Below are 113011 nucleotides of genomic sequence, written 5' to 3' on the forward strand. Positions count from 1 at the left end.
GCAAGCCTCTGAATAGTTCAGTCAATTGACTGTAGCCGAGGTTCCAGCGATATCTTGTTAAAACTGTAACCGATCCTGGCGAGCGAAGACCGGCACTGCCCGCATCATTCGCTGGCCTTGAAAGTCACCAGCTCGCCCTTGCGCCATTTGGCCGCTTTGGCGGTGACCGCCTTCAGGGTCTTGGTCAAGCCTTCCTGCAGCTGTTCGTTGGCCGCGAATACGGTCACCACGCTGTGGCCTTCCTTGAACAGGATCGCCTGACCGCCGGGGGTCGTGACGAAAGCGTAGTCACCCAGGCCATAGACCGTCAGCTTGATTTCGCGAAACTTGATTTCAAACTTGCCGCCTTCACGACTGGGCAATACCGCCGCGCGAAAATGATCACCCACCTTCAGTTCAAGCCTCGGCTTGTCATCCACCACCAGGGCCGACTCGGTGTCGATTTCGGCAACATAGATACCTTCGGCGGTCTGCTCGGTGATATAGACGAAACGTGACTGGAACTGCTTGACCAGTTTTGCCCGCAGGTCACCAAGAACAAATAACGCATGCATGTCGAGATTACTTACTGCCAAGGAAACATCCCCATCTTTGAAAACGGTCCGCCCCCTGAGAAAGGACGGACCACGAGAACCCGTGCCGACTGTAGTGTCGCAATGGACCTGTAACTGAAATTCGAAGTGAACGGCGCGCCCTGCCCCGGGGCGAGAGGAGACTAAAGGATTGTCGCTCTCACCGTCTTTCCCGGAGGTCGTCAGAGGCTGAAGGAAAACACCACTCTGAGCATCGGAAAAGGTGGGACTACTAACTTTAGGGAAATTTCCCACTTAAAAAAGCATTTTTCTGACATCGAGCCCAAAAAAAATTGCTTTAGATAGGCACAACCGTCCACACGGTGCTGCTGATTCTAGAGCAGCCAGAGCCGTGGAGACTACCCGAACTACTCGACAATTCGTCGATAAACCATAGAAAAGGAATTCACATGGCCACTTTCACAACCCTGAACCGACCTGCTGCCCCTTGCATCGCGGAGACGCACAACTCGTTCGATGGGGTCGATTGCCTTCCAGTCTCGTTGATTCAACCGCGTTATCGGGTCGTCCTGGCCGGCAAGTGTTTTTTTCATATTGAAGAAACATCGACTGGACGTGTAAGAGGATTCCGCACCGATCATAACGAGGCCTGCTACCTGGCCCGACGTCTCGAACGAAGCGCCTGAGCTCATATACGCCCTCCCATTACTTAACTCAGCCGCCGACAGGCAACTGCTGCCATACTGCCTGCCTGCGAAAACCGTCGCCCATGGCGGATCGCGCACCAACAATATGACTTTTGAAGAGAAGGCGCGACGTGACGGAATTTGATATCGGCGAATTTTTTATCCGGGGCGAAGCCAGAGAGGTCGAAGGCGAGTTCCAGGCCGTCATCGTGATGCGTGCCAAACCGCCCCTGACCACGGTCAGTTGGCACCAGGTGGAAAAGGATCGCTGGTTCAAGACCGCGGAGATCGCGGCCGAGGCTGCCAGGGAAGCCGCCAAGGCTTTGAAGGCTGCGGTGGATGAAGGGGCCTTGAAAGCCTGAGTCCGATCGAACTCCTGGCGGGCGCTTGCCTCAGATAAAGGGAAGCAATCGAGACGCCATGACGGCGCCCATCCAAAGGAGAACCCCATGGAACAGCCTTCGCACGAACTCAGTACCCTGTTCGATCAACTTGGCCTGCCTTCGGACGGCAATGCCATCGACGATTTCATCATGGCGCACCCCTTGGCTCCGGAGATCAAATTGGTAGAGGCCGACTTCTGGTCGGATCAGCAGAAAGACCTACTGCGCGAATGGTTGCTCGCCGACGGCGAAGAGGCGGTGCTGGTGGATCAACTCAACGTGCGCTTGCACGACGGTAAATAGCGGCAAGGGCCTTTGGTCGAGTGCAAGTCAGGACCTTTAACTGAGTGCAGGACAGCTCTTGTGGCGAGGGAGCTTGCTCCCGCTCGACTGCGCAGCAGTCGCCCCGAAGTATTGCCGGCTCGGTGTCCCAGGCTGGTGGTTGCGTCCAGCCTTTTGGGGCTGCTGCGCAGCCCAGCGGGAGCAAGCTCCTTCTCCTCATAAGTTCCGTGCAAGCCCGGCGTCTTGTATCGAGGCCTAGCGCGGTTTCTCGGGTTTATAGCCCAACCGCAAACCACCCCAATGACGCCCCTTGAGCATGATCGGCACGGATAGATCGTGCATCAACTCCCCCGTGTCGCGGGTGTAGGTCTGGAGCAGCACCGGCTGTTGATGGCTGCCGCAGCGAATTCCGGTGCGATCGGAGAACTTGCGCTTGGTCCGGTTATTCAGCGTATCCACCTGTGGATCGCCGGTCAGCGGCTGGCTGAAAGCCTTGTTATGGGTAGGCACGTAACCCTGCTGGGTGCAGGCAATCGCGAACACCAGGCCTTCGTGGCGGGCGAGCAACGGTTCCTGGATCGCCGGCAGCACCTGATCGGTGTAGCGGTCGAAGCGGGTCTGGAACTTGGCGGGCTGGGTGTTGGGGATGGCCTGGTAACTACGGTCAAACAGGTCCTCCAGGCTGACACGGCCCTGATCGATGTCTGCTTCGAACTGCGCGGCGATCTGGCTCGCCCCTTCCCGCGCCAGGTCGTACACCCGTTGGTGATAATCGTCGAGGCCTACCTCAGCCAGGCGTTCGCTGATGGTTTCGGCCTGGCCTTCCATCTGCACGGCCGCTTCGGCCAGGCGCTGGGTCTGCTGGTCACTGACGGACAGGTCGCCGCGCATCTGCTCGATGGCATGGAACAGGCTGTCGAGTTGCTCGCGGTTGGTGTCGGTGCCCTGGGCGATGGCGCTGACCTGGGTTTCGACGCCGGCGGCGAGCCGGGCAATGTTTTCCAGATGCTGGCCGGTGTGCTCGACCTGTTGCACGCCGCTGTCCAAGTCACTGGCCAATTGCCGGATCTGTTCCACCACCTGGGCGGTGCGCTGCTGGATGTCCGCCACCATCACGCCGACCTCGCCGGTGGCCGCCGCCGTGCGCCCGGCCAGGCCGCGCACCTCATCGGCCACCACTGCGAACCCGCGGCCATGCTCACCGGCCCGTGCCGCTTCGATGGCGGCGTTCAGCGCCAACAGGTTGGTCTGGCTGGCGATCGACTGGATCACCAGGCTGACTCGCTGGATTTCATCGCTGCGCACGCTCAAGGCTTCGATCAATTCGCGGCTGTCGTTTGCGCGCTGGCTGAGCTGGTGCATGCGGCTGATGGACTCCACCAGCTCGCTGCGCCCGGCCACGCTGCTGCGATGGGCCTCGCTGGCGGCGCCCAGGGCCTGCTGGCTGAGTTGCGAAGTGGCTTGTTCGGTGGCGATCATCGATTCGGCATTGCTGACGATTTGCGCCGCCGCATCGAGTTGCGACTGGACCTTGCCGGCCAGCTGCTTGACCGAATAGGCGACGCCGGCCGCCGACAAGGCGTTATGGCTGGTGGTATAGGACAAGTCGCGGGTCAGCTCGGCCAGTTTGTCGACCGCCGCCGGTACAGGGGTCGCGCTCATGCGCGAGCGCAGGCGCGGCAACCAGACGATGAGCATCACCAAGGGCAGGCCCAAGTACAGCGACCAGCCACCCAAGGCCATGCCGCACAGCAGCAAGCTCAGGGCGATACTCTGCAAGGTCGGCGTCAACCAACGCGCCATGCTTTTCGTCGCAGGCACCGAAGCCGGTACCACACCCGCCAGAGTTCCGTCTGTCGCCATGTTCGTCACCCACACTTCTCGTTGTTATGCCCGCATTAAACGCCACTACCGAGCCATTATCCATGGTCCATTAGTCGTGTTTTTGCAGCAGGTCAACGGAAGTGAAGAAACTGGCGCAGACGAAAGCAAAAAATCGCGGCCTCGTTAAGAAGGCCGCGATCTTTTACTTGAAGCGCGAATCAAGCCTGACGCTGGTGCTTGTCGATCTGCTCGTGACGTTCCTGAGCTTCGATGCAGTATTTGGTGGTCGGGCTGATCAGCAGGCGTTTGAGGCCAATCGCCTCGCCGCTGTCGTCGCACCAGCCAAAGCTGTCATCGTTGATGCGGTCCAGGGCCTGCTCCAGTTGAGGCAGCATGCGCTGGTCACGATCGATGGCGTTGACCAGCCAGGTACGCTCTTCTTCTACCGAAGCAGCGTCCGCGGGGTCAGCCGGGGTATCCAGGCTCTCAATGGCGATTCGGTTCTGTTCGATGCGCTCGTGGGTTTCGACTTTCATGTTCTGCAACAGCTTGGTGAAGAAAGCCAGCTGCTCGGCATTCATGTAGTCATCCGCCGGCATGGCCAGCAACTTTTCCTTTGTCATTGATATCTCTATAAAAAAACGTGCATTAAGGCGAATTATGGAGCGTCCCGCAGCGCAGCTGCCGCGCACATCGGGAAGGCGCCGTTTATTCCAAGCGCCACCCGGCACTCAATTTACGAGGGGCGGCAGTCTAAGGCCGAGTCGAGGCCTCAGCAACTGAAAACATAGGGAAAATTTCCGACAGCCCCTTCAAATGTTCTCTGACAGGCTTTCAGCGGTCATCGGAGTGCGTTTATAACAAGAAATTCAGTGTAATAGCTGTATTAAGAAGACAAATGGCAACGCCACGCGGGTCAGGCGTGGCGCATTGTCACAGTATGAGGACGTTCAGCGCTTGAGTTTACGCTTGTTACGGTACTGGTCGATGACCACCGCCACCACAATGATCATCCCCTTGATGATGTCCTGGATGTAGGCATCGACACCGACGAAGGTAAAACCGCTGGCCATGACCCCGAGAATCAGCGCCCCGATCACCGTTCCGGTGATGCGCCCCACCCCACCCGCCAGGCTGGTACCGCCGATCACCGCTGCGGCAATCGCGTCCAGCTCATAGGACATGCCCATGCCGGCCTGCCCGGTCGCCGCCCGCGCGGAGGCTACCACGCCGGCCAGCCCCGCCAGCAACCCGGCGATGCTGTAGACGATCACCAGGTGACGCTTGACGTTGATACCCGACGTACGCGCCGCCTGCATGTTGCCACCGATAGCGTAGGTGTATTTGCCGTACTTGGTATAGCGCAGGGCGATGTGGAAGATCACCGCCACCACCAGGAAGATGATCACCGGCATGGCGCCATGGCCGATGGCGGTATAGGAATCGGACAACATGCTCACCGGCTGGCCTTCGGTGTAGTAGCGCGCCAGGCCACGGGCCGAGACCATCATGCCGAGGGTGGCAATAAAAGGCGGAATCCCGGTCATGGCGATGATGCTGCCGTTGATCGCCCCGGCCAGGAGTCCCACACCGAGCCCCGCCACTACGGGGATCCACACCGGCAGGTCCGTCAGGGAAGGAAACACCGCCCGGGCGAAGTCCGAGGTCTGGGCCAGGCTGGCGGCGATCATGGCCGACAGCGCGAGCACCGAGCCGGACGACAGATCGATACCGGTGGTGATGATCACCTGTGTCACGCCAATGGCCAGCAGGCCGATGATCGACACTTGCAGGATCATCAGCACCAGGCGCTGGGAGTTCATCAGGAAACTCTGGTCGCGCATGATCCAGCCAAACATTTCGAACACCAGGCCGATGCCAATCAGCACCAGGAAGATACTCAGTTCCGTCGGCAACCGCCGGCGCGTCCTGGCCGGTGCGGCCGCGGGTTTGTTTTCCAGTATCGCGTTCATAGCCATCCACCTTTTTTGTTCTTTGGCGAGGGGGGTTGTTCCCTGCCGGGAGGTGTGGCGCCCCTGGGACAGGGCCGCTTCACGGCCCAGCGGGGATAAATCCCCTCGCCACATGTTGCTCGACGTTATTAAGTTGAACGGGCTGGCATCAGGACAGGCCCGAGGCCAACTGCATGACCCGCTCCTGGGTCGCTTCGCCACGGTCGAGGGTGCCCATCAGGTCGCCTTCATGCATCACCATGACCCGGTCGCTCATGCCCAGTACTTCCGGCAGCTCCGAGGAAATCATGATCACCGCCATGCCTTCGCTGGCGAGGTAGGAAATCAGCCGATAGATCTCGGCCTTGGCACCCACGTCGATGCCACGGGTCGGCTCGTCGAGGATCAGGATGCGCGGGTTGGTCATCAGCCAGCGCGCCAGCAGCGCTTTCTGCTGGTTGCCGCCGGACAAGGTGTCGATGCACTGTTCCAGGGACGGGGTCTTGACCCGCAGTTTCTTGCACATCTCCTCGCACAAGGCACGCAGGGCTTTCTGCTGGATAAAACCGTTGCCGACGTAATGGGGCAGCACGGCCATTTCCATGTTTTCCAGCACCGACAAGCAGGGGAACAAGCCACTGAGCTTGCGATCCTCGGTCAACAGGGCGAAGCCCTTCTCGATGGCCATGTGCGGGTCGCTGATACGCACCGGTTGGCCGTCCAGGAGGATTTCACCGCCCGTGCTCGGGGTCACGCCGAAAATCGCCTCGGCCACGTTGGTCCGGCCCGACCCCATCAGCCCGGCGATGCCAAGGATTTCTCCCGCGTGCAGGTCGAAGGACACACCTTTGAAGATCCCGTCCAGGCTCAGGTCGCGCACCGACAGCACCAAGTCACCGATGGGCTGTTCCCGGACCGGGAACAACTGGCTCAATTCACGCCCGACCATCATCGAAATCAGGCTGTCGCCGTCTAGGCTGTCGGCCCGTTGCAGGCCGATGTAGGCACCGTCGCGAAACACCGCCACTTCATCGGCGATGGCAAACACTTCGTTCATTTTATGGGTGATGTAGATGATGCCTTTGCCCTGGGACTTGAGGTCGGCAATGATCGAGAACAGGTGGGCGACTTCCGTCTCGGTGATGGCCGAGGTCGGTTCGTCCATGATCAGGATGTCGGAGTCGTAGGACACGGCCTTGGCGATCTCGACCATCTGCCGCTCGGCAATACTCAGGTTACCCACCTGTTCCTCGGGATCGAGGTTGATGCGCAGGCGTTCCAGCAGCCTGGCGGTGCAGCGGTGCATTTCGCCGTGGTCGATCATGTGCAGGCCGTTGAGCTGCTCGCGGCCGATCCAGATGTTTTCGGCGATGCTCATGTGAGGCATCAGGTTCAGTTCTTGATGGATCATCGCAATGCCGGACTGCAACGCCGCCAGCGGCGTGTCGAAGGTCACCGGTTTGCCCCGCAAACGCAGTTCCCCGGCGTCCGGTTGGTAGATCCCAGCGATGATTTTCATCAGGGTGGATTTGCCGGCGCCGTTTTCACCCATCAGGGCCAGGACGGAGCCTGGACGGACCCGCAGTTGTACATCGGACAGGGCCACCACGCCGGGAAAGCCTTTGCTGACATTGACGACTTCCAGCAGGTACGGTTCTTCAGACAATACGTCCGGCGGGACAATCCTCGCCGGGGCGCTCGAAGCAGTCGCTGAAGCGAACATGATCAGGTACTCCCTCGGCAAGGTCGGCGTGCGACCTTGCCTGCTTATTGTTGTGGTGGGATCGGGTTAAACGTCACTTGAACTGATCGACGTTTTCCGGCGTGATCAGGCGGTACGGCACCCAGACGGCCTGCTCGACCGGCTGCTTCTTGACCATTTTCACCGCCGTGTCGATCGAGCCATCGGCCTGGCCCTTGGCGTCCTGGAACACCGAGACCGCCATGTCGCCTTTCTTGATCGCATTCAAGCCATCCGGCGTGCCATCGACCCCGGCAATCAATACGCTGCCCTTCTCGGTGCCCGCTTGCTCGAGTGCCATGGCGGCGCCAATGGCCATTTCGTCGTTGTTGGCCACCACCGCCTGGAACTCGCGCCCCTGGGTCAGCCAGTCGTTGACCAGGGTCATGCCCTTGTCGCGCAACCAGGTGCCCGTCTGCTCCTGCTCGATCTTGATGCCCGGGTACTTGGCCAGCACGTCCTTGACGCCCTTGGTGCGGTTGGTGGTGGAATTATTGGCCAAGTCACCCAGCAGAATCACAATGTCGCCCTTGCCGCCCATTTTTTCAGCCAGGTATTGCATCTGCATGCGACCGGCTTCCAGGTCGTCGGAAGCAACGGTGACCACGCCTGCCGGCAGCTTCAGGTCGTCGGGACGGCGATTGACGTAGACCAAAGGGATACCGGCGGCTACGGCGGCCTTGGTGATGCGTTGGGTCGCGGCGGTGTCCACCGGATTGACGATGATCGCGTCGACCTTCTGGCTGATGAAGCTTTCCACCTGGCTCAGCTGCTTGACCACGTCGCTGCGGGCATCTTCGAACTGCAGGGTGACGCCGTCCGGCAGGGACTTGGCTTTCTTGTCCATGGATTCGCGCAGGTAAGTCAGCCAGGTGTCATCGAACTGGGACATGCTGACACCGATCTTCAAGTCCGCCAGGGCAGCGCCGCTGGTGAGCATCAACGACAGGGCCAGCGAGGCGATACGGGTCTTGGTCTTCATGAACGGTCTTTCTCCACTTTGTTGTTGGTTTTATGGATAAGGCGTAGCGGATCAGGAACGCGGCAAACGCACGATGGGCGCGCCGGGCATGCAACACACGATGGCGCCCTTGCGCTGGATGCACAGGGATTCGAACAGGGGAAGAACTGCGGACAGGCGCAGCAGAGGTGACAGGTGAAACGCAGAGCGGCTGAAGGTTTTCATCGACGGTACCTAGCTGTGTTTCTTGTTTTTGTTTCGTCCTTCGTCCGTTCAAGGCTGGCTTGGCGGGAGGCGGACAGGATTGTCGGTAACCTGGAATCGACTTTATTGGAAAATATTTTCCATATCAACAAATTTTAGAATTTTATTCGTTTTTTATTCCATGACCAACAGGCGTGCTCAACCTCACCACTTCGCCCTGTTCGGCACTCTGCCTGGCCGCATCCAGAATGCGCGTGGTCGCCAGTGCATCCTGGGCCTCCACCGGCAGAGGACCGGCGCTCTGCAACGCGGTTTGCAGGCGCTGGTAGAACTCGATCCAGCAGCCCCGCTCCGAAGTCACTCGCTCGCGCTCGGTGCCGTGTTCGAACCAGCCCCAGCGCCGATGTTCTTCGGCGCCCCAGCGCTCGCCCTCGGTCGCCGGGCTCAACCCCGCGAGCGCCTGGGCTTCCTGGCCATCCAAACCTTCGACGGTATAGCAACCCTGGGTGCCGTTGACCCGAAAGCGCGGTCTCGGTGCGTTTTGCACGCAATTGCCGCTCAGGTGGGAGATCACGCCGCCGGCATGGGTCAAGGACATAAAGAAGCCGTTGTCGAACACCTGGCCTGGCTGCCGATAGTCCAGCTCGGCGTAGACCCTGGCCACCGGCCCGAACAATTGCAGCGCCTGGTCCACCAGATGGCTGCCGAGATCGCGCAGGAATCCGCCACCGCTGCCTTTCCCCACCGACGCCGGCGAATAGCGCTCGACACTGGATTCAAAACGAATGACCTGGCCCAGGGCGCCGGACGCCAGCAGCTTGCGCAGGGTAAGGAAGTCCGAATCCCAACGACGGTTCTGATACACGCTCAATGGCACATTACGCCGCTGGGCCGCCGCCACCATCGCCTCGGCCTGCGCCGCGTCCCAGGCAAAAGGTTTGTCGCTGACCACCGCCACGCCGAGCTCAATCGCCTCCATCACCACGGCCGGACGACCGTCCAAAGGCGTGGACACCACCACCGCATCGATGCCCGCCGCCGCCAATTCGGCGAGGGTGTCGAAGGCCTGGACGTGGGGGTAATCACCCGCCAGTTGCTGGCGCCGCTCAACGGACCGGGTCACCACGCCGACGAACGTAGCCCCCGGCAGGCTATTGATCAGCGGCGCATGAAAAAACCGCCCGCCCTTGCCGTAGCCGACTAGTCCGATTCGCATGGAAACTCCTTGAAAGTCATTGGATAAGCACCATCCCCTGTGGGAGCGAGCTTGCTCGCGATGGCGGCGGATCAGCCTCATTATGTTGACTGACCCACCGCCATCGCGAGCAAGCTCGCTCCCACAATTTGACTGCATCCCCAAAGGGGAATGCGATTAGCCGTAGAAACGCGGACGTTCGGGCAGTTCGACCTTGACGATCTGTCCACTCTGCTGCGCCTCGATACAGGCATCCGCCGCCACCGCTGCGGCAAAGCCGTCCCAGGCCGACGGCCCGCCGACCTGCCCGGCGCGCACGCCGTCGATGAAGGCCTGCAATTCGACGTCGTAGGCGGCGATGAAGCGGTCCTTCCAGTCCATCAGGATCGCGTTGGACAGCTTGGCGCCGCTGCGCAATTGCACCTGGGACGGCTCCGGGAGCTTGGCGATGCCGGTCTCCCCCACCACTTCGCATTGGATGTCGTAGCCGTACTGACAGTTGACGAACACCTCCACGTCGATGCGCGTGCCCCGGGCGGTTTCCAGCAGGACGATCTGCGGATCTTTCAAATGAGCGTGGGCCTTGCTGGTCTTGCGCGGGAAGACTACTTGCACCGAGACGTAGTCATCAGCCAGCAACCAGCGCAACACATCCAGTTCATGGATCAGGGTGTCGGTGATCGCCATGTCGGTCTTGTAGTTCTCCCCCACGCTCGGGTTGCGGTGGGCGCAGTGCAGCATCAACGGCTCGCCGATCTGGCCGCTGTCGATCACTGCCTTGAGCGCCCGATAGCCTTCATCGTAAGGGCGCATGAAACCGACCTGCACCAGGCGCTTGCCATGGGCCACCTCGGCCTCGACGATCTTGCGGCAGCCTTCGGCCGTGACCGCCAGGGGCTTTTCGCAGAACACCGGTTTGCCGGCCGCTATCGCCGCCAGCACGAACTCTTCATGGCTCGGGCCCCAGGAGGTGACGAGGATCGCCTCCACGTCCGGTGCCTTGATCAACCCATGGCCGTCGGGATACACCTCGGCGGTCAGTTTCAAATCGGCCACCACCTTCGCCGCCTGGGCGAGGTTGATGTCGGTCACCGCCGCCACCTGGCTGTTGAGCAAGGTCTGGCTGCAACGACGGATATGGTCCTGGCCGATGGCCCCGGTGCCGATGACGCCCAGCTTCAAAGACATGTAGAACTCCTTTCGTAGGGTGGGGGCAATTAATACTGACGGGCCTGGGCCAGTCGTTCGTTGAGGGTCTTGGCGATGGCATTGGTGCGGGCACTGGTGGAGACTTGCGCCACGCCCACACGCCACCACGACAGGTAGCTGTGAATCATGGTCTTGGGCAGGACCTTGATGTCGATCAAGGTGGAGACCGTCTGGCGCCGCGCATCCGCCAGGGCCGCGCGCAGCTCCTCCAGGGTCGTCACCTTGTAGGTCTTGCAGCCATAGGCCGCGGCACTCATGGCGAAGTCCACCGGCACGAAGGCGCCGTCGAGCTTGCCGGTGTCCGGGTTGCGGAAACGGAATTCAGTGCCGAAGCTGTCCATGCCATTTCCCATCTGCAAATTGTTGATGCAGCCGAAGGCCATGTTGTCCAGCAGCACCACGTTGATCTTGCGTCGCTCCTGGATCGAGGTCGCCAGTTCCGAGTGCAGCATCATGTAGGAGCCATCGCCCACCAGGGCGTACACCTCCTTGTCGGGCTCGGCGAGTTTCACGCCCAGGGCCGCATTCACTTCGTAGCCCATGCACGAATAGCCGTATTCGAGGTGATAGGTGTCCACGCCCTTGCTGCGCCAGGCGCGCTGCAAGTCGCCGGGCAAGCTGCCGGCGGCGGCGACGATAATCGCATCGTCGGCCAGGGTTTCGTTGAGGGTGCCCAGCACGCGACTCTGGGTCAGGCAGGAACCGGTGAGTTCGATGAATTCGCGAAACACCGCCGGGTCCATGTGGTCGTCGATTTCCGGGAGGAACTCCTCGACGCGGTAATCGGCCTGGTAGACGCGGTCCACCTCGGCGTCCAAGCGAGCCTTGGCATCGGCAATCTGCCCGCCCCACTCGGCGCGGTAGTCGCCCATCGCCGCAGACAGCGCCTCCAGGCCTGAGCGGGCGTCGGCCAGCAACTGCACACCGTCGAGCTTCAGGGCGTCGCAGGGGCTGATATTGAGATTGAGGAACTGCACGTCCGGGTGCTGGAACAACCATTTGGAGCCGGTGGTGAAGTCGCTGTAGCGCGTCCCAATGCCAATGACCAGGTCGGCGTCCTTGGCCAGCAGGTTCGCCGCCAGGCAGCCGGTCTCGCCGACGCCACCGACGTTCAACGGATGGCTCGACACCACGGCGCTCTTGCCAGCCTGTGTCTCGGCGAAGGGAATGTCGAAACGTTCGGCGAAGGCCTGCAACGCCGCATTGGCCCCGGAATACCGCACGCCGCCGCCACAGATGATCAACGGTCGGCGCTTGCCTTTGAGCAGCGCCAGGGCATCGCCGAGCATCGCTTCGGTAGCCGGGCGACGGTCGATGCGATGGACACGCTTTTGCAGGAAGTAATCCGGGTAATCGTAGGCGTCGGCCTGCACGTCCTGGGGCAACGCCAAGGTCACAGCGCCGGTTTCGGCCGGGTCGGTCAACACGCGCATGGCATGAATGGCGGCGGTCATCAGCTGTTCGGGGCGGTTGATGCGATCCCAGTATTTGCTCACGGCCTTGAACGCATCGTTGGTGCTGATGCTCAGGTCGTGGAATTGCTCGATCTGCTGCAACACCGGGTCCGGCTGGCGACTGGCGTAGACATCGCCGGGCAACAACAGCAACGGGATCCGATTGGCCGTCGCGGTGGCCGCAGCGGTCAGCATGTTCGCCGCGCCAGGGCCGACCGACGAACTGCAGGCGTAGATCTTGCGGCGCAGGTGCTGCTTGGCGAAACCGATGGCCGCATGGGCCATGCCCTGTTCGTTGCGGCCCTGATGGACCACCAGGTCGCCGCTGTCCTGCTCCAGTGCCTGGCCCAGGCCCAGCACATTGCCGTGGCCGAAAATGGTAAAGACCCCGGCGACGAATTTGCTCTGGACGCCATCGACCTCGACGTATTGGTTATCGAGGAATTTCACCAGGGCCTGAGCCATGGTCAGTCGTGTTGTGGTCATGCTTGCACCTTTTCAAACGCAATTCGATCAAGTGTGGGAGCGAGCTTGCTCGCGATAGCGGTATTTCAGGCGACTTATCGGTTGAATGTGCTGCCGCCATCGCGAGCAAGCTCGCTCCCACAAGGTTTCTTCATCAGGACAGTAGTTGTGTCAGGCCTGTGGATTGCGCAGGTGATTCATACTCGCCCCCAGCGCCTGGCGGATATCAGCCAGTTCATGGACGCTCTCGGCAAACGGTTCGAAGGACAGGTAGCCCTCATAACCACCGGCCCGCAACGCCTCGATCTGCCTGGCATTGCCCAGGATGTCGGCCTCGCCGACCAGCACCCGATGGCCGTCGCGAATGGTCGCCAAGGGTGCCTGGGCATCTTCGACGCCGGAGATGTGCACCAGCCCGGTCAACTCGGGGAAGAACTCCTGCTCACCCGCCAAATGGTGGTGAAAGGTGTCATGCACCAGGCGAAACACATCCAGTCCGCCAATGGCTTGGATCGCGTCCACTGCGGTGCGCTTGCGGCGCAGCGAGCATTCTTCGAAACCCAGGGGTTCGATGAAGCCGTAGATGCCGAAGGCCCGCAGGATCGGCGCCAGCTCACTGAGGGCCGTACGCAGCCCTGCGGCGCGCTCGGCTTCGCTGCGCGGGTCGGCGCGGTCGTTGAGCGGACACATCACCAGCCCTTCGGCGCCGCATTCGCGGGCGTAGTCGGCGAGCCTCACCGCTTGGGCACGACGCTCCTCATTCCACACGTCGAAAGGGTAAAGGGCATTGATCGACAACACCTTGATGCCCCTTTCCTCACACAACTCACGCACACGACCGGGCGCCATGCCGTCTTCGATCTCGACGCCCTTCAGATCGTTGCGGATCTCAATGGCATCGGTTTTCAACGCCAGCGCCAGGTCAATGAATTCGGGCAGTGACAGGCGCGGGGCAACCATTCGGTTCAAGGCAAAACGCAGGGGCTTATTCATTGTTGTTCTCCCTCCGGCACTGTAAAAAACGAGGTTACTGGGCAGTCGGCATGCTGAATTCTGGGCCTTTGGCGATGCTATCGGGCCAGCGCTGCATCACGCTTTTGTAGCGGCTGTAGAAGCGCAGGCCTTCTTCACCGTAGGCATGGTGATCGCCGAACAGCGAGCGTTTCCAGCCACCGAAGGAGTGCCAGGCCATGGGCACCGGAATCGGCACGTTAATGCCCACCATGCCGACCTTGATGCTGCGGGCAAACGCTCGGGCGATGCCGCCGTCGCGGGTGAAACACGACACACCGTTGCCGAACTCATGGGCGTTGATCAGGGCCACGGCTGTGGCGAAATCCGGCACGCGAACGATCCCCAACACCGGACCGAAGATCTCTTGCTGGTAGATACTCATCTCGGCGGTGACTTGGTCGAACAGCGTCGCCCCGACAAAGAACCCCTGCTCGGCTCCTGGCACCGTGAAGCCACGACCGTCGACGATCAGTCGGGCACCCTCGGCGACACCGACGTCGATAAAGCCTTCCACCTTGGCCTTGTGCTCAGCGGTGACCAGCGGCCCCATGTCGGTGTCGCGCTGCTGACCGTTGCCGATCTTCAGCTGGTCAATTCGGGGCAGCAATTTGGCAATCAATTGATCGCCCACATCACCGACCGCTACCGCAATGGAAATCGCCATGCAACGCTCGCCGGCCGAGCCGTAGGCGGCGCCAATCAAAGCATCCGCTGCCTGGTCAAGATCGGCGTCGGGCATGACGATCATGTGGTTCTTCGCCCCGCCCAAGGCCTGGACGCGCTTGCCGTTGGCGGTGCCTTGCTGGTGGATGTATTCGGCGATGGGCGTGGAGCCGACAAAGGAAATCGCCTCGATGTCCGGGTGCTGCAACAGCGCATCCACCGCCATTTTGTCACCCTGGACCACGTTGAACACACCGTCCGGCAAGCCGGCTTCCGTCAGCAGCCGAGCCATCAACAAACTGGCCGACGGATCACGCTCCGAAGGCTTGAGGATGAAGCAGTTACCGGCGACCAGCGCCAGGGGAATCATCCACAGCGGCACCATCACCGGGAAATTGAACGGTGTGACCCCGGCGCACACGCCCAAGGGCTGGCGCAGGTTCCAGTTGTCGATGCCGCCACCGATGTTGTCGCTGAAATCAGTCTTGAGCAGGCTCGGCGCACCACAGGCGTACTCGACGATCTCGATGCCCCGGGTGACTTCGCCGTGGGCGTCGGACAGCACCTTGCCGTGTTCACGGCTGATGATCAGCGCCAGTTCGTCGTGATGGCGGTCGAGCAATTCCTTGAACTTGAACATCACCCGCGAGCGGCGCAAGGACGACTGCTCGGACCAGGCCGGAAATGCCGCCAGCGCCGAGGCCACCGCAGCATCGACAATGTCCGGTTCGGCCAGGGAGACCCGGGCCTGCACCGCACCGGTGGCCGGGTTGAAGACATTGCTCAAGCGCGCGCTGTCGCTGGCCTGCACTCGACCGTTGATGTAATGACCTACTACCGGGGCGTCACTCATTGTTCTGGTTCTCCATGGAAGGTGTGGCATTCAGAGGTCGAGCAGCCAACTGTGCTGCGGGTCGTTATGGAACTGCCAGACCCGCTTCGGGCCGGCCATGACATTCAGGTAGTACGACTCATAGCCATAGGGCACGCTGACCGGGTGGTAGCCCTTGGGCACCACCACCAGGTCGCTGTTCTCCACCGCCATGGCCTGGTCGATGCTGCGGTCGTCGGTGTAGACCCGCTGGAACACGAAGCCCTGGGACGGGTTGACTTGGTGGTAGTAGGTTTCTTCCAGGAAGCTCTGGTGCGGCAGGTCATCGGTGTCGTGTTTGTGCGGCGGGTAGCTCGACGAGTGACCCGACGGCGTGCGCACTTCCACCACCAGCAGCGAGTGGGCCGGCTCGCTGTCGGGCAGGATGTCGCAGACGTAGCGAGTGTTGGCACCCTTGCCACGCACGCTGCGCTTCATACTGTCGGGCTGGATCAAGCGCGGGCCGTATTCGTTTCGGGCCGAGCCCGGCGCGGCACACACGGCAATCTGTACATCGCTCAGGGCGGTCACCTGGGCCTGGCTGCCGGGCGGCAGGTACGCGGCATAGGGTGATTTGTCCTCGAACACCGACTGGCGATCACCGAGGTTGTCCCAATCGAAGGCGCCCTGCCCCGGTGCTTCGCCCTTGAGATTGATGCGACCGCTGAGCAGCACCAGGCACAATTCCTTGTCGCCAGCCGCCACCGGCAGGGTTTCACCGAGGCTCAGCCGATAGGCGGTGAAGCCGACGTATTCCAGTTCCCCACGGGGTAACTGGACCATGGTCTGGCCGTCTGGATGGCTTTTGATCAACAGACTCATGACAAGCTCCTTTCAAGTAAGGCGCGCAGGGTCTCGTAGCCCTTCTTGGCGTAGGCGTAACTCGGCGCTACGGCGGGGTCCTGCTCGGCTTCCACCACCAGCCAGCCTTGGTAATCGGCGGCCAACAGCACGTCCAGCAACGCGGCGAAGTCGATGTCACCGTCCCCAGGCACGGTGAAAGTGCCGTTGATGATGCAGTCGGGGAAGCTCCAGAGGTTGTTGCGCGCCAGTTGCACCACGGGTTTGCGCACGTCCTTGAAGTGCACATGACAGACGCGTTCGATGTGCTTGCGCAAGACATACAGCGGTTCGCCGCCGCCCATGTAGCAGTGGCCCGAATCGAACAGCAGGCCCACTTCACTGCCGGTCAGGGCCATCAGTTTGTCGATGTCCGCGGGCGACTCGACGTACGCGCCCATGTGGTGGTGGTAGGCCAGGCGCACACCTTGGGACAAGGTGAAGCGCGCCAGCTCGGTGAGCTTATCGGCATAGGTTTGCCAGGCTGCGTCGGTGTGAAAGCGCGGCCGTTCGACCAGTGGAATGCGCTGCCCCTGAATGGAATCGGCGACCTCGCCGTACACCAGCACGTTGGCGCCGTTCTGCGCCAACAGCTCGACGTGGCTGGCGATGGCGTCGATTTCCTCGGCCGCCGAGCGCCGGGCCAGACGACTGGAATACCAACCGGAAACCAGCGCCAGGTCATAAGGCCGCAGTACATCGCCGACGCCCTTGGCGTCCTTGGGGAACTTGCCGTTGAGTTCAAAACCTTCGTAGCCGATGGCCTTGCCTTCGCTCAGCGCCGTGCTCAACGGCGTTTCACCGCCCAAGGAAGGCAGGTCGTCGTTGCTCCAGGAAATCGGGTTGATGCCAATTCGAATAGCGGGCATGGGCTGCACCTTTTATTGTTGTCTCTGTAATGTTCAACCGATCACCCGTGGCGAGGGAGCTTGCTCCCGCTCGGCTGCGAAGCAGTCGTCAACTTGTGGATGCGGTTGGCCTGTAGAACCTGGGCTGGCTGATGGGGGACTGCTTCGCAGTCCAGCGGGAGCAAGCTCCCTCGCCACAAAGGCCCTGTACCTTCAGGCCCGGGCAGCACGCCACGCCTCGATCAATTCGACAAACCGGCCCTGCACCTGCTGGATCAACGTTTCATCATCGATTTCCCCGGCCAGCCAGGCCCGGCTCGGCGCTTGGAAGATCGTGCGGCCCACGGCAAACCCGCGGCAGCTGCTGCTCTGGCTGGCCTGGCGGAACCCTTCGGCCAGGGCGGCGGCCGGGGCGTTGAGGCCCAGCAGCACCACGCCGCGGCAATACGGGTCGCGCTGTTGAATCAACTCATCGAGTTGCTTCCATTCGTCTGCGCTCTGGGCTTCGATCTTCCACCACGCCGGAAAGATGCCCAGGTTGTAGAGGCGCTTGAGGGCGCGATACAGCACGTCCGGGTGCGGCGATGGATGATCCTTGGGGGGAATGACTTCCAAGAGCAATTCATGGCCGCTGACCTGGGACGCCTTGTACAGCCCCATCAGTTGCGCCTCCTGCTCCAGGCGCAACAACGGTTCGTCGTCGGGATGAAATTGCACCAGGCATTTGATGATTTGCTCCTGGGGCCAGGCGATCAGGTTGCTGCCGATGGAACGCCCGTGTTCGAACGCCAGCGGCCGCGAATTCTGTACTTCCACTGGCCGTGCCACCCACCAGCCGCGCCCGGTGGCGGCGTTCAGGGAGTCCTGGCCAAAACGCTGATCGGCCAACAGGCCCACATCGGCCTCGACGCCCTGGCGCTGCAAGTCTGCTTCGACCCGCGCCACCGCCTGGATGAACAGTTGCTTGAGTTCGCCGATGCAGCTCAGGTCGCGACCACCCTTCTGGGCCAGTTCCACCAGTTGCCAGCGATGGTCGAAGGCGAAGATGAACAGCTGCTTCCAGGCCTTGCGTGGCACGCTGACCTGATGCAGCCGTTGCAACACGGCGTCCTGGTCCGGCCGGGTAATCGGCACCGGACTCTTGAATAAATAGTCGAGCTCAGCCCGGGTAGGCATCGCCGGGGCACAAGCATGACGCGACACCACCAGGCCACCGCAGGCATTGGCCAGTTGGCAGCAGCGCTCATCGCTGGCGTCCTCCAGCCAGCCTGCGAGAAAACCCGACATGAACGCATCACCGGCGCCCAGTACATTCAGGACTTCGACCCGGACGCCAGGATAAAGGGCGCCGTCTTCCAGCCGGGCCGGGATGGCGCCATGGATCACCGTGCAACCCTGCGGACCGAGCTTGACCACCAGGGTCGCCGCCGTCAGCGAACGCACGGTACGCAGCGCCATCAGCAGGTCTTCACTGCCGCCGGCGATGAGGAATTCTTCTTCGGTGCCGACGATCAGATCGAAACGCGGCAGGATACTTTGCACGTGCTGGCTGACTTTCTGGTCGGCGACGAAGCGGGTTTCCCCATCGGCCTTGCCCGCCAGCCCCCAGAGCACCGGGCGATAGTCGATGTCCAGCACACGTTTGACGTTGTGTTTCTCGGCGTAATCCAGCGCCTGGGTGCTGGCCTTGTAGACGCTTTCGGTGGAGAAATGTGTGCCAGTGATCAGCAGGGCCTTGCTGGAGGCGATGAAGGTTTCGTCGATGTCTTCGGCGCGCAACGCCATGTCGGCGCAATTTTCCCGGTAGAACACCAGGGGAAAGGTTTCCCGGTCCTTGATCCCCAGCAGGACCATCGCCGTCAGCCGTTCAGGATCGACCTTGATGCCGCGCACATCGCAGCCTTCGCGCGCCAGGGATTCCACGAGGAAACGGCCCATGTGGTCGTCCCCGACCCGGCTCAACATCGCCGATTTGAGGCCCAATCGTGCAGTGCCGAAGGCGATGTTGGCCGACGATCCGCCCAAGTACTTGGCGAAGCTCGACACATCTTCCAGGCGCGCTCCAACTTGCTGCGCGTAGAGGTCGACGCCCAGGCGTCCCAGACAGATCACATCCAATTGACGTCCACTGGCAAAACGAGTCTGGCCCATGCTGGCTCCTGTTATTTTTATCAGCCTGCGCTTGCCGCCAGAACCGGCGCCAACGCTCTTGGTGGATGCAGACTAAAACGAGCCGCGGGCAACAATCAATAATTATTCTATAAATTTTTTACGTAGAATATTTTTTCCAATACGCTATAGCCAAGCCGAACCAGACGCGGTGCATCGTTTCAGCCAGTGTCGTAACGTGGTCTGCCCATGATTTTCCCTGCGCCTAAGCTGTAGACTGCGATCAGCCAACCTATTGTCGAGGGCCGCCTTTTTCCGGACCGCCCTAAAAGAACAAGCCAGAAGGATTTTCTATGACCCGCCCCGATGATCTGCCGGCGCTGTCCGAGAGCGCGTCCGAACCCGCCCTCCCGAGCCCACCGATCAATGCCGAGCGCCTGCTGCAACTGATCACCGACGAATACGAAAGCCTGCCGCGCCAGCTCAAGCGTATCGCCAGCTACATGAGCCAGCAGAGCGACCGGATCATGGTTGATCGCATCAGCGACATCGCCCGGGAATGCGAAGTCCACCCATCGGCCATCGTCAGGTTCTCACAACGCTTTGGCTTCAGCGGGTTCAGCGAAATGCAGGCGTTGTTTCGCGAGGCGTACACCCACAAGACCACGCCGGTGCAGAACTACCAGCAGCGCATCCGCAGCATGATCGCCAACAAGTCGCAGAAAGCCAGCGGCGGCGACCTGGCCCGCGAATGCGTCAACGCGACCCTGTCGGGCATTGAGCGGCTGGGGTTGGAGCTGGATGACCAAGCGTTCGAAAAAGCCGTGGACCTGGTGGTCAATGCCGACAACATCTATGTGGTGGGGGTACGCCGCTCATTCGCGGTCGCCGATTATCTGGTCTACAACCTGCAACACACCAACAAGCGCATTCACCTTGTTTCCGGCCTGGGCGGCAGTTATCGCGAGCAGATGCGCAGCGTGCGGGCCAACGACCTGGTCATCGCCATCAGCTTCACGCCCTATGGCAAGGAAACCCAGCACTGCCTGCGCATCGCCCAGCATCACCAGGCCAAGACACTGATCATCACCGACAGCAACCTGTCGCCCCTGGCCAAGCGGGCCAACGCGGTGTTGCTAGTGAACGAGGGCAGCTCGTTCGCCTTCCGTTCCCTGAGTGCCACCCTGTGCCTGTGCCAGGCGTTGTTCATCGCCGTGGCTTACCGGCTGGAACTCAAGGTCGATGAAATCCATGAACAGGTCGGGTTCGAGGATTAACACCCGCAAGACTTTCTGAAGGAGACGTCATGAAACTGATCGGCATGCTGGACTCGCCCTATGTGCGACGCGTCGCGATTTCCGCCAAGTGCCTGGGCATTGCCTTGGAGCATGAATCGGTTTCGGTCTTCAGGCATTTCGAGCAATTCCAGCGTATCAACCCCGTGGTCAAGGCGCCGACCCTGGTGCTCGACGATGGCACCGTGCTGATGGACTCCACGTTGATCATCGATTACCTCGAAGCCTTGGCCGCACCGGGTAGAAGCCTGATATCCACCGATCTCGGATCACGGCTACGCTCTTTGCGCCTGATCGGGTTGGCCTTGGCGGCGTGCGAGAAGTCGGTGCAGATCTACTACGAACGCAACCTGCGGCCGACGGAAATCCAGCACGCCCCTTGGGTCGAACGCGTGGAAGGCCAACTGGCGGCGTCCTATGACATGCTCGAACAGGAACTGGTAAAACAGCCACTGGCCACCGATGGCACACTCGATCAGGCGGGCATCACCGTGGCAGTGGCCTGGAGCTTCACCAACCTGGTGGTGCCAGACCAGTTGCAGGGCAAGTCACTCCCATCGATCAGCGCGTTCACCGCCTATGCCGAAGGGCTGGAGGCGTTTGTCAGCACGCCGATGGAGTAACCGGTCATGGCTGTCGAGCACAGGATTCTGATTCACCCTGGATCCCTGTGGGAGCGAGCTTGCTCGCGATAGCGTCGGACCAGCCAGCATCAATGTTGACTGAACTACCGCTATCGCGAGCAAGCTCGCTCCCACAGTTTGTTTTCGGGTGACTGCGGGATAGGTGTTCACCTCAAGTCCCACACAGTTTCTTCAGGCCAGTTCCACTTCCTTCGGCTCGACGACCCTCGGCGCCACTTCGAAGCGATCCGCCAGGAACGGCGTAATGTCCAGCGGCAGCGGTTCGTTGTTCACCAGTTTGTCCAGCAGCACTCCGGTGATGGCCGAGGTCAGGATGCCAGTGCGGAAATGGCCGCAAGCGTTGAGGTAGCCTTTAACGCCTCGCATCGGCCCCAGGATCGGCAGTTCATCGGGGGAGCCCGGGCGCAGGCCGGCCCAGGTGCGTTTCAGGTTGATGTCGGCCAGTTGCGGGATGCACCGCACCGCACCTTGCACCAACCCTTCGATCTCGGGGTAGGTGGTGGTCACGTCGAAGCCTTTGTCTTCGGTGGTGCTGCCGATGAGGATTTCGCCGTTGTCTTTCTGCGCCACGTAGCAGTCGCTGGTAGTCAGGCAGCCGTTGAGGATTTTCGGCATGCGTTCGGTCAGCAGGATTTGCCCCTTGATCGGCTTGACCGGAATCCGCACGCCGGTGGCCTGTTCGCTCAGGTCCGCCGCCCAGGCTCCGGCCGCATTGATCAGGGTGCGACAGTTGAAGGTGCCGGCCTCGGCGGTTCTCACACCGGTCACTCGCTCGCCCTCGCGCAGGACCTCGGTGACGTTGGTGTTGAAGAACAGATCGACGCCGTTCTGCCGCGCGCCTTCGGTGTAGGCATCAGCCAGGCGAAACGGGCTGACCTGGTGATCGCAGAGAAACTCCAGCGCGCCGCGGGCCTCATGGCTGACATTCGGTTCGGCCTCGCGCAGGGCGGCCTGGTCGAGCCAACGCACCTGATCGGCCAGGTGAGGAATACAGGCGACGATGTGCTCGGCGTACAAACGGTCTTCGTCGTCGTAGATCACGAACTTGAGCCCGGTCTCCTCGAACTTGAAATCCATGCCATGGTTGTCGATCAACTCGCGGTGCAACTGCGGGTACATCGCGTTGGACTGCAAGGCGAAGTCGAAGAACGCCTGGGGCAGGATGTGCGGCGTACTGGCGTCTACCGCCACGGCGGCGCCCTGGGTCTGGCGCTTGCGGTTGGCCGACATCATGCGAAAGAAAATCACCCCGCAACCCAGTCCCACTGACTCGCCAATGGCCCACAGGCCGCCGGCCGAAGCGCGGGTGGCGTTGCCGGGCCGCTTGGCGTCAACCAGGGCGATCTTCAGGTTCTTGCGCTTGGACAATTGATAGGCACAGGAGGCCCCGATCACACCGCCGCCGGCGATGACCACGTCATAGTGCTTAATCATGGGAAACGGTCTCCATGCCGACGTTCTGGAACGCTGAAAACGGAATCGGATCGATGGGGAAACGCGGCCGCAACCAGCCTACATCGGCACGCCCGGTGGCTTCGCGTAATCGATCGCTGCAATAGCCGACGCACATCCGCCCCTGGCAGTCGCCCATGCTGACGCGGGTACGCATTTTCAGGCTAGCCATGTCTTGCACACCCTGCTCCAAGGCACGATCAATGTCGGCGCGGGTGGCGTGCTCGCAGCGGCAGATCACCGTATCGGCAGCCGGCAACGCGGTTTGCCCGGCGCCGCGCCGGGTGTAGCGGTCAACGGCGGCGCGGAAGCGAATGATTCGGTCAAGCTGCGCCTGGTAGCGCTCTCGCTGCGCCAGGGCGGTGGACGAATCCAGTACGTTGCGTTGCAGCAGGATCGACAGCGCGGCGATGCGCCCGCTCAGCATGGCCGCTTCACCGCCGCGAATCCCGCCCATGTCGCCGGCCAGGTGAATGTGCGCTTCGCTGCTTTGCTGCCAGGCATCGGACACCGCCTGCAAGTAGCCGTCCTCGCTGAAGCCATGCTCCAGGCCCATCTGCTGGCTCAATTGGGTACGCGGGATAAACCCGTAGCCGACCGCCAGCGTCTGGGCCGGCACCGGTTCGGCGCGTTTGAGGTCTGGCTCCCAGGCAGTTGAATATGGCGCTACGGTGACGGTGCTCAATTCACCCTCGCCATCAGCCTGCACCACGCCCCAGCCATAGCGCACGGGGATGCGATTGAGCTTGAGGTAGGCCAACATGCTCAGACCGTCGAGGAACAGTTGCGGCTTGTTGAGCAATGCCAGGCTTTCCCTGGCGATCTTGCCGAACCCGCAGGCCTCATAGACCCCCGCCACCGCCACGCCCGAAGCGTGCAGTTGACAGGCCACCAGCGGCAGCAACGGGCCGGTGCCGGCGATGAGCACCGGGCTCGTCGGCTTGACCACTCCGCTCTTGATCTGCAATTGCAGGCCACCGAGCATCATGACGCCCGGCAGCGTCCACCCCGGAAACGGCACGCTGCGCTCGTGACAGCCCGCCGCCAGGACCAGATGCGAGTAAGCGACCTCACGCAAACGCTCGTCGGCGTCCAGCAACATCAGCGCCCGGAACCCTTCGGCGCCGATGACGCGGCTGCTCAATCGCACGTCGATCAGCCCGGCGTGGCGCCGGAATTCACCGTGGAGTTTCTCCAGGGCTTCGCTGTAGCGCGGCCCCAGGTAATCCAGGCGCACACCATCGCGCAACGGCCCACGGTACACCACGCCACCGAGGCGCGACGCTTCCTCGAGCAGCGTGCAGCGCACCCCGTGGGAAGCCAGCTCAATCGCCGCAGCCATGCCCGCCGGCCCACCGCCGACAATCACCGGATCGAGACTCATGACGCCTCCGTTTCGCTGATACGGTTGACTCGGGTTTCGATCTGCATGCCAGGCCGCACCAGGGTCTGGCAGGCGCGGCGCTTGTGGCGGCCATCGATCCTGACCAGGCAGCATTGGCATACACCCATGCCGCAATAGGCACCGCTGATCTGGTCGTGGTCGTTGCGGGCCACCTGGCGTTGGCCCAGGGACTGGATGACCGTGAGGACGGTTTCACCCTGGGCGGCATTGACGGCCTGCCCGTCCAGGCGCACGGTCATGTCAGCCTGGTCCAGGGGCTGGATATCGAATTTCCGGCGTAGAAGGTCTTGAGGTTGAATCATATTGCTCTTCCTTGAAGGTTCTGTGAGGTCTAGGCTCCTTGCGGCACACCCTCACCGTTTGCATCAGTACCCGGCTGCATCAGCGCGCCAAAGCGGGCATGTAGATACAACAAGATAGTGCGCAGGAAATTCATGCTAGGGATTATTTGTGACCAAGTGTTGATCCAGGCCAGTAAACCCGCTTGCCGGCTCATGAACTTTTTTTCAGAAAGCCGACAGCTATTCTTTGGCAGAATGTTGCGCAATAGCACCAACTTCCCAACACGGTACCGCCCATGAACCGCATCCTGACCATCGAAGACGACGCCGTCACCGCCCGTGAAATCGTCGCCGAACTGACCCGCAACGGCCTGGACGTCGATTGGGTCGACAACGGTCGCGAAGGCCTGGAACGGGCGGTAAGCGGCGATTACGACCTGATCACCCTGGACCGCATGCTGCCGGAACTGGATGGCCTGGTGATCGTCACCACGCTGCGGACCATGGGCGTGGCCACGCCAATCCTGATGATCAGCGCCCTTTCCGATGTGGATGAACGCGTTCGTGGCCTGCGTGCCGGCGGCGACGATTACCTGACCAAGCCATTCGCCACCGACGAAATGGCCGCCCGCGTCGAAGTGTTGCTGCGACGCAACAACGGCACCCGGGAACCGGAAACCGTGCTGCGGGTGGCCGACCTGGAGCTGAACCTGATCAGCCGCGAAGCCAGCCGCAACGGGCAATTGCTCAGCCTGCTGCCCACCGAATACAAGTTGCTGGAATTCCTGATGCGCAACAACGGGCAGATTCTCTCGCGCATGATGATTTTCGAGGAAGTCTGGGGTTATCACTTCGACCCCGGCACCAACCTGATCGACGTCCACATCGGCCGCCTGCGCAAGAAAATCGACCCGCCGGGCCTGGAACCGCTGATTCGCACCGTGCGAGGTTCCGGTTATGTCATTGCTGAACCCCGCTAAGGGCTGGCGCTCCTCCAGCAGCCGCCTGCTGGCGCTGTACAGTTCGCTGTTCGTGATCTGGAGCGCGATCCTGATGGGGGTGATGTATTACGAAGTGTTCGGCTATCTCGACAGCCTGGCCAAGCACTCCCTGATGCAGCGCCAGCATCTGTTCGCCCGGATCCACGGCGATCAGTTGGAAGATGCCCTCATGGCCAGCCTGACCCTGGACGAACGCGGTGTCGATGCCTACGGCCTGTTCGATCCGCAACTGCGCCACTTGAGCGGGCCGATCCAGCGGATCCCCGCTGACCTGCCGCTCGACGGCAGGATCCACATGCTTGGCGGATGCATCGATTCCGACGCCCCCGGCATCCCTTCCGATAGCTGCGACGCGGTGGCGACCCGGACCCAGGACGGACGCTGGCTGGTGCTGGCGCGGGACAATGGCTCGCTGTTCGCCGTGACGCGGATCATCTTGCATGCGCTGTTCTGGGGGGTGTCGCTGACCATCCTGCCGGGCATTGCCGGATGGCATCTGCTGCGCCGCCGACCACTGCAACGTATTCGCAAGCTGCAAGCCAGTGCCGAAGCCATCGTCGCCGGCGACCTGACCCATCGCCTGCCGCTGTCGAGCCGGCGCGATGAACTGGACATGCTGGCGGCAATCGTCAATGCCATGCTCGAGCGCATCGAACGCTTGATGAACGAGGTCAAGGGCGTGTGCGACAACATTGCCCATGACCTGCGCACGCCGCTGACGCGCCTGCGCGCCCAACTGTATCGCATCCAGCAGCAAGCCCAAGAGGGTTCGCCCGAGGCGTTGCAGATGGACCAGGTGATTGCCGAAACCGATACCCTGATGGCGCGGTTTCGTGGCTTGTTGCGGATTTCCGAACTGGAAGACCAGCAGCGCCGCTCGGGGTTCGTGCGCCTCGATCCGTTGCAGTTATTGCAGGAGCTGCACGATTTTTACCTGCCACTGGCCGAGGAAGGTGAGCTGACCTTCACCCTGGAAACGCCCGACACCCTGCCCCTGCTCAATGGTGACCGGGCATTGCTGTTCGAGGCCGTGTCAAACCTGCTGAGCAACTCCATCAAATTCACCCCGCCCGGGGGCGAAGTCATTCTGCGTGGGGTCGACCAGGGCGACAGCACGCGTATCGAAGTGCTCGATTCCGGCCCTGGCATTCCCGAGGCAGAGCGCAAAGCCGTGTTTCGCCGCTTCTATCGCGCCGAGGGCAGCAGCCAGCACGGCGGGTTCGGGCTGGGCCTATCGATCGTTGCGGCGATCGTCAGTTTGCACGGGTTCACACTGGAGGTAGGCAGCACCGAGCGCGGCGGCGCGCGGTTGGCGCTCGATTGCCGGCCGACGTTGCTGTAGCTCGGTTGGGCATCTCTGTGGCGAGGGAGCTTGCTCCCGCTGGACTGCGAAGCAGTCCCCAACGATCACTTGATCAACCTGCTGCACCGCGTCGGCAGGTTTTGGGGCCGCTACGCGACCCAGCGGGAGCAAGCTCCCTCGCCACATAAAGCCGGTTCAGCTGATGCGTTAGAGGGGATCAGCACGATGCAGCGGGGTGTTTTCAAGTTCATAACGCAGTTCGTCGATCAACTTCGCCAGGCTTTGTTCCGAGCGAACGCTGTCTAGACTCATGCCACTCACTACCAAGTCCACCTCTCCGCTTTCGCGATGATAGAGGCGTACCGTAAGGGTGCCGTCGCCATTGAGGCTGCATTCGCAAGCCAGCGGCTTGAAACTTTCTTCGAGGCGAGCACGCACGGGGGCCAGTTGGGTCATGCGTTTTACCTCAGCGCTGAGATCGCAAACGACTGATGGACAATGCCGGGCTTTGGACCTCAACAATCTTCCTGTTTATACATCCGATGGGTTCACTGCACATTGCGGCCTGTTCCTTGACTGTTTCGTGAGGGACGCGACATCGCAAGCATGTCGCACCCTCACAGCCTAAGGACCGAGGCGCCCCTGCAAAAGCCGAATTTGCACCAGCCCGGCCGGTGCATTTGCACTGGCCATCACGGTGCCTTCTTTCGCCATTCGCTGGCGAACAAGCCGCGTTCCCGAGCCCAGACGATGGCCTCGCTGCGGCTATGAACATCCAGCTTGGAGTACAACGTTGCCACGTGATTTCGCACCGTATTGGGGGCCAATTTCAGCCGCGCGGCGATTTCCTTGTCCGCCAGGCCCTCGCAGATCAGCCCCAGCACGTCGCGTTCCCGCGCGGTCAACTCGGTGAATGACGCGCTGGGCACCTGAGCATTGATGCTCTTCACATTGGCCAGTTTCTCAATCAAGGTCCGACTGAACCACGAGGCGTCTTTCATGACCTCCTCGATGGCCGCCACCAGCTCCAGCTCCGAGCGCTTGCGTTCAGTGATGTTCATCAAGACCAGCAGGTAACAAGGCTTGTCCTGGATGACCACGGTGTCGGCCGCCACCTCGCAGTCGATCTGCTCGCCGCCTTTCTTGTGAACCTTGACGTCGACGCTGGACACCGTCGCGCTCTTTTCCAGGGCGGCAAACAATGCCGCGCTGGCGTCCTTATCGAGGAAGCCGACTTCCTCCACGGTTTTACCCAGTAGCTCCTCACTGGAGTAACCGCTTGTTCGGAGAAACGCTTCGTTGATTTCCACCAATTGCTGTTCGGAGCTGCACACCAAGGTGGGTACCGGTGTGAGGCGAAACGACTTGGCGAAGCGCTCCTCACTCTGACGCAGTGCCGTTTCGGCCTTGCGTCGCGGTTCCATGTCCATGAAGGAAAACAGCATGCAGTCTTCGTCGTGCAGGTCATCCAGCGGCTGGCCCGCGACGATCACCTGCTTGCTGCCGCCTCCCGGCAATTTCAGCTCGGCCTGCATCTGTGGAATGGTCGCGCCCTGCCCCAGGCGCTCGATGGCCAGGTCTCGCCTCTCCGCCGCCTCGAATACATCCAGCTCATACACCGAACGCCCGATCACTTGCTCACGGCTGTAGCCGGTCATTTCCAGAAAGCCCTGGTTGACCTTGATGTAGCGCAGATCGCTGAGGCGACAGATCACCGCTGGCGCCGGGTTGGCGCCGAAGGTTTTCTCGAACCGCTGTTCGGCGCTGGCCCATTCGGTGGCGTCGCTGAGAATCAGTACCAGGGACTCCGGCTCGCCGTTGCGGTCGGTCAGCACCATGCTGCGGATCCGGTGGACCCAGGTACGGTCCGGATTGGCCGCAGGGGTGACTTCCACCAGCACATCGCTGAACTCATCGCCACGGGCAACCCGGGCGATGGGGTAATTGTCTTCGGTCAACGAGTGGTTATTGCGGTAGCGCAAATTGAAACGCTGGGCGTATTCCTGGGCATTGGCGCCCAACTCACTCAGCTCTTTGATCCCATGCATGGTCAACGCCGCTTCGTTGGCCCAGGCAATGGTCTGGTCAACTTCCATCAACATCACCCCGTCAGACAACCCGGCGATGATTTGCAGCAATTGACGGCGATTGGTATCGGTTGTCGGGACTTCCTGGCTCATTGGGTCTCCATGTGGTCAGTGCGCTTCAGGCATGGATGCGTTGAAGATTACGACCACATGGCGTTGCGATAGTGCACCACGCCGTTCAAGCCGCCAGGCGTCCCTCGGCAATGGCCTGCGAGGCGGCGAGCATCGCGCGCAACAGCACCGCGCAACCGGCCGCGAGGTCGTCGGGGGCGGCGTTTTCGATTTCGTTGTGGCTGATGCCGCCTTCGCATGGCACGAAGATCATGCCGGCCGGGCCCAATTCGGCGAGGAAGATTGCGTCATGACCCGCCCCGCTGACGATGTCCATGTGGGACAGACCCAAACCCTGGGCAGCACCCCGCACGGCGTCAACGCAACCCTTGTCGAAGTACAGCGGTGGAAAGTCGGCCGTGGGTTTCAGTTCATAGGTCAGGCCGTGTTGCCGACAGGTGTCGTCGATCACCCGCTGGACCTCGGCGATCATCGAATCCAGCCGCGCCGGTTCCAAATGCCGGAAATCCAGGGTCATGCGCACTTCGCCGGGGATGACATTGCGCGAACCGGGATACGCTTGCAGGCAACCGACCGTCCCGCAGGCATGGGGTTGATGAGCAAGGGCGGTGCGATTGACGGCACCGACGATGATCGAGGCGCCCACCAGGGCGTCCTTGCGCAGGTGCATCGGGGTCGGGCCGGCGTGGGCTTCGACGCCGCGCAAGGTCAGGTCGAACCATTTCTGCCCCAGCGCGCCCATGACCACACCGATGGTCTTGCCCTCGTCTTCCAGGATCGGCCCCTGTTCGATGTGCGCCTCGAAATACGCGCCCACCGGATGGCCGCTGACCTGGCGGGGGCCGGCATAGCCGATGGCATTCAGCGCCTGCCCCACGGTGATGCCTTCGGCGTCGGTCTTGGCCAGGGTTTCTTCGAGGGTGAATTTTTCCGCGAATACGCCAGAGCCCATCATGCAAGGGGCGAAGCGCGAGCCTTCTTCGTTGGTCCACACCACCACTTCCAGCGGCGCTTCGGTTTCAACGTTCAGGTCATTGAGGGTGCGCAACACTTCCAACCCCGACAGCACGCCAAAGCAGCCGTCGAACTTGCCGCCGGTGGGTTGGGTGTCGATGTGGCTGCCGGTCATGACCGGTGGCAGGTTCGGATTGCGTCCTGGGCGACGAGCGAAGATGTTGCCCACCGCATCGATGCTGACGGTGCAGCCAGCGGCTTGGGTCCATTGCACGAACAGGTCCCGGGCCTGGCGGTCCAGGTCGGTCAGGGCCAGTCGACACACGCCGCCCTTGACCGTGGCCCCGAGTTGCGCCAAGTCCATGAGCGACTGCCAGAGACGGTCGCGGTTGATGTGCTGATGGGTGGATTGCAGAACGTCGATGGCTGCGTTCATGGGGGGTCTCCTTTTTTTCAGGCATTTTTTGGTGTGTCTGGGGCCGCTATCGCGAGCAAGCTCGCTCCCACAGGGGATCTGCTGTGCACGTAGGCTTTGCATCCCCCCCCAATCCAGTGTGGGAGCGAGCTTGCTCGCGATGAGGCCCTCCTTCACACCGCAGATTTGGCGATGGACGGGCTCGCACGCAGACTGCACAACCCGTAGTAAATCACCCCGCCCAGCGCCGAGCCGGTGAACCAGCCGTAGCTGTAGAACCAGCTGAACGCATCGCTGCCCAGGGACAGCAGCGTCAGCAGCACCGGCACGGCAAAGGCGATGAAGCCGTTCCAGTTCCACGCCGGATAAACGTCGTCGCGGTACAACCCGGCCAGGTCCAGTTGCTGTTTCTTGATCAGGAAATAATCCACCACCATGATCCCGGCAATCGGCCCCAGCAGGCTTGAATAGCCCAGCAGCCAGTTGGAGTACACCGACTCAAGGCTGACCTCGGACACGATCAGGCCGAGCTTTTTCAGCAGCTCGTGGGCCATTAGCGCCAGCCCCACCAACCCGGTGAGCATGACGGCCTTGGTCCGGCCGATCAGTTTGGGCGCCAGGTTCTGGAAATCGTTGGTCGGCGAGACGATGTTGGCGGCAGTGTTGCTCGAGAGCGTCGCGACGATGATCAGCACCATGGCCAGCGCTACCCAGACCGGGCTCTGGATGTGCCCGATCAAGGTCACGGGGTCGGAGACGGTCACCCCCACCAGTTTTTCCGAGGCTGCGGTCATGACCACGCCGAGGGAGGCGAACAGGAACATGGTCAATGGCAGGCCGATGATTTGCCCCACGATCTGGTCCTTCTGGCTCTTGGCGTAACGGCTGAAGTCAGGGATGTTCAATGACAAAGTCGCCCAAAAACCGACCATGGCCGTCAGCCCGGCGAGGAAGTAGCTGGTCACGCTCGCACCTTCGGGCCGCTTGGCCGGGACCGCCATCAGCTCGGTCAGGGATACGTTGGGCAACGCCCACACCAGCAAGCCGGCGCCCACCAGTACCAGCAGCGGCGCGGATAAGGTTTCCAGCCATTTGATCGACTCGGCACCGCGCAATACCACCCACAGGTTCATGACCCAGAACACCATGAAGCCGATCACCTCACCGGTGCCGCCCAGGCTCTTCCAGCCTTCGAACACCGAGCCGAGAAACAGGTGAATCGCCAGCCCGCCGAACATGGTCTGGATCCCGAACCAGCCACACGCCACCAAGGCGCGAATCAGACACGGGACGTTGGAGCCGATGACACCGAAGGACGAGCGCAACAGCACCGGAAACGGAATGCCGTACTTGGTCCCGGCAAAGGCGTTCAGGGTCAGGGGAATCAACACGATGATGTTGGCAAACAGGATCGCCAGCAACGCCTCGCCCACCGTCAAGCCGAAGTAGGCGGTAAGCACGCCGCCAAGGGTGTAGGTCGGGACGCAGATCGCCATGCCCACCCACAGCGCAGTGATGTGCCATTTGTTCCAGGTTCGCTCATGCACCTTGGTCGGCGCGATATCGTGGTTATAACGGGGGCTGTCGAGGACGTCGCTGCCGGCTTCAAGCTCGAATAACCCGTCCCGCTCAGTCACTGTTGATCTGGTCATGTCCGCTCCACTGTTTTGATTATTTTTGCTCATCGACGGGCGATGGCCGGAGTACTTGCATGTCAAGCACGCGTGCTACCGACGGCCCCTGGCTGGCAACGACGGCACTCAATAACCGTGCCGATTGTTGCGCCGAGTTGACCGGACGGCCGATATAACGCTTACAACCATTTGATACTTAACGCTTTTACTGCAACTTACGAGTTTACTTCACTGCGCTCTCGTCGCCTTGAGGCTAGATGACCTGCACGCTCTGTCGAGTTCGAGATTCAAAGTGGTGCACATCAAATTAACGCGAAGTGTCTAGACCGCACTTCGACGGCTTTCAAGCCGCTGATTTACCATGACAAATCTCGCTCAAATAACGATCCTGTCAAGTGCGTCAAAATGGTGAGGACGCTCACCATTTTGGTGATTCCATTTTTTAATTGTTTAAATTCAATAACTTATATATTGAATAAGCTTATAAAAAATAATCTTGCTCATTTTATAAACTCCAGCTAGCGTCTAATCCTGACAGTTGTGACAAGAATACAAACCTGTACGACGCCGTCATCTATCAACCGATAAAACATAAAGAACCGGCAACAGTCGGTCATGCCTGCGAGGAACTCGGAATGTCTCTGTTGATCCGTGGTGCCACCGTCATAACCCACGATGAAAGTTATCGCGCCGATGTGTTTTGTACCGACGGCGTGATCAAGGCCATTGGCGAAAACCTGGAGGTTCCAGCCGATGTCGAGGTGCTCGATGGCAGCGGTCAATACCTGATGCCGGGGGGCATCGACCCGCACACGCATATGCAGTTGCCGTTCATGGGCACGGTCGCCAGTGAAGACTTCTTCAGCGGCACGGCAGCTGGGTTGGCCGGGGGCACCACGTCGATCATCGACTTCGTGATTCCCAACCCCCAGCAGTCGCTGATGGAAGCCTTTCACCAATGGCGTGGCTGGGCCGAAAAAAGCGCCAGTGACTACGGTTTTCACGTGGCGATCACCTGGTGGAGCGAGCAGGTTCGCGAAGAAATGGCCGAGTTGGTCAACCATCATGGCGTGAATAGCTTCAAGCACTTCATGGCCTACAAGAACGCAATCATGGCTGCCGACGACACCTTGGTGGCGAGTTTCGAGCGCTGCCTGGAGCTGGGGGCGGTGCCCACGGTGCACGCGGAGAACGGCGAGCTGGTCTATCACCTGCAACGCAAGCTGCTGGCCCAGGGCATCACCGGGCCCGAGGCCCATCCGTTGTCGAGGCCCTCGCAAGTAGAAGGCGAAGCCGCGAGCCGGGCCATCCGCATTGCCGAAACCCTGGGCACGCCGCTGTACCTGGTGCATGTGTCGACCAAAGAGGCCCTGGACGAAATCACCTATGCCCGCAGCAAGGGCCAGCCCGTCTACGGTGAAGTCCTGGCCGGGCATCTGCTGCTGGACGACAGCGTCTATCGCCACCCGGACTGGCAGACCGCTGCCGGCTACGTGATGAGCCCGCCGTTCCGGCCTCGCGGCCATCAGGAAGCGCTCTGGCACGGCTTGCAGTCGGGCAACCTGCACACCACCGCGACCGACCACTGCTGTTTCTGCGCGGAGCAGAAAGCCGCCGGCCGCGAGGACTTCAGCAAGATCCCCAATGGCACCGCCGGTATCGAAGACCGCATGGCCGTGCTCTGGGACGAAGGGGTCAACAGCGGCAAATTGTCGATGCACGACTTCGTCGCCCTCACCTCCACCAATACCGCAAAGATCTTCAACCTCTATCCGCGCAAAGGGGCGATTCGCATCGGTGCCGATGCCGACCTGGTGCTCTGGGACCCGCAGGGCAGTCGCACGATTTCCGCCAAGACCCACCATCAGCAGGTGGACTTCAACATCTTCGAAGGCAAGACCGTGCGCGGTGTGCCCAGCCACACCATCAGCCAGGGCCGGCTGGTCTGGGCCGACGGCGACCTGCGGGCCGAGCGCGGCGCGGGGCGCTACATCGAGCGACCGGCGTATCCGGCGGTGTTCGACTTGCTGAGCAAGCGGGCGGAGTTGAACAAGCCAACCGCCGTGAAACGCTGAATCCAGGCCTTCGGCCTATCGCGAGCAAGCTCGCTCCCACACTGGATCTTGGGTGGATACAAAATCTGTGTACGCAACAGATCCCCTGTGGGAGCGAGCTTGCTCGCGATGAGGCCAGGCCAGGCACCAAAAAAACCACTGCCCACCAGAGGCAGCACCTCAAACACCGTGAGGCCCATTCCATGATCCAGCCCTTGAGTCACCTCCCCCATTCCCTGGAAGACTCGGCCACCCTCGCCGCCCGTTTCAGCGACCTGGCACCGCCGCTCAACGCCCGCCAGGCTCACTTGGAAGCGTCCCGGTGCCTGTATTGCTACGACGCACCGTGCGTGAACGCCTGTCCGAGCGAGATCGATATTCCCTCGTTCATCCGTAACATCCACCAGGACAACGTCCAAGGCGCGGCACAGAAAATCCTCTCGGCCAACATCCTCGGCGGCAGCTGTGCCCGGGTCTGCCCCACGGAGATCCTTTGCCAGCAAGCCTGCGTGCGCAACAACGTTCATGAGTGCGCACCGGTATTGATCGGCCAGCTGCAACGCTACGCCGTGGACAATGCCCACTTTGCTGAACACCCGTTCAAGCGTGCCGCCACCAGCGGCAAGCGCATCGCCGTGGTCGGGGCCGGCCCGGCAGGGTTGTCCTGCGCCCATCGCAGCGCGATGCACGGTCATGACGTGGTGATTTTCGAAGCCCGTGAGAAGGCCGGTGGCCTCAATGAATACGGCATCGCCAAATACAAACTCGTAGACGATTACGCCCAGCACGAACTGGACTTTCTGCTGGAAATCGGCGGTATCGAAATCCGCCACGGGCAGAAACTCGGGGAAAACCTGAGCCTGAGCGACCTGCACCAGCAGTTCGACGCGGTGTTCCTCGGCCTCGGCCTGGCCGCCAGCAAACAATTGGGCCTGAGCGATGAACAGGCGCCAGGGCTGCTGGCCGCCACCGAGTACATCCGCGAATTGCGCCAGGCCGACGACCTCAGCCAATTGCCCCTGGCGGACCGTTGCATCGTGCTCGGCGCCGGCAACACCGCCATTGACATGGCCGTGCAAATGGCCCGCCTCGGCGCCCGGGATGTCAGCCTGGTGTACCGTCGCGGCCTTGAAGACATGGGCGCCACCGTGCATGAGCAAGACATCGCCAAGGCCAATCAGGTGCGCCTGTTGACCTGGGCCCAGCCGCAACAGGTGTTGCTCGACGACGCGGGGAATGTGCGGGGCATGCGTTTCTCCCGCACCCATCTGGAAAACGGTCGGCTGGTCACCAGCGCCGAGACCTTCGACCTGCCCGCCGACGGTATTTTCAAAGCCATCGGCCAGGCCATCGACGACAACGCGCTGGTGGACCCGCTGGCCCGGGAACTCAAGCGCCAGGATGGGCGAATCCTGGTGGACGAACAACTGCGCACCAGCATTCCTGGGGTCTACGCCGGCGGCGATTGCACCAGCCTGGACCAGGACCTCACCGTGCAGGCCGTGCAGCACGGCAAGCTCGCCGCCGAGGCGATCAACGCCCAACTCATGCTCAACGTGGAGGCTGCGTAAATGGCCGATCTGTCGATTGTCTTCGCCGGCATCAAAACCCCCAATCCGTTCTGGCTGGCCTCCGCGCCGCCCACCGACAAGGCCTACAACGTGGTCCGGGCCTTCGAGGCCGGCTGGGGTGGCGTGGTCTGGAAAACCCTCGGGGAAGACCCGGCGGCGGTGAACGTTTCGTCGCGCTACTCAGCCCACTACGGCGCCAATCGCGAGGTGCTGGGCATCAATAACATCGAGCTGATCACCGACCGCTCCCTGGAGATCAACCTGCGAGAAATCACCCAGGTGAAAAAGGACTGGCCGGATCGGGCGTTGATCGTGTCGCTGATGGTGCCCTGCGTCGAAGAATCCTGGAAACGCATCCTGCCCCTGGTGGAAGCCACCGGTGCCGACGGCATCGAACTGAATTTCGGCTGCCCCCACGGCATGCCGGAACGCGGCATGGGCGCGGCGGTCGGCCAGGTGCCGGAATACGTCGAGCAAGTGACCCGCTGGTGCAAGACCTATTGTTCGTTGCCGGTGATCGTCAAACTCACGCCGAACATCACCGACATCCGTGTCGCCGCTCGGGCGGCCCATCGCGGCGGCGCGGACGCGGTGTCGCTGATCAACACCATCAACTCCATCACCAGCGTCGACCTGGACCGCATGGTCGCCCTGCCCAGTGTCGGCAGCCAGAGCACCCACGGCGGTTATTGCGGCTCGGCGGTCAAGCCGATCGCGCTGAACATGGTCGCCGAAATCGCCCGCGACCCGCAGACCCAAGGCTTGCCGATCTGCGGTATCGGCGGCATCGGCAGCTGGCGCGACGCGGCGGAATTCATCGCCCTGGGCAGCGGCGCGGTGCAGGTCTGCACGGCGGCAATGCTGCATGGCTTTCGCATCGTCGAAGAGATGAAGGATGGTTTGTCACGTTGGATGGACGACCACGGCCACGCCAACCTCCAGGCCTTCTCCGGCCGCGCGGTGGGCAACACCACCGACTGGAAGTACCTGGACATCAACTATCAGGTCATCGCGAAAATCGACCAAGAGGCCTGCATCGGCTGCGGTCGCTGCCACATCGCCTGTGAGGACACCTCACACCAGGCCGTCGCCAGCCTCAAGCAGGCGGACGGCACGCGCAAATATGAAGTGATCGATGAGGAATGCGTGGGCTGCAACCTCTGCCAAATCACCTGCCCGGTGCAGGACTGCATCGAAATGGTGACGGTGGACACGGGCAAGCCGTTTCTGGATTGGAACCATGATCCGCGCAATCCCTATCATGTAGCGGTTTGAAATTGAGGTGTTTGGGCTGACGCCATCGCGAGCAAGCTCGCTCCCACAAGGGATATACGGCGAATACAAATCCTGTGTTCACCGCCAATCCCCTGTGGGAGCGAGCCTGCTCGCGAAGGGGCCCTCAGCCACAGCACAAAACCTCAGGGTAACCCCACCAGAAGCGCCCTATCCAACTAACAGTTCTGCTAGTAGACGTCCTCCCAAAAATATCCGAGCCTGACACAGCCCTGTCACCTAAGCAGAACCCAGCCCATGTCAGCGCCGTCGATGAAAATACTGTGCCGCTATCAATATGACCCACTGGATCGCCTCGTAGGCTTGAAACCTCAGGAGAATCCAGGCACCCAACGTTTCTATCAAGAAGACGAATTGGTTAACGAGATAGAGGGCCAGTCGCAACTGACAATCATGCGTCATGGCCCCCAGCCGCTGGCGCAACGATCAGGCACCGACGACGCCGCCGAGACCACGCTGTTGGCGACGGATCTACAACGTTCGTTGCTCCGGACAGTGGCGGATACACACTCGCGACAGATGGCCTATACCGCCTACGGTTACCGCCCTGGGGAAAGCGGTTTGAGTTGCTTGCTCGGTTTTAACGGGGAGCGTCCTGACTCGATAACCGGTCATTATTTGTTGGGACAGGGTAATCGGGCTTTTAATCCGGTGTTGATGAGATTCAATAGTCCGGATGAGTTGAGTCCTTTTGGGGATGGCGGGATTAATGCGTATGCTTATTGTGGGAATGATCCGGTTAATCGATATGATCCGAGTGGGAACATGCCATTTTTCCGACCATGGACTAGCCAAAGATATATCCGACCATCGACTAGCCAAGCCTACCTGCCACCGGTACAAAAAACCGCATTAGACCTTTCCACTCCTCGCACTTTTACCCGATCCACCCAAACTGAAACCAACCTATCGGCAGAATTGATAGCCAATAATCACGCAACTCCCGGTACATTACCTGGCATTCCTAATAAAACCCAGGTGAGACTAGAAGCATTACCTGCCGAGGGGAAAGAAAGAGGCCCCTATATACCGATTGATAATCTCCCTGCAATAGACAGGAAAAGAATCATTCGCATAAGAGCACGCGCAGAACGTGCACGCCGTTACGATAGAATTATAGGGCCGTTTTTAGAAAGAACCCCACACGACCAGATTGTCATAGATAAAACACTGAAAACCCAATATAACGCCGCCACCAAAAAACCCGCACAGCTTAAAGCTAACAGAGCTTCACAGAATACGCACACTCTTACTCCTAAATTTTCTAACATCAGTAGTATTCGAATCAGGGCCAAAGATAAGTTTCTTAAAGACAACGCCGAGCTAATTCGAAAACTAAATCTTTAAACTTTACCAGTTACCGCCATCACGCGCCGGGCAAACAAACTACGGCTCCAACCCAATCCCCCGCAAAATCACACTGGTCACCGTCTGCACCGCCCGTTCGAACTGCATGTCCGACAGCGGTTGGTGGTCGTTGAGGATGTTGATCTGGTGGTCGAAGTCGGCATAGTGCTGGGTCGAGGCCCAGATCATGTAGAGCAGGCTTGAGGGTTCGACCGGGAGGATGCGTTTGTCTTCCACCCACTGGCGGATTTTCGCTTCCTTCATCTTGGCCCAGTCATAGAGACTGGCGTCCAGGGCCTGGCCCAGGGTCGGGGCGCCGTGGATGATTTCGTTGGCCCAGACTTTCGAGCCGTAGGGGCGGCTGCGGGAGTGGTTCATCTTGGCGCGGATGTAGCTGCTGAGCACCACCCGGGGGTCGTCGAACATTTCGAAGCACAAGGCGTCCTGCTTCCAGACCTCCAGCAGATCGAACAGCACGGCGCTGTACAGTTCGCTCTTGGTGCTGAAGTAGTAGTGCAGGTTGGAACGGGGCAATTGCACTTCGGCGGCGATGTCGGCCATGGCGGTGCTGCCGAAGCCTTTTTCGGCAAAGACCTTCTCGGCGGCCAACAGGATTTTCTCGACGTTACTGCGACGAATCTCGATCTTGTGATTGCCCATGAGGGCTCCCTGGGGACAGCGTTGATCAAGGTTAGCATTCACTCACTTTCGAAAACACTGGAGCTCGCTCCCCATTTGACCGTGCATGCTCAGACGGATGTACACAGTGCCCTTGTGGCGAGGGAGCTTGCTCCCGCTCGGCTGCGCAGCAGTCGTAAAACAGGCTGATGCGGTTTTCCTGGAGAACCGCGTCGGCTGATTTTGGGGCTGCTGCGCAGCCCAGCGGGAGCAAGCTCCCTCGCCACAGGGGGTTGTGGTGGGTCGGCTAGCGTGGGTCGACGTTATCCAGCGCGCGGTTCGCCAACAAGGTACCCAGTTCGATCAGTTGTTGGATGCCCAGGGCAAAATGCCGGCGCGAACCTTCCAGCTCAAAGGCCAGATCACTGACCATGACATTGGCCGAGGCCAGGGTTTCGCTGAGGTTGGCGAGCAGGCTTTCGGTGTCGACGTCTTTGATGACGGTGAAGAGTTGGCCGGGCGCAGTTGCCGCTTCGGGTTTGTCCGGTTTTGGGTTGAGGTAGTAGTCGAGGGCGCGCTCAGCGGCTTCGTCGAGTTTCTTGCGCGGTGACGTTGGATCGGTATTCGGTGGATTCGGGGTTGCTTTGAACATGATGAAACTCCAGATGAGAAAGTTGGAGCCATCACTCTCGCTACCAAACGAAGAGTGGTGGCCATACGAAGGTTGGTAGACCGGTCATCTGGCACCCGGCGCGTCCGAGGACGCCCTACGCATGACCACCATAAAGCAGAGGCGTAAAAATCTTCTGCATCAGGTGCACTTGCGCCAGAAAAAACCGGGCTACCAAACCCGATCACTGATTCATCAGCGACCCGGAAACAATAAAACCCAGCCGTAAGGCGCACAAGCCGGCGGATTCTGGCGCAGTTGTAGGCAACGGCGCAAGACGACGTAGCCCGATCCAGAGCGATCCTACATCTGGATAAACACCACCCTGTTTGGACTGGGAATAGGGTCAACAACACACCTGTGGCGAGGGAGCTTGCTCCCGCTGGGTCGCGAAGCGGCCCCAAAGATTCTGCGTTGAAACAAAAAAACTGGGGCCTGCTTCGCAGTCCAGCGGGAGCAAGCGCCCTCGCCACAAGGACTCCTGCAAACCTTTAGAGCGGGGGGCATTCGACTAATGTCTTAGACCGGTCATCGCACAACCAAAAGCAGCCACAACGATGCTCAGGCCTCGCATTGGTCCCGATGCCACGGCCTTCGATCTTCACCTCAGTCGGTTGTAACCGTTGAAATCCCTCATTTTGAAGCCCCCTCGAGTTGAATAATTCCGATAATGGCCAGTTGACAACGAGCAACGCCTTCCAAATAATCCCCTCATGTTGTACGACGACGTATGACAAATAAAAACAACAAAAAAGTAGGGAGCGTCATAGTGAGCACACGTGTCCGTTTTTCGCCCGACAACCGTCCAAACCGCCGTACCCTTCTCAGCAGCAGCCCCGCACTGACCCTGATCGGTTGCAGCAGCCTTGCGCTGTTTCTGCCGATGACCGCCAGCGCCGAAGGCTTCGTCGATGACGCCAAGGCCACGCTGAACCTGCGCAACGCGTATTTCAACCGCAACTTCACCAACTCGAACAATGCCCAGGGCAAAGCCGAGGAATGGACTCAGAGTTTCATCCTCGACGCCAAGTCCGGCTTCACCCAGGGCACAGTCGGCTTCGGCGTGGACCTGTTGGGTATGTACTCGGTCAAGCTCGACGGCGGTCGCGGCACCACTGGCACTCAATTGCTGCCTGTGCATGATGACGGTCGTCCGGCCGATGACTTCGGGCGCCTGGGCGTGGCCCTCAAGGGCAAGGTCTCGAAGACCGAGCTGAAAGTCGGCGAGTGGATGCCGGTGCTGCCGATCCTGCGCTCCGACGACGGCCGTTCCCTGCCACAAACGTTCCGTGGCGGCCAGGTGACCTCCACCGAAATCAGCGGCCTGACCCTGTACGGCGGCCAATTCCGCGCCAACAGCCCGCGCAACGACGCGAGCATGGAAGACATGTCGATGAACGGCCGAGGCGCGTTCACCTCCGACCGCTTCAACTTCGGCGGCGGCGAATATGCCTTCAACGAAAAACGCACCCAAGTCGGCGTCTGGTACTCGGAACTGTCCGACATCTACCAGCAAAAGTATTTCAACCTGACCCACAGCCAGCCCATCGGCGACTGGACCCTGGGCGCCAACCTCGGCTACTTCATCGGCAAGGAAGACGGCAACGCCCTGGCCGGCGATCTGGACAACAAAACCGCCTTCGCCATGCTCTCGGCCAAATACGGTGGCAACACCTTCTACGTCGGCCTGCAAAAACTCAGTGGCGATGACGCCTGGATGCGCGTCAACGGCACCAGCGGCGGCACCCTGGCCAACGACAGCTACAACTCCAGCTACGACAACGCCCAGGAAAAATCCTGGCAAGTGCGCCACGACTTCAACTTCGCCGCCGTCGGCGTACCGGGCCTGACCCTGATGAACCGCTACATCAGCGGCGACAACGTGCACACCGCCACCGTCGACGACGGCAAGGAATGGGGCCGGGAAACCGAGTTGGCCTATACCGTGCAGAGCGGCGCGTTGAAAAGCCTCAACGTGAAGTGGCGCAACGCGTCGATTCGTCGGGATTACAGCACCAACGAATTCGACGAGAACCGTATCTTCATCAGCTATCCGCTGTCGCTGTTGTAAGCAGCAAGCGCGCGCCGTGGGGCGAAGCGCTTTGTTGGGACAAACCGAATCACCTGTGGCGAGGGAGCTTGCTCCCGCTGGACTGCGAAGCAGGCCCATAAGGTTGCGAAACACGACGTCTGCTGCGCAGCCGAGCGGGAGCTTGCTCCCTCGCCACAGGGGCAGTGGAACCATCGTAGCGCGGCAAGGACCTCGGCTTAGAGCGCTTCGTCGATCAAACGTTGACAAGGTAGCGGAAGGATAAGGATATTCCCCCACGGTCATACGACAACCTATAACAACTAATACCTCTCACTGTTTGCTCAGGTAACTTCATGACTACGACACACACTCGCCGCCCCCTCAATCGCCTGCTGCTGACCGGCGCCGCTGGCGGCCTGGGCAAAGTCTTGCGCGAACGCCTCAAGCCTTTCGCCCGTCACATTCGCCTGTCGGACATCGCCAACATGGCCCCAGCCATTGATGAAAGCGAAGAGGTGGTGCCGTGCGATCTGTCGGATAAGCAGGCCGTGCACCAATTGGTTGAAGGCGTCGATGCCATTCTGCATTTCGGCGGTGTTTCGGTTGAGCGACCGTTCGAAGAGATCCTCGGCGCCAACATCAGTGGCGTGTTCCACATTTATGAAGCCGCGCGCAAACATGGCGTCAAGCGGGTGATTTTTGCCAGTTCCAATCATGTCATCGGTTTCTACAAGCAGGACGAGGCCCTCGATGCCCTCTCCCCTCGTCGTCCCGACGGCTACTACGGTTTGTCCAAGTCCTACGGCGAAGACGTCGCCAGTTTCTACTTCGATCGCTACGGCATCGAGACCGTGAGCATCCGCATCGGCTCGTCGTTCCCCGAACCGCAAAACCGCCGAATGATGAGCACCTGGCTGAGCTTCGACGACCTCACCCAACTGATCGAATGCTCGCTCTACACCCCGAACGTTGGCCACACCGTGGTGTACGGCGTGTCCGCCAACCGCGACGTCTGGTGGGACAACAGCCAGGCCGCGCACCTGGGCTACCAGCCCAAGGACAGTTCCGAGATTTTCCGCGCCAAGGTCGAAGCGCAGCCGATGCCGGCCGCCGATGATCCAGCCAGGATTTACCAAGGGGGTGCCTTTGTCGCCGCCGGCCCGTTCGATGACTGATTCGCCTGTTTTCCATGGGATACGAACGCATTAAGGAATCGCCATGCAAGCCGAATTGATTGTCGATGCACGCAACGCTGTCGGGGAAAGCCCAGTGTGGGTTCCCGAGGAAAACGCGCTGTACTGGGTGGACATTCCCAGTGGCGGCCTGCAGTGCTGGAACGCTGGAACCGGGCAACTCAAAGGCTGGGAAACCCCCGAGATGCTTGCCTGCATCGCCCGTCACCAGGACGGCGGTTGGATAGCGGGCATGGAGAGTGGTTTTTTTCGCCTGCACGCCCATGACGACGGCAGCCTGGACAGCGAATTGTGTGCAAGCGTCGAACACAGCCGCACCGACATGCGCCTCAACGACGGCCGCTGCGATCGTCAGGGCCGTTTCTGGGCCGGCAGCATGGTGCTGAACATGGGCGCCAACGCTGACCAAGGGCGGATGTACCGCTACGCGGCCGGGCAACACAGCCCGGTCGAACCACAATTGAGCGGTTTCATCGTGCCCAACGGCCTGGGTTTCAGCCCGGACGGACGGACGATGTACCTCTCCGACTCACACCCGTTGATCCAGCAGATCTGGGCCTTCGACTACGACATCGACAGCGGCACGCCATCCAACCGGCGCTTGTTCGTCGACATGATGCCACTGGCCGGGCGACCGGACGGCGCGGCGGTGGACGCCGACGGTTGCTACTGGATCTGCGCCAACGATGCCGGCCTGATCCATCGCTTCACCCCGGATGGACGCCTGGATCGGTCGCTCGAAGTACCGGTGAAGAAACCGACGATGTGCGCCTTCGGTGGCAGCCGCCTGGACACCCTCTTCGTAACCTCGATCCGCCCGGGTGACGACAACGATCCACAGTCCCTGGCCGGTGGCGTGTTCGCGCTTAACCCTGGCGTGAAGGGTCTGGCTGAACCTGCTTTCGGAGGAAAGAAGCACTCCGCCAACTGATCTGCTCTACCGCTTCACATCGATAGATATAAAAACAACAAGACTGGAGATTGACCATGAATTTCAAACGTACACTTCTGATCGCAGCCCTCCCCCTGGCCTTCCTGGCCCAGGCGGCGCAAGCCCTCGATATCAAGATCGCCGACATCCACCCAAAGGGCTACCCGACCGTAGTCGCCGAGGAACACATGGGTGAAACCCTGACCAAGGAAAGCAACGGCGAATTGAAATTCAAATACTTCCCGGGCGGCGTCTTGGGTTCGGAAAAAGAAGTCATCGAGCAGATGCAGGCCGGTGCGATCCAGATGTCCCGCGTCAGCCTCGGCATCGTCGGCCCTGTGGTGCCGGACGTGAACGTGTTCAACATGCCGTTCATCTTCCGTGACCAGGCGCACATGCGCGCCGTTATCGACGGAGCGGTGGGCGATGAGATCCTCGACCGCATCACCAACTCTGAATTCGGCCTGGTGGCCCTGGCCTGGATGGACGGCGGCACGCGCAACCTCTACACCAAAAAGCCGGTGCGCAAGCTTGAAGACATGAAAGGCATGAAGATTCGGGTGCAAGGCAACCCTATGTTCATCGAAACCATCAACGCCATGGGCGGCAATGGCATCGCGATGGACACCGGCGAGATCTTCAGCGCCTTGCAGACCGGCGTGATCGACGGCGCAGAGAACAACCCACCTACCATGCTCGAACACAACCACTACCAGAACGCCAAGTTCTACAGCCTGACCGGCCACCTGATCCTGCCTGAACCGATCGTGATGTCGAAAATCACCTGGGAAAAACTCACGCCAGCGCAACAGGACATGGTGAAGAAAGCCGCCAAAGCGGCCCAGGCTGAAGAGCGCGAACTGTGGGACAAGAAGTCCACCGCCAGCGAGGAAAAACTCAAGGCCGCCGGCGTCGAGTTCATCACCGTCGACAAAAAGCCCTTCTATGACGCCACCGCGCCGATCCGGGCCAAGTACGGCGCGCCGTATGCCGACCTGATCAAGAAAATCGAAGCCGTTCAGTAAGCCCCCTCAATCTGTATCCATGAAAAAAGGCCCGGCGCGCCAGATGTCATGGGCGCGCCTGGTTACGGTGAAACCCGATGAAGAATTTGCTGCTGCGTATCAACGATAAAATCTACATGACGTGCATCTGGGTGGCCGGCCTTTCTGTCCTTGCCGTTGCGCTGATGATTCCTTGGGGCGTGTTCGCCCGCTACGTACTGGGTACCGGCTCGAGCTGGCCGGAACCCACCGCCATTTTGCTGATGATCGTGTTCACCTTCATTGGCGCCGCCGCCAGCTACCGCTCCGGCTCGCACATGGCGGTGGACATGGTCACCTCTCGCATGCCGCCACAGTTGAGAACCGCCGCTTCGATTTTTTCCCAGTTGTTGATGGCAGCGGTGTGCATTTTCATGACCGTGTGGGGCACAAAGCTGTGCATGACCACGTGGAATCAATTCATGAGCGCCATCCCTACCCTGCGCGTCGGCATCACGTACATGCCGATACCGATCGGTGGCTTCCTGACGTTGATTTTTGTGCTGGAAAAACTCTTGCTGGGTGATCAAAGCCAACGTCGAGTCGTGCAGTTCGATCTGGTTGAAGAAAACGAAGGTGCCGCTTAATGGACGCTCTGATTCTGCTGGGCAGTTTTTTGGTGTTGATCATGATCGGCATGCCGGTGGCCTACGCCCTGGGTGCCTCCGCACTGATCGGTGCATTCTGGATCGACATCCCGTTCCAGGCCATGATGATCCAGGTGACGGGCGGGGTGAACAAATTCTCGCTGCTGGCCATTCCCTTCTTCGTCCTGGCTGGCGCAATCATGGCCGAGGGCGGCATGTCCCGGCGACTGGTGGCATTCGCCAGTGTACTGGTAGGGTTCGTGCGCGGTGGCCTGTCTCTGGTCAACCTCGTGGCGTCGAGTTTCTTTGGTGCGATCTCTGGTTCCTCGGTTGCCGACACTGCCTCGGTCGGCTCAGTGCTGATCCCGGAAATGGAACGCCGTGGCTATCCGCGTGAGTACGCCACCGCCGTTACCGTCAGTGGTTCGGTACAAGCGCTGTTGACGCCACCAAGCCATAACGCGGTCCTGTACTCGCTCGCCGCGGGCGGCACCGTCTCGATCGGTTCATTATTCATGGCTGGCATCGTCCCGGGCATCATGATGAACCTCTGCCTGATGGCGCTGTGCCTGGTTTTTGCGAAAAAGCGCAACTACCCCAAAGGCGAAGTGATTCCACTCAAGGAAGCGTTGAAGATTTGCAAGGAAGCCATGTGGGGCATGATGACCCTGTTCATCATCCTCGGCGGCATTCTCTCGGGCGTTTTCACCGCCACTGAATCGGCCGCCATTGCCGTGGTGTGGGCGTTCTTCGTGACCATGTGCATCTATCGCGACTACAAGTGGAGCGAGCTGCCAAAACTGATGCACCGCACGGTACGCACCATTTCCATCGTGATGATCCTGATCGGCTTCGCCGCCAGCTTCGGCTACATCATGACGCTGATGGAGATCCCGGCGAAAATCACCACGATGTTCCTGACGCTGTCGGATAACCGTTATGTGATCCTGATGTGCATCAACGTGATGTTGCTGCTGCTGGGCACCGTGATGGACATGGCGCCGCTGATCCTGATCCTGACGCCGATCCTGATGCCGGTGATCGTGGGCATTGGTGTGGACCCGGTGCAGTTCGGCATGATCATGCTGGTGAACCTGGGTATCGGCCTGATTACCCCGCCGGTGGGCGCAGTGCTGTTCGTGGGCTCCGCCATTGGCAAGGTCAGCATCGAAAGCACCGTCAAGGCCCTGTTGCCGTTCTACGCCATGCTGTTCGTGGTGCTGCTGCTCGTGACCTACATCCCCGCCATTTCCCTGTGGTTGCCGAATCTGGTGTTGTAATCCCATCAGCCAGCAAGCCCCCTTGTGGCGAGGGAGCTTGCTCCCGCTGGACTGCGCAGCAGGCCCATCCGGTTTCAGCACATGGCGTCTGCTGCGCAGCCGAGCGGGAGCAAGCTCCCTCGCCACAAAAGCTTCCCCACTCGACAGACACAACCCACCATGACGCCACCCCTTCTCCACCTCGAAGACGAACTGACCCGCCTCACCCTGGCCCCGCACCTGGGCGCCAGCCTGGTCGAATGGACCTTGCGTAGCAGCGGCGCCCCGCTGTTACGTCCTCCCGCGCCTCAAGCCCTGGAAAACCGCCTGCCGGGCAAACTTGGCTGCTTCCCTCTGGTCCCGTGGTCGAACCGGATCGCCAAGGGCGGTTTCGATTGCCCTGGCGGCTGGCTCGCCCTGGAAGCCAACAGCCCCAACGATCCGTTTCCGATCCACGGCAGCGCCTGGCAACAACCGTGGCAGGTGATCGAGCAGAGTCCCCAACAAGTGTTGCTGCAACTCGACAGCCAGCAGCCATTCGCCTACTGCGCCAGCCTACGGATCCGCTTGAATGGCGGTCAGTTGCAAATCGCAATGCACGTCACCCACCTGGCCGAACAGGCCGCGTGGCACGGGCTGGGCTTGCATCCGTATTTTCCGCGCACCGCCGGCACTCGCCTGCAAACTCGCGCCAGCGAAGTCTGGATGTGTGATGCCTCGAAACTGCCGACAGAACTTCGGAAGATTCCTGAAAATTGGGATTTCCAGCAGCCCCGATTGCTGCCGGATACGCTCGTGGACAACGGCTTCGGCGGTTGGGACGGGCAGTGCCTGATCCAGCAACCGGACTTGGGTTATAAACTGGAATGCCGGGCCAGTGGCAGCGACTATTTCCTGCTGTACTGCCCGGTGGGCATGGCGTTCTTTTGCATCGAACCGGTCAGCCATCCGGTCAATGCGCACCACCTGCCAGGACGGCCGGGGTTGCGCTTGCTGGAGCAAGGCCAGTCAATCGCGCTGGGGTTTTCGATGCAGTGCCGCCCCCTGTAACCCATCCAAGCAGGTTCCCTTCACCCTGAGCCTCAGGTACCCAAGGTCAACCCATTGGCCGGCAACGGCAACGCAGTCTTGTAACGCACCTGCTTGAGGGCAAAGCTCGAACGAATGTTCGCCACGCCCGGGACCTTGGTCAGAAAGTCCATCATGAAACGCTCCAACGACTGGATGGTCGGCACCAGCACGCGGATCAGGTAATCCGGATCGCCGGCCATCAGGTAGCACTCCATCACCTCCGGCCGGTCGGAGATCGCCTCTTCGAAGTGCTGCAGCGCCTCTTCCACCTGCTTCTCCAGGCTGACATGGATGAACACGTTGACGTGCAAACCCAGCAAGTCGGCGTCGAGCAAGGTGACCTGCTCGCGAATCACCCCCAGCTCCTCCATGGCCCGGACCCGATTGAAGCACGGCGTCGGCGAAAGATTGACCGAGCGGGCAAGATCGGCGTTGGTGATGCGGGCGTTTTCCTGAAGGCTGTTCAGAATGCCGATGTCGGTGCGATCCAGTTTACGCATGAGACAAATAATCCTGTTTTTTATCGTTGTGCAGATTTTTTATCTGCAAATGATCTGAACAGCAAGCTAACAGAGAAAAATATTCTTCTGCGTCGAGCCTATGATTGTTGTAGGACAATTTCCCTTATCCAGGAAAATTCGTCAGCTAGCGCGCCCACTACAAGAAATTCACAAGATCGAGCGTAGAAAGCCATGAATACAGCGTACGAACCGCTACGCCTGCACGTTCCCGAACCCTCGGGCCGTCCCGGCTGCAAGACCGACTTTTCCTACCTGCGGCTGACCGATGCCGGCACGGTGCGCAAACCTCCCATCGATGTCGAACCTGCCGAGACCGCCGACCTGGCCCGGGGCCTGATTCGCGTGCTCGACGACCAGGGCAATGCCTTGGGCGAGTGGGCCGAGAACATCCCCGTCGAGATCCTGCGCAAGGGCATGCGCGCCATGCTCAAGACGCGGATCTACGACAACCGCATGGTGGTCGCCCAGCGGCAGAAAAAAATGTCGTTCTACATGCAGAGCCTGGGCGAGGAAGCCATCGGCAGCGCCCAGGCCCTGGCGTTGAACATCGACGACATGTGTTTCCCCACCTACCGCCAGCAAAGCATCCTGATGGCCCGGGACGTGCCGTTGGTGGACCTGATCTGCCAACTGCTGTCCAACGAGCGCGATCCGCTCAAGGGCCGGCAGTTGCCGATCATGTACTCGGTCAAGGAAGCCGGCTTCTTCACCATTTCCGGCAACCTCGCCACGCAATTCATCCAGGGCGTGGGCTGGGGCATGGCCTCGGCGATCAAGGGCGATACCAAGATCGCCTCGGCCTGGATTGGTGACGGCGCCACCGCTGAATCGGACTTCCACACTGCCCTGACCTTCGCCCACGTCTACCGGGCGCCGGTGATCCTCAACGTGGTCAACAACCAGTGGGCGATCTCCACCTTCCAGGCCATTGCCGGCGGTGAAGCCACGACGTTCGCCGGACGCGGTGTCGGTTGCGGCATCGCTTCGCTGCGGGTGGATGGCAACGATTTCATGGCGGTCTACGCCGCCTCGCGCTGGGCCGCCGAACGCGCCCGACGCAACCTCGGCCCGGCGCTGATCGAATGGGTCACCTACCGCGCCGGCCCGCACTCCACCTCCGACGACCCGTCGAAGTATCGCCCCGCCGATGACTGGAGCCACTTCCCGCTGGGGGATCCGATTGCCCGCCTCAAGCAGCACATGATCCGCATCGGCCAGTGGTCGGAAGAAGAGCACCAGGCTGTCAGCGCTGAACTGGAGGCCGAGATCATCGCCGCCCAGAAAGAAGCCGAGCAGTACGGCACCCTCGCCGGCGGCCAGGTGCCGAGCGCTGCCACGATGTTCGAAGACGTCTACAAAGAGATGCCGGAGCACTTGAAGCGCCAGCGTCAGCAGTTGGGGATCTGACATGAACGATCACAACACCAATATTGCGTTGGATACCGCCATGACCACTACCACCATGACCATGATCCAGGCCCTGCGCTCGGCCATGGACGTGATGCTCGAACGCGATGACAACGTCGTGGTATTCGGCCAGGACGTGGGTTACTTCGGCGGCGTGTTCCGCTGCACCGAAGGCCTGCAGAACAAATACGGCACCTCGCGGGTGTTCGACGCACCGATTTCCGAAAGCGGCATCGTTGGCGTGGCCGTCGGCATGGGCGCCTACGGACTGCGGCCGGTGGCCGAGATCCAGTTCGCCGACTACGTCTACCCAGCCTCGGACCAGATCATTTCCGAAGCGGCGCGCCTGCGCTATCGCTCGGCCGGCGAGTTCACCGCGCCGATGACCCTGCGCATGCCTTGCGGCGGCGGCATCTATGGCGGCCAGACCCACAGCCAGAGCATCGAGGCGATGTTCACCCAGGTCTGTGGCCTGCGCACCGTTATGCCTTCCAACCCCTACGACGCCAAGGGCCTGCTGATCGCCTCCATCGAGAACGATGACCCGGTGATTTTCCTCGAACCCAAGCGCCTGTATAACGGCCCGTTCGACGGCCACCACGACCGCCCGGTAACGCCGTGGTCGAAACACCCTTCGGCGCAGGTGCCGGACGGTTACTACACGGTGCCGCTGGACGTGGCTGCCATCACCCGTCCGGGCAAGGACGTGACCATCCTCACCTACGGCACCACGGTGTATGTGTCCCAGGCCGCCGCAGAGGAAACCGGCATCGACGCCGAAGTCATCGACTTGCGCAGCCTGTGGCCGCTGGACCTGGACACCATCGTCAAGTCCGTGAAGAAGACTGGCCGCTGCGTGATCGTCCATGAAGCCACTCGCACCTGCGGTTTTGGCGCCGAGCTGGTCTCGCTGGTCCAGGAACACTGCTTCCACCACCTGGAAGCGCCCATCGAGCGTGTCACCGGTTGGGATACTCCCTACCCGCACGCGCAGGAGTGGGCGTATTTCCCAGGGCCGTCCCGTGTAGGCGCGGCGTTGAAACGGGTCATGGAGGTCTGAATGGGCACGCACGTTATCAAGATGCCGGACATTGGCGAAGGCATCGCCGAAGTTGAACTGTCGGTGTGGCACGTCAAGGTCGGCGACATGGTGGTCGAAGACCAGGTGCTGGCCGATGTCATGACCGACAAGGCCATGGTCGACATTCCCTCGCCGGTGCATGGCCGGGTAATCGCCCTGGGCGGCGAACCCGGTGAAGTCATGGCGGTGGGCAGCGAACTGATCCGCATTGAAGTGGAAGGTGCCGGCAACCTGAAGGAGGGCCCGAAGGAATCGGTACAACCGGCTGCGGTTGTACCGGCACCGAAGTCCGAGCCAGTGGCTGTCCCTGAACCGGTCGTGGAAAAAACGGCCGCGCCAAGAACGGTTGCGCAAGCCCCGGTCGCCCGCGATCCCGAAGAACGCCCATTGGCCTCCCCGGCCGTGCGCAAACACGCGTTGGACCTGGGCATTCAATTGCGTCTGGTCCAGGGCAGCGGCCCGGCCGGGCGTATCCTGCACGAAGACCTCGAGGCCTATCTAGCCCAAGGTCCGTCGATCCAGGCCAAGGGCGGTTCGGGCTATGCCGAGCGTCACGACGAGCAGCAGATCCCGGTGATCGGCATGCGCCGCAAGATCGCCCAGCGCATGCAGGAGGCGACCCAACGCGCCGCGCATTTCAGCTACGTCGAGGAGATCGACATCACTGCCCTGGAAGAGCTGCGGGTTCACCTGAATGAAAAACATGGTACCAGTCGCGGCAAGCTGACCTTGCTGCCATTCCTGGTGCGGGCCCTGGTCGTGGCCCTGCGGGACTTCCCGCAGATGAACGCGCGCTACGACGACGAAGCCCAGGTCATTCACCGCTCAGGCGCGGTGCATGTGGGCGTCGCCACCCAGAGCGACGTCGGCCTGATGGTGCCGGTGGTGCGTCACGCTGAAGCCCGCAGCCTGTGGGACAGCGCGGCGGAAATCTCGCGCCTGGCCACGGCAGCGCGCAATGGCAAGGCCAGCCGCGATGAATTGTCCGGCTCGACCATCACCCTGACCAGCCTCGGCGCCCTCGGCGGCATCGTCAGCACGCCGGTACTGAACCTGCCGGAAGTGGCGATCGTCGGCGTCAACAAAATCGTCGAGCGGCCCATGGTCGTCAAAGGCCAGATCGTGATTCGCAAGATGATGAACCTCTCCAGCTCTTTCGATCACCGGGTGGTCGACGGCATGGACGCGGCGCAATTCATCCAGGCCCTGCGCGGCCTGCTCGAACAACCCGCAACGCTGTTCGTGGAGTAACGAATGCAACAGACTTTGAGCACCACGCTGCTGATCATCGGCGGCGGCCCCGGCGGCTATGTGGCGGCGATCCGCGCCGGCCAGCTGGGCATCCCGACTATTCTGGTGGAAGGCCAGGCATTGGGCGGGACCTGCCTGAACATCGGCTGTATTCCGTCCAAGGCATTGATCCACGTGGCCGAGCAATTTCACCAGACCCGGCACCACAGCCAAGGTTCGGCGTTGGGAATCACGGTATCGGCGCCAACCCTGGACATCGGCAAGAGCGTGGAATGGAAGGACGGCATCGTTGATCGCCTGACCACCGGCGTCGCCGCGCTGCTGAAAAAACATAAGGTCCAGGTCATCCACGGCTGGGCCAAGGTAGTCGATGGCAAGACCGTTGAGGTTGGCGACACCCGCATCCAGTGCGAGCACCTGCTGCTCGCCACCGGTTCGAAAAGCGTCGACCTGCCGATGCTGCCCGTGGGCGGGCCGATCATTTCCTCCACCGAAGCCCTCGCTCCGACCTCGGTGCCCAAGCACCTGGTGGTGGTCGGCGGTGGCTACATTGGCCTGGAGTTGGGCATTGCTTATCGCAAGCTTGGCGCTGAGGTCAGCGTGGTCGAAGCCCAGGAACGGATCCTGCCGGCGTATGACGGCGAACTGACCCAACCGGTACACGAGGCGCTCAAGCAATTGGGCGTGAAGCTCTACCTCAAGCACAGCGTCGAAGGGTTCGATGCCCAGGCCAGCACCTTGCAAGTGCGTGACCCCGCTGGCGACACGCTGAACCTGGACACCGACCGGGTGCTGGTGGCGGTCGGGCGCAAACCCAACACCCAAGGCTGGAACCTCGAAGCGTTGGACTTGGCGATGAACGGTGCGGCGGTGAAGATCGACAACCGCTGCCAGACCAGCATGCGCAACGTCTGGGCCATCGGCGACCTGAGCGGCGAACCGATGCTCGCCCACCGGGCCATGGCCCAGGGCGAAATGGTCGCCGAGCTGATCGCCGGCCAACACCGCGAATTCAACCCGACGGCCATCGCCGCGGTGTGCTTTACCGATCCGGAACTGGTGGTGGTCGGCAAGACGCCGGACGAAGCCCAGGCAGCCGGGCTCGACTGCATTGTTTCGAGCTTCCCGTTCGCGGCCAACGGCCGGGCCATGACCCTGGAATCGAAAAGCGGTTTCGTGCGGGTCGTGGCGCGTCGGGACAATCACCTGATCGTTGGCTGGCAGGCGGTTGGCGTGGGTGTCTCGGAGCTGTCCACCGCGTTCGGCCAGTCCCTGGAAATGGGCGCACGCCTGGAAGACATCGCCGGCACCATCCACGCCCATCCGACGCTGGGTGAGGCTGTGCAGGAAGCGGCGTTGCGGGCGTTGGGGCATGCTTTGCACCTGTGATTCTGCGGAACTGATGGTGTGAGTGAGTGCCCTATCGCGAGCAAGCTCGCTCCCACAGGTGATAACGGTCGTTCATGGGAACGCAATCCCATGTGGGAGCGAGCTTGCTCGCGATTTTCAAGAACACCATCATTTATCTGTCTGCACCTTGTCGAGCGGGCTGCGAAACAGCCCCGGAATGAAGTATTGTTGTCCCCATCCAAAATACGTCAGAAGCCTTGAACCGTTTCGACGGTTGTTAAGAAATAGAGGGTGTCATGGGTAACGAGAGCATCAATTGGGACAAACTGGGCTTTGACTACATCAAGACCGACAAGCGCTACCTGTCGCACTGGCGCGATGGCGCCTGGGACGCCGGCACCCTGACCGACGACAATGTGCTGCACATCAGCGAGGGTTCCACCGCCCTGCACTACGGTCAGCAATGCTTCGAAGGCCTGAAGGCCTATCGCTGCAAGGACGGCTCGATCAACCTCTTCCGTCCCGACCAGAACGCCGCCCGCATGCAACGCAGCTGCGCCCGCCTGCTGATGCCGCACGTCGAGACCGAACAGTTCATCGAAGCCTGCAAGCAAGTGGTCCGCGCCAACGAGCGCTTCATCCCGCCTTACGGCACCGGCGGCGCGCTGTATCTGCGCCCGTTCGTGATCGGCGTGGGTGACAACATCGGCGTGCGCACCGCACCCGAGTTCATCTTCTCGATTTTCTGCATCCCGGTCGGCGCCTACTTCAAGGGCGGGCTGACCCCACACAACTTCCTGATCTCCAGCTTCGACCGCGCAGCACCGCAAGGCACCGGCGCGGCCAAGGTCGGCGGCAACTATGCCGCCAGCCTGATGCCCGGCTCCCAGGCCAAGAAAGCCAGCTTCGCCGACTGCATCTACCTGGACCCGATGACCCACTCGAAAATCGAGGAAGTCGGTTCGGCCAACTTCTTCGGCATCACCCACGACAACAAATTCGTCACCCCAAAATCCCCTTCGGTCCTGCCGGGCATCACCCGCCTGTCCCTGATCGAACTGGCCAAATCGCGCCTGGGCCTGGAAGTGATCGAAGGCGACGTGTTCATCGACAAGCTGTCGGACTTCAAGGAAGCCGGCGCCTGCGGTACCGCCGCGGTGATCACCCCGATTGGCGGCATCAGCTACAAGGACAAGCTGCACGTGTTCCACAGCGAAACCGAAGTCGGTCCGATCACCCAGAAGCTCTACAAAGAGCTGACCGGCGTGCAGACCGGCGACGTGGAAGCGCCAGCGGGTTGGATCGTCAAGGTTTGATTCGAGTCCACCTGTAGCACTCGGGAGCTTTTGTGGCGAGGGAGCTTGCTCCCGCTCGGCTGCGCAGCAGTCGCAATCCGGTAAATGCGATCTGTCTGAATGGCCGGGTTGCCTGGTTTGGGGCTGCTACGCAGCCCAGCGGGAGCAAGCTCCCTCGCCACAGGGTTAGCCGTTGTCTACACATCCTGCGCTTGCCGCAGATCCACGCTGGGAGTGAGCCTGCCCGCGATGGCGATAGCCGGCTCGACATACCTGTCCACACTCACCCCGAACCGCCCCGCCATCTCCCGGCGACCACTGGCCGTCAAGCCCAGCGCACGGCTATCCAGGTCCTGGATCACCCACTTGCGCTTGATCACCACCTGCAGCAACGCCGCCCCTAGGGCCCCACCGAGGTGTGGACGGCGCATGCTCCAGTCCAGGCAGGGGCAGGCGAATCGGCGCCGTTGCGTGGCGAGCAACTGGACGTCAATGCCCACCCCCTTGAACAACGCCTCACCGGATTCACTCAACCGATAACCCTGTCCCGGCACCTCCAGCAGCCACCCGGCCTCGATCATCCGATCATGCAGTCGCACCGCCAGGGTGCCGGCCATGTGGTCGTAGCAGGTACGGGCAAATTGCAGGCGATCCGGAGTGCGCGGCGTGAAGGTCGGCGCGGCATTCTGGCCGATCACCATCAGCGCTTCGAGGGCCTGGGCGACGCGCGGGTCCGCCAGGCTGTAGTAGCGATGCCGGCCCTGGACATGCAGGCGCACCAAGGCCAGGTCCTTGAGCTTCGACAGGTGGGCACTGGCGGTGGAGGCACTGACCTCGGCGATGCTCGCCAACTCGGTGCTGGTCCGGGCATGACCGTCCATCAAGGCACACAGCATCCGGGTACGAGCCGGTTCGGCAATGGCGGCGGCCACCTGGGACACGCCCACATCATGATGTTCTGCGTTCATATTTCGCTCCACGACGAATCAAGCCATGCATCGACTGGAGATAGTAGCAACACTTTCTCCCTCACGAACAAGGCAGCGCTTCATGGACCCGATCACCGCCGCGACTCATACCGACCCCTATCCTTACTACGCGAGCTTGCAGGCCCGTGGCGGGATGACCTTCGACCCGCAACTGAACCTGTGGATCGCCTGCAGTGCCGAGGCGGTATGCGCCGTGCTGCGTCATCCCGACTGCCATGTGCGTCCGGCCCACGAGCCTGTGCCCAGGGCCATCGCCGATGGCCCGGCCGGTCGGGTGTTCGGGCGCCTGATGCGGATGAACGAAGGTGAACGGCAGCGTTGCCCGCGAGCGGCGATTGCGCCGGTGTTGCAGGACATCGATCCACAACAGATCGAAGCCCTGGTCAGGGCACGCTTTCTCAGGAACGGTGCCGAAGGCTTGCACCACGCCCAGTTCATCGGACCGGCCAGTGTGGTGGCGGCGTTGCTGGGCTTCAATCCGGCGGACAGTCGCCTGATCAGCGAATTGACGGGGGATTTCGTCGCCGGCCTGTCGTCCCTGAGCGATGCGACGCAACTGGACGCGGCACACCGGGCCTCCGAGCAACTGGCAACGTTTTTCCAGGAGCGGATCGAGGCGCAGGACAACCCTTGGTTGGCACGCATTTGCCAGGGTTTCAATGGCCTCGACCAGGACGGCCTGATCGCCAACCTGATCGGCCTGCTCTCGCAAACCTATGAAGCCACGGCAGGCCTGATCGGCAACGCGTTGCTGGCGCTGATCCGCGATCCGGCGTTGCACCAGGTGCTTGGGATCGATCCCACCCAGATCGGTTCGTTACTGGCCGAAGTCCAGCGCTTGGACCCCAGCGTGCAGAACACCCGCCGCTTCGTCACAGCGCCCTGCGACATCCTCGGCACCACGCTGAAACCCGGGGAGGTCATCCTGCTGGTGCTGGCCTCGGCAAACCGCGATCCGCAGCTCAACCCGCAACCGGACGTCATGCTGCTGGAGCGTGCGAACCGCCGCAGTTTCAGCTTTGGTACCGGGCGCCATGAATGCCCGGGGCAAACCCTGGCACTGGGCATCGCCCACGCCACGCTGGGTGCGATTCTGGCGCGAGAACTGCCGCTGGATCAGTTGGCCTGGCGCTACCGCCCCTCTCTTAATGGACGTGTCCCGCTGTTCAGCGACCGGGCATGAGCGAAAGCCCGCTTCAATCGTCCCGGGTCAGCACTTCCAGCAACTCGATTTCAAAGATGAGGTTGGCGTTGGGCTTGATGTGGGCGCCCATGGACCGTTCACCATAAGCCAGGTGAGCCGGCACCAGTAGCTTGCGCTTACCGCCGACTTTCATGCCCATCAGGCCCTGATCCCAGCCCTTGATGACGCGACCGGTGCCGATCACGCACTGGAAGGGTTTGCCGCGGCTGTAGGAGGAATCGAATTCTGTGCCGTCTTCCAGCGTACCGCGATATTGAGTGGTGATCAGCGCACCTTTGACTACGCTTTTGCCGTCGCCTTGTTCCAGGTCGATGATGTGCAGTTCTTCGTTCATGAGGGCGTTCCCGAGTGATCCAAGTCGCGGGTTTTCTCAGAAATAGGCGAGCCTGGCAAATTTTTGTGGCGAGGGAGCTTGCTCCCGCCGGGTTGCGCAGCAATCCCGACAGGTTGGGTGCGATCTGCCTGGCACATCGAGGGGCAAGGTTTTGGGGCTGCTTCGCAGCCCAGCGGGAGCAAGCTCCCTCGCCACGGTTTCGTGCATGACTGAGCGACTGGGTCGGCCACACAAACCCGCCCCCTAGGGAACCGCAGCGGCCACTTCGGTTCTCATGGGTATCGGCCCTGCATTTCAGATAAGGATTTTCTGATGACTGACTTTCGCCCGCTCAACAGTTTCATTCCTCCATACATCCTCAACCGCATCATCGCCCACGGTACCGAACAGCAACGTTCCAGTGCCCTCGGCACACTGACCCACGTGCGCAGCCTGCGACACAACCCCGGTCCGCCGCACAACCCTCCCGCCACCGCGAAGCTGCCCAAGCCAGGCAAGGCCGGGCAGCCACAGCGCAGTGTGCATGATGCCCAAAACACCATGGAACTGCCCGGGCAACCGGTACGCCTGGAAGGTCAATCGGCCAGCGGTGATCCGGCTGTGGACGAGGCCTACGATGCCCTTGGTGCGACCTATGATTTTTTCTGGAAAATCCTCGGTCGTGATTCCATCGACAACAAAGGCTTCGCCCTGGTCGGCAGCGTGCATTATGGCCAGGGTTACGAAAACGCGTTCTGGAACGGCGCGCAGATGGTGTTTGGCGACGGCGATGGCGAAATCTTCCAGCGCTTCACCCGCTCCCTGGATGTCGTCGCCCACGAACTGGCCCATGGCGTCACCGAAAGCGAAGCCGGGTTGATCTACGCCAATCAGTCCGGGGCTTTGAACGAGTCGATCTCCGATGTGTTCGGCGTGCTGGTCAAGCAGTTCGTGCTCGAACAGACCGCCGACCAGGCCGACTGGCTGATCGGCGCCGACCTGCTCACCGACAAGATCAACGGCGACGGCCTGCGCAGCATGTCCAACCCCGGCACGGCCTACGATGACCCGATGTTGGGTAAAGACCCGCAACCGGCCCACATGCGCGAATTCGTCATCACTCGCGAAGACAACGGCGGTGTGCACATCAATTCCGGCATCCCCAACCGGGCCTTTTATCTGGTGGCTACGACCTTGGGCGGATTTGCCTGGGAAAAGGCCGGCCGGATCTGGTATGACACCTTGTGCGACCGAAAACTGGCCAACGACGCGTCCTTCAGCGCTTTTGCCCGCCTGACCGTCGAGCACGCCCGCCAGCGTTTCGGCGAACGGGAGGTGCAAGCGGTGCAGGATGGCTGGGCCCGGGTCGGCGTCGACCTGACAGAGGAAAGCTGATGAAAACCCTTCCAGACCTCGACGACAAAGCCGTGGTGAGGCTATCACGCCAGGGTGGCGTGGCGGCCATCCATGCCTTGACCCGGCCCCGGGAAATCGAGTTTGCCCAGTGCGACCTCGACCAGCGCACCCGCATCTGCTCGGTATTGGAAGGCTGCCTGCCGCTCACCTCATCCACACCAGGGCGGGGCGACCAGCGCTTTTTCCAGATCGAGGTCCGCTACCGCGCCAACGATCAGGATGACGAGATGGTGCTACAGGTGCCTGAGGACCAGGCACCTGGCGAGCTGGTGCATTTGTGGGATAAGGGCGAAGTGCTCTAGCGTGTGGCCGGAACAATCTTGACGATTGCGCCGGACACGGTTTCGATCAGCAAGTATTTGTCGTCGATATGCACCCATTGCTGCTCTTTAGTCGGCTGCTCGAGCTTTTTCTGTTTCCAGTCTTTCATGGCTCTGTCCGTGCGCTGGTAGTCCGCCGGTACCCGGTCGTTCTCCACCAGCCTGCGGCCATTGCTTGGCGAATGCTCCAGGGCATCCCCGGTTTTCTCGACGGCTTGCGCGACAGGCCCAAGGGCTGTGAGACCGGCAATCAGGACAAGGCTGGCGATCAGGGTGGGTTTGCGCATAGAAAAACTCCAGTTATTCGAGGGACTGAAGCTGGGACTTCAGCGGCGGCGAATCATTCCGTTGACTGTAGTCGTGGCGAGGGAGCTTGCTCCCGCTGGGCTGCGCAGCAGCCCCAACCCAGGCGACGCGGTCCTTCAGTGATACCGCATTCACCGGGGGTTACGACTGCTGCGCAGCCGAGCGGGAGCAAGCTCCCTCGCCACGGGATATAATGACAAGCCTTGGATGACGGATCCCACCATGACGACCCCGACCACTGCCTCCCCTGCCCTGAAGGAAATTTTCAACGCCGCACGCCTGGAACACATCGCCGGCGAAATGAGCGCGGTGTATCCAGCCTTCGACGCCAAGGCTTTTCTGCGCATGGCCAACGACGGGTTGGCCGAGTTGTCGGTGATGCAGCGCATGGCCCGGGTCAGCGAGTGCCTGCATGCCATGTTGCCCTTGAGCTATGAAGCCTCATTGGACGTGCTACGCGATCTGGCCCCGCGCCTGAACAGCATGTTCGTCAGCATGTTCCTGCCGCACTATGTGGCGGCTTACGGCCGGCACTGCTTCGACCTGTCCATGGACGCGCTCAAGTACTTCACCCAATTTGGCTCTTCGGAGTTCGCGGTCCGGCACTTCCTGCGCGACGATCTGGCGCGCACCCTCAACGTCATGCATGACTGGGCGCTGGATGCCAACGAGCACGTCCGCCGCCTGGCCAGCGAAGGCAGCCGACCGCGCTTGCCGTGGTCGTTCCACTTGGAGCCGATCCAGGCCAACCCCGAGCTCGCCGCCGCGATCCTAGAGGCGCTCAAAGCCGACAACAGCCTCTATGTGCGCAAGTCCGTGGCCAATCATCTCAACGACATTACCAAGCAGCATCCCGACTGGGTGCTGGACCGGATCGAAAACTGGCCCTTGCAAGAGCGTCACACCGCCTGGATCGCCCGGCATGCGTTGCGCAGCCTGATCAAACAAGGCAACCCGCGGGCGCTGGCCGTCATCGGGGTGGCCGGCAAGGCGCAGGTCGACGTCCTGGAGCTGAAGGTCACGCCGGCGGTCATTCGCCTGGGGGAACAGATCACGCTGTCCTTCAAGGTGCAATCAACCCTCGAGCAGAGCCAGCGCCTGGTGATCGATTACGCCATCGACTACGTGAAAGCCTCCGGCGGCACGGCAGCCAAAGTCTTCAAGCTCAAGACCTTCGACCTGCCCGCCCTGGGTTGCGCCACCCTCAGCCGCGCCCAACACATTCGCGAGCTGACCACCCGCCGGCACTATGCGGGCCGGCATGCGGTGCATTTGTTGGTCAATGGCGAGCGCCTGGGCAGCACGGCATTCGAGATCCTGCCTTGAAGCCACTCAGGCCATCGCCACGCGTTGCGCCTGACGGATGTCATGGATGAAACGCTCGGCCGGCAGCGGATGGCCCAGCAGGTAGCCCTGCAACGAGTCGCAGCCCAACTTCGTCAGGAAACTCTGCTGCACATTGGTTTCCACGCCTTCGGCAACGATCCGCAGGCCCAGGGCCTGGCCGAGGGCAACGATGGCGGAGACGATCGCCGCGTCATCGCTGTCATGCTCCAAGTCGCGCACGAAGCCTCGATCGATCTTCAGCTCGTTGGCCGGCAGGCGCTTGAGGTACATCAGGCTCGAATAGCCGGTACCAAAATCATCGATGGACAAATCCACGCCCATGTCCGAGAGCTGCTGCAGCACCGTCATGCTCGCGTCCGCATCGCTCATGGCGGTGGTTTCAGTGATTTCCAGGGTCAGGCTGTTGGCCGGCAGCTTATGCGTCTCCAGCGCCTTGGCCACACTCTGCACCAAACCCGTATGGCAAAACTGCAAGGCCGACAGGTTCACCGCGATGCGCCAGTCGGTATAGCCGAGCACATACCATTCACGCATCTGGCGGCAGGCCTCGTTCAACACCCATTCGCCGATGGGGATGATCAGCCCGGTCTTTTCCGCCAGGTCGATGAACGTGTCGGGCATCAGCAGGCCCTGGGTCGGGTGGGTCCAGCGTAACAAAGCCTCGGCGCCGACCGGTCGGCCGTTGGCGGCATCGAACTTGGGCTGATAGTACAGACTGAATTGCCGCTGCTCGACAGCGATGCGCAAGTCTTGCAGCAACTGCAATTGCTTGCGCGCGTTGCTGTTCATCGACGCATCGAAAAAGCTGTAGCCGTTTTTGCCTGCACCTTTGGCGTGGTACATCGCCGCGTCAGCATTCATCAGCAGTTCTTCAGCGCCTTGGCCGTTGCCGGGATAAAGCGCAATGCCGATGCTGGCGGAGATCTGCAAGTCGTGTTCGGCAACCCGGAAGGTACGGCCGATCAGCCCGACCTGGCGCGCCGCCAGGCGCAGGGCATCGTCCGGTTCGGCCAACTGCACCAGCAGCACGAACTCATCACCGCCGATCCGCGCCAGGGTGTCCTGGCTGCGCAGGTCTTCCCGCAGCCGCAGGGCCACGTCCCGCAACAACAAATCACCCATATGGTGCCCAAAGGCATCGTTGACCGGTTTGAAGCCATCCAGGTCGATGAACATCAAGGCGAAACAACCACCCTGCTCCTGCACCCGATGCATGGCCTGGTCGATACGATCAGCCAGCAGCACGCGGTTGGGCAACTCGGTGAGGGGGTCGTGCAGGGCCAACTGGGTCAGTTCCCGGTTGGCCAGGGTCAGCGATTGAGCCAGTTCCGCAGTACGGGCTTCCAGGCGCGCGTCGAGAATCGACGTCAGCAGGGCAATGGCCAGCACCGCCAGGGTGGTGATCAGCACCAGATTATCCAGGCCCTTGCCACTCAAGCCGTCCAAGGACCCGCAAAAACTGCCCTCGCTGAACTGCGCGCTGGCCATGCCGGTGTAATGCATACCGACAATGGCGATGCCCATCACCACCGCAGCCCCAGCACGGGCCAGGCGCACGTGAGGGGAGTTCTGGCGCAGGCGAAAGGCAATCCACAGCGCTGCCGCAGAAGCCCCGACGGCAATGACCAGCGAAGCCCCGAATAACGTCGGGGCGTAATCGATGCCCGGTTGCATCCGCAGCGCGGCCATACCGGTGTAATGCATGGCACTGATGCCGGCGCCCATGATCAGCGCGCCGAAAGCCAGCTGCCACGCCGGCAACCTCGGCTGGCTGGCCAGCCACAAGGCAAAACCGCAGGAAAGAATGGCAATCAGCAGCGACAGCGCGGTAATCGAAACATCGTAACCAAGCTCTATCGGCAAGGTGAACGCGAGCATGCCGATGAAATGCATGGACCAGACGCCCACGCCCATCGCCAAAGCGCCCCCCGCCATCCACAGATGGGCCGCACGTCCGTGGGTGGTGGCGATACGCCCGACCAGGTCCAGCGCCGTGTAGGACGCCAGTACCGCAACAAACAGGGAAATCGAAACAAGGGCGGGGGAATAACTGCCGATGAGCATGGTTTTTTTCTCGTGACTACAAAGCCGAACTGCTTCCATGCCCGGTTGGAGGCTGGCGATTGTACGCAATCGGATCGCCGACGCATCGACCAAATATCAAAAAGCCATCAAACCTGGAATGTTTTCGACGAAAGACATTTTGCCTACCCTTTTGAAGACAATCTTGGATCCACAAACCCGCCTCAATCCCCGCTCTGGAAGCGGGTTTGCTTGCAAAAGCGCTGGGTCAGCCTGCAATGAAGTTGGATACAAAAACCTGAGCCCGGGCGGTTCGGCTAATATCGAAGGACCACTTCCAGGAGGATCTATTCATGACAGTTCCCGTCACCCGAGCCATGACCGCTGCCTTACTGGTGATAGACGTACAAAACGACTTCATCCCCGGCGGTCAGTTGGCTGTGCCGGAGGGCGACGAGATTGTGCCGTTGATCAACCAACTGGGGCGATCGTTCCGGCACGTCATCCTCGCACAGGACTGGCACCCGGCCGGGCATGCCTCGTTTGCCTCCAGCCATCCGGACAAGCAACCTTTCAACATCGTGCAATTGCCGTACGGCGAGCAGACACTCTGGCCGGACCACTGCATACAGGGCAGCCAAGGCGCCGCACTGCACCCGGCGCTGGAACTGCCTCACGCCCAACTGATCATTCGCAAGGGTTGCAACCCGGACATCGACAGTTATTCAGCGTTCATGGAAGCCGACCGCCAGACCCCGACCGGATTGGCGGGTTACCTGAAGGAGCGCGGCATCGACACGGTGTACGTGGTAGGACTGGCCCTGGATTTTTGCGTGATGTTCACCGCGCTGGATGCGCGAACCGCGGGTTTCAATGCGTTTGTGGTGCTCGACGCCTGTCGCGGCATTGATATCGACGGCTCGATGGACAGCGCGATACGGAGGATGCAGGCCGCGGGGGTGGAATTGATTCAATCGACGGCGATAGCCGGCCGGCTCCTCCAATGATGGCCTGATGGCTCATACTCGGCGCACCTTTCCCGGACAGTGAGCCTCCATGCCCTTTCTCGCCCGCACCCACCCCCGTCTTTCCAGCGCCACGGTCCTTGGCCTTGCGGTGGGCATCCTGGCGCCCACGGATTCAATCATCAGCAAAATCCTCATTGGCTGGAACATCGGGGTCTGGACCTACCTGGTGCTGATGTCCTGGCTGACCGTGCGGGCCAAGGCGCCCGACGTCAAACGCATCGCCGAAATCGAAGACGAAAATGCCGGATTGGTCCTGTTGGTGGTCTGCATCGCGGCCTTGGCCAGTCTGGCAACCATCACCTTTGAACTGGCCGGCAGCCGCGACCTGCAAACCGCCGACAAGCTGTTGCATTACGGTTTCACGGCCATGACCGTGATCGGTTCATGGTTGCTGATCGGCGTGATTTTCAGCGTTCACTACGCGCGCCTGTATTACACCTGGGAAGGCAAGGAGCCGGCCCTGCGGTTTGCCGAAGGGCTGACCACGCCCAACTACTGGGACTTCCTGTATTTCTCTTTCACCATCGGGGTCGCGGTACAGACCTCGGACGTGGGTGTTGCCACCCGGCAGCTGCGCAAAATCGTGCTGGCGCAGTCGTTGATCGGGTTTGTGTTCAACACGGCGATTCTTGGGTTCTCGATCAATATTGCGGCGGGGTTGTTTGGGTAAGGGGCCATGGGGTGACGGCATCAGGACGGTGTTGGCAGCCATAGCCTGAAACGCGCTCCGCCCAGGGGCGAGGTTTCGGCCGTCAGGGTGCCGCCCTGGGCTTCCAGGGCGCGGCGGCTGATGGCCAGGCCGAGACCGAAGCCGCCCGTGGCGCGGTCGCGGCTGCGGTCCAGGCGATAGAACGGCTCGAACACGCGCTCGCGTTCGCTGTCGGGAATTCCGATGCCGTCGTCGTCGACCCAGATTTCGCAACCTCGGTCGCTGACCCGCACACCGACCTGGATCCGCTTCTCGCAATAACGCATGGCATTGCGTAGCAGGTTCTGCAAGGCCCGGGCGGTCAGGCGCGGGTCCAGCACGAAACGCTCCAGCGTCCCGTGCAACAGCACATCGATCACCACGTCCGGCGCCGCCAGATCCTCGTCGACACTGCCCAGGATGCTGTCGATGAACTCATCCAGCGGCACTTCGACCCGCTCGGGCAAACGCTCGGGGTTCTGCAAACGGCTGTAGGACAGCAACTCCAACACCAGCTCATCCAACTCACGGATGTGTGCCACCAACCCTTGCAGGCGTTCACGACTGGCCGGTGGCAGGTCGTCGGACAGGGCCAGGGCCAGGCCGAAGTCGAGTCGGGTCAGCGGCGTGCGCAGTTCGTGGGACACTGCGTTGAGCAGATCCCGCTGCTGATTGAGCAGGTTCTCGATGTCGCCGGCCATGGTGTCGAACACATGGGCGAGGCTGCCGATATTCGACCGAGAGGCGATGTGCGTACGCTCGCTCAGGTGACCTTTACCGAAGCGCTCGGCGGTGCGCTTGAGGCGCTCCAGATCACGCCAGTGAGGCCGCAGCCAGAGCAGCAGGCAGGCGAGCATCGTCGCCCCGATCAGCACGTTGATGCTCCAATACAACCAACTCACGTCCGCCGGGTCCGGCGGCACGATCATCTTGACCGCCGTGTGCTCATCCAACGGCGAAACCGCCAGGGTGCGCCAGGCCCAGTCGCCGAGGCGCACCACGTTCTCGCCGCGCTTGAGACGCGTCTGCTCATCAGCACTGAAGCCCTCGTCATCGACAGCAGCCAGTTCGATGCGCAGCGGATCGAACTCCTCGTCCATCTGTGCCGCCAGCGCCGGCCATTGTTCGCTGGGCACGGCGCGAAACTGCTTGACCATCAAGGTCTGCAGGCCCCGGGAATAATCGAGGTTGTAGGTCAGGAAACGCTCATGGAACAGACGAACCACCAGTTCCGGCATCAGATAGATCGCCGCGCTGTAGGACACAATGGTGACCAGATAGAGGCGAATCAGCAGCTTCCACATCGGTCAGCATTCCCACTCGGAACGGCTGAACAGATACCCCTTGCCCCACACCGTCTTGATCTTGCGCGCCTCACCGGCGTTATCGTCGAACTTGCGCCGCAACTTGGAAATCGCCACGTCCACCGAGCGGTCAGTGCCATTGAATTCGATGCCCCGCAGCCGTTGCAGGATCTGGTCGCGGCTCAGCACTTCCCCGGAATGACGGGCCAGCACCACCAATAGGTTGTATTCACCGCTGGAAAGCTCCACCGCTTGCCCGCGCCAGGTCACGGTGCGCTCGGACAAATCGATGCACAGGTTGCCCATGAGGATGCGATCGTTGGCCGTCTGCGGTTCGGTGAGGCTGCTGCGACGCAACAAGGTGCGCACCCGCGCCAGCAACACCCGGGGCTCGCATGGCTTGGTGACGTAGTCGTCGGCGCCCATCTCCAGGCCCAGCACCTGGTCGTGGCTGTCGTCCCGGGCGGTGAGCATCAGGATCGGCAAGGTTGCCGAGTCGGCCCGCAACAAGCGGCAGACTTGCAAGCCATCCAATCCCGGCAACATCAGGTCGAGGATCACCAGATCCGGCGGATCGACACGGGCCCGCTCGCGGACATGGTCGCCACGACTGAGCACACTGACCTGATAGCCGTTGCGCTCCAGGTAACTGGCGATCAGCTCGGAGAGTGCGGTGTCGTCTTCGACCAGGAGGATGTTGGGCATGGTGTTTCCAGAAAGTGCTGGGGCGCCTGGCAGGACCCTATCGCGATAGGACAAGCGCAGAAAATCTCAAGCAGCCAAGGATATACGCCCTCGCCCATTCCCGAGCAAACCCCTTACACAATTTCACACTCCCCCTACAAAGCTTTACCGATGCTAGCGGCCGACGCCCGTAGCATGGCAACGTTCATTATTGGGGAAACACCATGTCAACGAACACCTTCGCCACCCTGGGCCTGTTGCTCGGGGCACTGCTGTTGAGCGCCTGTGACAGCGCCTCGCCCCCCGCCGATGAAGCGCCGCTGGCCACCGTGACCGTCGAGACTCTCCAGGCCCGGCCGTTGTCCATCAGCAGCGAACTGAGCGGGCGCATTGCCGCGCCGCGGACCGCCGAAGTCCGCGCGCGCGTACCCGGCGTGGTGTTGCAGCGGGTCTTTCGCGAAGGCAGCGACGTGAAGAAAGGCGACGTGCTGTTCCGGATCGACCCGGCGCCGTTCAAGGCTGACCTGGACAGCGCCGAAGCGGCGCTGCGCAAAGCCGAGGCCAACGCGTTCCAGGCCCGCCTGCAAGCGCAACGTTACTCGCAGTTGATCGACGATAACGCCATCAGCGGCCAGGACTACGACAATGCCCGCGCCGCCGTCCGCCAGACCGCCGCCGATGTCGCCGCCAACAAGGCCGCCGTGGAACGGGCCAGGCTGAACCTGGGTTATGCCACCGTCACCGCACCGATTGCCGGACGCATCGGCCGGGCGCTGGTGACCGAGGGCGCACTGGTGGGGCAGAATGAAACCACGCCACTGGCCCTCATCCAGCAGTTGAACCCGATCCACGCAGACCTCACGCAATCGACCCGCGAGCTCAACGAACTGCGCCGCGCCCTGCGTTCCGGACAGTTGCAGCAGATCGGCCAGGATCAGGCCAAAGCCACCCTGATCCAGGACGACGGCAGCCTCTACCCGTTGCCGGGCAAGCTGCTGTTCACCGACATCGCTGTCGACCCGGGCACCGGCCAGATCACCTTGCGCAGCGAGTTCCCCAACCCCGACCTCGACCTGCTGCCGGGCAGCTTCGTGCGCGTACGCCTGGAGCAAGCTGTCGACCGGCAAGGCATCAGCGTGCCGCAACAGGCCATCCAGCGCGACAGCGCCGGCGTTGCCCAAGTATTGCTACTCGACGCGCAGCAACAGGTCAGCCTGCAGCCGGTGGAATTGGGCGCCGTACAAAAAGACCGCTGGATCGTCACCCACGGCCTGAAGCCCGGCGACCGCATTGTGGTGCAAGGCCTGCAACATGCCCGTCCCGGTGAAAAAGTCCGGATCGACGACTCCCCTCTTCCCCTTGCCCAGGTCCCTGGTCAGTAAGCAGGACGTTTCCTATGCCGCAGTTCTTTATCGACCGCCCGGTGTTCGCCTGGGTGGTCGCGTTGTTCATCCTGTTGGCCGGTGCGCTGGCCATCCCGAGCCTGCCGGTGGCGCAGTACCCCGACGTCGCGCCACCACAGATCGAGATCTATGCCGTGTACCCGGGCGCTTCAGCGCAAACCGTGGACGAAAGCGTGGTCAGCCTGATCGAGGAAGAACTCAACGGCGCCGACAACCTGTTGTATTTCGGTTCCCAAAGCAGCCTGGGCAGCGCCACCATCACCGCGACGTTCCAACCCGGCACTAACCCCGAACTGGCCCAGGTCGACGTACAGAATCGCCTCAAGGCCGTAGAGTCGCGCCTCCCCCAATCGGTCACCCAGCAAGGCTTGCAGGTGGATAAGGTCTCGGCCGGTTTCCTGCTGCTGATCACCCTGACCTCCAATGACGGCAAACTCGACGACGTGGCCCTCAGCGATTACCTGGCACGCAACGTGATGAACGAGATCAAGCGTCTGGACGGTGTCGGCAAGGCCCAGTTGTATGGCGCCGAACGGGCGATGCGGATCTGGATCGATCCGCAGAAACTGCTCGGTTTCAACCTGACCCCGGCCGACGTCAACGCCGCCATCGTGGCGCAGAACGCCCAGGTTTCGGCGGGCAGCATCGGTGACTTGCCGACCCGTACGACCCAGGAAATCACCGCAACCGTGCTGGTCAAAGGTCAATTGTCGACGCCTGAAGAATTCGCCGACATCGTGCTCAAGGCCAACCCCGACGGCTCCACTGTGCGCATTGCTGATGTTGCACGGGTAGAAGTCGGCAGCCAGGAATATCAGTTTTCCACCCGCTTGAACGGCAAGCCGTCCACCGCCGTCAGCGTGCAATTGTCACCAGGGGCCAATGCCGTGAGCACGGCAAACCGAGTGCGCGAGAAAATGGACGAACTGGCGCGCTATTTCCCGGCCGGTGTGGAATACAAGATCCCGTACGACACGTCGCCTTTCGTCAAGGTATCCATCACCAAGGTGGTCTATACCCTCGCCGAGGCGATGCTGCTGGTGTTCGCCGTGATGTTCCTGTTTCTGCAGAACGTGCGCTACACCTTGATTCCCACCTTGGTGGTCCCGGTGGCGCTGATGGGCACCTTCGCGACAATGTTTACCCTGGGCTTTTCCATCAACGTGCTGACCATGTTCGGCATGGTGCTGGCCATCGGCATCCTGGTGGACGATGCCATCGTGGTGGTGGAAAACGTCGAGCGGATCATGGCCAGCGAAGGGTTGTCGCCCAAGGAAGCGACGCGCAAGGCGATGCAACAAATCACCGGAGCGATCATCGGCATCACCTTGGTGCTGGTGGCGGTGTTTATTCCGATGGCGTTCATGCAAGGCTCGGTGGGTGTCATCTATCGGCAGTTCTCGCTGTCCATGGCCACGTCGATTCTGTTTTCGGCGTTCCTCGCCTTGACGTTGACCCCAGCTCTCTGCGCGACCCTGTTGAAACCGATCGCCCATGGCGAACACCACGCAAAAGGCGGATTCTTCGGCTGGTTCAATCGGCGTTTCGATCAATTGGGCGATCGTTATCAGGGCTGGGTGGCCTATGCACTGAAGCGCACCGGGCGCTATCTGCTGATCTACGGCGTGCTGCTGGTGGGCCTGGGCCTGCTGTTTAGTCGCTTGCCCTCCTCCTTCCTGCCGGTGGAAGACCAGGGCTACACCATCACCGACATCCAATTGCCGCCCGGTGCGAGCAAGAACCGCACGGTGCAGGTGGTCGAGCAGATCGAAGCCCACAACGCCGGCGAGCCCGGGGTGGGCGACAGCACGGTGATCCTGGGCTTCAGTTTTTCCGGCAGCGGGCAGAACGCCGCGCTGGCATTCACCACCCTCAAGGACTGGTCGGAGCGTGACAGCAATGCCTCGGCAAGTTCCATTGCCGAGCGCGCCAACCAGGCCTTCGGCCAGATCAAGGATGCCGTCGCCTTCGCCGTACTCCCGCCGCCGGTGGATGGCCTCGGGACGTCCAGCGGTTTCGAGTTCCGCTTACAGGACCGCGGCGGCCTCGGCCACGCCACCCTCATGCAGGCCCGCAGCGAATTGCTCGCCGCCGCGGAAAAAAGTCCGGTGCTGATGAACGTGCGCGAAAGCGCCTTGGCCGAAGCGCCGCAAGTGCAATTGGAAGTGGACCGCAAGCAAGCCAACGCCCTGGGCGTGTCCTTTGCCGATGTCGGCAGTGTGCTGGCGACTGCCGTGGGCTCGAGCTACATCAATGACTTCCCCAACCAAGGGCGCATGCAGCGGGTGGTGGTCCAGGCTGAAGGCGATCAACGCAGCCAGGTGGCCGATCTGTTGAAGATCCATGTGCGCAACGACACCGGGAAAATGGTGCCGCTGTCAGCCTTTGTCCAGGCCAAGTGGACCCAAGGCCCGACTCAACTGACCCGTTACAACGGCTACCCTGCCATCAGCATCTCCGGCGAGCCGGCACCCGGGCACAGCACCGGCGAGGCCATGGCGGAAATCGAACGGCTGGTGGCCCAAGGTCCCGCGGGACTGGGCCAGGAATGGACCGGACTGTCATTGCAGGAACGCCTGTCCGGCAGCCAGGCGCCGATTTTGCTGGGTCTGTCGCTGCTGGTGGTGTTCCTGTGCCTGGCGGCGCTCTATGAGAGCTGGTCGATCCCCACCTCGGTGCTGCTGGTGGTGCCGTTGGGCGTGCTCGGCGCAGTGCTGGCGGTGTCGTTGCGCGGCATGCCTAACGACGTGTTCTTCAAGGTCGGGCTGGTCACCATCATCGGTCTGTCGGCCAAGAACGCGATCTTGATCATCGAGTTTGCCAAAAGCCTGTACGACGAAGGCCATGACCTGGTCGATGCGACACTCCAGGCGGCGCGCCTGCGTTTGCGGCCGATCATCATGACCTCCCTGGCGTTCATTCTCGGTGTGGTGCCCCTGGCCATCGCCAGCGGGGCCAGTTCGGCGAGCCAGCAGGCCATTGGGACCGGGGTGATTGGCGGGATGATCACCGCGACGTTGGCGGTGGTGTTTGTGCCGGTGTTTTTCGTGGCGGTGATGAGGCTTGTGCGCAGGTCCAGCAAATCTTAATGGCGGGATTTGTAGGTCGTGTGTATATCCATTTTCGCGGTAACGGCTGCTTAGGGTTCCGCCCTGACGGCGGGTCACTTTCGAAAATCCGGAAGCCGGCCCAGGCGAAAGTAACCAAAGCGCTTTAGCCCCAGATCAACGTCCGCCGCGAGGCGGCCTTATAGCCGACCTGGTTTGGGTGGGACCGCGTTTCCCCTGTGGGAGCGAGCCTGCTCGCGAAGGCGATGTCACTGTCAATGGAGATGTTGAATGGGCTGGCCTCATCGCGAGCAAGCTCGCTCCCACAGGTTTTTGTGTCGTGTGCAGATGTTTTGAACCCCCACAAACCCATGTGGGAGCGAGCTTGCTCGCGATAGCGGTGGTTCAGCTACAAAGATGCTGGAGGTTTCCTGCTTTTGCTCTGCTCTGGATCTTGATCTCGATCTCGGCGCCCCATTAACCACGATGGCCGAACGCAGGCATTGCGCAGTGGGCATCCCGGCATGGATGCCGGGATAGCCGCGCTGGACCATGGATGGTCCTTCGCGGCGGCCCACGGAGCAATGCCGGAGTGAGGGCATGCCGAGCCTAGGCGAGGCACCAAGTGGTGGGGCTAAAGCGCTTTGGTTACTTTCGCGCTCTTCGAAAGTGACCCGCTGTAAAAGCGGAACCGCCAGTAGCCGTTACCGCAGAAACAGATATACACACGACCTATACCCCCCAAACAAACTACGAACCTCAAAAAAACAGGGTCCCCCTCTGGAAGAAGCACCGTTTTTCCTTAAGTGAACAGCATTCTGATCGTGATAGGACCGTTGAGCTAGGCGCAATCCCCTCAGGCCCGCCGCTCCCGCAGCAGCCCCGCCGTACACAGGGCAATCCGCTGACACGCATCCGCCAGTTTCACCTGGTCGAGCACCAGCCCGATCCGAATATGCCCCGCCGCACTGGGCCCGAATGCCTCACCGGCCAACACCGACACCCCATAGCCATCCAGCAGCCGCTCGGCAAAGCCCTGGGCATCGAGGCCAGTCTGGCGCACGTCGACCATCACAAACATGCCACCATCGGGTCGCACAGGCTTGAGACCAGGACAATCACCCAGAACCGCGCACACCAGATCCCGGCGCTGGCGATACTCCTCATACATCTGCGCCACTTCAGGCAAGTCCTGCTCCAGCGCCACCTGGGCGGCACGCTGCACAAAGTCCGGCAAGCCGAACAACATGCACAACGACAGGTTCGCCAAATGCTCGGCCAAGGGCTCAGGCCCGATGACCCAACCAATGCGCCAACCGGTCATGGCGTGGGACTTGGACAAGCTGTTCAGGGTCGCGGTGCGCTCGGCCATGCCCGGCAGGCTGGCCGGGCTGATGTGTTCACCTTCGTACAGCAGGTCGCTGTAGACCTCGTCACTGATCAGCCACAAGTCGTGCTCGATGCACAACTGCGCCAGGGCTTGCCAGGTAGGCAGTGACAGGCTGGCGCCGGACGGATTGTTGGGGCTGTTGAGCAGCATCGCCCGGGTGCGCGGGGTAATCAGGCGGGCCACATCGGCCGGTTCGACCCGAAAAGCGTTTTCCGGGCGCACCGCCACCGGCACCACGGTCGCCCCACAGGCACCGAACACCGCTTCGTAAGTGACATACATCGGCTCGGCGACGATGACTTCATCCCCGGGATTGAGCAGGCATTGCGCGACCGCATACACCGCACACTGCGCCCCAGGCAACACAGTGACATGCTCGGCGCCCACCGACTGGCCGCAGCGCTGGCGATGACGCCGGGCAATGCTGGCGCGCAAGGTATACAGGCCACGGACGTCTGAATAATGAGTCTCCCCGGCCCGCAGGCTGGCGACAGCGGCGTCAACGATGGCGCGCGGCGTGTCAAAGTCCGGATCGCCCACTGACAACAGCAGTACATCCATGCCCTGCTCGCGCAGGGCTAGCGCCCGGTCGTGAATCTGCCAGGCAGCGGCACCCTCGCCGGTAATACGTTGGGTCAAGGCTGAAAAGCGCATGCACATCTCCTGATTGCGCGGTATCCAGCGTCAACCCTATCTCAAATCCCAAAGCGCGCCACCCTTGCTTTCAAAGCTTCCCGCATCGCGTTATCCCACTGAGCCTGACGCACCGGAGCGGCAGGTCCCAGGGCCGCTGCGCAGCCCAGCGGGAGCAAGCGCACTCGCCACGGGGACAGGCTCGACCGCTTTATTGCTGCGCCACCCGCCAAAGCCGCGCAATGTCCTGGGCTCGCTCGCTCAACAGGCGCGGGGCGTCGGCACAGGCCTCTTGCAAGGTCATCGGCCCGCTGGCCAGGGCGAAGGCGGCGTCAATGCCGTGTTCATACAGCGCCTGGTAGCCCTCCCCCAACGTCCCAGCGATGACCACCACCGGTACGCCATGCTGACGGGCAATGCGGGCCACGCCAAAGGGGGTTTTGCCGCGCAGGGTCTGGGCATCGAAACGGCCCTCGCCGGTGATCACCAGGTCGGCGCCGCGAACCGCATCGGCCAGCCCGGTCAACTGGGCAACGACGTCCACGCCGGTACGAAATTGTGCGCCGAGAAACGCCTTGGCCGCGAACCCCAGGCCACCGGCGGCGCCACTGCCTGGCTCGTCGCGGACATCCTTGTTCAAGGCTTGGGCGCAGTGTTCGGCGAAGTGCCCCAGGGCGCGGTCCAGTGCCTGCACCTGCTGGGCTGAGGCGCCCTTCTGCGGACCGAAAACCGCCGAAGCACCATGGGGCCCGCACAACGGGTTATCGACATCGGCGGCGATCTCGAAACTGACTTGGGCCAGGCGTGGGTCCAGGTCGCTCAGGTCGATTCGCGAAAGCTTCGCCAGGGCCAGGCCGCCGGGTGGGAGGGGTTGATCATGCGCATCCAGCAAGACCACGCCCAGGGCCTGCATCGCACCGGCACCGGCATCGTTGGTGGCACTGCCGCCAATGGCCAGGATCACCCGCCCCGCACCTTCATCCAGCGCCGCGCGAATCAACTCGCCGGTGCCATAGGTGCTGCTGGAACAGGCATCGCGTTGCCCAGGTGGCACCAATTGCAGACCACTGGCCTCGGCCATCTCAATGATCGCGGTGCGGCTGTCGGCCAACCAACCCCAGCGCGCCTCGACGGGAGCGCCCAGAGGACCGCGGACCCGGCTGCGGCGCCACTCACCATCACAGGCGGCCAGCACCGACTCCACCGTTCCTTCCCCGCCATCGGCCATTGGGCATTTGATCAACTGCGCATCCGGCCAGACCTGGGACAGCCCCTGGGCAATGGCATCGGCGACACCCTGGGCGCTGAGGCTGTCCTTGAACGAGTCGGGGGCGATGACTATTTTCATATTATTCTCCGGTTCCGATGTACAGCATGCTGCCAGCTGACCATCGCCGTGACGCCGGTCCGCCGCACAAAAGCCACCGGGCATTATTGTTCAGTTTCACAAACACCGGTTTGGCAGGGTGATAGTTGCTGAAGGAGATGGCCTCATCGCGAGCAAGCTCCTACAGGGGGCTTTGGTGAAGCCGGGATTTGTTTACGACAAAGATCAACTGTGGGCGAGCTTGCTCGCGATAACGGTCTGACTGCCACAGGGGCTATGTCGATGGAAGTTCGGCCTGCGGCAACAGCTGCACGCCTAAATACAACGCCAGCATCCCATCCAGCCGCAATGGATCCACGCCGCTCAGTTCGGCAATGCGCTCCATGCGGTAGCGCAAGCTGTTGCGGTGGATACCCAGGGCATCGGCACAGGCCTGGCTCTGGCCGTCGTATTCACACCAACTGCGCAGGGTCGCGAGCAGCTGGCCGTTGCCGTCCTTGGCGATGACCTTGCGCAACGGTGTCAGCAACTCCTCCAGGCCGTCCTCGCTGCGGTGGCGCCAGAGCAGCACCGGCAGGCGATAGCGACTGAGGTCCAGCAACCGCGATTGCGGCAACACATCGCGCCCGTAGGCCAACAGGTCCGCCACCCGTCGGTAGCCGCGACGCAGGCCCGTCAGCCCTTCGGCCTGACCGCCCATCGCCACCCGCAAAATGTTCCAGCCCAGTCCGTCGAGCTTGCCCACTAGCCGCTCGTTCCCCACCGTGGCCGTGGCGGGTCGGCACCAGAGCAAGGAAGATTTGGACGAGGTCAGGCACCAGCTGTCCGGGTAACGGGACATCAGCCAGGCACTCAGCGCTTCGACGGTCTGCCCGGGGCCGTGCTCCAGGCCCAGCTCGAACAGATAGGGCACCCGCGGCAACTGCGGCTTGAGGCCCATCTGCCGCGCTTCGTCCAACAAGCGCGGCGAATCCCCGGCGTCCCCCAGCAGCAACGCCAGCAAGTCATCGCAACGCTGGCGACGCCATTGCTGCTCGGCCTGCTGGTTGCGCTGGCCCACCAGCATTTCGGCGGTCATGCGCACCAGTTCGGCGTAGGTGCGCAACTGTTCTGGCTCACCGGTGATGCCCAGTACGCCAATCAACCGTTGATCGAGCATCAGCGGCAAGTTGATCCCCGGCTGCACGCCCTTGAGATGCAATGCCGTACGCTCATCGATTTCCACCACCCGACCGTTGGCCAAGACCAACTGCGCGCCCTCGTGACGTGTATTGATCCGTTCGCGCTCGCCGCTGCCGAGGATCAGGCCCTGGTTGTCCATGACGTTGACGTTATACGGCAGGATCGCCATCGCCCGGTCGACGATGTCCTGGGCCAGATCGTGATCAAGTTCGAACATGGGCAGTGTTCCTTGCAAGCGGCGTGGGTAATTGTCTTGAGTGTAAACGTCAACGCGATTGGTCAGGCGCGCCGGACCTGCGACCAAATCCTGTGCTCGGGCACAAAGACACGCGGCCTTGGGCTGGCCGCGACTCAACGGGCGGTCAACGTTACCCCTTGGCTCGCAAAAATCATAATAAAGAGAGCCCCCCATGCCCCAGAGCGCAGCCGACATCCTGGCTACCCGATTTAGGGTGTTTGATAAATCTGTTTGATCCGTACGCCTGTTCTGGGGTTTGATTGGGCCTTTCCCATGGATGAAAGGATCTTGTCATGAGCTACCGCACGCTAGGCCAATCCGGGTTGCAAGTCTCGACCTTGACCCTGGGCACCATGATGTTCGGCGAACAGACCAGCACCGAGGACTCGCTGCGGATCATCGACAAGGCCTGGGACCAGGGCATCAATTTCATCGACACCGCGGACGTCTACACCAACGGTCGTTCCGAAGAGATCGTCGGCGAAGCGATTGCCAGTCGCCGCCAGGAATGGGTGCTGGCCACCAAGGTCGGCTTCGGCCCACCGGACGGTGTGCCCAATCGCAGCGGCCTGAGCCGCAAGCACCTGTTCAATGGCATCGAGGCCAGCCTGACGCGCCTGGGCACCGATTACCTGGACATCTATTACCTGCACCGCGAAGACCACAACACGCCGCTGCACGTCACGGTGTCGGCCATTGGCGATTTGATTCGCCAAGGCAAGATCCGCTACTGGGGCCTGTCGAACTACCGTGGCTGGCGTATCGCCGAGGTGATTCGGATCGCCGACAGCCTGGGCATCGACCGGCCGGTGATCAGCCAGCCGCTGTACAACATCGTCAACCGCCAGGCCGAAACCGAGCAGATCACCGCTGCGCAAAATTATGGCCTCGGCGTAGTGCCCTTCAGCCCCCTCGCACGTGGGGTGCTCAGCGGCAAGTACGCGCCGGACGTGGCACCGGACGCCAACAGCCGCGCCGGCCGCCTGGACAAACGCATCCTGGAAACCGAATGGCGAGTCGAGTCCCTGCGTATTGCCCAGCAAATCCTGCAATACACCCAGGGCCGGGGCGTGGGCATCGTCGAATTCGCCATCGCCTGGGTCCTGAACAACCGCGCCGTGACCTCGGCCATCGTCGGGCCGCGCACCGAGGAGCAGTGGGATTCTTACACCAAGGCACAGGCCGTGAAGATCACGGCGGAGGATGAAGCCTTCATCGACTCCCTGGTGACACCGGGGCATGCCTCGACACCGGGGTTCAATGACGTGGGTCATTTCGTGCCGGGGCGAGTGCCGCGTACGTCATAATCATTCATTGAAATAAGGAACGTGGCGAGGGAGCTTGCTCCCGCTGGGCCGCGAAGCGGCCCCTTAAGTTGCGGCCGCTTCGCAGCCGAGCGGGAGCAAGCTCCCTCGCCACAAGTAAACTCCTCACTACCACGGCGCCCTGCCCACTAATAAGAGGCCTCAGTGTCCAAAGGTATCGTTCTATCGGTCTCAGCCTCCGCGCTGTTCGCCGTCATGTACTACTACACCTCGCTGCTCTCACCGTTGACCGGCCTGGAGATATTCGGCTGGCGCATGCTGCTGACGATGCCGTGCATGACCGTGTTCATGCTGGTGGTACGGGAGTGGCACCTGGTAACGGCGCTGATCCGGCGCCTGGTTGCCACGCCACGCCTGTTGATCGCTGCGATAGCGTCCTCGGCGCTGATGGGCGCCCAGTTGTGGCTGTTCATGTGGGCGCCGCTCAACGGCTACAGCCTGGACGTGTCGCTGGGGTATTTCCTGCTGCCGCTGTCGATGGTCCTGACCGGTCGCATTGCCTACGGCGAACGCCTTTCGTATCTGCAGAAAGTCGCCGTGTTCTTCGCCACCCTTGGCGTGTTCAACGAGTTGTACCAGGTAGGTGGTTTTTCCTGGGCCACCTTGCTGGTGGTGTTGGGCTATCCGCTGTACTTCATCCTGCGCAAACGCATCAAGACCGACAACCTGGGCGGGCTCTGGCTGGACATGACGCTGATGCTGCCACTGGCACTCTGGTTCGTGCAGAGCGGCGAACAGGGATTCGAGGTGTTCAATCAATACCCGTGGCTGTCGCTGCTGATCCCGGTGCTCGGCGTGATCAGTGTTTCTGCGCTGGTGTCCTACATCGTTGCCAGCCGGCTGCTGCCGTTCAGCCTGTTCGGGTTGTTGAGCTACGTCGAACCGGTGCTGTTGCTGGGCGTGGCGCTGCTGTTGGGCGAGAGCATCAAGGCCAGTGAATGGCTGACCTACATCCCCATCTGGATGGCCGTGGCGGTGCTGGTGTTCGAGGGATTCAAGCACCTGATGCGTCAGCGGCGCAGGGGCTGAGGTACACACTGCCCCTGTGGGAGCGAGCTTGCTCGCGATGGCGATGTACCGGTCGATGGCAATGGCGCCTGACACTCCGTTTTCGCGAGCAGGCTCGCTCCCACAGGAGTCTGCGTCGCTCAATAAAAAACCCGCCTGGCATCACTGCCAGGCGGGCTTTTTTTGCGCTCAGGTATTACTCGGTAGCCAGCACACCCCGACGTACCTGGTCGCGCTCGATGGACTCGAACAGCGCCTTGAAGTTACCTTCACCGAAGCCATCGTCGCCCTTACGCTGGATGAATTCGAAGAACACGGGGCCCATCAGGGTTTCGGAGAATATCTGCAGCAGCAAGCGCTTGTCGCCCTGGTCTGAAGCGCCGTCCAGCAGGATACCCCGGGATTGAAGTTCATCCACCGGTTCGCCGTGGTTCGGCAGGCGGCCTTCGAGCATTTCGTAGTAGGTCTCCGGTGGTGCGGTCATGAAGCGCATGCCGATGCTTTTCAGTTTGTCCCAGGTCTTGACCAGATCGTCGGTCAAGAAGGCCACGTGCTGGATGCCTTCGCCGTTGAACTGCATCAAGAACTCTTCGATCTGCCCCGCGCCCTTGGACGATTCTTCGTTCAGCGGGATGCGGATCATGCCATCCGGGGCGGTCATGGCCTTGGAGGTCAAGCCGGTGTATTCACCCTTGATGTCGAAGTAACGGATCTCGCGGAAGTTGAACAGCTTCTCGTAGAAGCCGGCCCAGTAGGCCATGCGCCCGCGGTACACGTTGTGGGTCAGGTGGTCGATGATTTTCAGGCCCGCGCCCACCGGATTGCGGTCAACACCCTCGATAAACACGAAGTCGATGTCATAGATCGAGCTGCCTTCGCCAAAACGGTCGATCAGGTACAACGGCGCACCACCGATGCCTTTGATCGCCGGCAGGTTCAGCTCCATCGGACCGGTTTCGATGTGGATCGGCTGGGCACCGAGCTCCAGGGCGCGTTTGTAGGCCTGTTGCGAATCCTTGACCCGAAAGGCCATGCCGCACACCGACGGGCCGTGTTCGGCGGCGAAGTACGAGGCCACGCTGTGGGGTTCGTTGTTGAGAATCAGGTTGATCGCGCCCTGGCGATACAGGTGCACGTCCTTGGAGCGGTGGCTGGCCACTTTGGTGAAGCCCATGATCTCGAAGATCGGCTCCAAGGTGTTGGGCGTTGGGGATGCGAATTCGATGAATTCAAAGCCCATCAGGCCCATGGGGTTTTCGTATAGATCTGCCATGTCGGCGCCTCATCATTGTTATCAATTAACCAAAAACGTTAGTTGCTAGCCATGCTGAGGACGCGCGGTGGCGCGCAGGAAATGCCGCGAACGCTGCGGGCGAGGAAATCGCCGTAGATCAGTTGAAACCCAAATATCTTCATTGTCGACCCAAGGCTCTTGCGGGCGAGGCTTCTGCTGTCAGAAGACGTTTATTCTTATATGCGTAAATCGATTCTACACAGCGTAACGAGATTTGTCCGTCTTCTGTATCAAATCGCCTTTCCCGCCGACCGCGCAAGGGGTTTGTTGCACAGGAAAATGCCCACCAGGATCAGCCCGCCGCCTACGCACATCAAGGCCGTTAACCGTTCGTCCAGCAACAGCGCCCCCAGCAGCACCGCCGTCAGCGGATTGAGCGCAATGAATACGCCGGAACGGGTCGCGCCAATCCGACGAATGCCGTCGTACCAAGCAATGTAGGCCAGGGCCGAACCCAACACGCCGAGGTAGAGCAGGCTCAGCCATTGCCGCGCGTCCAACCCGCGCAGTGCTTCGAGGCGCATCTCGCCACCTGCCACGCAGGCCAGCCACAACATCAGCGTCCCCAGCAGGATCGACCAGGTCACGGTCTGCAAGGGACCAAGGCTTTCATTCAAGCTTCTGGAAAACAGCGAATAGATGCCCCAGCCCAGCACACAGCCAAAAATCAGCAGGTCGCCAATCCAGCCCTGCGCGGTGTTCTGCAGCAGGGACGGATCACGACTGACGATCACCAGTCCCGCCCCACCGATGCACAACACGATGCCCGCCACTTTCAACCGGCCCAGCCGTTCCTTGAATAGCCACCAGGACGCCAACCCGATCACCGCCGGGTTCAAGGCCACGATCAACGAGGCCCGCGACGCGTTGATGTACTGCAAGCCGTAAAAGAAGCACAGGTTATAGAAGAAGATACCGAAGAACCCCAGCGCAGCCAGTTGCAGCCCTTGCTTGAGGCTGGGCCTGACCAGCGGGATCCGGGCCAGCGCGAGGAACAGCAGCAGGGCGATACTGGCCAGCAGGAATCGCAGGCTGGCGGCGAACAGGGGTGCCAGGGCATCGGAAAGAATCCGGCCGGCTACGAAAGTCCCGCCCCAGATCATAGTGACCATGGCGAGCTTCAGGTAGACCGGCAGGTCTGAAGGCGTTGGGATGGTTTGCTCGAGGGTTTTCATCGTTCACCGTATTGAAGTCAATCGAATACCCGTGGCGAGGGAGCTTGCTCCCGCTGGGCTGCGAAGCAGTCCTCTCGTCCGGGCAGGTTGCGCCTGGCCATTTGTAAGGGGCCCGCTGCGCGGTCCAGCGAGAGCAAGCTCCCTCGCCACGGTTCCGCAGATTGCACAGATACCGTATTGTCATCCTCATATTTCATCATCGTAAAATGAGCAATCACTCATGACCCTCACCCAACTGGAAATCTTCTCCCTGGTCGCCGAGCTGCGTGGCTTCACCGCTGCGGCAACACGATTGGGCATCGGCCAGTCAGCGGTGTCCCATGCCATCAAATCCCTGGAGCAGGAATTGGGGGTGGAACTGCTAAGGCGGCATCAGTCCCCAGTGGAACTCAGCGACATTGGCCAACAATTGCTACTGCGGGCCCGGGCCATGCTCGGTCTGGCCAACACCTTGCGCCAGGAAGCCGCCGACGCCCGGGGCATGCGCCGGGGCACCTTGCGCATTGGCTCGTTCGGCCCGACGTCGTCGATGAAATTGCTGCCCGCTATCCTGCAACGCTACCGCGCACTGCACCCGGGGATCGAAGTGCACATCGATGAAGGACCGGACCGACAAGTCATCCAGTGGCTGGATGAACGACGGATCGACGTCGGCTTTGTGGTGCTGCCCGAGGACCGTTTCGATACGTTCGCGCTGATGGAAGATCAGATGGTCGCCCTGCTGCCCACTGCCCATCCCCTCGCTGCCCAGGCCAGCCTGAGTCTCAAGGACCTGTGCAACGATCCCTTCGTGCTTACCGAGGCTGGATCGTCGGAGCTGGTTTCGCGGCTGTTCAATGCCGCCCGACTCACACCGAATGTACGCTTTCGTTGCTCGCAACTGCTCAGCACCCTGGATGTCGTCCGGCGCGGTGAGGCGGTGAGCGTGGTGTCCGAAGGCTCGCTACCAGGCGGCGACAATGCGGGTTTCGTCACGCGGCCGTTGTCGCCGCGGATTCCGCGCCAGATTGGCCTCGCCGTCTTGGACAGCCGCCAGGCATCCCCCGCCACCCTGGCGTTCATCGAACTGGCTCGGCAAGCGTGAGCCCGAGCCAGGTACGACACGAATCGCAAGTCCATCTAGAATGGCCAGTACTCGATATTGCCCCCTTGATCCCTTTCCTCTCGCCCCACAGGTTGTGCAGATGCCATTGACCGCCACACGTTCGCGCACGCGGCCCCGTCGCTACCTGATCACCCTGCTCTGCGCCCTTCTCCCAATGCTGTCGGGGCTGGGCATTCTGTACCTGCAAGCGACGCGGACACTGGAGCAACAGACCCGGCAGACTGCCGAAGAGCTGGTCAGGCAGGTCGAGTTGATGCTCGACAACACCGCATTGTCGGCCCGTGAGTTGTTGCCCCTGGCCGGCCAGCCCTGCGAAGCAGTGAAGCTGGCATTACGCGAACAAGTGACGCGCCGGCCCTTTGTCCGTTCGACCAACCTGGTGCGAGACAACACCCTGTATTGCAGTTCGTTGTTCGGCGCCTTCGAGGAAAAGGTCAATCCCGGCGATTATCACCAGGGCGCGTTGTGGCTCATGAACGGCAACCCGGTCACGCCCGATACCGCGCTGCTGATCTACCGGCTCAACGAGGGCGAGCAAGGGGCGTTGGCGACGCTCGATGGGTATCACCTGGCCAATGTCCTGCGCCTGATCGGTGGCCAGACTCGACTGCTGTTACAAGTCGGGCCGAACTGGTTGGCGGCGGACGGCAAGGTTCGACAAGCGCCACTGCCGACCCTGGCGGTCGCACGGAGCGACCTCATCTCATCGCGCTACCCCTTCAATGTTGAAGCCGGCTTTGATGAGGGTGAAGTCTGGCGCTACATGACCCGGGAATATCCGCCGCTGTTCAGCCTGCTGATCTTCTTCGGTGTGATTGCCGGGACACTCGGTCACTGCTTGCAAAAGCGCGCCTCGTCTCCCAGCCACGAACTGCAACGGGCGCTGGAGGCTGGAGAGTTCGTTCCGTACCTGCAACCGGTCGTGCACGGCGACAGCAAGCGCTGGGCCGGCGTCGAAGTGTTGATGCGCTGGAACCATCCCACGGAAGGCCTGGTACGCCCGGACCTGTTCATTCCATTCGCCGAACACAGCGGCTTGATCGTGCCGATGACCCGGACGCTGATGCTGCAAACCCGGCACCTGCTGGCGCCACTTACCTCGCTGCTTGAAGCACCGTTTCATGTCGGCATCAACATCACCGCTCGCCACTGCCAGGATCTGGCGCTGGTGGACGACTGCCGCGCGTTCCTGGATGCCTTCCCACCCGGCACGATTACGCTGGTGTTGGAGTTGACCGAACGCGAGTTGATCGAACCGACGCCCATCACTCACCGATTGTTCGAACAGTTGCGTGAGCTGGGCGTCAAGATCGCCATCGACGATTTCGGTACAGGTCATTCCAGCCTGGGCTACTTGCGTCAGTTCAACGTGGACTTCCTGAAGATCGACCAGAGTTTTGTCGCGATGATCGGTGCCGACGCCCTGTCGCGTCACATACTCGACAGCATCATCGAACTGTCGGGCAAGCTGGACCTGGGCATTGTTGCCGAGGGCGTCGAAACGCTGGAACAAAGCGATTACCTGGCCGCCCACGGGGTGAACTTTTTACAAGGTTACCTATTTAGCCACCCGATTAGCGGGCAGGACTTCATTGAGACCTTGACCGCCATTAATGGCAATTACCCGCCGCCAGCCTATTGACGACGACGCTCAAACGGACAGAAACCGTTTGCTGTTGTTACATAAAGAAAAAGTTACGATTTACACATATGGGATTAACTACTACAATTTTTTGTACCTGCACTAGATAGCAGGAGAGTCATTATCACCGCGTCGCTTCAAGGCACTTGGCTTATAGCTTTGTTTGCGGTTGGTATCAGCCAAACATTCTGATTGGAGTAACGATTTTGTCCAGACTCGCTGAATTTCGTGCAGCCGAAAGGGCCCTTCAAGAACAGCTCAAGCAGCTGGAATCGCTGAAGAACGATGCCGGGCTCAAGAAAGAAATCGAATTCGAAGAAAAGCTCCAGGGACTGATGAAAACCTACGGCAAGAGCCTGCGCGACATCATCGCGATCCTTGACCCAAAGCCGTCCAAGGCTGGCTTGCCAGCGGCCAAGCCCGTTAAAACCCGCCGTGCACGCGTGGTCAAGGTTTACCATAACCCGCACACCGGTGAGTTGATCGAAACCAAAGGCGGCAACCATCGCGGCCTGAAGGCCTGGAAAGAACAATACGGTGCGGGCACCGTTGATTCCTGGTTGCGTGGTTGACATCCCCAGATGAAAAAAGCCCTGAGACACTCAGGGCTTTTTTATGCGCTCAACTTTTGGATCGCGCCTGCGGCGTATTGTGCTGATAGGCTTATAGTTTCAGGCTATTTCGTACCGACTGTATTTCATCCTGGCTTTCAACAAACACCTGCGCCTGTCCCGCATAGGACAGCACATAAGCCTTGCCCTCATTTAGTGCCGCGACGAGTGTCTGAGACAACACATGTCGTCCGTTCTGCGTGATCGTGCAAGTGGTTTCCAAGGCCGTGACTTCGCCCAACATGGAAGAATGGATCTTATTACACACACTTTGATAACCACCCTGGAAAAAATCCTTTTGGATTGACTTACGCATTTCCAGTAATACGCCTTGCAAGTTGACTTGATGATCGGCCTCGATGGGCGTCGTGGTCAATTCCATGACCATCACCGCATTGCCCCCGGCATCGCTCTTGGTCGCCCGTTGTCGATTCGTTCCCGGCGCCGTCGTCGAGGCAGGAGCCTCGGCGGGTAGCGACTCGATCACCCAGCCCTGTGGCCATGCGACCTGCGGTTCAACCGCCTGGACACCGCCACTCGCAATGGTGGCAAACAGCAGGACAAACAGCGAAAGGCACGGTCGAATCATTGCGTTGCACTCAAGGACGAATCGTAAAGTCTGAAGCCCACCGCCGAACCAGGCAATAGCCACGCACGGTTTGGCGATGCTGCATCCCTTGCGTATCATGGGCGCACCTGCAAGGAAGCCGTTTAACGCAAGCCCAGGAACCGTCGCAACAGAGTTGCTACGCCGTTTGCCCCACTTATTTTCCGGAGGGCCCATGAGCCTGCACGAACTCAATACTTTCCCGGGCGTCACTGCCCAACCCGACGCTGTCACGGCCGGATTCGTCTTCAACCACACCATGCTGCGGGTCAAGGACATTACCAAGTCCCTGGATTTCTACACCCGGGTGCTGGGTTTTTCCCTGGTGGAAAAACGCGACTTCCCGGAAGCTGAATTCAGTCTGTATTTCCTGGCCCTGGTAGACAAGAACCAGATTCCTGCGGATGCGTCGGCCCGTACCGAATGGATGAAGTCGATCCCTGGCATCCTCGAACTGACCCACAACCATGGCACCGAAAGCGATCCGGCGTTCGCCTACCACAACGGCAACACCGACCCGCGTGGGTTTGGCCACATCTGCATCTCGGTACCGGACGTCGTTGCTGCCTGCGAGCGCTTCGAAGCACTGGGCTGCGACTTCCAGAAACGCCTGACCGACGGCCGCATGAAGAGCCTGGCGTTCATCAAGGACCCGGATGGCTACTGGGTTGAAATCATCCAGCCGGCACCGCTGTAAACCTCCCCCACCACCCCATGTGGGAGCTTGCTCCCACAGAATAATGGGCGATAAAAAACCCCATGAGCCATGACTCATGGGGTTTTGTTTTTCCGCTATCGGCTGCTTAGGCCGGCGCAGAGGAGCGGATCAGGTGGTCGAAGGCGCTCAGCGAAGCCTTGGCCCCCTCGCCCACGGCGATCACGATCTGCTTGTACGGCACGGTGGTCACGTCCCCGGCGGCGAACACACCAGGGATCGAGGTTTCGCCCCGGGTATCGACGACGATCTCGCCACGCGGCGACAACTCGACGGTGCCTTTGAGCCAATCGGTGTTGGGCAGCAGGCCGATCTGCACGAAGATCCCTTCGAGCTCGACGTCCCGCACTTCAGCGCTTGGACGGTCCTTGTAGCGCAAGCCGTTGACCTTCTGGCCATCGCCCGTCACTTCGGTGGTCTGGGCGTTGGTAATCACCGTGACGTTCGGCAGGCTGTGCAGCTTACGCTGGAGCACAGCGTCGGCACGCAATTGCACATCGAACTCCAGCAAGGTGACATGGGCCACGATGCCGGCCAGGTCGATGGCCGCTTCAACGCCGGAGTTGCCGCCGCCGATCACCGCCACGCGCTTGCCTTTGAACAGCGGACCGTCACAGTGCGGGCAGTACGCCACACCCTTGTTGCGGTATTGCTGCTCGCCCGGCACGTTCATTTCGCGCCAACGGGCACCGGTTGCCAGGATCACAGTCCTGGCCTTGAGGCTTGCACCGCTGGCAAACTTGACTTCATGCAGCGCGCCATCCTTGCCTGGCACCAATGCATCGGCGCGTTGCAGGTTCATGATGTCCACGTCGTACTGCTTGACGTGTTCTTCCAGGGCCACGGCCAGCTTCGGGCCTTCGGTTTCCTGGACCGAAATGAAGTTCTCGATAGCCATGGTGTCGAGCACCTGACCGCCGAAACGCTCCGCCGCCACACCGGTGCGGATGCCTTTACGGGCTGCATAGATAGCCGCCGAAGCACCCGCCGGGCCGCCGCCCACCACCAGCACATCGAATGCATCCTTGGCGCTGATCTTTTCAGCCTGGCGCTCGATACCGCTGGTGTCGATCTTGGCAAGAATCTCCTCCAGGCCCATGCGGCCCTGGCCGAAGTTCACGCCGTTCAAGTAGATGCTCGGCACGGCCATGATCTGGCGCTCATCGACCTCGGCCTGGAACAGCGCGCCGTCGATAGCCACGTGACGAATGTTCGGGTTCAGCACGGCCATCAGGTTCAGCGCCTGGACCACGTCCGGGCAGTTCTGGCACGACAGCGAGAAATAGGTCTCGAAGTTGAACTCGCCTTTAAGGGCGCGGATCTGTTCGATAACGTCGACACTGGCTTTCGATGGGTGGCCGCCGACTTGCAGCAAGGCCAGCACCAGCGAAGTGAATTCGTGGCCCATGGGGATACCGGCAAAGCGCAGGCTGATATCAGCGCCCGGGCGATTCAACGAAAACGAAGGCTTGCGCGCATCGGTACCGTTGTCGAGCAAAGTAATCTGGTCAGAAAGGCTGGCAACGTCTTTCAGTAACGCAAGCATTTCCTGGGATTTCGCACCGTCGTCGAGGGAAGCGACGATCTCAATCGGCTGGGTGACCCGTTCCAGGTATGACTTCAACTGAGCTTTAAGATTGGCGTCCAACATACGGGCGATTTCCATTTTTTGATTTTCAGAAAAAACAACGCCCGAGCGAATCTCGCCCGGGCGTTTTTTGTGGGCGGTGCGGCTTACTAGGTGCGGATGACCGCCCTCAAAGGACTCACGGTCTTAGATCTTGCCGACCAGGTCCAGGGACGGAGCCAGGGTGGCCTCGCCTTCTTTCCACTTGGCTGGGCAGACTTCGCCCGGGTGAGCGGCAACGTATTGAGCGGCCTTGATCTTGCGCAGCAGCTCGGAAGCGTCACGGCCTACACCGCCGTCGTTGAGTTCAACGATCTTGATCTGGCCTTCCGGGTTGATCACGAAAGTGCCGCGGTCAGCCAGGCCAACTTCTTCGATCAGCACGTCGAAGTTGCGGGAGATAACGTGGGTGGGGTCGCCGATCATGGTGTACTGGATCTTGCCGATGGCTGGCGAAGTGTTGTGCCAGGCCGCATGGGCAAAGTGGGTGTCGGTCGATACGCTGTAGATCTCGACGCCCAGTTTCTTGAATTCGGCGTAGTTGTCAGCCAGGTCTTCCAGCTCGGTTGGGCAAACGAAGGTGAAGTCGGCTGGGTAGAAGAACACGACAGACCACTTGCCTTTCAGATCGGCGTCCGATACCGGAACGAATTCGCCGTTTTTGAAAGCGGTAGCGTTGAACGGTTTAACTTGGCTGTTGATGATAGGCATCGATGTTTCTCCATCAGGGTTGAAAAGTTGATGGAGGGAATCTTAACCACTCGTCCCCGGGCTGGCTCATTGGCAAACCTCATGCGAATGATTGGTTTTGGCTATGAGCAGCTAAATAGATAGAAGAAAACCTAATAGGGCGAACAACCTCGCTCGCCCTATGTTCGCCTGGCGATCAGGAGGCTACGGGCGTGCGCATGGTGACAAACTCCTCGGCGGCGGTCGGATGCACGCCGATGGTTTCGTCGAAATCGCGCTTGGTGGCGCCAGCCTTGAGCGCAATGGCCAGGCCCTGGACGATTTCCCCGGCATCCGGCCCAACCATGTGGCAACCCAGTACCTTGTCAGTCCGGGCATCCACCACCAGTTTCATCAGTGTGCGCTCCTGGCATTCGGTCAAGCTCAGCTTCATCGGCCGGAAGCGGCTTTCGAAAATCTCAACCTCATGGCCCTCCTCCTTGGCCTGCTCTTCCGTCAGACCCACCGTGCCGATGTTCGGCAGGCTGAACACGGCGGTGGGAATCATCCGGTAATCCACCAGGCGATATTGCTCGGGCTTGAACAGACGTCGCGCAACCGCCATGCCCTCGGCCAGGGCAACGGGGGTAAGCTGCACACGACCGATCACATCGCCAATGGCCAGGATCGACGGTTCAGTGGTCTCGTATTTTTCGTTGACCTTGACGAACCCTTTCTCGTCCACTGTGACAGCGGTGTTCTCCAGGCCAAGATTGTCGAGCATCGGCCGTCGGCCGGTGGCGTAGAACACGCAATCGGTGATCAACGTCTTGCCATCCTTGAGCTCTACCCTGAGGCTGCCATCGTCGAGTTTTTCGATGGATTTGATGTCCGCGTTGAATTGCAGATCCAGGCCACGCCGAGTCAGTTCTTCCGCCAGGTGCTTGCGCACTGCACCGTCAAAGCCGCGCAGGAACAGGTCACCTCGATACAGCAGCGACGTCTGCGCGCCCATGCCGTGGAAAATCCCGGCGAACTCCACCGCAATGTAGCCGCCGCCCACCACGATGACGCGCTTGGGCAGTTCCTTGAGGAAAAACGCCTCGTTGGAGCTGATGGCATGCTCGCGCCCCGGAATGTCCGGAATCACCGGCCAGCCGCCGGTGGCGATCATGATGTGCTTGGCGGTATAGCGCTGGTCGTTGATCTCGACCTCATGGGGCCCGGTGATTTTCGCGTGACCTTCGTGCAGCACAACGCCGCTGTTGACCAGCAGGTTGCGATAAATCCCGTTGAGGCGATTGATTTCCCGGTCCTTGTTGGCGATCAGCGTGGCCCAGTCGAAACTCGCCTCGCCCGCCGTCCAGCCGTAGGCCGAGGCTTGCTCGAAATCCTCGGCATAATGCGCGCCGTAGACCAGCAGCTTTTTCGGCACACAGCCCACGTTCACGCAGGTACCGCCCAGGTAGCGGCTCTCCGCCACGCCCACTTTGGCCCCGAAACCGGCGGCAAACCGCGCAGCCCGCACACCACCGGAACCGGCGCCAATCACATACAAGTCAAAATCGTAGGCCATTTCTATCTCCTTCGGCAGGCCATCAGCATACCTGCTGTTTTCAACTGAGGCAGCGTTGCGATGGTTATGTGGGCGGAAAATGAAAAAGCCAGCCGGACTTCGCGACTGGCCCCCGCTTTGGCCTGGGACAGGGTAGCCCTTGTGGCGAGGGAGCTTGCTCCCGCTCGGCTGCGCAGCAGCCGCAAATAGTCGGCCACCTTTGCATGACAATGGGTGCCAAGGGGCGCTTCGCGCCCAGCGGGAGCAAGCTCCCTCGCCACGGGTTACTCACAGCCTGGAGTTTTCCAGACAAAAAAAAGCCCCGAACCAGTCGGGGCGTTTTTTTCAAGGCACAGCAGGCTATCAGTAAGCCTTACCGGTCTTATAGAAGTTCTCGAAGCAGAAGTTGGTCGCGTCGATGTAGCCTTCAGCGCCACCGCAGTCGAAACGCTTGCCTTTGAACTTGTAGGCCATGACGCAGCCGTTCTGGGCCTGTTTCATCAGGGCGTCGGTGATCTGGATTTCGCCGCCCTTGCCTGGCTCGGTCTGTTCGATCAGGTCGAAGATGTCCGGGGTCAGGATGTAGCGACCAATGATGGCCAGGTTCGACGGTGCATCTTCAGGCTTTGGTTTTTCAACCATGCTGTGAACGCGGTAAATGTCGTCGCGGATCATTTCGCCGGCAATGACACCGTACTTGTTGGTTTCCTGCGGATCAACTTCCTGGATCGCCACGATGGAGCAGCGGAACTGCTTGTACAGCTTGACCATCTGGGTCAGCACGCCGTCGCCTTCGAGGTTGACGCACAAGTCGTCCGCCAGGACCACGGCGAACGGTTCGTCACCGATCAGCGGGCGACCGGTCAGGATCGCGTGGCCCAGGCCTTTCATTTCGGTCTGGCGGGTGTAGGAGAACGAGCATTCATCCAACAGTTTGCGGATGCCGACCAGGTATTTTTCCTTGTCGGTGCCCTTGATCTGGTTTTCCAGCTCGTAGCTGATGTCGAAATGGTCTTCCAGGGCGCGTTTGCCGCGACCGGTAACGATGGAGATTTCCGTCAGGCCCGCATCGAGGGCTTCTTCGACGCCGTACTGGATCAGTGGCTTGTTCACCACCGGCAGCATTTCTTTGGGCATGGCTTTAGTCGCTGGCAGGAAGCGAGTACCGTAACCGGCTGCTGGGAACAAGCATTTCTTGATCATATAAGTCCTTGAAAAGGCGGTATCTACGAGTTTCGGCGCAGTCTAATCAGGCGACGGGCACCTTACAATGCCCGCACTGGCCAACCGATGCCATCATAGAGAAATAAAAAACGGCGGATAGTTCAATCGCCTTTCATCTCGATGGCTCCGGCGGTCCACTCTACGCCCATGAGCGCTGTTTGCGAGCATTTGACGTATCATGGCGCCCTTGATTCCGCCAACGAGGCAGTTAGATGTCGGTCACACAAAACGCAAACGGTTATTCGGTCAGCCAGGACAAGGACGGCCAATGGTGGATTGTCAACTACCACGGTGAGCAGGTCGCCGGCCCCCTGCCCAGCAAAACGATGGCGGTAGAAGTGGCGGCGGTGTTCCAGGACGACCGCTCTGCCCCGGCAACCAGGGAACGTGAAACGGCCCCGGCACGCAGCCCTCGTCGCAAGAAGTAAACAGACAAGCCTCAAGTAAATGACGCCCGGCATTGAACGGGGCTTTGTTTATCTGTACTGGAATGGCCATTCGCTATAATCTCGCGCCTGCCCCTCCCTTCTCGATGACGATTCCATGAAAAAACTTCTGGCGCTGTTTACAGTCCTGGCCTTGGCGGGCTGTGCCTCGGCCGAAAAAACCTACCTGAACAATGGCGAACAGGGACTGACCATCGATTGTTCCGGCGAAGCCAATTCCTGGGCCACTTGTTATGAAAAGGCGGATGCATCCTGTGCCGGCACCGGCTACCGCATCGTTGGCACCGATGGCACGCCGCAAGCCAAGGAAAGCGACAAGACCCTGGGGGTCAGCGTCGGCAACTTCACCAGCCGCAGCGTCCTGGTGGTGTGCAAGTAAAAGACGGGGGTCCTGTTTCATGTGTGAAACGGGACACTAGATGTGAATCTCGGCGAACTTGATCCCCAGCCCGCGTATGGTTTCGACCAGATCATCGAGACGGCTGAAGGACTCGACCTCGTCCTGGTCATCCACCAGGAAAAAACTGCGTCCGGCGGCTTTCTTGAAGAAGACGATCCATTCACCTGGGCTTGCCGGGTTCTGAATCACGTGGGTGGCACAGATAAGCCCTTCTGCATGGCGCTCACGCACCTGCTCGCGTTTCATCGACTGACTCCATAAATGACAATGCCGCCAACGTTGACCGTGGCGGCATTTTTTGTCGAGGGCATCAGTTTATCCGATGCCCGGCCCGCTCGTCAGGCCGGGACGCGCTTAGCCCGAAATGCAGGCGTTGGCAGCGTCCTGCACGTCACCTGGGCGCACGGGTACGTTGGACAGGCTTTCGTGCAGCTTGATGCTGCTGCCACTGGAGCGCTCGTCAATGTCGAACACCGCCGCCGGCAGGGTCGACAGTTTGCCCGGCACAATCAAGCGCATGCCGTTCTTGTGGGGTTCCATTTGCAGCGGGCCACGGCTGCTGGCGAGCTTGTCGGCGACGCACTTGGCATATTCATGGGGTTTCTTTCCAGAGATGACGCTCATGGTGGGTGGCGTCTGGTTGATGTCCGATACCGATGCACATCCACTCATCGCCAATGCCAATACCCACACGCTGTGCTTCATATGATTCCTCCAGTAAAGATCCTCGGACAGTGCAAACGCTGTTTTTCTCCAGAGCCCACTGCCTTTTTTTGCGCTTCCTGCGATAAATGAACAAAGCCTGGGACGCGGGCCGGATATTAACCCTTGGTGCTGATAAACTGCACATCATTCTCCTTGCTATCGTTTGATTTTGTAGAAAAAGCCCTTCTGGAGGCGCCCATGAAATTCATCCACCAGCGCGAGCACCTGAACGAAGACGATATCGTCGTCATCGAATGCTCCCAAATGTGCAACATCCGTTTGATGAACGACGCCAACTTCCGTAGCTTCAAGAACGGCGGCCGGCACACTTATCATGGCGGCGCGTTCGACACCTTCCCGGCCAAGATCACCGCACCAAGCACCGGGTTCTGGAACATCACCATCGACACCGTCAACCGCCGGGCCATCAGCGTCACGCGCAAGCCGACCCTGACCCATAAGATCAAGATCATCCGGCGCTCCAGCTCAAGACTGAGCTGAGCATCGCCCACACTCCAAGATAGGCAAAACCGTGGACCAGACGACCAAATACGTCATCAAGTACAAGCTCAACGGCGAACGCCGATTCGAATTCGCCCAACTGAAAGCCGGTACCGAGGAAGAAGCCAGGACAGCCTTGCAGGCACTGCATGGCGAAACTAATGATGTGATCAGCGAGGTCAGTGTCAGCAAAGCGTTGTAAAGACTCACCCTGATTAATTTTTTAGCACCAGGGTGGGCACGATGCTTTTGTGGCGAGGGAGCTTGCTCCCGCTCGAGTGCGCAGCAGTCGTAAAACCTGCCGGCGCGGTCTGCCTGCAAGAACGCGCCAGACATTTGGGGCGGCTTCGCCGCCCAGCGGGAGCAAGCTCCCTCGCCACAGGGGATTTGTCGTGCCTGCTGACGCGAGCGACTCAGGACACTGATGCATCGCAAGATCCGGAGTGCTGACCAACGAAACACTCCTCAGACTGACCAATCCTTTGCACCAAGGATTGCCATCATGCCCACTCCCCCGCATCCGCCCTCACTGACCCCACGAATAAATCACCTGGACTGGTCGGCCCTGGAACACGGCCTCGAGCAGGACGGCAGTGCAGTCATCCGCAACCTGCTCACGGCCGCGCAATGCCAGATGCTCAGCAGCTTGTACGCCGAGCCCGGGCTTTTTCGTTCGCGGGTGGTCATGGCCCGTCATGGATTCGGACGCGGTGAATATCAGTATTTTCGTTACCCGCTGCCCGAGCTCGTCCAGCAACTGCGCCAGTCGTTGTATCCGTTGCTGGTACCGCTGGCCAACCGTTGGAACGAATGCATGGGCCTTGACGTGCGCTATCCCCATCAGCATGCCGATTTCATCCAGCGCTGCCATGCCGCCGGACAACCGCGACCGACACCGTTGTTGCTGCAATACGGCCCACAGGACTACAACTGCCTGCATCAGGATCTGTACGGCGAGCAGGTGTTCCCGCTGCAGGTTGCGATCCTGTTATCGGAACCGGGGCGGGACTTCAGCGGTGGTGAGTTCGTGCTGACCGAGCAGCGCCCGCGCATGCAGTCGCGGCCGCAGGTCATCGATCTGAAACAAGGCGATGCGGTGGTGTTCGCCGTGCATCAGCGGCCCGTCCCAGGCATTCGCGGTTATTATCGGGTGAACATGCGTCACGGCGTCAGCCGCGTGCACAGCGGCAAGCGACACACCTTGGGAATCATTTTTCATGATGCGCAATAACGACAACCCAATCACGCTGGACCTGTTCGCCGACGAGACGCCGACGACGCCCGGCCAGATCGAACGGATCGGCGAACAGTCGTTCGTGCTGCGCGGGTTTGCCCTGCCCTGGCAGGAGCGTTTGCTGCCAGCCCTGGAAACAGTCCTGCAGGCCGCGCCGTTCCGGCAGATGGTCACGCCCGGCGGCTTTACCATGTCGGTGGCGTTGAGCAGTTGCGGCGCGCTGGGCTGGACCACCGACCGCAGCGGCTACCGCTACACCACCGCTGACCCACAGACGGGTCAACCTTGGCCCGACATGCCGGCGGTGTTTCGCGAACTGGCCCAGGCCGCCGCGCGGCAGGCGCAGTTCGAACACTTCGAGCCGGATTCCTGCCTGATCAATCGCTACGTACCCGGCGCGCGGATGTCGTTGCATCAGGACAAGAACGAACGCCAACTCACCGCCCCTATCGTCTCGATGTCCCTGGGCTTGCCGGCTGTGTTTCAGTTCGGCGGGTTCGAGCGTAGCGACAAAAGCCTGCGCATCCCGTTGTTCCATGGCGATATTGTGGTCTGGGGCGGCGTGGACCGCTTGCGTTACCACGGCGTACTGCCGCTCAAGGAAGGCCAGCATCCGCGCCTGGGCGCCCAGCGGATCAACCTGACGTTTCGTACCGCCGGATGAAGGTGCAGAATTCAACCGCAAGACCCGGAGTGTCGCCACTTCCCAGGCTCGCTACTGTAGGCAAAACGGGCCAATGGACATCAAGACCATGAACAGCACTTCGAATCATCTCGCCCCTGAACTGGATCCGCGCTGGGCCGCCGTGCTCGCCCGGGATCCGCGCGCCGATGGGCAATTTGTCTACGGCGTGAAAACCACCGGCATCTATTGCCACCCCAGCAGCCTGTCGCGCCTGCCCAACCCGCGTAACGTGGAGTTTTTCGACACGCCGGAACAGGCCCAGGCCGCCGGCTACCGTCCCAGCAAACGCGTGGCCAGGGACCAGACCCAGATTGCCGCGCAGCAAGCGGCCCGGGTCGCGGCCGCCTGCCGGCAGATCGAGGCGGCCGAAGAACTGCCTGGGCTCAATGCATTGGCAGAAAACGCAGGCTTGAGTCCCTTCCACTTTCACCGAGTCTTCAAGGCAGTCACCGGCCTGACCCCCAAGGGTTATGCCAGTGCCCACCGCTCACGCAAGGTACGCGAACGCCTGGCCGATGGAGGCTCCATCACCGAGGCGCTGTACGACGCCGGGTTCAACTCCAACAGCCGTTTTTATGAGGCCGCCGACAAAGTGCTGGGCATGAAACCCGCCGACTACCGCGCCGCCGGGCAGAACACCGACATCCGCTTCGCCGTTGGCCAATGCTCCCTCGGCGCGATCCTGGTGGCGCAAAGCGAGCGTGGCGTGTGCGCGATCCTGTTGGGGGACGACCCGGACGCCCTGGTGCGCGACCTGCAGGACAAGTTCCGCCGAGCCAACCTCATCGGTGCCGACCGGGAATTCGAGCAGTTGATCGCCCAAGTGGTGGGTTTTATCGAAGCGCCTGCCTTGGGCCTGGACTTGCCACTGGACCTGCGCGGCACGGCGTTCCAGGAACGGGTCTGGCAAGCCTTGCGGGACATTCCGGTGGGCAGCACCGCCAGCTACGCCGAGATCGCCCAGCGCATCGGCCAGCCCAAAGCCGTGCGCGCCGTGGCTCAGGCCTGCGGCGCTAACAGCCTGGCGGTGGCGATCCCTTGCCACCGGGTGGTGCGCAGCGACGGCAACCTGTCGGGCTATCGCTGGGGCGTGGAGCGCAAGCGTCAGTTGCTGGCGCTGGAACGCTCGTCCGGGGACTGAACGCCAATGTAGATCGCCACCGAATCGGGGCCGCTGTAGACCTCGAAATCGGTGGTGAAACGCCGCAGGGTTTGCGGGTTATCAGCGAAATACGCCCAGATCAGGCCCCAGGTCTGGATTACGCAGTCAGGCATCGGCCCCTTGGCCGAAAACACCAGGTAGTCCCCACCCTCGATGTCCACGGCGGGGTAGCCTGCGCTCGTGGCATCCACCTGCACGCCGGCGGTCACGTCGAAGTAGCCGGTGGCGTCGGACTCGTAGTTGGAATAAACCCCGTAGACGAACGACTCTGACTGCCGGGCCGGGATCGTGTCGAACAGCCCTTCGTTGAAGAACTGCTGCCACATCGGGCCGATCTTCGCGGTGTCGGGCTGCTGCTCGTCGGTATTGCGAGTGTGCACCTGCAAACCGGCCACGGTGAAGGGTTCGACCGTCTTGAGTTTTACGTCCATGCGTCAGGCTCCTTGATGAGTGAAGCCCGCATGGTAACCCTCCCACCGTCGGGATCAAGCAGCAGCGTTCAATTGAAAAACTCGACTGGCCTTGGCCCGGCCACACCTGCTAAAAACGCTGTTTCCTTCTGCCGTCGGAGACCCCGCACATGAGCCAGTGGCCAGACACTCGCCTTCTTGACCTGCTCGGTATCGAGCTGCCCATCATCCAGGGGCCACTGGCCGGGGTGACCGGGCCGGCCATGGTCGTCGCGACCTGTAATGCCGGCGGACTGGGTTCGATGCCGGCGGCGATGCTGGACGTCGAGCAACTGCGCCAGGCCCTGACGACCATCGGCGAACAGACCGACAAGCCGTTCAATGTGAATTTTTTCTGTCACCAGCCACCGGTGTTCGATGAGCAGCGGGCCGAAACCTGGAAACAACGGCTCAAGCCTTATTACCAGGAACTGGGCGCAGACTTCGACGCGCCAACACCGGTGTCCAACCGCACGCCATTCGATGACGCAGCCTGCCGCGTGCTCGAAGAGTTTCGCCCCAAAGTGGTCAGCTTCCACTTTGGCTTGCCAGAGAAATCCCTGCTGGACCGGGTAAAGGCCACCGGGGCGAAAATCCTCTCTTCGGCCACCACCGTCGAGGAAGCCATCTGGCTGGAACAGCACGGCTGCGACGCGATCATCGCCATGGGCTTTGAAGCCGGTGGCCATCGCGGGATGTTCCTCAGCGACGACCTCAACACCCAAGTGGGCCTGTTTGCCTTGCTGCCGCAGGTGGTGGATGCGGTGAAAGTGCCGGTGATCGCCACCGGCGGCATCGGCGATGCGCGGGGGATCGTCGCGGCGTTCGCCCTGGGCGCCTCGGCGGTGCAACTGGGCAGCGCCTATCTGTTCACCCCCGAAGCCAAGATCAGCGCGTCCCATCACCGGGCATTGCGCACGGCCAAGGAAAGCCAGACTGCCGTCACCAACCTGTTCACCGGCCGCCCGGCCCGGGGCATCGTCAACCGGGTGATGCGCGAAGTGGGCCCGATGAGCCCGATGGCGCCAGCCTTTCCCCTGGCGGGCGGTGCATTGATGCCGCTGCGCGCCAAGGATGAAGCGGACTTCAGCAACCTTTGGGCCGGCCAGGCGTTTCCCCTCGGGCGCGAGTTGTCGACAGCCGAGCTGACCCGGCAGTTGGCTGAAGAGGCATTGGCGCGATTCAACAATCGTGGGCGGTCCTGACAGTCACCATCGCCTGTTAGGCCGCCATCGCGAGCAAGCTCGCTCCCACAGGGGATAGGGGACAACCGGCAAGTCCGGACACCACCGGACTTGTGCGAGCGAGCTTGCTCGCGCTGAGGCCATTCCTTGCCCCTTCGCTCCCCAGGCAAAATGCCGCGTTCCGTTTGCCAGTCATTCGCTATATATTCCGGTATATAGCGAACCTGACTTTACGGAACCTGACCTATGCGCCCCGCCCGCCTCGCGCCGTTGCTGCTGACCACGCTTTTTACCGTTGGCGCCGTCCAGGCCGAAGAGGTGCAAGTGGCGGTCGCCTCCAACTTCACCGCACCGATCCAGGCCATTGCCGCCGACTTCGAAAAAGACACCGGCCACAAACTGGTGGCGGCCTACGGCGCGACCGGGCAGTTCTACACCCAGATCAAGAATGGCGCGCCATTTGAAGTCTTCCTCGCCGCCGACGACACCACCCCGGCCAGGCTCGAAAGCGAAGGCGACACCGTCAAAGGCTCGCGCTTCACCTACGCCATCGGCACGCTGGCGCTGTGGTCGGCCAAGGATGATTATGTCGACGGCAAGGGCCAGGTGCTCAAGAACAATGCATTCCAACACCTGTCCATCGCCAACCCAAAAACCGCGCCCTACGGCCTCGCCGCGACCCAAGTGCTGGACAAGCTTGGGCTGACCGCCCAGGTCAACAGCAAGATCGTCGAAGGCCAGAACATCACCCAGGCCTATCAGTTCGTTTCCACCGGCAACGCCGAACTCGGCTTCGTCGCCTTGTCGCAAATCTACAAGGACGGCAAGGTCACCAACGGTTCGGCGTGGATCGTCCCGGCCGAACTGCACGACCCGATCAAACAGGACGCGGTGATCCTCAGCAAGGGCCGGGATAATCCGGCCGCCGTGGCGCTGGTGGATTACCTCAAGGGCCCGAAAGCCGCCGCCATCCTCCAAGCCTACGGTTATCAACGCTAAATGCCACTGACCAGCGCCGACTTCGCCGCCCTCTGGCTGACCCTGAAACTGGCGTCATTGACCACGGTCATCTTGCTGCTCATCGGCACGCCCATCGCGTTGTGGCTGTCGCGGACCCAATCCTGGTTGCGCGGGCCGGTGGGCGCGGTGGTGGCGCTGCCGTTGGTGCTGCCGCCCACGGTGATCGGTTTCTACCTGTTACTGGCCATGGGGCCGAACGGCTGGATCGGCCAGCTCACCCAAGCCCTCGGGCTGGGCACCCTCACCTTCAGTTTTACCGGGCTGGTGATCGGCTCGGTGATCTATTCCATGCCGTTCGTGGTGCAGCCGTTGCAGAACGCCTTCGCCGCCATCGGCAGCCGCCCTTTGGAAGTCGCCGCCACCCTGCGGGCCGGGCCTTGGGACACTTTCTTCAGCGTCATCCTGCCCCTGGCCCGGCCCGGTTTCATCACCGCCGCGATTCTCGGTTTTGCCCACACCGTCGGCGAATTCGGCGTGGTGTTGATGATCGGCGGCAACATCCCGGAGAAAACCCGGGTGGTGTCGGTACAAATCTATGACCACGTCGAAGCCCTTGAGTACGCCCAGGCCCACTGGCTGGCGGCGGCGATGCTGGTGTTCTCATTTCTTGTGCTGCTGGCGCTGTATTCCAGCCGCAGAACCCGGGCTGGTTGGAGCTGATCGATGATTCAGGCGTGTTTGCAGCTCAACCATGGGGACTTTTCCCTGGACCTGGATGTGCAACTGCCAGGCCGTGGCGTGACCGCGCTGTATGGTCCGTCCGGCTCCGGCAAGACCACCTGCCTGCGCTGCATCGCCGGGCTGGAGCGACCGCCCCGGGGCTTTATCGAGGTCAATGGTCAAGTGTGGCAAGACAGTGAACGCGGTGTGTTCGTCCCGCCCCACAAACGGCCGGTGGGGTATGTATTCCAGGAGGCGAGCCTGTTCGCACACCTGTCGGTGCAGGCCAACCTGGCGTTCGGCCTCAAGCGCATCGCTGCGGCGCAACGGCGCGTAGACATGGCTCAGGCCACCGAACTGCTGGGCATCGGGCACTTGCTCGATCGACAGCCGCACAACCTGTCCGGCGGTGAACGCCAACGCGTGGGCATCGCCCGCGCCTTGCTGACCAGCCCGCAACTGTTGCTGATGGATGAGCCGCTGGCGGCCCTCGATACCCGGCGCAAAAACGAAATCCTGCCGTATCTGCAACGGCTGCACGATGAACTGGATATCCCGGTGCTGTACGTCAGTCATTCCCAGGATGAAGTGGCGCGCCTGGCCGATCACATCGTGCTGCTCGATGGCGGCCGCGCGCTGGCCAGCGGGCCGATCGGCGAAACCCTGGCCCGGCTTGACCTGCCGCTGGCCATGGGGGATGACGCGGGCGTGGTGATCCAGGGCACGGTCAGCGGGTACGACGCAGACTATCAATTGCTGACCTTGAATCTCCCCGACAGCCCGTTGAACGTACGGGTGGCCCATACGCCACTGGCCATCGGGCAGCCGCTGCGCTTCAAGGTTCAGGCCCGGGACGTCAGCCTCAGCCTGGCGAACGATGCCCAGACCAGCATCCTCAACCGCTTGCCGGTCACCGTGGTCAGCGAACTGGCCGCCGACAACGCCGCCCACGTGCTGATCCGCCTGGAAGCCGCCGGTACGCCGCTGCTGGCGCGCATCACCCGTTACTCCCGCGACCAGTTGCAGTTGCATCCAGGGCAGTTGCTGTGGGCGCAGATCAAGGCGGTGGCAGTGTTGGCGTAGGGCCAGGCCTCCGAGGTTCCCCTTGTGGGAGCGAGCTTGCTCGCGATGACGACGGCACATCCAACATTGATGCAAGCTGATTCACCGCTATCGCGAGCAAGCTCGCTCCCACAAGGGTTTCGGGCAACCGCAGAATCTTGGCACGACCGCAACGGGCTGCGGTCAATCAATCAGAGGCCACTGGATCCGCTGCCAAGGACTTATTTCATGCCCGACACCCTGCCGCCGGATGCACTGCCGGCCGACCTGCATTACGTCGACGACACCGCCCCGGGGATCACCCGCAAGAGATTGCGCGGCAAATTCTGTTATTTCGATCCGCAGGGTCAGCGCATTACCGACGCTGCCGAGATCCAGCGCATCAATGCCCTGGCGGTGCCGCCGGCCTACACCGATGTGTGGATCTGCAGCGACCCACGCGGCCATCTCCAGGCCACCGGCCGCGATGCCCGGGGTCGCAAACAGTACCGTTACCATGCGCGCTGGCGTGAAGTGCGCGACGCGGACAAGTATTCGCGGATGCTGGAATTCGGACGCACCCTGCCGCGCTTGCGCAAACGCCTGGAGGAAATCCTGGCCAAGCCTGGGTTCAGCCGCGACAAAGTCATGGCCACCGTCATCACCCTGCTGGACGTGACGCTGATCCGAGTCGGCAACACCCAATACGCTCGCGACAATCGCTCCTACGGCCTGACGACCCTGCGCAGCAAGCATGTCGAAGTCAACGGCAGTGCCATCGCCTTCCAGTTTCGCGGCAAGAGCGGCGTCGAGCACCAGATCACCGTGAAAGACCGGCGCCTGGCACGGATCATCAAGCGCTGCCAGGAGATTCCCGGGCAGAATCTGTTCCAGTACCTGGACGAGAACGGCGAGCGTCACTCCGTCAGTTCTTCGGACGTCAACGCCTACCTCAAGACCCTCACCGGCGCCGATTTCACCGCCAAGGATTACCGTACCTGGGCCGGCAGCGCGGCGGCGCTGGCCGGGTTGCGGATGCTGTCCTGGGAAACCGAGACCGAGGCGAAAAAACACGTCGTCGAAATGGTCAGGCAGGTCGCCCAGCAACTGGGCAATACGCCAACCGTTTGTCGCAAGTGCTACATTCATCCTGCAGTGGTGGAGGCCTTTCTGCTCGGCGCCCTGAGGCAATTGCCCAAACCCCGGCTGCGCAAAGGCCTCAGCGAAGAGGACGCTGCACTGGCGATGTTTTTGCAGCGCATGACCGAAGCCGCCCAAGCGTGCTGAACGGGACAAATGGTCGTCATGGGATGGGCCGCCCGTGCCCAACCAGAGACGAGGAACATCCGAAGGCCTGCGAACTCCCAACTGTACGACACAGCCGATTCGCAGGCACTTCAACGCGTGAAGTCGACAGGAGTTTCAGATGTCCGAACACATTGTCCATTTCCATTGCCAGATCGATCAGGGCACCACGGAACGCTTTCGGGACAATTGCCTGGAAGCCATCGAAAAAGGCGCCGACTCGCTGATGCTCAACCTCTCCACCATCGGCGGCAGCACCAACTTCGGCTTTACCCTCTACACCTTCATCAAATCCCTTCCCGTGCCGGTGCGTGCGGTGAATGCCGGCAACATCGAATCGATGGGCATCGTCATGTTCCTCGCCGCCAGCGATCGCACCACCACGCCCCATTCGCGCTTTCTGATCCACCCGATGAACTGGTACTTCGGCCAGAAATCGGTGGACCATTCTCGCTTACGCGAATACCTCTCCAGCCTCGACAACGACGTGGCGCGGTACGTGGAGATCTACGTCAAGGAAACCGCCGGCGCCGCCACCCAACTGGACATCTTCAAGTGCCTGTGCGCCGAAGAGCGAGTGATTCCAGCGGAAAACTCCCTGGCCTTTGGCATTGCCCATCGGGTCGAGCAGGTGGTTTTCCCCGCGGACGCCAAGCATTGGAAAGTCAGCGGTGGCGAGGATTAATAAATAGGATGGTTTACACGCCGTTTATAAATTGCGTCAATCTTGTATAAGTTCAAGCGAAGCGGCAGTACAACTTTTATTGCAGTACCGACCATTCGTCGCCAGGGACGTGTTTTTATTAAACTTCCGCCCACGCTCTTCATTCCCAAATAATGCGAGGCACGTTGCTCGCTTAACTCAATGAGGATGTTCGAAATGGCCAATAGCGGAAACAAGAACCCAGGCAACTTCTCAAATGATCGTGACAAAGCTTCTGAAGCCGGCAAGAAAGGCGGCCAGGCGTCGGGCGGCAACGTTCCAAGTGACCGGCAAAAAGGTTCTGGAGCCGGTAATAAAGGCAGCGAACGCGGCCAGGGCGGCGGAAAAAGATCGTAAGGCTCACACCGCTGGGGCGTAGCACTGCTGCGCCCCAGCGCTTGCTCTAACCAACGCTTCAAACATTCTTTCTTTTGAACTTTTATATTCATGCAACGTTCTTGACGCTGCCCCCAGCCACTTCCTTTATCCCCCTGAATATTGCATGTGGCGAAGGCGCTTGTGCCCTCGCCACACGCTCAATATCACATTTAATTAATGTGCATGTTCCTCCATCACTGGGAACATCTGCCCTTTCTGCCAGGCATCCGCACCAGGGTCTAATGGCGGTTCCCCGACAGTCATTCAGCGCTCGGTATACGCCCGCTTCACCGTCTCGATCCAGGCCGGGTCCAGGCGCGACTGTTCGGTATCCAGGTTCAGTTCTCGCATTTTCGCCAAGTGCTCGTCGGCCTCTCGGGCCAGTGAACCCTGGGCGCTGGAGTTGGCGTCCAGTTGATGCATCTGGGCCAGCCCCAAGTGATAGAAGCGCAGCAGTTTCATGGCGGTGGGGTCTTGGGCTTGTACTCCGGCCTTCACCTGGTGCATCACATTGGTAATTTTCATCAGGCTGCGCTTGAGCTGCCAGCCGTACACCGCCGCGGCCATCCATGGTTGCGACCAGAAGTACAGGCGCATCAGCGCAACCATCGCCAGCACCGCGACAATCACCCCGGCGAGATTGAAGCGAAAGTTGTCGCCTCCAGGCGTACCGAACAGCATCACGGCCAGACTGGACAACAGCATCGCCAGCGCCAGGAACGCCACCGCGACGATGAAGGTGCTGCGACGGGTCTGCTTGCGGTAGGTGTCGGCGTCCCACGGTTTGATCTCGAACATCGCGGCGCAATTTCCTTGTACGGCATAAAAAGAGTCACGCATTATCGCCTGCCCGGCCGATTTAGCTATGCTGGGTCTCATTTTGTGTAGCAACCGAACCGAAGGATCCGGATCAAAGTCCATGGCGATACCGCGAGGATCGTGCGATCTTCCTACGTGGACGTATTTTCAAAGATGCCGTCGTCGTGTGCATGGCATCGTTTTCAAGGAAAGCTGAATGACTCAAAGACATGTAATCAACGCTTCTGTAAGCCCAAAAGGCAGCCTGGAGACCTTGTCCCAGCGCGAAGTCCAGCAACTGAGCGAAGCCGGTTCCGGCAGTATCTACACCCTCTTCCGCCAGTGCGCCCTGGCCATCCTCAACACCGGCGCCCATGTTGATAACGCCAAGACCATCCTGGAAGCCTACAAGGACTTCGAGATCCGCATTCACCAGCAAGACCGGGGCGTGCGCCTGGAACTGCTGAACGCGCCGGCCGACGCCTTCGTCGACGGCGAAATGATCGCCAGCACCCGGGAAATGCTGTTCAGCGCCCTGCGCGACATCGTCTACACCGAGAATGAACTGGACAGCCAGCGCATTGATCTCAGTTCGTCCCAAGGCATCAGCGACTACGTCTTCCACCTGCTGCGTAACGCCCGCACCTTGCGTCCCGGCGTCGAGCCGAAAATCGTCGTGTGCTGGGGCGGACATTCGATCAACACCGAAGAATACAAATACACCAAGAAGGTCGGTCACGAACTGGGCCTGCGCAGCCTGGACATCTGCACCGGCTGCGGCCCGGGCGTGATGAAAGGCCCGATGAAAGGCGCCACCATTGCCCACGCCAAGCAGCGGATCCACGGTGGCCGTTACCTGGGCCTGACGGAACCGGGCATCATCGCCGCCGAAGCACCGAACCCGATCGTCAATGAGCTGGTGATCCTGCCGGACATCGAAAAGCGCCTTGAAGCCTTCGTGCGTGTCGGCCATGGGATCATCATCTTCCCGGGCGGTGCCGGTACGGCGGAAGAGTTCCTGTACCTGCTGGGCATCCTGATGCACCCGGCCAACCAGGACCTGCCCTTCCCGGTAGTCCTCACGGGACCGAAAAGCGCTGCGCCGTACCTTGACCAGTTGCACGCGTTTGTCGGTGCGACCCTGGGCGAGGCTGCGCAGAAGCACTACCAGATCATCATCGACAATCCGGCCGAAGTGGCGCGGCAGATGACTCAGGGGCTCAAGGAGGTGAAGCAGTTCCGCCGCGAGCGCAACGACGCCTTCCACTTCAACTGGCTGCTGAAGATCGACGAGGGCTTCCAGCGCCCGTTCGACCCGACCCACGCCAACATGGCCAGCCTGGGCCTGAGCCGCGACCTGCCCGCCCACGAACTGGCCGCCAACCTGCGCCGGGCGTTTTCGGGGATCGTGGCGGGTAACGTCAAGGACAAGGGCATCCGTTTGATCGAGGAACACGGCCCGTACAACATTCACGGCGACGCCGCCATCATGGAACCCCTCGATCGCCTGCTTCAGGCTTTCGTCGCCCAGCACCGGATGAAACTGCCGGGCGGTGCGGCGTATGTGCCTTGCTATCGTGTGGTGACCTGACTTTATGGGTGGGTGGGGGGTTGTGTGTATATCCGTTTTTTTTGTAACGGCTGCTGGCGGTTCCGCTCTTACAGCGGGTCACTTTCGAAGAGCGCGAAAGTAACCAAAGCGCTTGTGCCCCACCACTTGGTGCCTCGCCTAGGCTCGGCATGCCCTCACTCCGGCATTGCTCCGTGGGCCCGCCGCGAAGGACCATCCATGGTCCAGCGCGGCTAACCCGGCATCCATGCCGGGTTGCCCACTGCGCAATGCCTGCGTTCGGCCAGCGTGGTCAACGGGGCGCCCGAGATCAACGTCCGCCGCGAGGCGGCCTGAGAGCCGACCTGGTTGGGGTGGGACCGCGTTTTCCCTGTGGGAGCGAGCCTGCTCGCGAAGGCGATGTCACTGTCAATGGAGATGTTGAATGGGCTGGCCTCATCGCGAGCAAGCTCGCTCCCACAGGTTTTTGTGTCGTGTGCAGATGTTTTGAACCCCCACAAACCCATGTGGGAGCGAGCTTGCTCGCGATAGCGGTGGTTCAGCTACAAAGATGCTGGAGGTTTCCTGCTTTTGCTCTGCTCTGGATCTTGATCTCGATCTCGGCGCCCCATTAACCACGCTGGCCGAACGCAGGCATTGCGCAGTGGGCACCTCGGCATGGATGCCGAGGTAGCCGCGCTGGACCATGGATGGTCCTTCGCGGCGGCCCACGGAGCAATGCCGGAGTGAGGGCATGCCGAGCCTAGGCGAGGCACCAAGTGGTGGGGCTAAAGCGTTTTGCTTACTTTTGCGCTTCTCAAAAGTGAGCCGCCGTAAGGGCGGAACCGCCAGCAGCCGTTACCGCAGCAACGGATATACACACAAACTACCCCCCCCCATAACGACGAGCCGAACTCACAAAACCGGGATCAACCGCATCAACCCACCCTCACCCACCTCGACACCAAGGCCAAGATAATCCTTGATCAGTGGATGAACGGTGACCACCGGATGCGCATGGGTCGCCGTCACCACCCACACATCCGCCCCCGCCGCCTCCCCAGCCTGGATACCCGCCTCAGCGTCCTCAAAAACCAGGCACTCTTGCGGTGTCACTCGCAACCGCTCAGCCGCCAGCCGATAACAGGCAGGGTTGGGCTTGCCATCGCTCACATCCTCGGCAGTGACCATTACCCCGGGACGTGGAATCCCCGCCGCTTCCATACGACGCAAGGCCAATGCCATGGGTGCCGAGGTGACAATGGCCCACTGCTCTGACGGCAGGCCATTCAGAAACGCTGCCGCACCGGTCACTTGCACCACCCCTTCGACGTCTTCGATTTCCTCGCGGGTAATCTGCTCGGCTTCAGCCTGGGCATCCACCCCCGGTAGATGCTGGCGAGCGATGGTGTCGATAGCGCGCACGCCGTGGATCGTCGGCAGGAACGTCGCCACGTCCACACCGTGGCGCAGGGCCCAGCGTGTCCAGATTCGTTCAGCGGCGGCGATGGAATTGAGCAACGTGCCGTCCATGTCGAATAGGAAGGCGCGGTAGGCAATATTGGGTGAAGGGCTGGCTGGCATCGGATCCTCGGTGACGGGTGACGGGTGACGGCCACTGTAACATCGCCAGGCACCGAACCCTTGTGGGAGCGAGCTTGCTCGCGATAGCGGTGGATCAGCCTGCCTCGATGCCGAGAGTGCCGACGCCATCGAGAGCTAGCTCGCTCCCACAGGGGCCGGTGGTGGGTCGATTACACCAACCGCTCAATCGGCTGATGCTGCCAGACCAATTTGTAATACAGCGTCTGCAACAGCAGCATACTCAAATAAGCCACCGGAAACGCCATCCATACCCCTTGCAACCCGAAGTGGGCGTCCAGCAGATACGCCGCCGGCACCTGCACACCAACGATGCAGAAGATTGAGATCGCCACCGGCACCAGCACCGTGCCGCTGGCGCGCATGATGCCGCCGACGATGGCCTGGAAGCCGAACACCAGCAGGCTCCAGAGCATGATGTGCAGCAGGTGTTCGGCCTGCACCCGCGCCGCCGGATCGGTGATGAACAGCCCCAGCAGCCAGTGGGACAACAGATAGCCGAGCACCACCAGTCCACCGGTGAGCCAGAGGTTGATCAGCAGCCCCGTGCGCACGATCGGCCCCAGGCGCTCCAGCCGTCCGGCACCGATAGCCTGGGCGCCGAGGATCGAGGCGGTGATGGCGATCGACAGCGCCGGGAACTGCACGTAGTTGACGATCTGCGTCACCGCGCCGTAGGCCGCCGTGGCCTGGGAACCGTGGCGGTTGACCAACGCCAGGATCACCAGCTCCGACAGTGAAATCACCACCATCTGCAACCCCGTCGGCAGGCCGATGCGCAATACCTTGCCGAGGATGTCCCTGTCCAGGCGCATTACCGCGAACAACGCCCGGTCCAGTGCCAGGGGATGCGCGCGACGGTTCAGGCGCCACGCCAGCATCAGCATGGCCGACGCCGTCCCCACCAAGCCCGCCAGCGCAGCGCTCTGGATGCCCATTTGCGGCAGTCCCAGCCAGCCGCGAATCAGCGCTGGCGTGAGCATCAGCCCGACACTGGTAGACACCAGCAACGCCAGCAGCGGTGACAGCGTATCGCTCACTCCGCGCAGCAACTGGGTAAACACCACGAACACCAGCAGGATCGGCAGGATCCACATCATGACCCGGGCATACGAAACGGCGTCCTCCAACACATCCGCCGGAGTGCCCAACCCCTGCAAGGCCTGACGCGCAAACACGCTGCCAAGCACCGCCGCCACCAGCCCGATGATTGCCCCCAAAAGCAATGTGGCGCCCGCAACGGCCTTCACCGTGCCGGTTTCTCCTGCGCCGTACGCCTGCCCGATCAACACACCGGCTCCCGCGCCCAAGCCAATCACCAGGGCGATAAAGAAAAACACGATGGGAAACATGCCCGACACTGCCGCCAAGGCCTGGGTACCGAGCATTTGGCCGATGTAGATGCTGTTGAGCGTGCCCGACATGGATTGCAGGAAGTTGGACAAGACCATGGGGGCCAGGAACAGGAGGTAGGTTTTCCAGAGAGGCTGGGTGGGCATGGGCACTCGTGATGGCAGGTTCGAAATCCGATGCGGGGTAATTTAGCTTAATCCATACATCTCATCTCGGAAGAATCGGCGCAGGACGTTCTTTGTGGCGAGGGAGCTTGCTCCCGTTGGGCTGCGCAGCAGCCCTGAACTGACAGCGCTGTGACAACGATATCTGACCCATCATTTTGGGGCCGCTGCGCAGCCCAGCGGGAGCAAGCTCCCTCGCCACGGGGTTCTATGGATGGCTTATACCTTCGTCGGTACGCCTCGACATTTCCCAGACTGCGTCTAGTCTGAGGTAGCACAGTGCCACGCACCGCGTAAGCCAATGCCTACAGCAATTTCGGAATCGGACGGCCGGTCTTAAAGTCCGAACGAGGGACGCAGATAACCAGTTATTCGCCAATAACCTGTTAGCAACACTGTTCAAGGACCGAACCATGACGTCGAATTCCCACGGTCATTCCCTTCCTCAAGCCCAGCCGCGCCTCCTCTGGAATGCAGTGCTAGTGGCCATGGCCGCCGGCGTCGGCGTGCTGGCACTCAACGGTCCAAGTGCGCAGAACATTGGTTTGAGTGCTGCGCTTCTGGCCCTTGGCGTCGGTGCAGGGGTATGGGGCGCACGCTCACAACGTCATCAACTCAACAGCGCAGTCGCCGCGGCTGTTGCCCAGCATGCGCTGCAAACCTCTGAACACCTCGCCCATAAAACCCACGCGCAGCTCAACGAAGTCATCCTCGGTGCCATGCCGATCTGGGCCAAGCAGGTGGAAAGCTCCCGGCAGCAGACCGAAACCGCGATTGTCTCGCTGACCAGCCGCTTCACCGGCATTTCTTCACGCCTGGAAGACACCGTGCAAGCCTCACAACTGGCCGCCGGCGAACTGGCCGGCAAGAGCAGCGGCGGCGCAGTGCAGGTGCTGGCCCAGAGCGAAAGCGAGCTGGTCCAGGTGATCGATTCCTTGAAGGCTACCCAGGCCAGCCGCGATGAAACCCTGGCCCAGGTCCGCAACCTCACCGCCTACACCGGCGAGCTGCGGACCATGGCCGCCGACGTCGCGGCGATTGCCGCCCAGACCAACCTGCTGGCCCTCAACGCCGCCATCGAAGCCGCCCGTGCCGGTGAAGCCGGACGTGGCTTTGCGGTGGTGGCCGACGCGGTGCGTGCCCTGTCGAGCAAATCCAGCGAAACCGGTCAACATATGTCAGCCAAAGTCGACGTCATCAATACCGCCATTACCCATTTGGTCCAGGCTGCCTCCAGTGGCGCGGACCAGGACAGCCATTCCGTGGCCGGCTCCGAAGACAGCATCCAGCGCGTGCTGGAGCGCTTCAAGAGCGTCACCGGGCGGCTGGCCGAATCGGCTGACATGCTCCAACAGGAGAGCTTCGGCATTCGCGACGAACTCACCGAAGTGCTGGTCAGCCTGCAATTCCAGGATCGGGTCAGCCAGATCCTCAGCCACGTGCGCGACAACATCGAGGACCTGCATGTGCACCTGCAGCAGGCCAATCAGTCGCCCGACCAGGCCGTTGCCATCGATGCCCGCCAATGGCTGGCACGCATGGAAACCACTTATGCCACCGACGAGCAACGCCGCAACCACCGCGGCGACTCGAGCGCGCAACAAGTTTCACAGGAAATAACCTTCTTCTAGGAGAGCCTTCATGGCTAAAAGTGTATTGGTTGTCGACGACTCAGCGAGCGTTCGGCAGGTAGTCGGCATCGCGTTGAAAAGTGCCGGTTACGACGTGATCGAGGCCAGCGATGGCAAGGATGCACTGGGCAAGCTCAATGGCCAGAAAGTGCACCTGATCATCAGCGACGTGAACATGCCCAACATGGACGGCATCACCTTCGTCAAGGAGGTCAAGAAGCTCGCCAGCTACAAGTTCACGCCGATCATCATGCTCACCACCGAATCCCAGGAATCGAAGAAACAAGAGGGCCAGGCGGCAGGCGCCAAGGCCTGGGTGGTCAAGCCATTCCAGCCGGCGCAGATGCTAGCGGCAGTGTCCAAACTGATTCTTCCCTGATTGCCGGAGGCTGTGATGCCGTTGCTGTACGAAACAATGGATGACACCGCGCAGGTTCACATCGACGGCGAGCTGACGATCTACACCGCGGCGGACCTGGCTGCGCAGTTGCTGCCGCGCCTGGGAGCGACGGCCCACATGGAACTGGATCTGTCGCAGATCACGGAGATGGACGGTGCCGGCCTGCAACTGCTGATGATGGTCCAGCGCGAGGCACCCAAGGCGGGGACTCGACTGACGCTGACTGGTCACAGCAAAGCCGTCACTGAAACACTTGCCCTGTGCAACCTGGTTGCCTAGAGCCCCCGTTACGCCGGACACGACAAAGGATATGAGCGTGAGCATCAATCTCGATCAGGCACAACAAACGTTCATCGTCGAGGCTCGGGAACAGTTGCAGGCGATGGAAGAGTCCCTGTTGCAACTGGAAACCGACCCAGGAGACGATGACGCCATCGGCGCGATCTTCCGGGCGGCCCATACGATCAAGGGTTCGGCCGGACTGTTTGGCCTGGAACCGATCGTCAGCTTTACCCACATCGTCGAAGACGTGCTCGATCGGCTGCGTGACGGCAGCGTCGCAGTCGACCCTGGCCTGATCGCGGTGCTGCTCAAGTCCGGGGATCACATGCTCGAGCTGATCGACGTGGTCGCCAACCAGGGCTCGACCTTGCAGCCCCCTGCCCTGGCCCGGGAAATGGAGCTGTGTCAGATCCTGCAGGAATATCAGGCACCGCCGTCGGCGCCGGACGCCAAGCCCGCACAGGCCGCCGCAACCGAAGCGACCGAGCCTGGCGAAGCGCGCCTCTGGCATATCTCCCTGCGGTTCGGCCGGGAGGTCTTCCGCAACGGCATGGACCCCTTGTCGTTCCTGCGCTACCTGCAAACCCTCGGTGAAATCGTCGAGATCACCACGCTGACCGACACCCTGCCTTCGCTCGAAGAATGGGATGCCGAGTCCTGCTACCTGGGCTTTGAACTGGAGGTCCGCTCGACGGCCTCCTACGCGGCACTCAATGAAGTGTTCGACTTCGTCCGCGAAGACTGCACGATTGAAATTTGCGCCATCGACGATCCAGCCATGCCGACTGGCACCAGCCTGGTTGCACAGCCCCAAGAAGACGGCGCCGAAAGCACCGCCATGGTGACCACCGGAGAATTGATGACCGACCAACGCTCGACGCCACGGCTGCCCGCCCAGGTATCGGACAAGGGCGAAAACAAGGCCAAGGACGGCGCCTATGTGCGGGTCAACGCCGACAAGCTGGACGAATTGATCAACCTGGTCGGTGAGCTTGTCATCGCCAGTGCCGGTGCCAGCCTGTTGGCACGCACCTGCAATAACGACCCATTGCAGGAGTCCACCTCGACGGTGTCGGCACTGGTGGAGGAAATCCTCGATGGCGCCCTGCGCTTGCGCATGATCCCCATCGGCGAAACGTTCAATCGGTTCCGTCGGGTGGTGCGCGACGTCAGCCAGGAGTTGGGCAAGGACATCGACCTGATCATCAGTGGCGCGGAAACCGAGCTGGACAAGACCGTGGTGGAAAAAATCGGCGATCCGCTCATGCATTTGCTGCGCAACGCCATGGATCACGGCATCGAAACCGCCGAAGCTCGGCTGGCGGCCGGCAAGCCGGTCAAGGGCCACCTGCACCTCAACGCCTATCACGACTCCGGCAGCATTGTGCTGGAAATCGCCGACGACGGCGCCGGCCTGAATCGCGACCGGATCCTGGAAAAAGCCCAGGAACGCGGCCTGGTCGCCCCCGGCGCGAGCCCGACCGACCAAGAGATTTACAACCTGATCTTCGAACCCGGTTTCTCCACCGCCCAGGCCGTCACCAATCTTTCGGGACGGGGCGTGGGCATGGACGTGGTCAAGCGCAACATCACCCTGCTGCGCGGCACGGTCGACCTGGACAGCCAACCGGGCAAGGGCACCGTGGTGCGCATCCGCCTGCCGCTGACCCTGGCGATCATCAATGGTTTTCTGGTGGGCATCGACCAGTCCACCTATGTCATTCCGCTGGACATGGTCCAGGAATGCATCGAGCTGAGCGAAGACGACGGGGTTGCCAGCCGCGAGCAAGGCTATCTCGACCTGCGCGGCGAAGTACTGCCCCTGGTGTACCTGCGCGATCACTTCAACCACGAAGGACCGGCCTCGCGCCGGCAGAACGTGGTGGTGGTGCGTTACGCCGAACTCAAGGCCGGGCTGGTGGTGGATGACTTGCTGGGTGAATTCCAGACCGTCATCAAACCCCTGGGCAAGCTGTTCGGCGCACTGCGCGGGATCAGCGGCTCGACCATCCTGGGCAGTGGCGCCGTGGCGTTGATTCTCGACGTACCAGCCCTGCTCAGCCAGATCGTACAGATAGAAAACCGCTACACCTCAACTCAACCACAACAAGCCACTGCTCGCTGACGCTTTAGCAATTCCATGGAGAGGTACTTCCCAATGAAATGGTTCTACGATCTTAGAATCGCCACCAAACTGATCACTTCATTTCTTGTGGTGCTGGCGCTGACCGCCGTCATGGGGGTGTTCTCGATTATCCAACTGGGCGAGGTCAATGGCACCACCGTCGAGATCCGGGAAAACTGGATGCCTTCCATGCGTGCCGCCTCGGGTATGCGCTTCTATGGGGCGAACTATCGTCTCAAGGAGAACCGTCACATTACCGCCGATTCCGAACAGGAACGCGCCACCGTCGAGCAGGAAGCCGAAGAAGCCAAAAAAGGCTTTGAAACACGCCTGGCGATCTATGAAAAACTGGTCTCCAACGCCGAAGACCGCCAGCTTTTCGAAACCACCCGCAATGATTGGGCGGCTTATCTCGTGGTCAGCAAGGACCTTTTTGCCCTGTCTCGGCAAAACCTGACAGAACAGGCTCATGCACTGCTCAAGGGCGAATCCAAGCGTCAATTCGATCTCGTGACAGCCGACTTGCAAAAACTGGTAGAGCTCAATGATGCCGGCGCTGGCGCGGCCAGCGAGCATGGCGCAGCGCTGTTCGAAAAATCACGCCTGTCGATTATTGCCGTGCTGATCGCCGCCCTCCTGGTGGGCGTGGGCCTGGCATTGTTCGTTTCGCGGATCATCTCCCGCCCCTTGAAACAGGCTGCGGCCGTCGCCGAGCAATTGGCCGAAGGCAACCTGAACGCGAAAATCGAAGGCGGCTCCAAGGACGAAACCGGCATGGTGCTCAGCGCCATGCAGAATATGGTGGGCAAGCTGTCCCATATCATCGGTGAAGTGCGTAACGCCGCGGATAACCTGGCCAGTGCTTCGGAAGAAGTCAGTGCCACCGCGCAATCCATGAGCCAGGCCACCAGCGAGCAAGCGGCCAGCGTCGAGGAAACCAGCGCGTCCATCGAGCAAATGAGCGCCAGCATCAACCAGAATACCGAGAACGCCAAGGTCACCGACGGCATGGCCAGCAAGGCCGCCAAGGAAGCCACCGACGGCGGCGAATCGGTGCAGCAGACCGTGGTGGCGATGAAGAAGATCGCCCAGCGCATCAGCATCATCGACGACATCGCCTACCAGACCAACCTGTTGGCGCTCAACGCGGCCATTGAAGCCGCCCGCGCCGGCGAGCATGGCAAAGGCTTCGCCGTGGTCGCCGCTGAAGTGCGCAAACTGGCTGAACGCAGCCAGGTGGCCGCCCAGGAAATCGGCGAGCTGTCGTCCAGCAGCGTCGACATGGCCGAAAAGGCCGGGCACTTGCTCAACGAGATGGTCCCGTCCATCAACAAGACCTCGGACCTGGTGCAGGAAATCAGCGCCGCCTCCGAAGAACAGGCTGCCGGTGTGGCGCAGATCAACACCGCCATGACCCAGCTCAACCAAGTGACCCAGCAGAACGCCTCCAGCAGCGAAGAGCTGGCCGCCACCGCCGAGGAAATG

At 61.1% G+C, this 113011-nt stretch carries 104 protein-coding genes (1 of these 104 cut by a window edge); 57 read left to right on the forward strand and 47 right to left on the reverse strand.

Annotated elements, in window-relative coordinates; genetic code table 11:
• Positions 1–104 precede the first annotated feature (104 nt).
• Positions 105–554, reverse strand: coding sequence for a hypothetical protein (locus QNH97_RS16105; RefSeq protein ID WP_038436629.1), 450 nt, complete (start codon positions 552–554; stop codon positions 105–107).
• Positions 555–982: 428 nt separating this feature from the next.
• Here QNH97_RS16105 and QNH97_RS29535 point away from each other — a divergent pair, with 428 nt between their 5' ends.
• The 3 genes from QNH97_RS29535 (at position 983) to QNH97_RS16120 (ending at position 1905) form a co-directional block, all read left to right on the forward strand.
• A complete protein-coding gene (locus QNH97_RS29535; protein WP_283552892.1) occupies positions 983–1219 on the forward strand; it encodes a hypothetical protein in 237 nt (78 codons plus the stop codon).
• Between the two features lie 131 nt (positions 1220–1350).
• Positions 1351–1581 carry a hypothetical protein gene (locus QNH97_RS16115; RefSeq protein ID WP_283552893.1) on the forward strand — a complete coding sequence of 77 codons (231 nt, stop codon included), beginning with the start codon at positions 1351–1353 and terminating at the stop codon, positions 1579–1581.
• A gap of 87 nt (positions 1582–1668) precedes the next feature.
• Entirely contained in the window at positions 1669–1905 is a 237-nt protein-coding gene (locus QNH97_RS16120) for a DUF2789 family protein (protein ID WP_283552894.1), read from the forward strand.
• 234 nt (positions 1906–2139) lie between these two features.
• On the opposite strand, the gene QNH97_RS16125 is transcribed toward QNH97_RS16120, so the two are convergent.
• From QNH97_RS16125 to QNH97_RS16190, 14 genes are all read right to left on the reverse strand, one after another.
• Positions 2140–3747, reverse strand: a complete 1608-nt coding sequence (locus QNH97_RS16125; protein WP_283552895.1) for a methyl-accepting chemotaxis protein — start codon at positions 3745–3747, stop codon at positions 2140–2142.
• 179 nt (positions 3748–3926) lie between these two features.
• A complete protein-coding gene (locus QNH97_RS16130; protein WP_003180518.1) occupies positions 3927–4331 on the reverse strand; it encodes a TraR/DksA family transcriptional regulator in 405 nt (134 codons plus the stop codon).
• Between the two features lie 327 nt (positions 4332–4658).
• On the reverse strand, positions 4659–5681 hold the full coding sequence (locus tag QNH97_RS16135; protein WP_283552896.1) for an ABC transporter permease: 1023 nt from the start codon (positions 5679–5681) through the stop codon (positions 4659–4661).
• A 148-nt stretch (positions 5682–5829) separates the two neighbouring features.
• Positions 5830–7383: a sugar ABC transporter ATP-binding protein gene (locus tag QNH97_RS16140; protein ID WP_283552897.1), complete on the reverse strand. Its 1554-nt coding sequence runs from the start codon at positions 7381–7383 to the stop codon at positions 5830–5832.
• 73 nt (positions 7384–7456) lie between these two features.
• Positions 7457–8383, reverse strand: coding sequence for a sugar ABC transporter substrate-binding protein (locus QNH97_RS16145; protein WP_283552898.1), 927 nt, complete (start codon positions 8381–8383; stop codon positions 7457–7459).
• 51 nt (positions 8384–8434) lie between these two features.
• Entirely contained in the window at positions 8435–8587 is a 153-nt protein-coding gene (locus QNH97_RS16150; protein ID WP_185045790.1) for a hypothetical protein, read from the reverse strand.
• Between the two features lie 142 nt (positions 8588–8729).
• Positions 8730–9782 carry a Gfo/Idh/MocA family protein gene (locus tag QNH97_RS16155; protein ID WP_283552899.1) on the reverse strand — a complete coding sequence of 351 codons (1053 nt, stop codon included), beginning with the start codon at positions 9780–9782 and terminating at the stop codon, positions 8730–8732.
• Positions 9783–9938: 156 nt separating this feature from the next.
• Positions 9939–10949 (reverse strand): bifunctional inositol 2-dehydrogenase/D-chiro-inositol 1-dehydrogenase, encoded by a 1011-nt coding sequence (gene iolG / locus QNH97_RS16160; protein WP_283552900.1) that lies wholly within the window; start codon positions 10947–10949, stop codon positions 9939–9941.
• 29 nt (positions 10950–10978) lie between these two features.
• Positions 10979–12910, reverse strand: coding sequence for a 3D-(3,5/4)-trihydroxycyclohexane-1,2-dione acylhydrolase (decyclizing) (gene iolD, locus QNH97_RS16165; RefSeq protein WP_283552901.1), 1932 nt, complete (start codon positions 12908–12910; stop codon positions 10979–10981).
• 150 nt (positions 12911–13060) lie between these two features.
• Positions 13061–13882, reverse strand: a complete 822-nt coding sequence (locus QNH97_RS16170; protein ID WP_283552902.1) for a TIM barrel protein — start codon at positions 13880–13882, stop codon at positions 13061–13063.
• Positions 13883–13916: 34 nt separating this feature from the next.
• Positions 13917–15419 (reverse strand): CoA-acylating methylmalonate-semialdehyde dehydrogenase, encoded by a 1503-nt coding sequence (locus tag QNH97_RS16175; protein ID WP_283552903.1) that lies wholly within the window; start codon positions 15417–15419, stop codon positions 13917–13919.
• Positions 15420–15449: 30 nt separating this feature from the next.
• Positions 15450–16259: a 5-deoxy-glucuronate isomerase gene (gene iolB, locus QNH97_RS16180; protein WP_283552904.1), complete on the reverse strand. Its 810-nt coding sequence runs from the start codon at positions 16257–16259 to the stop codon at positions 15450–15452.
• Positions 16256–17146 carry a myo-inosose-2 dehydratase gene (iolE, locus tag QNH97_RS16185; RefSeq protein WP_283552905.1) on the reverse strand — a complete coding sequence of 297 codons (891 nt, stop codon included), beginning with the start codon at positions 17144–17146 and terminating at the stop codon, positions 16256–16258. Before iolE ends, iolB begins: the two co-directional genes overlap by 4 nt.
• 192 nt (positions 17147–17338) lie before the next feature.
• Entirely contained in the window at positions 17339–19276 is a 1938-nt protein-coding gene (locus QNH97_RS16190) for a bifunctional 5-dehydro-2-deoxygluconokinase/5-dehydro-2-deoxyphosphogluconate aldolase (protein ID WP_283552906.1), read from the reverse strand.
• Positions 19277–19587: 311 nt separating this feature from the next.
• On the opposite strand from QNH97_RS16190, the gene QNH97_RS16195 reads away from it, so the two are divergent.
• Together QNH97_RS16195 and QNH97_RS16200 are read left to right on the forward strand one after the other, a co-directional pair.
• Entirely contained in the window at positions 19588–20511 is a 924-nt protein-coding gene (locus QNH97_RS16195) for a MurR/RpiR family transcriptional regulator (protein WP_283552907.1), read from the forward strand.
• Between the two features lie 29 nt (positions 20512–20540).
• Positions 20541–21152: a glutathione S-transferase gene (locus QNH97_RS16200; RefSeq protein WP_283552908.1), complete on the forward strand. Its 612-nt coding sequence runs from the start codon at positions 20541–20543 to the stop codon at positions 21150–21152.
• A 192-nt stretch (positions 21153–21344) separates the two neighbouring features.
• On the opposite strand, the gene hcnC is transcribed toward QNH97_RS16200, so the two are convergent.
• From hcnC to hcnA, 3 genes are read right to left on the reverse strand one after another with little or no spacing between them, the layout of a single operon-like run.
• Entirely contained in the window at positions 21345–22607 is a 1263-nt protein-coding gene (gene hcnC / locus QNH97_RS16205) for a cyanide-forming glycine dehydrogenase subunit HcnC (RefSeq protein WP_283552909.1), read from the reverse strand.
• Complete coding sequence (hcnB, locus tag QNH97_RS16210) at positions 22600–24009, reverse strand: cyanide-forming glycine dehydrogenase subunit HcnB (RefSeq protein WP_283552910.1); 1410 nt, start codon at positions 24007–24009, stop codon at positions 22600–22602. The genes hcnC and hcnB overlap by 8 nt, the downstream gene beginning before the upstream one ends.
• Positions 24006–24332 (reverse strand): cyanide-forming glycine dehydrogenase subunit HcnA, encoded by a 327-nt coding sequence (gene hcnA / locus QNH97_RS16215; RefSeq protein ID WP_283552911.1) that lies wholly within the window; start codon positions 24330–24332, stop codon positions 24006–24008. Before hcnA ends, hcnB begins: the two co-directional genes overlap by 4 nt.
• A gap of 275 nt (positions 24333–24607) precedes the next feature.
• On the opposite strand from hcnA, the gene QNH97_RS16220 reads away from it, so the two are divergent.
• Together QNH97_RS16220 and QNH97_RS16225 are read left to right on the forward strand one after the other, a co-directional pair.
• On the forward strand, positions 24608–25291 hold the full coding sequence (locus QNH97_RS16220; protein WP_283552912.1) for a response regulator transcription factor: 684 nt from the start codon (positions 24608–24610) through the stop codon (positions 25289–25291).
• On the forward strand, positions 25269–26654 hold the full coding sequence (locus QNH97_RS16225) for a sensor histidine kinase (protein WP_283552913.1): 1386 nt from the start codon (positions 25269–25271) through the stop codon (positions 26652–26654). Before QNH97_RS16220 ends, QNH97_RS16225 begins: the two co-directional genes overlap by 23 nt.
• 168 nt (positions 26655–26822) lie before the next feature.
• Here QNH97_RS16225 and QNH97_RS16230 read toward each other — a convergent pair whose 3' ends face one another.
• From QNH97_RS16230 to QNH97_RS16245, 4 genes are all read right to left on the reverse strand, one after another.
• A complete protein-coding gene (locus QNH97_RS16230) occupies positions 26823–27071 on the reverse strand; it encodes a DUF1652 domain-containing protein (protein ID WP_283552914.1) in 249 nt (82 codons plus the stop codon).
• A 236-nt stretch (positions 27072–27307) separates the two neighbouring features.
• Entirely contained in the window at positions 27308–28795 is a 1488-nt protein-coding gene (locus tag QNH97_RS16235) for a helix-turn-helix transcriptional regulator (protein ID WP_283552915.1), read from the reverse strand.
• A gap of 85 nt (positions 28796–28880) precedes the next feature.
• Positions 28881–30164 carry a Zn-dependent hydrolase gene (locus QNH97_RS16240; RefSeq protein WP_283552916.1) on the reverse strand — a complete coding sequence of 428 codons (1284 nt, stop codon included), beginning with the start codon at positions 30162–30164 and terminating at the stop codon, positions 28881–28883.
• Between the two features lie 152 nt (positions 30165–30316).
• Positions 30317–31795 (reverse strand): NCS1 family nucleobase:cation symporter-1, encoded by a 1479-nt coding sequence (locus QNH97_RS16245; RefSeq protein WP_283552917.1) that lies wholly within the window; start codon positions 31793–31795, stop codon positions 30317–30319.
• Between the two features lie 617 nt (positions 31796–32412).
• Here QNH97_RS16245 and hydA point away from each other — a divergent pair.
• The 4 genes from hydA to QNH97_RS16265 all read left to right on the forward strand — a co-directional run bounded on the left by hydA (position 32413) and on the right by QNH97_RS16265 (position 38042).
• On the forward strand, positions 32413–33852 hold the full coding sequence (hydA, locus tag QNH97_RS16250; protein WP_283552918.1) for a dihydropyrimidinase: 1440 nt from the start codon (positions 32413–32415) through the stop codon (positions 33850–33852).
• Positions 33853–34034: 182 nt separating this feature from the next.
• A complete protein-coding gene (locus tag QNH97_RS16255; protein WP_283552919.1) occupies positions 34035–35402 on the forward strand; it encodes an NAD(P)-dependent oxidoreductase in 1368 nt (455 codons plus the stop codon).
• On the forward strand, positions 35403–36677 hold the full coding sequence (gene preA, locus QNH97_RS16260; protein WP_283552920.1) for an NAD-dependent dihydropyrimidine dehydrogenase subunit PreA: 1275 nt from the start codon (positions 35403–35405) through the stop codon (positions 36675–36677). It abuts the gene before it with no gap.
• A gap of 255 nt (positions 36678–36932) precedes the next feature.
• Positions 36933–38042 (forward strand): RHS repeat-associated core domain-containing protein, encoded by a 1110-nt coding sequence (locus tag QNH97_RS16265; RefSeq protein ID WP_283552921.1) that lies wholly within the window; start codon positions 36933–36935, stop codon positions 38040–38042.
• Between the two features lie 39 nt (positions 38043–38081).
• Here QNH97_RS16265 and QNH97_RS16270 read toward each other — a convergent pair whose 3' ends face one another.
• The gene (locus QNH97_RS16270) at positions 38082–38702 is read right to left on the reverse strand and encodes a TetR/AcrR family transcriptional regulator (protein WP_003202912.1); all 621 of its coding nucleotides are present in this window, start codon (positions 38700–38702) and stop codon (positions 38082–38084) included.
• Positions 38703–38967: 265 nt separating this feature from the next.
• Positions 38968–39312 carry a DUF6124 family protein gene (locus tag QNH97_RS16275; protein ID WP_283552922.1) on the reverse strand — a complete coding sequence of 115 codons (345 nt, stop codon included), beginning with the start codon at positions 39310–39312 and terminating at the stop codon, positions 38968–38970.
• A 901-nt stretch (positions 39313–40213) separates the two neighbouring features.
• Here QNH97_RS16275 and QNH97_RS16280 point away from each other — a divergent pair.
• The 7 genes from QNH97_RS16280 (at position 40214) to QNH97_RS16310 (ending at position 47425) form a co-directional block, all read left to right on the forward strand.
• Positions 40214–41401 carry an OprD family porin gene (locus tag QNH97_RS16280; RefSeq protein ID WP_502944543.1) on the forward strand — a complete coding sequence of 396 codons (1188 nt, stop codon included), beginning with the start codon at positions 40214–40216 and terminating at the stop codon, positions 41399–41401.
• 314 nt (positions 41402–41715) lie between these two features.
• The gene (locus QNH97_RS16285; protein ID WP_283552924.1) at positions 41716–42537 is read left to right on the forward strand and encodes an NAD-dependent epimerase/dehydratase family protein; all 822 of its coding nucleotides are present in this window, start codon (positions 41716–41718) and stop codon (positions 42535–42537) included.
• Between the two features lie 43 nt (positions 42538–42580).
• Positions 42581–43486: an SMP-30/gluconolactonase/LRE family protein gene (locus QNH97_RS16290; RefSeq protein ID WP_283552925.1), complete on the forward strand. Its 906-nt coding sequence runs from the start codon at positions 42581–42583 to the stop codon at positions 43484–43486.
• 56 nt (positions 43487–43542) lie between these two features.
• Positions 43543–44511: a TRAP transporter substrate-binding protein gene (locus QNH97_RS16295; protein ID WP_283552926.1), complete on the forward strand. Its 969-nt coding sequence runs from the start codon at positions 43543–43545 to the stop codon at positions 44509–44511.
• 77 nt (positions 44512–44588) lie between these two features.
• Positions 44589–45116: a TRAP transporter small permease gene (locus QNH97_RS16300; RefSeq protein WP_283552927.1), complete on the forward strand. Its 528-nt coding sequence runs from the start codon at positions 44589–44591 to the stop codon at positions 45114–45116.
• Complete coding sequence (locus tag QNH97_RS16305; protein ID WP_283552928.1) at positions 45116–46396, forward strand: TRAP transporter large permease; 1281 nt, start codon at positions 45116–45118, stop codon at positions 46394–46396. Before QNH97_RS16300 ends, QNH97_RS16305 begins: the two co-directional genes overlap by 1 nt.
• Positions 46397–46555: 159 nt before the next feature.
• A complete protein-coding gene (locus QNH97_RS16310; protein WP_283552929.1) occupies positions 46556–47425 on the forward strand; it encodes an aldose 1-epimerase in 870 nt (289 codons plus the stop codon).
• Positions 47426–47457: 32 nt separating this feature from the next.
• Here QNH97_RS16310 and bkdR read toward each other — a convergent pair whose 3' ends face one another.
• Positions 47458–47946 (reverse strand): Bkd operon transcriptional regulator BkdR, encoded by a 489-nt coding sequence (gene bkdR, locus QNH97_RS16315; RefSeq protein ID WP_003202929.1) that lies wholly within the window; start codon positions 47944–47946, stop codon positions 47458–47460.
• 192 nt (positions 47947–48138) lie between these two features.
• On the opposite strand from bkdR, the gene QNH97_RS16320 reads away from it, so the two are divergent.
• From QNH97_RS16320 to QNH97_RS16340, 5 genes are all read left to right on the forward strand, one after another.
• On the forward strand, positions 48139–49374 hold the full coding sequence (locus QNH97_RS16320) for a 3-methyl-2-oxobutanoate dehydrogenase (2-methylpropanoyl-transferring) subunit alpha (RefSeq protein ID WP_283552930.1): 1236 nt from the start codon (positions 48139–48141) through the stop codon (positions 49372–49374).
• A 1-nt stretch (position 49375) separates the two neighbouring features.
• Positions 49376–50434, forward strand: coding sequence for an alpha-ketoacid dehydrogenase subunit beta (locus tag QNH97_RS16325; RefSeq protein WP_025213182.1), 1059 nt, complete (start codon positions 49376–49378; stop codon positions 50432–50434).
• Positions 50435–51706 carry a dihydrolipoamide acetyltransferase family protein gene (locus QNH97_RS16330; protein ID WP_283552931.1) on the forward strand — a complete coding sequence of 424 codons (1272 nt, stop codon included), beginning with the start codon at positions 50435–50437 and terminating at the stop codon, positions 51704–51706.
• A 3-nt stretch (positions 51707–51709) separates the two neighbouring features.
• Positions 51710–53095, forward strand: a complete 1386-nt coding sequence (gene lpdA, locus QNH97_RS16335) for a dihydrolipoyl dehydrogenase (RefSeq protein WP_283552932.1) — start codon at positions 51710–51712, stop codon at positions 53093–53095.
• 257 nt (positions 53096–53352) lie between these two features.
• Positions 53353–54372, forward strand: a complete 1020-nt coding sequence (locus tag QNH97_RS16340) for a branched-chain amino acid aminotransferase (RefSeq protein ID WP_025213179.1) — start codon at positions 53353–53355, stop codon at positions 54370–54372.
• Positions 54373–54548: 176 nt separating this feature from the next.
• Here the strand turns inward: QNH97_RS16340 and QNH97_RS16345 are convergent, their stop codons facing one another.
• Positions 54549–55319 (reverse strand): ArsR/SmtB family transcription factor, encoded by a 771-nt coding sequence (locus QNH97_RS16345; protein WP_283552933.1) that lies wholly within the window; start codon positions 55317–55319, stop codon positions 54549–54551.
• Positions 55320–55401: 82 nt separating this feature from the next.
• Here QNH97_RS16345 and QNH97_RS16350 point away from each other — a divergent pair, with 82 nt between their 5' ends.
• On the forward strand, positions 55402–56523 hold the full coding sequence (locus tag QNH97_RS16350) for a cytochrome P450 (protein WP_283552934.1): 1122 nt from the start codon (positions 55402–55404) through the stop codon (positions 56521–56523).
• Between the two features lie 13 nt (positions 56524–56536).
• Here the strand turns inward: QNH97_RS16350 and QNH97_RS16355 are convergent, their stop codons facing one another.
• Complete coding sequence (locus QNH97_RS16355; RefSeq protein WP_283552935.1) at positions 56537–56878, reverse strand: FKBP-type peptidyl-prolyl cis-trans isomerase; 342 nt, start codon at positions 56876–56878, stop codon at positions 56537–56539.
• 312 nt (positions 56879–57190) lie between these two features.
• On the opposite strand from QNH97_RS16355, the gene QNH97_RS16360 reads away from it, so the two are divergent.
• Together QNH97_RS16360 and QNH97_RS16365 are read left to right on the forward strand one after the other, a co-directional pair.
• A complete protein-coding gene (locus tag QNH97_RS16360) occupies positions 57191–58252 on the forward strand; it encodes a M4 family metallopeptidase (RefSeq protein ID WP_283552936.1) in 1062 nt (353 codons plus the stop codon).
• Entirely contained in the window at positions 58252–58575 is a 324-nt protein-coding gene (locus QNH97_RS16365; protein WP_063320640.1) for a protealysin inhibitor emfourin, read from the forward strand. Before QNH97_RS16360 ends, QNH97_RS16365 begins: the two co-directional genes overlap by 1 nt.
• Here QNH97_RS16365 and QNH97_RS16370 read toward each other — a convergent pair.
• The gene (locus QNH97_RS16370) at positions 58572–58880 is read right to left on the reverse strand and encodes an RcnB family protein (protein ID WP_283552937.1); all 309 of its coding nucleotides are present in this window, start codon (positions 58878–58880) and stop codon (positions 58572–58574) included. The genes QNH97_RS16365 and QNH97_RS16370 overlap by 4 nt on opposite strands.
• Positions 58881–59121: 241 nt before the next feature.
• Between QNH97_RS16370 and QNH97_RS16375 the strand changes: the two genes are divergently transcribed.
• On the forward strand, positions 59122–60225 hold the full coding sequence (locus QNH97_RS16375) for a DNA alkylation repair protein (protein ID WP_283552938.1): 1104 nt from the start codon (positions 59122–59124) through the stop codon (positions 60223–60225).
• 6 nt (positions 60226–60231) lie between these two features.
• Here QNH97_RS16375 and QNH97_RS16380 read toward each other — a convergent pair whose 3' ends face one another.
• Positions 60232–62310: a putative bifunctional diguanylate cyclase/phosphodiesterase gene (locus QNH97_RS16380; RefSeq protein WP_283552939.1), complete on the reverse strand. Its 2079-nt coding sequence runs from the start codon at positions 62308–62310 to the stop codon at positions 60232–60234.
• A 311-nt stretch (positions 62311–62621) separates the two neighbouring features.
• Between QNH97_RS16380 and pncA the strand changes: the two genes are divergently transcribed.
• Together pncA and QNH97_RS16390 are read left to right on the forward strand one after the other, a co-directional pair.
• A complete protein-coding gene (gene pncA / locus QNH97_RS16385) occupies positions 62622–63275 on the forward strand; it encodes a bifunctional nicotinamidase/pyrazinamidase (protein WP_283552940.1) in 654 nt (217 codons plus the stop codon).
• A 49-nt stretch (positions 63276–63324) separates the two neighbouring features.
• Entirely contained in the window at positions 63325–63966 is a 642-nt protein-coding gene (locus QNH97_RS16390; RefSeq protein ID WP_283552941.1) for a DUF1345 domain-containing protein, read from the forward strand.
• 20 nt (positions 63967–63986) lie between these two features.
• On the opposite strand, the gene QNH97_RS16395 is transcribed toward QNH97_RS16390, so the two are convergent.
• Positions 63987–65288, reverse strand: coding sequence for an ATP-binding protein (locus tag QNH97_RS16395; protein ID WP_283552942.1), 1302 nt, complete (start codon positions 65286–65288; stop codon positions 63987–63989).
• Between the two features lie 3 nt (positions 65289–65291).
• On the reverse strand, positions 65292–65993 hold the full coding sequence (locus QNH97_RS16400) for a response regulator (RefSeq protein ID WP_283552943.1): 702 nt from the start codon (positions 65991–65993) through the stop codon (positions 65292–65294).
• Between the two features lie 203 nt (positions 65994–66196).
• Between QNH97_RS16400 and QNH97_RS16405 the strand changes: the two genes are divergently transcribed.
• The gene (locus QNH97_RS16405; protein WP_283552944.1) at positions 66197–67354 is read left to right on the forward strand and encodes an efflux RND transporter periplasmic adaptor subunit; all 1158 of its coding nucleotides are present in this window, start codon (positions 66197–66199) and stop codon (positions 67352–67354) included.
• Positions 67355–67368: 14 nt separating this feature from the next.
• Positions 67369–70464 carry a multidrug efflux RND transporter permease subunit gene (locus QNH97_RS16410; protein WP_283552945.1) on the forward strand — a complete coding sequence of 1032 codons (3096 nt, stop codon included), beginning with the start codon at positions 67369–67371 and terminating at the stop codon, positions 70462–70464.
• An 814-nt stretch (positions 70465–71278) separates the two neighbouring features.
• On the opposite strand, the gene QNH97_RS16415 is transcribed toward QNH97_RS16410, so the two are convergent.
• From QNH97_RS16415 to QNH97_RS16425, 3 genes are all read right to left on the reverse strand, one after another.
• The gene (locus QNH97_RS16415) at positions 71279–72466 is read right to left on the reverse strand and encodes a pyridoxal phosphate-dependent aminotransferase (RefSeq protein ID WP_283552946.1); all 1188 of its coding nucleotides are present in this window, start codon (positions 72464–72466) and stop codon (positions 71279–71281) included.
• Positions 72467–72656: 190 nt separating this feature from the next.
• Entirely contained in the window at positions 72657–73793 is a 1137-nt protein-coding gene (locus QNH97_RS16420; RefSeq protein ID WP_283552947.1) for a glycerate kinase, read from the reverse strand.
• Positions 73794–74046: 253 nt separating this feature from the next.
• Complete coding sequence (locus QNH97_RS16425) at positions 74047–75171, reverse strand: sugar diacid recognition domain-containing protein (protein WP_283552948.1); 1125 nt, start codon at positions 75169–75171, stop codon at positions 74047–74049.
• 314 nt (positions 75172–75485) lie between these two features.
• Between QNH97_RS16425 and QNH97_RS16430 the strand changes: the two genes are divergently transcribed.
• Both QNH97_RS16430 and rarD read left to right on the forward strand, forming a co-directional pair.
• A complete protein-coding gene (locus QNH97_RS16430; RefSeq protein ID WP_283552949.1) occupies positions 75486–76499 on the forward strand; it encodes an aldo/keto reductase in 1014 nt (337 codons plus the stop codon).
• Between the two features lie 162 nt (positions 76500–76661).
• Positions 76662–77546, forward strand: a complete 885-nt coding sequence (gene rarD, locus QNH97_RS16435; RefSeq protein WP_283552950.1) for an EamA family transporter RarD — start codon at positions 76662–76664, stop codon at positions 77544–77546.
• 175 nt (positions 77547–77721) lie between these two features.
• Here rarD and hppD read toward each other — a convergent pair whose 3' ends face one another.
• Both hppD and QNH97_RS16445 read right to left on the reverse strand, forming a co-directional pair.
• Positions 77722–78798, reverse strand: coding sequence for a 4-hydroxyphenylpyruvate dioxygenase (gene hppD / locus QNH97_RS16440; RefSeq protein ID WP_283552951.1), 1077 nt, complete (start codon positions 78796–78798; stop codon positions 77722–77724).
• A gap of 251 nt (positions 78799–79049) precedes the next feature.
• Positions 79050–79994 carry a DMT family transporter gene (locus QNH97_RS16445; protein ID WP_283552952.1) on the reverse strand — a complete coding sequence of 315 codons (945 nt, stop codon included), beginning with the start codon at positions 79992–79994 and terminating at the stop codon, positions 79050–79052.
• A gap of 220 nt (positions 79995–80214) precedes the next feature.
• Here QNH97_RS16445 and QNH97_RS16450 point away from each other — a divergent pair, with 220 nt between their 5' ends.
• The 3 genes from QNH97_RS16450 (at position 80215) to QNH97_RS16460 (ending at position 83313) form a co-directional block, all read left to right on the forward strand.
• A complete protein-coding gene (locus QNH97_RS16450) occupies positions 80215–81078 on the forward strand; it encodes a LysR family transcriptional regulator (protein WP_283552953.1) in 864 nt (287 codons plus the stop codon).
• Between the two features lie 100 nt (positions 81079–81178).
• Entirely contained in the window at positions 81179–82741 is a 1563-nt protein-coding gene (locus QNH97_RS16455; protein ID WP_283552954.1) for an EAL domain-containing protein, read from the forward strand.
• A 206-nt stretch (positions 82742–82947) separates the two neighbouring features.
• Entirely contained in the window at positions 82948–83313 is a 366-nt protein-coding gene (locus QNH97_RS16460) for a histone-like nucleoid-structuring protein, MvaT/MvaU family (RefSeq protein ID WP_283552955.1), read from the forward strand.
• A gap of 91 nt (positions 83314–83404) precedes the next feature.
• Here QNH97_RS16460 and QNH97_RS16465 read toward each other — a convergent pair whose 3' ends face one another.
• On the reverse strand, positions 83405–83941 hold the full coding sequence (locus QNH97_RS16465; RefSeq protein WP_283557498.1) for a DUF4946 domain-containing protein: 537 nt from the start codon (positions 83939–83941) through the stop codon (positions 83405–83407).
• Between the two features lie 193 nt (positions 83942–84134).
• Here QNH97_RS16465 and gloA point away from each other — a divergent pair, with 193 nt between their 5' ends.
• Positions 84135–84656, forward strand: coding sequence for a lactoylglutathione lyase (gene gloA / locus QNH97_RS16470; protein ID WP_283552956.1), 522 nt, complete (start codon positions 84135–84137; stop codon positions 84654–84656).
• 106 nt (positions 84657–84762) lie between these two features.
• On the opposite strand, the gene ahpF is transcribed toward gloA, so the two are convergent.
• The 4 genes from ahpF to galU form a co-directional block, all read right to left on the reverse strand.
• Positions 84763–86325, reverse strand: coding sequence for an alkyl hydroperoxide reductase subunit F (ahpF, locus tag QNH97_RS16475; protein WP_283552957.1), 1563 nt, complete (start codon positions 86323–86325; stop codon positions 84763–84765).
• Positions 86326–86448: 123 nt separating this feature from the next.
• Entirely contained in the window at positions 86449–87012 is a 564-nt protein-coding gene (ahpC, locus tag QNH97_RS16480) for an alkyl hydroperoxide reductase subunit C (protein WP_025213143.1), read from the reverse strand.
• A gap of 175 nt (positions 87013–87187) precedes the next feature.
• Positions 87188–88546 (reverse strand): glutathione-disulfide reductase, encoded by a 1359-nt coding sequence (gorA, locus tag QNH97_RS16485; protein WP_283552958.1) that lies wholly within the window; start codon positions 88544–88546, stop codon positions 87188–87190.
• 342 nt (positions 88547–88888) lie between these two features.
• Positions 88889–89728 carry a UTP--glucose-1-phosphate uridylyltransferase GalU gene (galU, locus tag QNH97_RS16490; RefSeq protein ID WP_003182953.1) on the reverse strand — a complete coding sequence of 280 codons (840 nt, stop codon included), beginning with the start codon at positions 89726–89728 and terminating at the stop codon, positions 88889–88891.
• A gap of 233 nt (positions 89729–89961) precedes the next feature.
• On the opposite strand from galU, the gene QNH97_RS16495 reads away from it, so the two are divergent.
• Complete coding sequence (locus tag QNH97_RS16495; protein WP_283552959.1) at positions 89962–90177, forward strand: hypothetical protein; 216 nt, start codon at positions 89962–89964, stop codon at positions 90175–90177.
• Positions 90178–90292: 115 nt separating this feature from the next.
• The gene (locus QNH97_RS16500; protein ID WP_283552960.1) at positions 90293–90574 is read left to right on the forward strand and encodes a hypothetical protein; all 282 of its coding nucleotides are present in this window, start codon (positions 90293–90295) and stop codon (positions 90572–90574) included.
• A gap of 36 nt (positions 90575–90610) precedes the next feature.
• On the opposite strand, the gene QNH97_RS16505 is transcribed toward QNH97_RS16500, so the two are convergent.
• Both QNH97_RS16505 and QNH97_RS16510 read right to left on the reverse strand, forming a co-directional pair.
• Complete coding sequence (locus QNH97_RS16505) at positions 90611–90841, reverse strand: hypothetical protein (protein ID WP_283552961.1); 231 nt, start codon at positions 90839–90841, stop codon at positions 90611–90613.
• A 108-nt stretch (positions 90842–90949) separates the two neighbouring features.
• Positions 90950–91300 (reverse strand): hypothetical protein, encoded by a 351-nt coding sequence (locus tag QNH97_RS16510; protein WP_283552962.1) that lies wholly within the window; start codon positions 91298–91300, stop codon positions 90950–90952.
• A gap of 198 nt (positions 91301–91498) precedes the next feature.
• On the opposite strand from QNH97_RS16510, the gene QNH97_RS16515 reads away from it, so the two are divergent.
• The 5 genes from QNH97_RS16515 (at position 91499) to ada (ending at position 94861) form a co-directional block, all read left to right on the forward strand.
• The gene (locus tag QNH97_RS16515; RefSeq protein WP_283552963.1) at positions 91499–91801 is read left to right on the forward strand and encodes a DUF1883 domain-containing protein; all 303 of its coding nucleotides are present in this window, start codon (positions 91499–91501) and stop codon (positions 91799–91801) included.
• 31 nt (positions 91802–91832) lie between these two features.
• A complete protein-coding gene (locus tag QNH97_RS16520; RefSeq protein WP_283552964.1) occupies positions 91833–92003 on the forward strand; it encodes a hypothetical protein in 171 nt (56 codons plus the stop codon).
• 300 nt (positions 92004–92303) lie between these two features.
• Complete coding sequence (locus QNH97_RS16525; protein ID WP_283552965.1) at positions 92304–93032, forward strand: 2OG-Fe(II) oxygenase; 729 nt, start codon at positions 92304–92306, stop codon at positions 93030–93032.
• Entirely contained in the window at positions 93019–93699 is a 681-nt protein-coding gene (gene alkB / locus QNH97_RS16530) for a DNA oxidative demethylase AlkB (protein WP_283552966.1), read from the forward strand. Before QNH97_RS16525 ends, alkB begins: the two co-directional genes overlap by 14 nt.
• An 88-nt stretch (positions 93700–93787) precedes the next feature.
• Positions 93788–94861, forward strand: coding sequence for a bifunctional DNA-binding transcriptional regulator/O6-methylguanine-DNA methyltransferase Ada (gene ada / locus QNH97_RS16535; protein ID WP_283552967.1), 1074 nt, complete (start codon positions 93788–93790; stop codon positions 94859–94861).
• Here ada and QNH97_RS16540 read toward each other — a convergent pair.
• The gene (locus QNH97_RS16540) at positions 94825–95313 is read right to left on the reverse strand and encodes a GyrI-like domain-containing protein (RefSeq protein ID WP_283552968.1); all 489 of its coding nucleotides are present in this window, start codon (positions 95311–95313) and stop codon (positions 94825–94827) included. The two genes, ada and QNH97_RS16540, sit on opposite strands and share 37 nt — an antisense overlap.
• A gap of 149 nt (positions 95314–95462) precedes the next feature.
• Between QNH97_RS16540 and QNH97_RS16545 the strand changes: the two genes are divergently transcribed.
• The 7 genes from QNH97_RS16545 (at position 95463) to QNH97_RS16575 (ending at position 101601) form a co-directional block, all read left to right on the forward strand.
• Positions 95463–96536, forward strand: coding sequence for an NAD(P)H-dependent flavin oxidoreductase (locus QNH97_RS16545; RefSeq protein WP_283552969.1), 1074 nt, complete (start codon positions 95463–95465; stop codon positions 96534–96536).
• A 225-nt stretch (positions 96537–96761) separates the two neighbouring features.
• The gene (modA, locus tag QNH97_RS16550) at positions 96762–97514 is read left to right on the forward strand and encodes a molybdate ABC transporter substrate-binding protein (RefSeq protein WP_283552970.1); all 753 of its coding nucleotides are present in this window, start codon (positions 96762–96764) and stop codon (positions 97512–97514) included.
• Entirely contained in the window at positions 97515–98195 is a 681-nt protein-coding gene (gene modB, locus QNH97_RS16555) for a molybdate ABC transporter permease subunit (protein ID WP_283552971.1), read from the forward strand.
• A 3-nt stretch (positions 98196–98198) separates the two neighbouring features.
• A complete protein-coding gene (modC, locus tag QNH97_RS16560) occupies positions 98199–99278 on the forward strand; it encodes a molybdenum ABC transporter ATP-binding protein (RefSeq protein WP_283552972.1) in 1080 nt (359 codons plus the stop codon).
• Positions 99279–99485: 207 nt separating this feature from the next.
• On the forward strand, positions 99486–100523 hold the full coding sequence (locus QNH97_RS16565; protein ID WP_283552973.1) for a DNA topoisomerase IB: 1038 nt from the start codon (positions 99486–99488) through the stop codon (positions 100521–100523).
• Between the two features lie 139 nt (positions 100524–100662).
• On the forward strand, positions 100663–101226 hold the full coding sequence (locus QNH97_RS16570) for an ATP-dependent Clp protease proteolytic subunit (RefSeq protein ID WP_283552974.1): 564 nt from the start codon (positions 100663–100665) through the stop codon (positions 101224–101226).
• Positions 101227–101421: 195 nt separating this feature from the next.
• A complete protein-coding gene (locus QNH97_RS16575; protein WP_283552975.1) occupies positions 101422–101601 on the forward strand; it encodes a con-10 family general stress protein in 180 nt (59 codons plus the stop codon).
• 285 nt (positions 101602–101886) lie between these two features.
• On the opposite strand, the gene QNH97_RS16580 is transcribed toward QNH97_RS16575, so the two are convergent.
• Positions 101887–102420 carry a DUF3087 family protein gene (locus QNH97_RS16580; protein WP_283552976.1) on the reverse strand — a complete coding sequence of 178 codons (534 nt, stop codon included), beginning with the start codon at positions 102418–102420 and terminating at the stop codon, positions 101887–101889.
• 217 nt (positions 102421–102637) lie between these two features.
• Here QNH97_RS16580 and ppnN point away from each other — a divergent pair, with 217 nt between their 5' ends.
• On the forward strand, positions 102638–104011 hold the full coding sequence (gene ppnN, locus QNH97_RS16585) for a nucleotide 5'-monophosphate nucleosidase PpnN (protein WP_283552977.1): 1374 nt from the start codon (positions 102638–102640) through the stop codon (positions 104009–104011).
• Positions 104012–104884: 873 nt separating this feature from the next.
• Here the strand turns inward: ppnN and QNH97_RS16590 are convergent.
• Together QNH97_RS16590 and QNH97_RS16595 are read right to left on the reverse strand one after the other, a co-directional pair.
• Positions 104885–105553 (reverse strand): HAD-IA family hydrolase, encoded by a 669-nt coding sequence (locus QNH97_RS16590; RefSeq protein WP_283552978.1) that lies wholly within the window; start codon positions 105551–105553, stop codon positions 104885–104887.
• A gap of 170 nt (positions 105554–105723) precedes the next feature.
• Positions 105724–107070 (reverse strand): MATE family efflux transporter, encoded by a 1347-nt coding sequence (locus tag QNH97_RS16595; protein ID WP_283552979.1) that lies wholly within the window; start codon positions 107068–107070, stop codon positions 105724–105726.
• 737 nt (positions 107071–107807) lie between these two features.
• On the opposite strand from QNH97_RS16595, the gene QNH97_RS16600 reads away from it, so the two are divergent.
• The 5 genes in view from QNH97_RS16600 to QNH97_RS16620 are tightly spaced (at most 37 nt apart) and all read left to right on the forward strand, a layout consistent with a single transcriptional unit that may run on beyond the window.
• The gene (locus QNH97_RS16600) at positions 107808–108719 is read left to right on the forward strand and encodes a methyl-accepting chemotaxis protein (protein ID WP_502944544.1); all 912 of its coding nucleotides are present in this window, start codon (positions 107808–107810) and stop codon (positions 108717–108719) included.
• A gap of 10 nt (positions 108720–108729) precedes the next feature.
• Positions 108730–109098, forward strand: a complete 369-nt coding sequence (locus QNH97_RS16605) for a response regulator (protein ID WP_003203044.1) — start codon at positions 108730–108732, stop codon at positions 109096–109098.
• A gap of 15 nt (positions 109099–109113) precedes the next feature.
• Entirely contained in the window at positions 109114–109398 is a 285-nt protein-coding gene (locus QNH97_RS16610; RefSeq protein WP_283552981.1) for an STAS domain-containing protein, read from the forward strand.
• 37 nt (positions 109399–109435) lie between these two features.
• The gene (locus QNH97_RS16615) at positions 109436–111526 is read left to right on the forward strand and encodes a chemotaxis protein CheA (RefSeq protein WP_283552982.1); all 2091 of its coding nucleotides are present in this window, start codon (positions 109436–109438) and stop codon (positions 111524–111526) included.
• Positions 111527–111559: 33 nt separating this feature from the next.
• Positions 111560–113011, forward strand: the 5' portion of a protein-coding gene (locus QNH97_RS16620; protein ID WP_283552983.1) for a methyl-accepting chemotaxis protein. Its footprint extends 207 nt past the window's final position; 1452 of the gene's 1659 nt are visible here — the first part of the coding sequence; the start codon lies at positions 111560–111562; the stop codon falls past the right edge of the window.

Origin of the sequence: Pseudomonas sp. G2-4 (assembly GCF_030064125.1) — a bacterium.
In the GTDB taxonomy this organism is placed as follows: domain Bacteria; phylum Pseudomonadota; class Gammaproteobacteria; order Pseudomonadales; family Pseudomonadaceae; genus Aquipseudomonas.

What these genes read in the sequence shown, in the direction of transcription:
- QNH97_RS16105 (WP_038436629.1), bottom strand. Translation starts at nt 554, where the DNA reads ATGCATGCGTTATTTGTTCTTGGTGACCTGCGGGCAAAACTGGTCAAG.
- QNH97_RS29535 (WP_283552892.1), top strand. Translation starts at nt 983, where the DNA reads ATGGCCACTTTCACAACCCTGAACCGACCTGCTGCCCCTTGCATCGCG.
- QNH97_RS16120 (WP_283552894.1), top strand. Translation starts at nt 1,669, where the DNA reads ATGGAACAGCCTTCGCACGAACTCAGTACCCTGTTCGATCAACTTGGC.
- QNH97_RS16125 (WP_283552895.1), bottom strand. Translation starts at nt 3,747, where the DNA reads ATGGCGACAGACGGAACTCTGGCGGGTGTGGTACCGGCTTCGGTGCCT.
- QNH97_RS16130 (WP_003180518.1), bottom strand. Translation starts at nt 4,331, where the DNA reads ATGACAAAGGAAAAGTTGCTGGCCATGCCGGCGGATGACTACATGAAT.
- QNH97_RS16135 (WP_283552896.1), bottom strand. Translation starts at nt 5,681, where the DNA reads ATGAACGCGATACTGGAAAACAAACCCGCGGCCGCACCGGCCAGGACG.
- QNH97_RS16140 (WP_283552897.1), bottom strand. Translation starts at nt 7,383, where the DNA reads ATGTTCGCTTCAGCGACTGCTTCGAGCGCCCCGGCGAGGATTGTCCCG.
- QNH97_RS16145 (WP_283552898.1), bottom strand. Translation starts at nt 8,383, where the DNA reads ATGAAGACCAAGACCCGTATCGCCTCGCTGGCCCTGTCGTTGATGCTC.
- QNH97_RS16150 (WP_185045790.1), bottom strand. Translation starts at nt 8,587, where the DNA reads ATGAAAACCTTCAGCCGCTCTGCGTTTCACCTGTCACCTCTGCTGCGC.
- QNH97_RS16155 (WP_283552899.1), bottom strand. Translation starts at nt 9,782, where the DNA reads ATGCGAATCGGACTAGTCGGCTACGGCAAGGGCGGGCGGTTTTTTCAT.
- iolG (WP_283552900.1), bottom strand. Translation starts at nt 10,949, where the DNA reads ATGTCTTTGAAGCTGGGCGTCATCGGCACCGGGGCCATCGGCCAGGAC.
- iolD (WP_283552901.1), bottom strand. Translation starts at nt 12,910, where the DNA reads ATGACCACAACACGACTGACCATGGCTCAGGCCCTGGTGAAATTCCTC.
- QNH97_RS16170 (WP_283552902.1), bottom strand. Translation starts at nt 13,882, where the DNA reads ATGAATAAGCCCCTGCGTTTTGCCTTGAACCGAATGGTTGCCCCGCGC.
- QNH97_RS16175 (WP_283552903.1), bottom strand. Translation starts at nt 15,419, where the DNA reads ATGAGTGACGCCCCGGTAGTAGGTCATTACATCAACGGTCGAGTGCAG.
- iolB (WP_283552904.1), bottom strand. Translation starts at nt 16,259, where the DNA reads ATGAGTCTGTTGATCAAAAGCCATCCAGACGGCCAGACCATGGTCCAG.
- iolE (WP_283552905.1), bottom strand. Translation starts at nt 17,146, where the DNA reads ATGCCCGCTATTCGAATTGGCATCAACCCGATTTCCTGGAGCAACGAC.
- QNH97_RS16190 (WP_283552906.1), bottom strand. Translation starts at nt 19,276, where the DNA reads ATGGGCCAGACTCGTTTTGCCAGTGGACGTCAATTGGATGTGATCTGT.
- QNH97_RS16195 (WP_283552907.1), top strand. Translation starts at nt 19,588, where the DNA reads ATGACCCGCCCCGATGATCTGCCGGCGCTGTCCGAGAGCGCGTCCGAA.
- QNH97_RS16200 (WP_283552908.1), top strand. Translation starts at nt 20,541, where the DNA reads ATGAAACTGATCGGCATGCTGGACTCGCCCTATGTGCGACGCGTCGCG.
- hcnC (WP_283552909.1), bottom strand. Translation starts at nt 22,607, where the DNA reads ATGATTAAGCACTATGACGTGGTCATCGCCGGCGGCGGTGTGATCGGG.
- hcnB (WP_283552910.1), bottom strand. Translation starts at nt 24,009, where the DNA reads ATGAGTCTCGATCCGGTGATTGTCGGCGGTGGGCCGGCGGGCATGGCT.
- hcnA (WP_283552911.1), bottom strand. Translation starts at nt 24,332, where the DNA reads ATGATTCAACCTCAAGACCTTCTACGCCGGAAATTCGATATCCAGCCC.
- QNH97_RS16220 (WP_283552912.1), top strand. Translation starts at nt 24,608, where the DNA reads ATGAACCGCATCCTGACCATCGAAGACGACGCCGTCACCGCCCGTGAA.
- QNH97_RS16225 (WP_283552913.1), top strand. Translation starts at nt 25,269, where the DNA reads ATGTCATTGCTGAACCCCGCTAAGGGCTGGCGCTCCTCCAGCAGCCGC.
- QNH97_RS16230 (WP_283552914.1), bottom strand. Translation starts at nt 27,071, where the DNA reads ATGACCCAACTGGCCCCCGTGCGTGCTCGCCTCGAAGAAAGTTTCAAG.
- QNH97_RS16235 (WP_283552915.1), bottom strand. Translation starts at nt 28,795, where the DNA reads ATGAGCCAGGAAGTCCCGACAACCGATACCAATCGCCGTCAATTGCTG.
- QNH97_RS16240 (WP_283552916.1), bottom strand. Translation starts at nt 30,164, where the DNA reads ATGAACGCAGCCATCGACGTTCTGCAATCCACCCATCAGCACATCAAC.
- QNH97_RS16245 (WP_283552917.1), bottom strand. Translation starts at nt 31,795, where the DNA reads ATGACCAGATCAACAGTGACTGAGCGGGACGGGTTATTCGAGCTTGAA.
- hydA (WP_283552918.1), top strand. Translation starts at nt 32,413, where the DNA reads ATGTCTCTGTTGATCCGTGGTGCCACCGTCATAACCCACGATGAAAGT.
- QNH97_RS16255 (WP_283552919.1), top strand. Translation starts at nt 34,035, where the DNA reads ATGATCCAGCCCTTGAGTCACCTCCCCCATTCCCTGGAAGACTCGGCC.
- preA (WP_283552920.1), top strand. Translation starts at nt 35,403, where the DNA reads ATGGCCGATCTGTCGATTGTCTTCGCCGGCATCAAAACCCCCAATCCG.
- QNH97_RS16265 (WP_283552921.1), top strand. Translation starts at nt 36,933, where the DNA reads ATGTCAGCGCCGTCGATGAAAATACTGTGCCGCTATCAATATGACCCA.
- QNH97_RS16270 (WP_003202912.1), bottom strand. Translation starts at nt 38,702, where the DNA reads ATGGGCAATCACAAGATCGAGATTCGTCGCAGTAACGTCGAGAAAATC.
- QNH97_RS16275 (WP_283552922.1), bottom strand. Translation starts at nt 39,312, where the DNA reads ATGTTCAAAGCAACCCCGAATCCACCGAATACCGATCCAACGTCACCG.
- QNH97_RS16280 (WP_502944543.1), top strand. Translation starts at nt 40,214, where the DNA reads ATGACCGCCAGCGCCGAAGGCTTCGTCGATGACGCCAAGGCCACGCTG.
- QNH97_RS16285 (WP_283552924.1), top strand. Translation starts at nt 41,716, where the DNA reads ATGACTACGACACACACTCGCCGCCCCCTCAATCGCCTGCTGCTGACC.
- QNH97_RS16290 (WP_283552925.1), top strand. Translation starts at nt 42,581, where the DNA reads ATGCAAGCCGAATTGATTGTCGATGCACGCAACGCTGTCGGGGAAAGC.
- QNH97_RS16295 (WP_283552926.1), top strand. Translation starts at nt 43,543, where the DNA reads ATGAATTTCAAACGTACACTTCTGATCGCAGCCCTCCCCCTGGCCTTC.
- QNH97_RS16300 (WP_283552927.1), top strand. Translation starts at nt 44,589, where the DNA reads ATGAAGAATTTGCTGCTGCGTATCAACGATAAAATCTACATGACGTGC.
- QNH97_RS16305 (WP_283552928.1), top strand. Translation starts at nt 45,116, where the DNA reads ATGGACGCTCTGATTCTGCTGGGCAGTTTTTTGGTGTTGATCATGATC.
- QNH97_RS16310 (WP_283552929.1), top strand. Translation starts at nt 46,556, where the DNA reads ATGACGCCACCCCTTCTCCACCTCGAAGACGAACTGACCCGCCTCACC.
- bkdR (WP_003202929.1), bottom strand. Translation starts at nt 47,946, where the DNA reads ATGCGTAAACTGGATCGCACCGACATCGGCATTCTGAACAGCCTTCAG.
- QNH97_RS16320 (WP_283552930.1), top strand. Translation starts at nt 48,139, where the DNA reads ATGAATACAGCGTACGAACCGCTACGCCTGCACGTTCCCGAACCCTCG.
- QNH97_RS16325 (WP_025213182.1), top strand. Translation starts at nt 49,376, where the DNA reads ATGAACGATCACAACACCAATATTGCGTTGGATACCGCCATGACCACT.
- QNH97_RS16330 (WP_283552931.1), top strand. Translation starts at nt 50,435, where the DNA reads ATGGGCACGCACGTTATCAAGATGCCGGACATTGGCGAAGGCATCGCC.
- lpdA (WP_283552932.1), top strand. Translation starts at nt 51,710, where the DNA reads ATGCAACAGACTTTGAGCACCACGCTGCTGATCATCGGCGGCGGCCCC.
- QNH97_RS16340 (WP_025213179.1), top strand. Translation starts at nt 53,353, where the DNA reads ATGGGTAACGAGAGCATCAATTGGGACAAACTGGGCTTTGACTACATC.
- QNH97_RS16345 (WP_283552933.1), bottom strand. Translation starts at nt 55,319, where the DNA reads ATGAACGCAGAACATCATGATGTGGGCGTGTCCCAGGTGGCCGCCGCC.
- QNH97_RS16350 (WP_283552934.1), top strand. Translation starts at nt 55,402, where the DNA reads ATGGACCCGATCACCGCCGCGACTCATACCGACCCCTATCCTTACTAC.
- QNH97_RS16355 (WP_283552935.1), bottom strand. Translation starts at nt 56,878, where the DNA reads ATGAACGAAGAACTGCACATCATCGACCTGGAACAAGGCGACGGCAAA.
- QNH97_RS16360 (WP_283552936.1), top strand. Translation starts at nt 57,191, where the DNA reads ATGACTGACTTTCGCCCGCTCAACAGTTTCATTCCTCCATACATCCTC.
- QNH97_RS16365 (WP_063320640.1), top strand. Translation starts at nt 58,252, where the DNA reads ATGAAAACCCTTCCAGACCTCGACGACAAAGCCGTGGTGAGGCTATCA.
- QNH97_RS16370 (WP_283552937.1), bottom strand. Translation starts at nt 58,880, where the DNA reads ATGCGCAAACCCACCCTGATCGCCAGCCTTGTCCTGATTGCCGGTCTC.
- QNH97_RS16375 (WP_283552938.1), top strand. Translation starts at nt 59,122, where the DNA reads ATGACGACCCCGACCACTGCCTCCCCTGCCCTGAAGGAAATTTTCAAC.
- QNH97_RS16380 (WP_283552939.1), bottom strand. Translation starts at nt 62,310, where the DNA reads ATGCTCATCGGCAGTTATTCCCCCGCCCTTGTTTCGATTTCCCTGTTT.
- pncA (WP_283552940.1), top strand. Translation starts at nt 62,622, where the DNA reads ATGACAGTTCCCGTCACCCGAGCCATGACCGCTGCCTTACTGGTGATA.
- QNH97_RS16390 (WP_283552941.1), top strand. Translation starts at nt 63,325, where the DNA reads ATGCCCTTTCTCGCCCGCACCCACCCCCGTCTTTCCAGCGCCACGGTC.
- QNH97_RS16395 (WP_283552942.1), bottom strand. Translation starts at nt 65,288, where the DNA reads ATGTGGAAGCTGCTGATTCGCCTCTATCTGGTCACCATTGTGTCCTAC.
- QNH97_RS16400 (WP_283552943.1), bottom strand. Translation starts at nt 65,993, where the DNA reads ATGCCCAACATCCTCCTGGTCGAAGACGACACCGCACTCTCCGAGCTG.
- QNH97_RS16405 (WP_283552944.1), top strand. Translation starts at nt 66,197, where the DNA reads ATGTCAACGAACACCTTCGCCACCCTGGGCCTGTTGCTCGGGGCACTG.
- QNH97_RS16410 (WP_283552945.1), top strand. Translation starts at nt 67,369, where the DNA reads ATGCCGCAGTTCTTTATCGACCGCCCGGTGTTCGCCTGGGTGGTCGCG.
- QNH97_RS16415 (WP_283552946.1), bottom strand. Translation starts at nt 72,466, where the DNA reads ATGCGCTTTTCAGCCTTGACCCAACGTATTACCGGCGAGGGTGCCGCT.
- QNH97_RS16420 (WP_283552947.1), bottom strand. Translation starts at nt 73,793, where the DNA reads ATGAAAATAGTCATCGCCCCCGACTCGTTCAAGGACAGCCTCAGCGCC.
- QNH97_RS16425 (WP_283552948.1), bottom strand. Translation starts at nt 75,171, where the DNA reads ATGTTCGAACTTGATCACGATCTGGCCCAGGACATCGTCGACCGGGCG.
- QNH97_RS16430 (WP_283552949.1), top strand. Translation starts at nt 75,486, where the DNA reads ATGAGCTACCGCACGCTAGGCCAATCCGGGTTGCAAGTCTCGACCTTG.
- hppD (WP_283552951.1), bottom strand. Translation starts at nt 78,798, where the DNA reads ATGGCAGATCTATACGAAAACCCCATGGGCCTGATGGGCTTTGAATTC.
- QNH97_RS16445 (WP_283552952.1), bottom strand. Translation starts at nt 79,994, where the DNA reads ATGAAAACCCTCGAGCAAACCATCCCAACGCCTTCAGACCTGCCGGTC.
- QNH97_RS16450 (WP_283552953.1), top strand. Translation starts at nt 80,215, where the DNA reads ATGACCCTCACCCAACTGGAAATCTTCTCCCTGGTCGCCGAGCTGCGT.
- QNH97_RS16455 (WP_283552954.1), top strand. Translation starts at nt 81,179, where the DNA reads ATGCCATTGACCGCCACACGTTCGCGCACGCGGCCCCGTCGCTACCTG.
- QNH97_RS16465 (WP_283557498.1), bottom strand. Translation starts at nt 83,941, where the DNA reads ATGATTCGACCGTGCCTTTCGCTGTTTGTCCTGCTGTTTGCCACCATT.
- gloA (WP_283552956.1), top strand. Translation starts at nt 84,135, where the DNA reads ATGAGCCTGCACGAACTCAATACTTTCCCGGGCGTCACTGCCCAACCC.
- ahpF (WP_283552957.1), bottom strand. Translation starts at nt 86,325, where the DNA reads ATGTTGGACGCCAATCTTAAAGCTCAGTTGAAGTCATACCTGGAACGG.
- ahpC (WP_025213143.1), bottom strand. Translation starts at nt 87,012, where the DNA reads ATGCCTATCATCAACAGCCAAGTTAAACCGTTCAACGCTACCGCTTTC.
- gorA (WP_283552958.1), bottom strand. Translation starts at nt 88,546, where the DNA reads ATGGCCTACGATTTTGACTTGTATGTGATTGGCGCCGGTTCCGGTGGT.
- galU (WP_003182953.1), bottom strand. Translation starts at nt 89,728, where the DNA reads ATGATCAAGAAATGCTTGTTCCCAGCAGCCGGTTACGGTACTCGCTTC.
- QNH97_RS16495 (WP_283552959.1), top strand. Translation starts at nt 89,962, where the DNA reads ATGTCGGTCACACAAAACGCAAACGGTTATTCGGTCAGCCAGGACAAG.
- QNH97_RS16500 (WP_283552960.1), top strand. Translation starts at nt 90,293, where the DNA reads ATGAAAAAACTTCTGGCGCTGTTTACAGTCCTGGCCTTGGCGGGCTGT.
- QNH97_RS16505 (WP_283552961.1), bottom strand. Translation starts at nt 90,841, where the DNA reads ATGAAACGCGAGCAGGTGCGTGAGCGCCATGCAGAAGGGCTTATCTGT.
- QNH97_RS16510 (WP_283552962.1), bottom strand. Translation starts at nt 91,300, where the DNA reads ATGAAGCACAGCGTGTGGGTATTGGCATTGGCGATGAGTGGATGTGCA.
- QNH97_RS16515 (WP_283552963.1), top strand. Translation starts at nt 91,499, where the DNA reads ATGAAATTCATCCACCAGCGCGAGCACCTGAACGAAGACGATATCGTC.
- QNH97_RS16525 (WP_283552965.1), top strand. Translation starts at nt 92,304, where the DNA reads ATGCCCACTCCCCCGCATCCGCCCTCACTGACCCCACGAATAAATCAC.
- alkB (WP_283552966.1), top strand. Translation starts at nt 93,019, where the DNA reads ATGATGCGCAATAACGACAACCCAATCACGCTGGACCTGTTCGCCGAC.
- ada (WP_283552967.1), top strand. Translation starts at nt 93,788, where the DNA reads ATGAACAGCACTTCGAATCATCTCGCCCCTGAACTGGATCCGCGCTGG.
- QNH97_RS16540 (WP_283552968.1), bottom strand. Translation starts at nt 95,313, where the DNA reads ATGGACGTAAAACTCAAGACGGTCGAACCCTTCACCGTGGCCGGTTTG.
- QNH97_RS16545 (WP_283552969.1), top strand. Translation starts at nt 95,463, where the DNA reads ATGAGCCAGTGGCCAGACACTCGCCTTCTTGACCTGCTCGGTATCGAG.
- modA (WP_283552970.1), top strand. Translation starts at nt 96,762, where the DNA reads ATGCGCCCCGCCCGCCTCGCGCCGTTGCTGCTGACCACGCTTTTTACC.
- modB (WP_283552971.1), top strand. Translation starts at nt 97,515, where the DNA reads ATGCCACTGACCAGCGCCGACTTCGCCGCCCTCTGGCTGACCCTGAAA.
- modC (WP_283552972.1), top strand. Translation starts at nt 98,199, where the DNA reads ATGATTCAGGCGTGTTTGCAGCTCAACCATGGGGACTTTTCCCTGGAC.
- QNH97_RS16565 (WP_283552973.1), top strand. Translation starts at nt 99,486, where the DNA reads ATGCCCGACACCCTGCCGCCGGATGCACTGCCGGCCGACCTGCATTAC.
- QNH97_RS16570 (WP_283552974.1), top strand. Translation starts at nt 100,663, where the DNA reads ATGTCCGAACACATTGTCCATTTCCATTGCCAGATCGATCAGGGCACC.
- QNH97_RS16575 (WP_283552975.1), top strand. Translation starts at nt 101,422, where the DNA reads ATGGCCAATAGCGGAAACAAGAACCCAGGCAACTTCTCAAATGATCGT.
- QNH97_RS16580 (WP_283552976.1), bottom strand. Translation starts at nt 102,420, where the DNA reads ATGTTCGAGATCAAACCGTGGGACGCCGACACCTACCGCAAGCAGACC.
- ppnN (WP_283552977.1), top strand. Translation starts at nt 102,638, where the DNA reads ATGACTCAAAGACATGTAATCAACGCTTCTGTAAGCCCAAAAGGCAGC.
- QNH97_RS16590 (WP_283552978.1), bottom strand. Translation starts at nt 105,553, where the DNA reads ATGCCAGCCAGCCCTTCACCCAATATTGCCTACCGCGCCTTCCTATTC.
- QNH97_RS16595 (WP_283552979.1), bottom strand. Translation starts at nt 107,070, where the DNA reads ATGCCCACCCAGCCTCTCTGGAAAACCTACCTCCTGTTCCTGGCCCCC.
- QNH97_RS16600 (WP_502944544.1), top strand. Translation starts at nt 107,808, where the DNA reads ATGCCGATCTGGGCCAAGCAGGTGGAAAGCTCCCGGCAGCAGACCGAA.
- QNH97_RS16605 (WP_003203044.1), top strand. Translation starts at nt 108,730, where the DNA reads ATGGCTAAAAGTGTATTGGTTGTCGACGACTCAGCGAGCGTTCGGCAG.
- QNH97_RS16610 (WP_283552981.1), top strand. Translation starts at nt 109,114, where the DNA reads ATGCCGTTGCTGTACGAAACAATGGATGACACCGCGCAGGTTCACATC.